Raw genomic sequence first — 110871 nt, 5'->3', positions numbered from 1 at the left:
AGCCTGCCGTGGCCGTGGTGAGTCCCACCGACGTGATGACCACGCTCGAGAAGCTCGGCGAACTCAAGACCAAGGGCATCCTCACGCAGGAAGAGTTCGACGCCAAGAAGGCCGAACTGCTCAAGAAGCTGGTCTAACCCCCAGGCTTCGCGCATTTCGTGTCGCTACTCCTTCCCCCTTGCAGGGGGCAACACCTGCGGCCCGGCAAAGCCGGTTCCGTGGTGTTTCCCGTAGCTGCATCCGTGGTTGCAGCCATCGATTTCCTGAGCCGCCATGGCTGAGGAAACCGGCAACCAACGCTACTACCGCGCGCCCTGCCCCGGCTGCGGCGCGCCGGTCGAGTTCCGCTCGGCGCAATCGACGCACGCGGTCTGTCCGTATTGCCAGAGCACCGTCGTGCGCCAGGGCGACACCCTCGCGCGCACCGGCAAGATGGCCGAGCTGTTCGATGACTTCAGCCCGCTGCAGCTGTTTGCCGCCGGCCGCATCCAGGACAAGCCCTTCACGCTGATCGGCCGGCTGCAATACACCTACCCGGGCGGGCGCTGGACCGAATGGATCGCAGCGCTCGACGGCGACCGCACCGGTGTGCTCAGCGAGGACAACGGCGCCTACGTCTTCGCGCTGCCCTTCGACCTGCAGCGCGCCGCGCCGCCCTGGAACGAGCTGCGCGTGGGCGCGACCACCGCCTTCGCCGGCCAGAGCTACACCGTTACCTCGAACGAGCAGGTGGCGCTGACTTCCGCGCAGGGCGAGTTGCCGCACCTGCCCGAACTCGGCCGCTCCTTCGCGATGGTCGAGCTGCGCAACGACAAGGGGCTGGTGCTCAGCATCGACTACGGCACCGCCACGCCCACCGCGTACCTGGGCCGCTCGGTGCAGCTCGAGGACCTGCAGCTCACCGGCCTGCGCGAGGAATCCGCCAAGAACGAGACGGGCCGAAGCTTCAATTGCCCCAATTGCGGCTCGCCCGTCACTGTCAACCTGGCGGACAGCAAGAGCATCACCTGCCGTTCGTGCAACAGCATCATCGACCTGACGCAGGGCATCGGCGGCGAGCTCAAGCATGCGACGCAGGACGAGCCCGTGCGCCCGCTCATCGCGCTTGGCAGCATGGGCCAGCTGCAGGGTGCGCAGTGGCAGGTGGTCGGCTTCCAGCACCGCATGGGCACCGAGCCCGGCGACGACGAGCAGTTCGGCTGGGACGAGTACCTGCTCTACAACAAGAAGCGCGGCTTCAGCTTCCTGGTCGACGCTGAAGACGGCTGGAGCATGGTCAAGCCGACCACCGGCGCCCCGGTGATGGCCGAGAGCGGCAACACCGCCACGTACCTCAACAAGCGCTACCAGCAGCAGTACGCCTACAACGCCGAGACCACCTATGTGGCGGGCGAGTTCTATTGGCAGGTCGAGCGCGGGCAGAAGACCTTCAACCGCGACTTCGCCAGCGGCCCCGCGCTGCTGTCGATGGAGCGCTCGGCCAACGAGCTCACGTGGTCGTCGGGCATCAAGCTCGACAGCGGCGTGGTGGCCACCGCCTTCAAGCTCGACGCCAAGAAGGACATGTTCAAGCGCGCCGACGCGCTGCCCGTGAGCGCGGCAGCGTCGAAGCTGGGCTGCGGCACGATCATCCTCATCATCGTCGTGATCATCATCCTGCTGATCATCCTGAGCACCTGCAGCAGCAGTGGCGGCTCTTCGAGCGGCTACCGCAGCTCGGGCGGCTCCTATGGCGGCTACTCGAGTGGCGGCGGCCACAAATGACGAGGAAGATGCGCATGACGCACCCGATGTATCTCATTACTACGACTGGAGGTCCCCATGGGATTTGAATGGCTGAAACCGGGCGTGGTCCTCGGATCGCTCGTGTACGCGCTGATCGGCGTCGTGATCTTCTGGCTCTGCTTCCTGATCATCGACAAGATCACGCCCTATGACCTGTGGGGCGAGATCGTCGAGAAGCAGAACGTGGCGCTGGGCCTCGTCGTGGCGGCAATGAGTCTGGGCATCAGCATCATCGTGGCTGCTGCAATCCATTGAGCGACGCGGCCTCGCCCGCGCGCACCCCGGATGCGCGGGGGCCGCAACCCGTCGAAGTCGCGCTGCTCGCCAGCGTGTTCGTGGTCGCCGCCTGCGGGCTGGTCTACGAACTGAGCGCGGCCGCGCTGAGCTCCTACCTGCTCGGCGACTCGGTGCTGCAGTTCAGCACCATCATCGGCACCTACCTGTTCGCGATGGGCGTGGGCTCCTGGCTCTCGCGCTATTTCGATCGCCAGCTGCCGGCGCACTTCCTGCGCATCGAGCTGATGGTTGCGCTGATCGGCGGCGCGCTGCCGGCGATCCTGTTCCTGGCCAACGCCTACGTGCCGGGCGCCTTCCGCCTGCTGCTCTACGGCCTGGTGATGGTGGTCGGCACGCTGGTGGGCCTCGAGATTCCGCTGGTGATGCGTATCCTGAAGCGCAACATCGTGCTCAAGAACCTGGTGTCGCAGGTGCTCACCTTCGACTACCTCGGCGCGCTGGCGGTGTCGGTGGCGTTCCCGCTCATCCTCGTGCCGCAGCTCGGCATGATCCGCACCGGCCTGCTGTTCGGCTTCATGAACGCGGCGGTGGCGGTGTGGGCGCTGTGGCTGTTTCGCCATGAGCTGCGCCGCATCGGCGCGCATGCGCTCGCCTGCTTCCTGTCGCTGGCCGTGCTGCTGGCCGCCTTCGTGTGGGCCGACCACATCACCACGCTGGCCGAAGACAAGTTCTACCAGGACCGCATCGTGTTCAGCGCGACCTCGCCGTACCAGCGCATCGTCGTCACGCGCGGACTGCTCGGGCACCGCCTGTTCCTGAACGGCAACCTGCAGTTCGCCGAGCGCGACGAGTACCGCTACCACGAGGCGCTCGTGCATCCGGTGATGGCCGCGCAGGGCGCGCCGAAGAAGGTCGCGGTACTCGGCGGCGGCGACGGCATGGCGGTGCGCGAGATCCTCAAGTACCCCTCGGTCGAGTCGGTCACGCTGGTGGAGCTGGACCCGAACATGACCAGGCTCTTCACCGAGCACGAGACGCTGGCCGCGCTCAACGGCCATTCGCTCTCGTCGCCCAAGGTGAAGATCGTCAACACCGACGCCTTCCAGTGGCTGCAGCAGCCGGGCGACATGTACGACGTGATCGTGGTCGACTTTCCCGATCCGACCAACTTCGCGATCGGCAAGCTCTACACCAACAGCTTCTACGCGCTGCTCGAAAAGCGCCTGTCGGCCAGCGGCTATGCGGTGATCCAGACCACCTCGCCACTGGTGGCGCGCAAGAGCTACTGGACCGTGGCGACCACCATCGAGTCGGTCGGCCTGCGCGCCACGCCGTACCACGCGCACGTGCCGAGCTTCGGCGAGTGGGGCTACATCATCGCGAGCCGCCGGCCGTATCGCATGCCCGATGCCTTGCCTGCCGGCCTGCGCTTCCTGTCGCCTTCCACCTTGCCGCTGATGTTCGACTTTCCGCTCGACATGGCGCGCGTGCCGACCGAAGTGAACCGGCTGTCGAACCAGATCCTCGTCACCACCTATGAGCAGGAGTGGGGCAAGGTCATGGCGCATTAGCCACGCCATGCAGCGGCGCGAATTCCTCGGCGTGGCGGCGGGTGCGGCGGGCGTCCTGGCGCTCGCCGGCTGCGAGGCGCCGCCACCGCCCATCGAAGGCGGCTTCACCGGCATCGACGTCGCGCGCGGGCATGCGATGCGCGACGGCGCGCTCAAGAGTGCAGCGCCCGCTGTCGTGAAGCGCACGCGCGTATTGATTGCCGGCGGCGGCGTGGCGGGGCTCGCGGCGGCGCGCGCGCTGCGGCTCGCGGGCGTAGAAGACTTCGCGCTGCTCGAGCTCGAGGACACCGCCGGCGGCAATGCGCGCGGCGGCATGGTCAACGGCATCGCCTGCCCGCTCGGCGCGCACTACCTGCCGGTGCCGGGGGACGATGCGCGCGAGGTGCAGGACCTGCTCGAGGAACTCGGCCTGCGCCGCCGCGTGGCGGGCCGCTGGGAGTACGACGAGCTCAACCTCTGCCACGCTCCGCAGGAGCGGCTGTTCCTGCACGGCGAATGGCAGGACGGCCTGCTGCCCGTGCACGGCGTCGGCGAGAGCACGCTGGCGCAGTACCGCAAGTTCGCGCAGCGCATCGACACACTGCAGCACGCGGCGCATTTCGCCATTCCCACGCTCAAGGTCGCCATCACGCCCGAGCTGCTGGCGCTCGACGCCATCCCCTTCTCCAGCTGGCTCGACAGCGAGGGCTTCAGCGACGCGCAACTGCGCTGGTACCTCGACTACTGCTGCCGCGACGACTACGGCGCCGGCATCGCGCATGTTTCGGCCTGGGCCGGCATCCACTATTTCGCGAGCCGCCACGGCTTTCACGCGCCCGGCGACCCGAGCGGCAGCGTCAACGATTCGAGCCCCGAGCGCGACGGCATCCTCACCTGGCCCGAAGGCAACGGCTGGCTCACGCGGCAACTGGCCAAGCCGCTCGGCGACCGGCTGCACACCGGCCAGGTCGTCACTCGCATCGCCGAGCTGCGCGGCGGCGTCGAGGTCGATGCATGGGACGCGAAGACGAGGTCGCTCGTGCGCTGGCAGGCCGAGCGCTGCATCGTCGCGCTGCCGGTGTTCATCGCCGCACGCGTGGTCGAGAACCCGCCGCCCGTGCTGGCCAACGCCGCCGCGCATGTGCGCTACGCGCCGTGGCTGGTGGCCAACCTGCACCTGCGCGGCCCGTTGGCCGACAGGCCCGGCGCCGCGCCGAGCTGGGACAACGTGATTTACGGCACGCGCGGCCTCGGCTATGTCGATGCGCGCCACCAGGCGCTCGACCCGACGCCGCGCGGCACCGTGCTCAGCTGGTATCGCCCGCTGGGCCCTAGCAGCTACGACACCACCGACGGCCGCCGCCTGCTGCTCGACCGGCCGTGGACCGGCTGGCGCGACGACCTGCTCGCGGAGCTGTCGGTGCCGCATCCAGACCTGCCCGCGCTTGCCACGCGCATCGAGATCACGCGCTACGGGCATGCCATGTCGATCCCCGGGCCGGGCCTGCTGGCGCAGATCGGGTCGCAGCGCAGCGCACCGGATGCGGCGCATCGCGGCAGTGTCGTTGCGGGGCGGTTGTCGTTCGCGCATGCGGACTGGTCGGGCTACTCCATCTTCGAAGAGGCGTTCACGCGCGGCCATGTCGCGGGCACGAGCGCGGCATCCGCATGATGAAGACGCTGGTGCTCGGCGGCTACGGCAACTTCGGCGCGCGCATCTGCCGGGCGCTGGCCGCCGACGCCGGCATCGAGCTGCTGGTGGCCGGGCGCGATGCGCGGCGCGCCACGGCGTTCGCCGAATCGCTGGGTGGCGGTGGCGAACGCGGGGTTCGCATCGACGTGCAGGCGCCGGACTTTGCGGACACGCTGCGCCAACTTGGCGTGGCGCTGGTGATCCACACCGCCGGCCCGTTCCAGAACCAGGACTACCGTGTGCCGCTGGCTGTTGCTGCAGCAGGCGCGCACTACATCGACCTGGCCGACGGCCGCCGCTTCGTGTGCGACTTTCCCGGCGCGCTCGACACCGCGTTCCGCAATGCCGGCCGCACGGGCATCAGCGGCGCCAGCACGGTGCCTGCGCTGTCATCCGCCGTGGTCGACCATCTGGCGGCGGGCTGGCAAGGCATCCACGGCATCGACATCTGCATCGCGCCCGCGCAAGGCGCTCCGCGCGGCGAAGCCACGCTGGCCGGCGTGCTCGCCTACTGCGGCGAGCCGATCCGCGTCTGGCAGCAAGGGCACTGGACCGAGCAGCCCGGCTGGGCGAACCCGGCGAAGGTCGCGTTCGCGCGCATGAAGCCGCGCCGCGGCGCGCTGTGCGACATCCCCGATCTCGAACTCTTTCCTGCGCGCTATGCCGGCGTGCAGTCGGTCATGTTCCGCGCAGCGCTCGAAGTCGGGCTGGCGCAGCAGGCCTTCGCCTTCCTGGCCTTCCTGCGCCGCTTGGGTGTGCTGGCCGCGCCGCAAAAGCTGGCACCGCTGCTGCATTCGGCGGGCCGCGTGTTCGATGCGCTCGGCACTGCGCTGGGCGGCATGGTGGTGCGCGTCGAAGGCACCGACGCATCGGGCCGCACCGCGCGCCGCGCCTGGCACATTGCCGCCGATGACAACCACGGCCCGGAGATTCCCTGCATGGCGGCCGTCCTGCTGGCCCGGCGCCTGGCGCGTGGCGAGGCATTGCCCGCCGGCGCGCACGCCTGCACGGGCCTGCTCGCGCTTGCGGAATTCGACGCCGAGTTCGCGCGCTGGGGCATGGTGACGGACCTCATCGACGAAGCCCCATGACGCGCGCCGAAGACGACGATCGCCTGCTGCGCGCGAGCCTCGTCGCCGTGTGGCTGTTCACGGCCGTCGCCAGCATCGTCGAGCTGAACGGCCAGAGCCGCGAAGTGCTGGCCGCTGCGGGCATCACTTCGCCGCCGTGGCTGGTGCAGCTACTGATCGCCGGCGGCGCTGCGGCGGACCTCCTCGTTGGCCTTGCGCTCTGGTTGCGGCCCGGCCGCGCCAGCTACGCAGCCGCCCTTGCCTTGATGCTCGCCATGACTCTCGTGGCGACCGTGCTTCAGCCGAGCCTGTGGCTGCACCCGCTCGGCCCGTTGCTCAAGAACCTGCCCATCGCCGCCCTGCTCTGGCATTTATACCGACGCGCGACGCCATGAATACCTACCTCGTCCTCAAGTGGCTGCACATCGTCTCCAGCGTGCTGATGGTCGGCACCGGGCTGGGGTCGGCGTTCTACATGTTCTTCGCCAACCGCAGCGGCAGCGTGCCCGCGCAGGCGGTGGTGAGCCGGCTGGTGGTGCGTGCCGACTGGTGGTTCACCACGCCCACCGTCATCCTCCAGCCGGCCACCGGCTTCGCGCTCGCGCACATGGCGGGCTGGCCGTTGTCTACGCCCTGGCTCGCGCTGTCGCTGGGGCTGTTCGTGTTCGCGGGGCTCTGCTGGCTGCCGGTGGTGTGGCTGCAGATCCGCATGGCCGCCATTGCGGCGCAGGCGCATCGCGCGGCGACACCGCTGCCTCAGCTGTATGCGCGCTACCAGCGCTATTGGGAGCTGCTGGGCTATCCGGCCTTCGTGGCGATGGTGGTGGTGTTCTATCTGATGGTGAACAAGCCGCAGCTTTCGATCTGAGATGAGCCACTGAAACGGCCCCGGCGCGGCCCTGTGCGGTTTTCACGAAGACTTCACACACAGCGCCATTGCTTCACAGATGGTCCGCAAACTCGCGGACGCCAACAAAAACACAGTGGGAGCGTCCATGCTGCAAGTCGCAAATCGAAAACTCGCGTCGTTCAGCGACGTGCTCTTCACCGGGCTGGGCCGCGTGCTCGGGTTCTTGCGCCCGGTGGCCCGTGGGCTCATCGGTTCCTGGCGACCACCGGGCTGGCTGCGCATCGTGGGCGCCTTCCTGCTCTTCGGGCTGCAGTGGCTGCAGCAGCGGCTGGCCTGGCTGGTGTTGCTCCTGCTGCTCGTGCTGGCCGGCTGGATGGCCAGCCCCCACGTGATCAAGTGGTGGCACGGCCTCACGCCCGATCGCGTCGAACCCGTCGTCGCCACCGCAAAGACCGAGCCGCCGCAACGCACGCAGATCGAGCTCGACAGGGGGCCGAACCCCTTCGTCATTGATTTCTCGGCCTCAGTGGCGCCAATTTCGCGCATCGGCCAGGAGGCCACCGGTGTCACCATCGAGCCCGCCATTGCCGGCCGCTGGACGTGGACCAAGCAGAACCGGCTTGAATTCCTGCCCGCGCAAGACTGGCCCATCGGCCAGCCGTACAAGGTGCAGATCGCCGACAGCGCACTCGCACCGCACATCGAGATGGCCCTGCGCAAGTACGAGTTCACCTCGCCCGAATTCAACGCGCAGATCAACGCCGCCGAGTTCTATCAAGACCCGGTGCAGGCCAACGTGCGCCGCGCGCTCTTTCAGGTGCACTTCTCGCACCCCGTGAACACGGCCGAGTTCGAGAAGCGCCTGGTGCTGACCTACGACCAGCCCTGCAGCTCCTCGTTCTTCAGCGTGGGCAAGTGCGCGAGCGAGAAGTTCACGGTCAGCTATGACAAGCTGCGCCTCAACGCCACCCTGCAATCAGAGCCGCTGCCGATTCCCGAGAAGACTCGCCCGGCGATCCTCAGCCTCACCTCCGGCACCGTCGCGCAGAAGGGCGGCCCGGCGCTGCGTGCCGACATGTCCCGCGCGGTCGACATTCCCGGCCTCTTCAGCCTGAGCATCGCCAGCATCGAACCCACCATCGTCACCGGCGAGAACGGTGAGCCCGAGCACGTGATGCACGTCACTGCCTCCATGCCAGTGCACGAGCGCGAAATGGCGCGCGTGGTGCAAGCCTGGCTGCTGCCCGCGACAGAAGAAGCCAAGGGCGATTCCGACGAGAAATTCGACTGGTCCGCCGATCCGTCGAAGGTCACCGACGCCGTGCTGCGTCGCGCGAAGAAGATCAACCTGCAGCCCATTGCCAGCGAGCGCGAAGTGACCGAGATGGTCAGCTTCCGCATGCCGCAGGCCGAGGGCGGCCGCTACCTGCTGGTACGCGTGGTCAAGGGTCTGAAGACCCCCGGCGGCTACCAGCTCGGCGCCGCGCGGCAAGACGTGCGCCTGCTCAAGACCTTCGCGCCCGAGCTCACCATCATGAGCCAGGGCTCGCTGCTCGCACTTTCGGGCGAGCGCAAGCTGCCGATCCTCGTGCGCGACCTGCCCGGCATCCGCCTTGAAATCGGTCGCCTGCTGCCGCAGCAGCTGCAGCACCTGGTGACGCAGACCAACGGCGACTTCGCGCATCCGCAGTTCAACGGCGGCCTGCAGTCGGACAACCTCGTCGACCGCTTCCAGAAGGAGATTCCGCTCAGCATTCCCGCCGGCAAGGCGCACTACGAAACCGTCGACTTCGCCGAGTACCTGCGCAACGACGTGGCCGACCGCCGCGGCGTGTTCCTGCTCAAGGTGCAGGGCTACGACCCCAAGGCGAAGAAGAAGCCCGAGGGCGACGAGCAGCAGGCCCAGCCCGAAGACGAACAGCAGCAAGAAGAACAGTCCTCTGACCAAGACGGCAACACCGAAGGCGGCAGCCCCGAGCAGCAGCTCGACCGGCGCCTCGTGCTCGTCACCGACCTTGGCATCGTCGCCAAGAAGTCGCTCGACGGCACGCGCGACGTGTTCGTGCAGAGCATTGCCAACGGCCAGCCCGTGGCCGGAGCGCTGGTCGAGGTGTGGGGCCGCAACGGCATGATCGTGGCGTCGCAGGCCACGGATGCGACGGGTGCCGCCAAGCTGCCCAACCTCGCCGGCTACCAGCGCGAGAAAGCGCCCGTGGTGCTGGTCGTGCGCAAGGACGGCGACCTGAGCTTCCTGCCCTTCAACCGCAACGACCGCACGCTGGATATCTCTCGCTTCGACGTCGGCGGCCTGCGCGCGGCCGGCGTGCCGAACCAGATGACGGCCTACGTCTTCAGCGACCGCGGCATCTACCGCCCCGGCGACACCATGCACATCGCGATGATGGTCAAGGCCGGCAACTGGGGCACCTCGCTGCGCGACCTGCCGCTAGAAGCCGAGATCATCGATGCGCGCGGCCTCAGCGTGCGCCGCGAAAAGCTCAAGCTCGGCCCCGGCGGCGCTGCGGAAATCGCCCACACCACGCAAGACACATCGCCCACCGGCAACTACACCGTCAACCTCTACCTGCCGCGCGAATCGTCGCCCGGCACGCCCGAGGTCGAAGGCCTGCTGATCGGCAGCACCACCGTTAAGGTGCAGGAGTTCCTGCCGGACCGCACCAAGGTCACGGCCAAGCTCAGCAGCGAAATCGCCGAAGGCTGGGTCAGGCCCAAGGACCTGAAGGCGCTCATCGACGTGCAGAACCTCTTCGGCACGCCCGCGCCCGATCGCAAGGTCGAAGGCACGCTCACGCTGAGCCCCGGCTTCCCGGTGTTCCGCGCCTTCACCGACTACGCCTTCTTCGATCCGCAGCGCGCCGCCGACAAACAGGTCGACGACCTGGGCAGCGTGCAGACCAGCGCCGACGGCAAGGCCGAATTCGACCTGCGCCTGTCGCGCTTCGACGCCGCCACCTACCAGGTGCACGTGCTCGCCAAGGCTTTCGAGCCCGAGGGCGGGCGCAGCGTGTCGGCCGAGGCGCAGACGCTGGTGAGCGACATGCCCTACCTCGTCGGCGTGAAGGTCGACGGCGACGTCGGCTACGTGAGCAAGGGCGCCGCGCGCACTGCCACCGTGATCGCCATCGACCCGCAGGCGAAGAAGACGGCCGTGGCCGACCTGAAGATCGAGCGCGTGGAGCGCAAGGTGCTGTCGGTGCTCATCAAGCAGGACAACGGCCTGTACCGCTACGAGTCGCGCCGCAAGGAAGTCGTGCTCGACGAGAAGCCCTTCGCCATCGCCGCGGCCGGCAACAACGTGGCGCTGGACACCGGCGCGCCCGGCAACTTCGCCTATGTGGTGCGCAATGCGCAGGGGCTGGAGCTCAACCGCGTGGAGTACAGCGTGGCGGGCAATGCCAACGTATCGCGCTCGCTCGACCGCAACGCCGAGCTGCAGCTCACGCTCGACCGCAAGGACTACGAGCCGGGCCAGGAGATCGCGGTGAGCATCCGCGCGCCGTACGTGGGTGCGGGCCTCATCACCATCGAGCGCGACAAGGTCTACGCCCACGCATGGTTCAAGACCGACAAGACCGCCTCGGTGCAGAAGATCGTTCTGCCCAAGGACTTCGAGGGCACAGGCTACATCAACGTGCACTTCGTGCGCGATCCGGCTTCGGACGAGGTCTACATGAGTCCGCTGTCTTACGGCGTCGTGCCCTTCGCCACAGCGCTGACCAAGCGCACCGCCAACCTGCAGCTCACCAGCAGCGAACTGGTGAAGCCGGGGCAGACCGTGAAGATGAAGCTCACCAGCGACAAGCCCACGCGCGCCGTGGTGTTCGCGGTGGACGAAGGCATCCTGCAGGTGGCGCGCTACAAGACGCCCGACCCGCTGAAGCACTTCTTCCAGAAGCGCGCACTTGAAGTCGGCACGCTGCAGACGCTCGACCTGATCCTGCCGGAGTTCAAGAAGCTCATGCAGGGCGCCGCACCCGGCGGCGACGGCGAGGGCGAACTCGGCAAGCACCTGAACCCGTTCAAGCGCAAGCGCGACAAGCCGGTGGCCTACTGGTCGGGGCTGGTGGACGTGAACGGCAGCCGCGAGTTCAGCTACACCGTGCCCGAGAGCTTCAACGGCAGCCTGCGCGTGATGGCCGTTGCCGTGAACGACGAGACCACCGCTGCCAAGTCCACCCGCACCGTGGTGCGCGGCGACATGGTGATATTGCCGAACGCGCCGCTCGCGATGGCGCCCGGCGATACGGTCGAAGTGGGCGTGGGCCTGGCCAACAACATCGTGGGCTCGGGCAAGGAAGCGCCCATAGCGCTCACGCTCACCGCCTCCGGCGGGCTCGAAGTGGTGGGCGACGCCACGCAGACGCTCAAGGTCAACGAGCGCGGCGAAGCCAGCACCAAGTTCAATGTGCGCGCCAAGCCGGGCGAGCAGGCGGTGCTGGGTTCTTCCGCACTGGTGTTCACCTCGACGCACAAGACCTTCAGCGCGCGCCTGTCGACCGAAGTGAGCGTGCGGCCCGCGTCGCCCTTCGTCACGCTGGTGCAGGCCGGCAGCTTCCAGCGCGCGGGCGAGCTGTCGAGCCAGGCTGACCTGTACCCGAACTTCCGCCAGAGCGACGTGGCCGTGTCCGCCGCGCCGTGGGCCTTCGCGACCGGGCTCATGCAGTATCTGGAGGCGTACCCGCACGGCTGCACCGAGCAGATCACGAGCCAGACCTTCCCTGCCGTGCTGCTCGCGGGTCGCCCCGAGCTGGTGAAGGAGATGGCGCGCGGCCGCACCGCCGAGCAAGGCCCGATGCCCGAGGCGCGCAAGACCTTCGAGCGCTACCTCGTGCAGCTGCGCGCACGGCAGACGGCCGATGGCGGCTTCTCGCTGTGGCCCGGCGCCGGCACCGATGCCTTCGCCACGCTGTACGCGGTGCACCTGCTGGTCGAGGCCAAGGACCACAAGCTGCCCGTGCCGCAAGACCTGCTGCAGAAGGCCAACGCCTACCTGCAGGGCTGGCTCGGCAGCGGCGACGCTTCGCTCGACGGCTGGCGCCAGCGCACGCAGGCGGCCTACCTGCTGACGCGCCAGGGCATCATCGCGCCGGCCGCGCTGGCCAACCTTCGCGAAGCATGGCGCAGCAAGCAGACGCAGGGCTGGAGCGACGACCTCGGCGCCGTGTACCTTGCCGCGAGCTACCAACTCGTGAAGCAGGATCAGGTGGCCAACGAGCTGCTCAACCCGGTGTGGGCCGACCTGCTCGCGCGCACAGAGAAGAAACAGCGCCGCAACGTCTGGGGCGCCTACTACGACCCGCTGGTGCACGACAGCATGACGCTGCACCTGGTGGGCCGCCACTTCCCGTCGCGCCTGAAGACGCTGAAGCCCGCGGTGTGGGAAGGCATGGCGGCGATGGTGCGCGACGGCTGGTACAACAGCCTGTCGTCGGCTTCGATGCTGCTCGCGGTCGATTCGTACTTCGAGGCCGTGGGGCAGAACGTCGAAGGCAAGCTCACTGCGAGCGCCGTCAACGCACAAGGCCAGGCCGCCGCGCTCGCGCTGGGCGCGGTCAACCCCATCACGCGCGCAGCGGTGCCGGCCGGCACGGCCAGGCTGAAGCTGTCGAACGACAGCGACTTCAACCTGTACTACAGCTGGGCCGAACAGGGCTTCGAGCGCAACGTGCCCGCCACGGCGGTGAACAAGGGCCTCGAAATCTTCCACGAAGTGCTCGATGCCAAGGGCAACCCGGTCACCAAGGCCAAGCTCGGTGAAGAGGTCACGGTACGGGTGCGCGTGCGCAGCCTGGAGCGCGCGCAGCTCAACGACGTGGCGCTGGTCGACGTGCTGCCCGGTGGACTGGAGCCGGTGCTGCAAGCCGTGGGCGATGACGACGATGCCAACGCCGACGCGCCCATCTGGAAGAAGCGCCTGGGCGGCGGCGGCTCGTGGAAGGTGCAGTACGCCGACATCCGCGAAGACCGCGTCGTGTTCTACGGCAGCGTCAACAAGGACCTGCTCGAAGTGACCTACAAGGCACGCGCCACCAACGTGGGCGACTATGTGGTGCCGGCGGCGTATGGCGAGGCGATGTACGACCGGCGCGTGTTCTCGCGCTCGGCCGGTGCGCGCTTCCAGGTGGTGGGGAATTGATCATGACGCGCCCGGGTCTTGTCCCCTCTCCCGCTTGCAGGAGAGGGAGGAAGACTGTCATCGCCTTCGCTGCCGTCGCCGTGTTGCTCGCGCTGCTGCGCCTGTGGCCGCACGCGGCGTTGAGCGAAACCGTCGGCAGCTCCCGCGCTGTGTATGCGCAGGGCGGCGAGCTGCTGCGCCTCACGCTCGCGGGCGATGAGCAGTACCGTCTCTGGGTGCCGCTCGATCGCATCTCGCCCACGCTGGTCGACGCGGTGCTGCTGTACGAAGACCGGCGCTTCTACGCGCACCCCGGCGTCAACCCCGCCGCGCTGGCGCGCAGTGCCTGGCGCATTGCCAGCGGCGAGCGCAGGCAGGGCGGCTCGACGCTCACGATGCAGCTCGCGCGCCGCGTCTACGGCATCGACAGCCGCACGCCCACCGGCAAGGTCGCGCAGATCTTCGCGGCGCTGTGGCTGGAGGCTCGCTTCAGCAAGCACGACATCCTGGAGGCGTATCTCAACACCGCACCCTACGGCGGCAACATCGAAGGCGTGCAGGCCGCAAGCCTCATCTACTTTCGCAAGGACGCCGCCAAGCTGAGCCTGCCCGAGGCGCTGACGCTCGCAGTGATTCCGCAGAACCCCGTCAAGCGCATTGCCGAGCGCGGGCGCAATGCCGAGCTGCAATCGGCGCGCGAACGCCTGTGGGCGCTGTGGGCCGAGCGCGATCCGGCCGCCAAGCAGCACGCGCCCGATGCGCAGCTCGCGCTGTCGGCGCAGTCGCGCGGCAGCCTGCCTTTTCTTGCGCCGCACGCCACCGACATGCTGCTCGCGCAGGAGCGCGGCGTGCAGGAGGTGCGCACCACCATCGACCTGCGCATGCAGGCCACGCTCGAACGAGTGATGGGTCAGTACCTGCGCACGCATGCCGACGTAGGCATGACGAATGCGAGCGCGTTGCTGCTCGACGCCTCGACCATGCAGGTGCGCGCGATGATCGGCTCGGCCGACTTTCGCAACAACGCCATCTCGGGGCAGGTCAACGGCGTGCTGGCCAAGCGCTCGCCGGGCTCCACGCTCAAGCCCTTCATCTATGCGCTGGCGCTCGACCAGGGGCTGCTGCATCCGAAGACGATGCTGAAGGACGCGCCGACTTCCTTCGGCCCCTACACGCCCGAGAACTTCGACCACCGCTTCGCCGGCCCGCTGCCGGCGCAGGAGGCGCTGATCCGCAGCCGCAACGTGCCCGCGGTCGCCGTGGCCGCGAAGCTCTCGAAGCCGGGGCTCTACGACTTCATGCGGCTCGCTGGCGTGCAGAAGCTGCAGAGCGAATCGCACTACGGCCTTGCGCTGGTGCTGGGCGGTGGCGAGGTCACGCCCGAGGAGCTGGCGGGCATGTACGCGACGCTGGCCAATGGCGGCATATCGCAGCCCATTCGCTACACGCAGCCCGCGCCCGACGAGCGGCCCGTGCAGCCGCTGCGCCTGCTGAGCGAGGAGGCTTCCTTCATCACGCTCGACATGCTGCGCCACACGCCGCGCCCCGACACCACGCTGCCCGCGCGCCCTGCCATCGCATGGAAGACGGGCACGTCCTGGGGCTTTCGCGACGCGTGGACGGCCGGCGTGTTCGGCCGGCACGTGCTGGTGGTGTGGGTGGGCAACTTCGATGGCACCAGCAACCCCGCGCTGGTGGGCGTCGATGCGGCCGCGCCGCTGTTCCTGCGCATGGTCGATGCGCTGCGCGCCGAGCGGCTCGACCCCGGCGAGGTCGCGTCGCGCCAGCCGCCGGATCTGAGGCAGGTCGAAGTCTGTGCCGCGACGGGCGGCCTGCCCGATGCGCTGTGCCCGGTGCGGGCCATGACGTGGTTCATCGCCGGCAAGTCGCCGATCCAGGTCAGCAACCTGCACCGAGCGGTATGGGTCGACGAGACGACCGGCAAGGTGGTCTGCGGCCCGCAGCCGAATGCGCGCCAGCAGGTGGTGGAGCAATGGGGCAGCGACATGCGCCGCCTGTTCCGCCAGGCCGGCCTGCCGCGCGCGAGCGCACCGGCCGATGGCTGCGAGAAAGACGGCGACGCACCGGAGAGCGCGCCGCTCATCACCTCGCCTCTGCGCGGTGTGCGCCACACGCTGCGCGCGAAGAAGCCCGAACCGCTGGTGCTGCGCGCCGAAGCCGCCGCGGGCACGCAGGCGATCTACTGGTTTGCCGACGACGCGCTCATCGGCCGTGCCGCGCCCGGCGAAGGCATCACGTGGATGCCCGACCTCGCGGCGTCGGGCCGGCGGTATGTGCTGCGCGCAGTCGATGACCAGGGGCGCGCCGAGTCGCGCGAAGTGACGGTCGACATCGCACCTTGAAGGGATGTCATGGCGGCGTCACGCCCCCTCGGCATGGTCACGCGTTTTCGACTTGAACGCTTTCCTGCTCATGACACGTCTTGCCTCCCTGTCCTTCGTTGCCCTCGCCGCTGCACTCGCATGCGGCGCCGCGGCTGCACAGACCGCCTTCCCCGCCACGCTCTCCGGCCACGCCGTGCTGCCAGCGCAGAGCTTCGTTGCAACGCCCAAGGACGCGCCGGCCGACCTGCAGGTCAGCGGCAAGTTCACGACGGCCAAGCGCGTCGAGGCCGTGGGCAGCGTCGAAGGCCTGTCGGCCGGTCGGCCCACCGGCGTGTCGCTGCCCTTCAAGGGCCAGCCGCTGCAAGGCCACTCGGGCATCAAGAAGATGGACGACGGCACCTTCTGGATCCTCACCGACAACGGCGCCGGCACCAAGGCCAATTCGCCCGACTTCATGCTCTACCTGAACCACTACAAGGTGGACTTCAAGAGCGGCAAGTTCAATCGCCTGGACACCATCTTCCTGCACGACCCCGACAAGAAGGTGCCCTTCCGCATCGTCCAGGAAGGCACCAGGCAGCGCTACCTGACGGGCTCCGACTTCGACCCCGAGAGCTTCCAGTTTGCCGGCGGCGCGCTGTGGATCGGCGAGGAGTTCGGCCCCTTCCTGATCAAGGCCGACCTGAAAGGCAAGGTGCTGGCGGTGTACGACACGCTGGTCGATGGCAAGGCCGTGCGCTCGCCCGACCATCCGGCCGTGACCACGCCGGGCGCACCGGGTGGCGCGGTCGAATTCCAGATCAAGCGCTCCAAGGGCTTCGAAGGCATGGCCTCGTCCAAGGACGGCAGCAAGCTCTACGCGCTGCTCGAAGGCCCGGTGTGGAACGCCGAGGCCAAGGACTACGAGAAGGTCGAAGGCAAGGAAGCGCTGCGCGTGCTGGAGTTCGACGTGGCCACCGAGAAGTGGACCGGCCGTCACTGGAAGTACGTGCTCGAAGCCAACGGCAACGCCATCGGCGACTTCAACATGATCGACGGCAAGGCAGGAGATGGCACGAGTGCCATGGGCCTCATCATCGAGCGCGACAACGGCGAAGGCACCAGCGACAAGGCCTGCCCCGAAGGCCAGAAGCGAACCGACTGCTTCCATGACATCGCGAAGTTCAAGCGCGTCTACAAGGTCGAGCTGAACGACGCCAACGTGGGCGGCCCGGTGCGCAAGATCGGCTACATCGACCTGCTGAACATTGCCGATCCGAACAAGCTCGCACGCAAGCCGCTGAACGACGGCGTGCTGAAGTTCCCGTTCTTCACGATCGAGAACGTCGACGTGGTCGATGCCACGCACATCGTGGTCGGCAACGACAACAACCTGCCCTTCTCCAGCAGCCGCGAGCCGAACAAGGCCGACGACAACGAACTGGTGCTGCTCGAAGCCGGCGCGCTGCTGCAGGCCAAGTAAGCAAGAGCCACGCGCCCAAGCGCACAGGAAAGCCGGGCTCGTGAGGGCCCGGCTTTTTTCTTGAGCTTCAGAACGCGATGTCGGCGACGATGCGCGCCACCTGCCGCTCGACCAGGTGGTGCTCCGCCGCCAGCGCGCGCACCGACTTGCCGGTGCTGAAGTCCGTGCGGATGCGCTCGTTGCGGATCGCATCGAAAGCGCGCTGCGCCTTCGGCAGCACGAAGCGCAGGCCGGTGCCGTCGATGGCGTATTCCGCGCTCAGCGCGCGCAGCTTGTCGAAGCCGATCAGGTGAGCGAGCGGATGGTCCGGCGCCGGGTCGGCCGGAATGTAGATCCGCAAGCCGCCGTAGCGCTCGATCAGCCGCAGCGTGGCGGGCAGCCCGATCAGCCGCACGAACTCCCGCAGCCGCGGAGGCAGCAGTTCGCTGGCCAGCGCGGTGGCGGCTTGCCGCAGGCCGCCGCCGCTTCGTGCCGGCGGTGGTGATGACGATGATGAAAACGGCGTCATGCCGATGAGTTCATGCGTGTTCATACGGCGGCCACGTCCAGGTTGATGGGCGTGTACTCGCCCGTGGTGTCGTCGCGCTCGTAGAAGCGGATGTACGGCTTGGTGCTCGCGACCTTCATGCTGTCGCCGATCGCCTTCATGGCCTGCTGCCATTTCTCGTCGGCGATGTCGTGGCGGCGCAGGCCGAGCACGCGGGCGGTGCTGATCTTGCCCTGCTGGTCGACCTGGAAGGCGTCGTTCACCAGCACCTTGATGTTGGCGTTGCTGCCCTTGCTCCAGCCCTGGATGCATTCGTCGATCAGCGCCTTGGCCGCCTGCAGGCGCTCGTCGAAGACCACGGTGTCCTGCATGCGGCGCTCGACCTTGTGCTTGCCGTCGAAGCTCAGCAGCGTGACGTTGCCTTTCTTGCCGCCCTTCTTCACGTCGTAGGCCGCCAGGCTGCGCTCGATGAACTCGTGCACCGCGTTCATGGCCGAGAGCTTGAACCCGATCAACGCCGCGCTCTGGCGGCGCGCCTGCTCGCAGAGTTCGCTGACGACGGCATGGCGGTCCTTGTCGATCGGCTTGATCTTCGACACCGGGATCAGCGCGTCGTTGGCGTCTTTCCAGTAACCGGGGTGGTGTGCGATGGCTTCTTGCATGGTGTGTCCTCTCAGGAGTTGACGGTGTCGGTGGCGTTGTTCTTGTCGGAAAGCGAGAGCTGCCCGAGCAGTGCCGGCATGGAGACGCGGCGCATGCGGCTCTCGATCAGCAGCCCGGAGACGGCGCGGCTGCGCAGGTAGCGGCAGGTTTCGTCGAGCTCGGCGGCGCTGGCGGCCATGAAGTAGCCGGTGTCGGGCTTGCCGCAGATCTGCTCGCCCTGCAGCCGCAGCGCCGAGACGAACTCGCGCACGTGGATGCCGTTGTCGCGGCCCGGTCGGGTCCGCAGTTCGGCGAGCACCTGCGCGGCGTTGATGGAAGCCGTGGCGGCGCTCATCGCGAAGTGCCCCAGTAAAGGGAGCGCTGGCCGAGCAGCAGGCTGGGGATGCGGGCGAAGTCCATCGCGCCGGGCCGCACGACCGTGACGGCGGCGGGCTCGTACACGCTGGTGTCGAGCCGCAGCACCCGGCGCGCCATCGCGATGCGCCCGGCCAGCGGGCCGGGGCCGCGCTTCCAGCAGGGCCGGCCGCCGACCGTCACGCTGTGCACGTGACCGCGATGGGCCATCTGCGCCAGTTGTTGCCGCAGCGAGGTGCCGCCGGCCTCGGGCCGGTAGCCCTCGACGCGCGCGGCCAGCATGCGTTCGAGTTCCTGCGCGGAGGCCGCCTCGTGCGCTTCGAGATGCGTGGCGATGGCGCGCCGCACGTCGGCTGCCTGTTCGTTGTCGGGTGTGGTCGTGCTCATGCTGCGGTCTCCTCGTTCGTCGTGGGGTCGCCGAAGGTGTCGAGCACGCGGCGGGCGATGCGGTCGGTGCGCGCCTTGCCGGCGCCGTATTTGCCGCTGGCGTTGAGCACCTGGCTCACCGCCGCTGGGCTGATGTGCAGCTGCGCGGCCACTTCGGAGCGCGGACGTCCGTCGCAGGCTTGCCGCAGCAAGGCGAACCACGCCTCGTGCATGTAAGGGGGCGGCGTTCCGGTCATCGGGCCTCCCCGCGCGGCGCCGGCGGCGTGGCGCCGATGTCGCGCAACAGGGCGTAGCGCTTCAGGCCATCGACGCGCCGGGCGTCCATGCGCACGGCCTGCGGGCATTGCCGCGACCATGAAAGCATGAGCGCACCCGCCTGGCGGCGGCCCAGCGCGATGTCTTCGTCGGCCTGCGCGTCGGTCAGCAGCAGGGCCGCGGCTTCGTCGGCCGTGAGCGCGCGGCGGATGCGCAGCAGGTTCCACAGGCGGGTGGCGAACGGGTCCGCGTCACGGACCTGCGCGTCGGTCGCGGCGGCGGGAGCGCCGGTCTCGCCCTGCGCCGCTTCGGCGCGGCGGTCCGCCAGCGCCATCAGCGCCTTGGCGACGAACCATTCGGGGGTGGTGTCTTCCATCACGCGCCTCCTGTCTGGCGGGTGCGGCCTTCGGTTTTGACAAAGCGCTTTCTCACAGTACATTCCTCCTCGCTCGTGGCACTGCTCAGTTCACTGGCACGCCCGATGAAGGCTGCAACCTTCGTCGGGCACTCTTCAAACAACCGCCTTCGCGTCCCGCCCGGGACGCTCCAGCCCTTTCGGATTGCGCGTCAGCGCGAAGCCCCGAAGCGCGGGCCAAAACCCACGGACAGTTCAGAACCTCGTTGGATATGCGCGCATCCGTGTTCTTTGGCCAACTTGGACAGGTTGGTTTCGCTCGTTTGAAGCGCTGCTTTAACCTGAGCAGGGTGCCAAAGCATCAAAATATATTGTTTTGTGTCGATGGACCTGATTATGCACACAAATCAGGTTTTCACAATCAGGAGAAACATGAAAACCAACATTTACATGGTTTCAGACATCGTATGGGTTGAAAAAATACCTGCACGTGTCTAGGATGTGCGCGTTCGCACAAATCAAAGTTATCGTGAAGCCGCAAATCAACACTCCACCCGACGACGACCAGGTGAAGGCTCGCGTCGGCGAGCTGGCTCTCGCGCAAGGCGCGCGGGTTCGCGATCTGCGCAAGCAGAAGGGCCTCACCATCGACGACCTCGCCCAGCGCAGCGGCCTGCACTTCAATACCGTGGGCCGCATCGAGCGGGGCGTGAGCGATGCCAGCCTCGAGCAGCTGTACGTGATGGCGCTGGCGCTCGGGGTCGACCCGTCGGAGCTCAACCCGTTTCAGCCGGCCAACCCGCCCAGCCAGCTGTCGAGCGGGCTGGACGACGAGGTCTTCGTGCTGGTCGAACTGCTCGACGTGCGTGTGAGCGCCGGCAGCGGCGCCATCAACGGTTCGCAGGAGCACATGGGCCGCTTCGCGTTCAGTCGCTCTTGGATGGCGCGCAAGGGCGTGAAGCCGGTGCATGCGCGCATCGTCCATGCGCGCGGCGATTCGATGGCCGACAAGATCAACAACGGAGACATCCTGCTGGTCGACACCGCCACCAAGTCGCTCGACCAGGACGGCGTGTACGTCATCCAGCTCGACGGACACGACTACGTGAAGGTGCTGCAGCGCGACTTCTCCACCGGCGGGCTGCAGATCATCAGCTACAACCCCGCGTACAAGCCGCAGGTGCTGAGCGCCGAGCAGGCCGCGGAACTGCACATCAGCGGCCGCGTCGTCTGGCACGGCGGCGAAATTTGACGCGCCGGCAGAAATGAACAAAGGGGCCGGCTCATGTCGGCCTCAGTCGTTTGACCCCTTCGCCCGACCATTCGGGTCATGGGCAACGACATCTCTCGAACACGCTTTCAGCGACAGCAAACGCGCCAGCGCGGCCAGGCGCCGCGCCAGCTGCTGGCCGCGCTCGCACTGAGCGCGGCGGGTCTGATCGGCATCGTCGCGCGCGAGGGCTACAGCGACAAGGCCTACCCCGACCCGGTGCACGGCACGGCCGTGCCCACCATCGGCTTCGGCACCACGGCCGGCGTGCGCATGGGCGACACCACCACGCCCGTGCCTGCGCTGCAGCGCGCGTTGCGCGACGTGCAGGCCTACGAAGGCGAGCTCAAGCAATGCGTGAAGGTGCCGCTGCACCAGTACGAGTACGACGCGTACGTGAGCCTCGCCTACAACATCGGCGCCTTCAACTTCTGCACCGGCGGCCAGAAGGGCCGCACCTCGGTGCTCGTGCAGCGCCTCAACGCGGGTGACTACGCGGGCGCATGCAACGCCATCCTCGGCTGGAAGTACGTGGGCAAGACCGATTGCTCGGCGCCCGGCAACAAGACCTGCGCGGGCATCTGGAAAGACCGCCTCAAGCTGCATGCGCAGTGCATGGGGAGCGACGCGCCATGAGCCTCACGGCCAGGGCCTGGGCAGGCTTCGTTGCGGCGTTGCTGCTCGCCGCCTGCGCTTTCGCGATCCACGGCGCCGGCCGCATGCAGGAGCGCGCGGCCTGGCAGCAGAAGGAAGCGCAGCGCGCCACGCAGCTCGCGCAAGACCTGCAGGCCGAGTACGAGCGTGGCCGCGCCGCATCGGCGAAGTACCAGCTCGGCGCGAGCGCCCTGCAGGCCAGCTACCTCTCTCTCGAAGGCCCGACCCATGAACTACGTCAGCGCGTTTCCCTTGTGCTTCCTCCTGCAGTTCCTGATCGCCGCGCCCGGCAGCCTTCCTGCGCCGCGCCCGAACCGCATGCCGACGCCGCGCCGCCTGGTGACACACAGCGCGACGGTGTCGATGGCCCTCATCGCCTCAGCCTTGCTGCTGTCTGGATGTGGAACAGCGCCCTCGCGGGCACCGACGTACCCGCGGGCGCCTGCGGACTTGCTGACACCTCCGTCGAAGCCTGTGCTGCTGATTCCGGCCTCACCGTCGACGACGCCTGGACCAACCACGACATCAATGCCCGCTCATGCGCGGCGGACCGGTTCCGGTACCGCGCGCTGATCGAGTTCCTTACAGAAAGACCCGCCCCATGAGCGAAACCCACGCACGCACGCAGGAGCTGTTGCTGCTCGGCCAGATCCACGGCCTGGTGCAGGCCCTGAAGGACGGACAGGACCGGCAGAACCGCCGCATGGACGGCTTCGACACGCGCTTCGACGCGCTCGACGGCCGGCTGCGCACGGTCGAGCAACGCGCCGCCGTGTTCGGCGCCGCGTCGGGCGGCGCGATGGCCATCGGCACGGCGCTGCTCGCGGAGGCGGTCAAGCAGTGGTTCCGCAACGGACCTGGCGGCAACTGATGGACGACGGATGCACGGGGACGGCGAATGTCGGCCTCAGCCATTCGGGCCTTCGCCGCGACAGTTCATACACCAACCCATCAACACCCAACGGAGCCCAGGCATGAGCCGTCTCGACACCCTTCGCAGCGCCATCGTGCAGACGCTGAACACCGTGCCACAGGTCGGCCGCGTTCATGACCGCGAACGCTCCCTGGCCGACGAAGCAGCGCTGCGCGCGCTCTTCCTGTACGACCTGCCGGGCGGCGGCCAGCAACTGCGCGGCTGGTGGCTGCGCCGCACCGCCACCGAAGAGCGCAGCGTCAATGCCGCCGGCCGCGCGATGAGCGTGGACACCTGGACCGTGCACGGCCTGCTCGCGTTCGACGACGCCGCTGCTTCGGAGCTTGTATTCGACGCGCTCGTCGAAGACATCCGCGACGCCGTGCGCGCCGACCCCACCTTCGGCGGCGCATGCGCCGCCGGACCGCTCACCGACGACAAGCGCACCGACGGCGTGCAGGTCGACGGCACCGGCCTCGTCACTTTCTGCGGAGTGCGCTGTCACGGCGTCGCGCTGCAGCTGCGGACCTGGCGCTACCTCTGACTGCACGCAGGCAGATCTTTCCTTTCGACAACCCAAACCAACCAACGGAGAACGCCGACATGGCAAAACTCATGCGCAAGATGGCCATCCTGGCCAAGGCTGAAACGGTACGCGGCACCGACGCGGTGCCCACGGGCGCGGCCAACGCGATCCTGGTCAGCGAGGTCACGCTGACCCCCATCGAAGGCGACGTCGTCCAGCGCGACAACGTGCGCCCGTACTTCGGCTCGCGCGGCTCCGTGCTGGTCACGCAGTACAGCAAGATCGCCTTCTCGGTCGAGATCGCCGGCGTTGCCGCGGCGGGCGACGTGCCCGGCTACGCAGCGCTGATGCGCGGCTGCGCCATCGCCGTCACCACGGCCGCCGGCGTCAGCACCACCTTCGCGCCGGCCACGGACGCGCTGGAGTCGCTCACCATCTACGGCAACGTCGACGGCACCGTCTACAAGATGACCGACGCGCACGGCAACGTGAAGGCCACCATCAATGCCAAGGGCATTCCGAAGTGGCAGTTCGAGTTCACCGGCCTGTTCGTGCCCGCCGAAGACGCGCCGCTGCCCGTGGCCGACTACACCAAGTTCATGGACCCGCTGGGCGTGAACAAGGCCAACACGACGCTCACGCTCGACGGCCTCGGCGTGGCCGCCAACGCCTTCGCCTTCGACGCCGGCAACACCGTCGTCAAGCGCGACCTGATGACCGTCGATGCAGTGGACATCACGGCGCGCGTGTCGACCGGCTCGGTCACCTTCGAGAACACCTCGGTCGCCACCAAGGACTGGATCGGCATGGCGCGCGCGAGCCAGCGCGTGAACCTGGCGCTCAAGCACGGCCAGGGCGCGACCAACGTCGTCGAGTTCCTGTCACCGCGCGCGCAGATCGGCAAGCCGACCTTCAGCGACGTCGACGGCGTGCAGATGATTACCGTGCCGCTCGAGTTCGTGCCCACCGGCGCGGGCAACGACGAGTGGTCGATCGTCGTGCGCTGAGCTTCACCGGCACCACCACTCCACATAGGAACACACAGAGATGCCCCAGAAACTCAAGATCGCGGTCAAGCCGACCTTCGTCGCGCCGGTGCTGATGCGCGTACCCGGCGACAGCCAGGTCGAGGAAGTGCGCTTCAGCGCCGTCTTCAAGCGCCTGACCAAGTCCGACAACGACATCCTGCAGAAGCGCCTGGACGGCCGCGACCTGACCGACAGGGAACTGCTCGACATGGTGCTGGCCGACTGGAAGGGCCTGGAAGGCGATGACGGCGCGCCCTTCATCTGCACCGCCGAGAACCGCGCGGCGGCGGTGGAGGAATGGCCGTCCTTCGAGGCTGCCATTGCCTACAGCTACTTCGAGCATGCCTACCCGGCCGCGGTAAAAAACTGAGAGGCGCCGCGCGCCTTGTGCTCGGAGCAGAGCATCGCGTCCACGACGAGCTGGACGACGATCTCCGAAGCCAGTGCGCGTCGCTCGGTCTCGACCCGACCCGGCTCGTCTCTTCGACGGCCAACGGCGGCGGCCCGCCACCCTTCGAGCTATGGCCCGAACACCAGGAAGCATTCGAGGTGTTCCATGCCTGCCGAACGCAGTGGCGGGTCGTCGCGGGTGCGGCAGGCGCGTGGTTCCAGGGGCTCGACTTCGGCGCCGTCGACGTCGCCATGAAGCGCCTGGGCATTCCGCGCGCACTCCAGCGCGAGGTGTTCCTGCAACTGCAGGTGATGGAAGACGAAGGCATCGCGGTGCTGAACGTCTAGCGGCATCGCGGGCCCCTGCGGCCATCGAAGAAGCATGGGGCCGGCAGATGTCGGCCTCATTTTTTTCTTAGCTCAAACGGACCATACAGACATGGCTGCAACACAACAATTAGCGATTCAGATGTCAGTGAACGCTTCGTCGATGAAGGCGGACCTGGCCGAGGTCTTGAGCGAATTTTCAAAGTTCGTCGACAGGATATCGAGCGGCGCCAGCAAGGCCGAAGAGGCCAAGGCGAAGGCAGCGGCTTCCGCCAAGGAGGTTGCTTCTTCTGTTCAAAGCCTGTTCTCCAGCATCCAGAGCGGGCAGTCGCCCTTGACCTCGCTGGTGGGCGAAGGGACGAAGCTCGTGTCTTCCTTCGGTGGTGTCGGCTCGGCCTTCGGTGCTGTGGGCGGCTACGTCAAGAGCATCGTCACACCGCTCAACATTGCAACGAAGGCCGTGACTCTGCTGACGGAGGCTTACGTCGAGGGCAGCAAGGAAGCTGTGGCCTATGCCAACGCGAAGACGATGACCGGCAACTATGTCGGGCTCACAACCGATCAGCTTCAGACGAAAGCCATAGAGGTCGCCGGAACGCAAGGCACACAGGCCAAGGCTGCGGAGGCCATCGCCGCGGTGGTCAGTACCGGCAGGATCGGCGGCGACGTTGTGAATGAAGTTGCTGGAGCAACAGCGGAAATGAACCGCGTGCTGGGCACTTCGATCAACAAAGCCGTTGGCAATTTCGTCAAGCTGGCTGACGAGCCATCCAAGGCATCGGCCAAGCTCAACGAAACCTACCACTACCTGAGCGCAAGTACCTACGAGCGCATCGTGGCTCTGGAGAAGCAGGGAAAGACGGAAGAGGCTGCGGCGCTGGCGCAGCAGACCTTCGCGAACGCGATGAAGCAACGCACTGCGGAGGTGGTCGGCAATCTCGGCAGCATGGAGCGCGGCTGGCTTGCCGTGACGGGCGTCGCGAAGCGGGCTTGGGATTCGATGCTGAACATCGGTCGCCCCGAAACCACCCAGCAGAAGATCGGAGAGATCGACAAGAAGCTCGAACAGTTGGGCGCACTGGAGCAGGGCAATGGTTTTGCAGTCAATGCCGGCGGCGCGGCCTTCGGCCGGGCAAAGCCAAAGGCCACCCGAGACCGAGAAACGGAGAAGCTGCTCGAGGAAAAGGCTGGACTGGTCGAAACAGATCGCTTGGCTCGCAATAGCGCATATCTGCAGGGGCAACGAGCCAAGGAGAACGACGCCGCCATCAAGAAATCCAGTGAGGATGGTGCGAAGAAGGAGCGTCCCACGACAGGCGGAGGGACTTCCGGCATCGACCGCGCTGAGGACGATGCCCTCCGGGCCCGCATTGAAGCAGTGCGCGAGGAATACAACGCCAAGGCACGATTTACTGCCGAGGGCTTCAAGAACATCGACAGCCTGCGCAAACGTGATCTGCTCACCGACTATGGCGTCGTTCGGCAAAAACGCGAGCTGCGACTCCAGGACCTGACGGACCAGGAGGATGCCATCCGGAAGGAACTGCGCCTGCTGGGTTCCAGGAAGGGGTCCGCTGGCGACAAGCGAAAGCTGGAAGCCAAGGTGGAGGAAATCGGCCAACAGCGCGGCTTCGTCAATGCAGAAGCCGAACGCACTTTCGCGGAAATGGAGGCAGCGTCTCAGAGCAACGTGCTCAAGACCTCGCAGCAGGCGACAGAAAGAATCCGCGAGCAGGTTCGGGCGCAAGAGGAACAGAACGCCGTGTATGGCCTGTCCAAGGAGGCGATCCAGAAGCTGACCATTGCGCAGACGGAACGGCAGCTCCAGGAACTCGATGCGACTGAGAACGTCGATCCGGCCTACTTGAAGTCGCTGTACGCCCGTCGTGATGCCGAGAAAGATTTGCTCGCGGCGACCGAGGCCTCCGAACGCCTGAAAACCAACGACGAAAAACAGAAGAAGGAAAAGGCAAAGGACGAGGAAAAGTCGAAAAAGATGTCCGACGACATCGGCGGCGTGTTCCGTGACGGGTTCGTGAATCTCTTGGATGGCGGCGGCAAAGATGCCATCGACAAGATGGGCGAAGCGCTCAAGAAGAAGCTTGCAGCGTCGGTGGCCGATGCGCTGTACGACGCCTCTGTGAAGCCGGCCGTCGAGGCGTTTTCCGGATGGCTCTCCGGTGCGATGAAGGGGATTTTTTCGGGAAGCAGCGGCGGCGGCGGCACGGCCTCGGGTTCCAGCTCCGGCGGAAGCTGGATCGGCAGTGCGGTGAGCACCGTACTCGGCTTCTTCGGCGTCAAGAGCGCCAACGGCAACGTCTTCTCATCCCCCGGCCTGCACACCTACGCCAACAGCGTGGTCGGCCAGCCCACGTTCTTCCCGTTCGCGAACGGCATCGGCCTCATGGGCGAAGCCGGGCCCGAAGCAATCATGCCGCTGCGCCGTGGCTCCGACGGCCGCCTTGGCGTGAGCGCGCCTGGTGGTGCGAATGGCTCGCCGACGATTCAGTTCGCGCCCTCCAACGTCTTCCACATCGACGCCCGTTCCGACCGCGGCGCGGTGATGGCCGACATGCAACGCCTGCTCGCGGAGAACAACCGCGGCCAGATGGAACAACTCAAGCGCGTGAAGGTGCTCCCCCAATGACCATCGTGACACTCCCGTCCGATCTGCCGGTGAAGCGGCAGGACTTCGGACTCCAGGTCTTCGACCTGACTTTCAGCAACAGCGAATCCGGATCGATGCAGGTGGCCGTGCTCGGGCCCGCGCGCCGCACCTGCACGCTCGTGAGCGAGGAGCGCATTCCGCTGATGCGCGAGGCTGCCGCCTGGCGCGCCCTGGTGCATTCGATGCGCGGCCAGGTCAACGTGCTGGCCGTGCACGACATGCTGCAGCCCGTGCCGCGAGGCACCGCGCGCGGTGTATGGACGGCGGTCGCTGCCGCCGCAGGCTCGTCGGAGCTGACGATCCGCATGGGTGCCACCGAGGCCGGCAAGACCCTGCTGCAGGGCGACTGGATCGGCGTCAACCAGGCGTCGAACCATCGGCAGATGCTGCACGTGCAGGCCGACGCGGTGGCCGACGCGGCCGGCGTGATCACGGTGCGCTTCGAGCCCGTGCTGCGCACGCCCGTGGTGGCCGGCAGCGCGGTCGTGTGGGACCGCCCGACCTGCCTGATGCGGCGGGTCGACACCAAGACCACCTGGGCTTCGGAGTCGCGCACGCAAGGCGGCTTCAGCCTGGACCTGATGGAGTCGTGGGAACAATGACCATCCAGACCAGCTCCGGCTTTCAAGCGGCCGCGCGCTCGCAGACGTACGGCCAGCTGGCCCTCGTCGAGCTCAAGCTGCGAAGCGGCACCGCGCGCTTCACCAACTGGCCGTTGTCCCTCCAGGTAATGGGCGAGACGTGGCAGGGCGTGGGCAACCTCGGCTCCATCGGCGAGCTTCACGAAAGCGAAGACGGCGCCGCCGAGAAACTGACGCTCACGCTGTCGCCCGTCGACATCGGTACGCGCGCGCTCGCACTGGGCGACCCGAGCGACTATCAGGACCGCGGCGTGCGCGTGTGGATCGCGTTGCTCGATGCCGCCACGCTGCAGATCAGCGGCGAGCCGGTGTTGCGCTTCGCGGGCGTGATGGACCAGATGAAGATCGAGCGCGATGGCTCCACCGCAAAGATCGCGATGGACTGCCGCACCGCGTCTTACGACGTGCGTTCGAACCCTGCGTCGCTGCGCACCAACGATGCCCAGCACCAGGTCAAGCACCCTGGCGAGCGCGGCTTCGAATACCTGAATTCCATGATCGGGTCGCCCACCGTGTGGGTCAACAAGTACCTGCAGATGGCACTGAACTACTGGGCCCGGGCGCGAGGCAAATGACCATGAAGAACCTGGACGATTTCATCTCGGTGCGAAGAAACGCACCCTTCGAATACTTCCGGCACGACTGCGCGCACATCGCGGCCGACTGGGTCATCGAGCGCACGGGCAAGGACCCGCTCGCGGACCTGCGTGCACCCGATGCGCCCATCGGAAGAAAACACCTGCTGGCCACCTTGCGCGCGGTGCGCGCGGCCGGGGGCTTCCTGTCGGCCGCTACGGCACGGCTCGGCCCGCCCTTGCCGGGAACGATGGCGCAGCGCGGCGACGTGGTGCTGGCCCGTAGCGGCGGCAAGGTCGGCCGCGTGTCGGGCTACAGCTTCGGGATCTGCACGGGATCGCACATTGCCGCGCCGGCGGCCGACCGGCTCGTGTTCTTGCCACTTACCGCGGGGGTTGCCACATGGCGCGTTTGATTCGTTTCGCTCTTGTCCTGGGCGTCCTGCTAGGGATTTGCACCGCCGCGATGGCGGACCCCGTTTCGATTCTGAGCGCGATCGGCACTGCCGTGGGAGCGACCACGTCGGCAGTTGCCGTGGGCGGCATGATCGTCTCGACGGCGCTCTCCATCGTGGCCAGCGCCTACGGCAACATGCAGGCCAAGAAGCAGGCCAAGGCCGCAGCGGCCCGCAAGCTCGCCGAAGACGTCGCGAACATCAAGGAGCGCACCACCACGATCATCGCGTCCGATGCGCCGCACACCGTGATCTATGGTGAGCCCGCACCGGTCGGCGGTGCGGTGGTGGCGGTGCTTACCGGCGGCGAGTACAGCCACCTGAAGCATGTCGTGATGGTGCTGGCGGCGCATCCGTGCGAAGCCGTGACCGACATCCAGATCGAAGGCGTTTCGCTCGGCGCACTCGATGCGAACGGCTATTCGTCGAACCCGGAATTCATCGTCACGGATTCGGAGGCGATCGGCGGCGTGCCCGGGGTCAACGTGCAGATCCACCTGTCGCCCGACGGTGTCGACACGGCCGATGCTTACATGCGTGCCAACCTCGATCCGTGGCCCGCCAGCAGGGGCTTGTGGACCGAAGCCCACAAGCTCAGCGGCTACACGTACATCGTCGTCACGCTCAACCTCTTCGTCGAGCGCTTCCAGGGCGGCCTGCCGGCCATCACCGCGAACGTGAAGGGCAAGAAGGTCTACGACCCGCGCACCGGCGCAACTGCGTACAGCCGCAACCCTGCCCTGTGCCTGGCCGACTTCCTGCGCTCGGAGGAGGGGTACCTCGCGTCCAACGACCAGATCGACCAGAACGCGCTGATCGTTGCCGCCAACGCCTGCGACACGCCGATCTACAACCTCGGCACGGCCGTTGCCGACAGGGCCAACTACGGCGGCAGCGCCGCGCGCTACACCTGCGACGGCATGTTCCGCTCCGACCAGGACCGCGACAGCACGCGCCAGCAGCTCGAAGACACGATGGCCGGCTACAGCCTCGAGTCGGGCGGTGTCTGGCGCATCCTGGCCGGCGCATGGACCACCCCCGTCCTCGCGATGACCGACGACGACCTGCTGGCGCCCATGACCGTGGTGCAGACCTGCAACCCCGGCACCGCGCGCTACAACGGCGCCAGGGGCACCTACGTCAACCTCACGCGCAACGGCGTGTCGGAAGACTTCAAGCAGTACCAGAACGCCGTCTTCCGCGAGAGCGACCAGAAGGACAAGTTCCTCGACCTCGTGCTGCCGTTCACCACGGCCCATGCGCGCACGCACCAGATCTCGCGCGTGCTGGTGGAGCAGAGCCGCGGCGGCTTCGTGCTGCAGATCCATCCGAAGATGCTGGCGTGGCACCTGCAGCCGGGCGACCGCATCGTGCTCACGAGCGCGCTCTACGGCTTTTCCAACAAGCCGTTCCGCGTGCAGGACTGGAGCTATTCGATGAGCTCGCCGCTCTCGTTCCAGGTCATCGAGGACGAAGAGGCCTTCTACGACACCGCCGACGAGGTGCTGCGCGACCCGTCGCCCAATACCAACCTGCCGAACCCGTTCCTGCTGCCGCAGCCGCCGCTCGACCTGCAGGTGCGCAGCGGCCAGGAGCAGATGGTGCAGCAGGGCGGCACGCTGGTGATCCGTGCGCGCGTGAGCTGGTCGGCGTCGGTTGACGACGCCGTCTTGCGCGGCGGCAACGTGCAGGTGCAGTGGCGCACGACCACGCCAGTGGGCGACTGGCAGAGCGCCACGCTGCCGGGCACGGCCACCGAGACCTTCCTGCTCGGCCTGGAGGTACACGGCGAGTACCAGGTGCGCGTGCGTTTCATGACGGCCTACGCTTCGAGCTACTGGACGATGGTGACGCACACGCTGCAGGGCGCGAGCGTGAAGCCGGGCGACGTCGAGGGACTGAGCCTCGCCGTGGAGCCGACCGGCGTGGTCGCACGCTGGTCGGCCCCGACGGGCATCGACCTGCTCGAATGGGGCGCGACGCGGATCTTCATCGGACCGACCTTCGAGACGGCGGTGGAGCGATGGACCGGCAAGGCCCTGAACGCCAACATCGGCTGGCTGCCTGCAGGAACAGTGAAGGTGTGGGCGCAGCACGGCAATACGCAGGGGGTCTGGGGCATTCCGATCTCCGCGACGATCGAGATCGCCCGTCCGGCGCAGCCGATCGTGCGCGGAGAGGTCTGGGGCGCGCAGATCGAGCTGGCCTGGCAGGCGTGCGGCACGACCCAGCCGATCTCCGCATACATCGTCAAGGTGGGGCCGACGCTGGCAGAGGCGGTGGAGATCGGCCATACGGGGTCGCTCAACTTCGTGCGGACCGAGCCTGTGGCGGCCACGCGCATCTACTGGGTCACCGCATTCGACATCGGTGGCAATGCCAGTGATGCGGGGTATATCCAGCTTGCGTCGCTGCCTTCGATCGACGATGCGATCAAGGAGCTGCAGGAGGGGCTCGACGAGCAGGTCGCCGATCTGTTGAACGTCAACTCCGGCATCAGCGAGCGCCTGATCGACGAGGCCATCGAGCGCGGGACTGCGATCACGCATGTCGAGAAAGTGATGACCGACACGGCGGAGCAGCTGGCGCAGCGCATCGACACCGTCTCGGCCCGCGCGGTCGGCTATGTGCGCGCCAACCTTGTCTTCAACGGCGGGTTCGAGTTCGACCTGGACAGATGGGAGTTGCAGGACAACCCCTGGGAGGTGATGGAGGACGACTGGGGCACATCGGCGCGGCTTCATGCGGCGGCATCCGCAAGCGGACGGCTCGTCAGCGCCAGCTTCCCGGTCAAGCCCGGCAGCTGGTACGCAGCTTCGGGCGACTCGATGTTCCAGAGCGACGTGGGCCAGAGCGGATTCGCGCTCGAGTTCTTCGATGCGAGCGGCAACTCGCTGGACATCACGGACACGCTCAATGAAGGGCGGCACGGCTTCATGAACGAGCAGCTTCGCCGCAACGAGTTCGCGGTGGAAGCGATTGCGCCGGCCGCCGCGGTCAAGGGCAAGGCAGTGTTCCTGTGGAACGGCTACGCCGCAGGCGGGGGCATGGGCGTGCGTTTCGTGAAGGTGGAGCAGGGCCGCTTCCCGGTCACGCCGTACACGTCGGAAACCAGCGACCGCGGCGCGGTGGCGGCCATCCGAGAGGAAGTGGTGGCCCGTGCGGCCGCCGATGCGGCGGAAGCTGCGGCCCGCACGACGCTGGCCGTGCGCGTGAACGGCGCCGAGGCGGCCATCGACCAGGAAGCCCAGGTGCGCGCCGACGAAACCGGCCGGCTGTCGGCCAAGTGGGGCCTGAAGGTCGTGGCCGGCAACAAGGTCGCGGGCGTGCTGCTCAACAACGATGGCCAGGAGAGCAACTTCACCGTGCTGGTCGACCGGTTCGCGATAGCGCAGCAGGCGGCCGGTGGTGCCACGAAGTACCCCTTCGTGGTGGGTTCGGTGGGTGGTTCGCCGACTGTCGGCATCGATGGCACGCTGGTCGTGGACGGCTCGATCCTGGCGCGTGCGATCAGTGTCGACCGGCTGTCGGCGATCACGTCCCGGCTGGGCTACGTGACCGCGGGCCAGGTGGACATCTCGGGTGACGGCGTGGGCGGCTGGGGCTATCTGCGCAGCGCCAACAAGTGGTTCAACGATGGCAGCTGGGGATGGATTCTTGCGCGCCACACGGGCGGTGACACCTTCGTCGACATGACCTGCAACGGCATGGGCCTGCAGATGCAGAACGCCACGGGGCGGTTCCGGCTGTGGGGGCCCGGGTTCAACCTGCAGAACGAAGGCCTGACGATCAATCAGGTCGACGTCATCGATACGTTGAATCTGCGTGGGCAGGCTGTGACGGTGCCGTCTTTCGTGTCAGCTCCGGGTTCGCACATTGCTCAGCTCAGGCACGTCGTGCCGGGCAGTGTGCCGCTGGACACCTTCATCCTGGGCTCGGTGTTCGTGATGCAGACGAGTTTTGTCTCTCTCACGGTCGACGGCGTGCCGGCCTGGACCGGTGCCGGCATTGCGGGCAGCACTGTGACGGGTGGCGTTCAGGTGCCGTTGAGTCCTGGCGCGCACACGATCGTTTTTACCTCGCTTGGCCCTCCCGGTAGTGCCGGGTCTGCCGGGTCTTCCATCTATGCGCTGTCCACGCGCCGCTGAACCATGCCTCACTTCACTGTCTACAACACACGCACAGGCGAGATCCGTTGCACCGGCACGCAGGCCACCGTCGAGTGGTGCCACGCGCAGGCCGATCCCGGCGAGTCTGTCTACCTCGGGCATGCGGCGCCCGGTACCTTCATCCGCAACGGCGTGCCCGAGCCGTTGCCGCAGCGGCCGAGCGAGCATCACGTCTTCGATTGGGCGGCACACGCCTGGCGCGATCCGCGCACGCCCGACGACCTGCGGCGGCAGCTCAAGGCCGAGCTTGCCGACGAACGCTGGCGCCTCGAGACCGGTGGCCTGACGATCGCCGGCGGCCTGCGTATCAAGACCGGCCGCGAAGACCGCGCGACCTTTGCCGAGTCGCTTGCCGACATGGAGGCGCGCGGGCTCGATCGCATCGACTTCAAGGCGGCCGAAGGCTTCGTCACGCTCACCCGGGAAGAAGCGCTGGCCATTGCGCGTGCCGTCGCCGAACACGTGCAGCGCTGCTTCAGCGCCGAGCGGGCGGCGCATGTGTTCATCGACGGACTTCGCGACACCGACATCCCGGCCAGCTGCAGCCTGGCCGACTTCATGGGCGACCAGCCCGTCAACCCTTCGCTTGCATAACCAACTCAACCCCAGGAGCTCCCAATGGCTTATTCACCCGCATCCGCCAACGCCTTCATCAAGCTGATTCTTCTCGGCACGCCCATCACGGGCCTCGCCGACAACGCCTCGGTGAACCCGTCGACAGACCTCTACATCAGCCTTCTCACCGCCGCCCCGGGCGCCGGCGCCAACCAGAGCACGAACGAGCTCGTGTACCCGGGCTATGCCCGCATGGCGGTACCGCGCAGCCCGGCCGGCTGGTCGGTGATCGGCAACGAGGCCTTCCTCGTCAACGCGCTGGAATTCCTGGAAGTGGCCGGCACCGCCACGGGCACGGCCACGCACCTGGGCATCGGCACCGCGGCGGCCGGCGGCGGCCTGCTGCTGCTGCACGGCGCGCTGACGCCCGTCATCCCGATCCAGGCCGGCGTGGTGCCGCGCCTCAAGACGTCGACCAAGGTCGCGTTCCTCACGGTCTGAACGGCACAGCGAGATGGCACACAAAACCGCCGACCGCATCCTGGAGTCCAGCAGCTCCGTGGGACTGGGCGCCTTTGTGCTGGGGGGCGCTGTCGATGCATATCGGCCGTTCTCCGCAGCTGGCATGGCAGAGGGAGACACCTGCCACTACATGATCAACGCGGTCGACTCCGTCGGCCGCCCAACCGGCCTGTTCGAACTCGGCCGGGCCACGATGGCCGATGGCGCGCTTGCGCGCACGCTGGTCATCGCATCGAGCAACGATGGCGCGAAGGTCGACTTTCCCGAGGGGCCGAAGCAGATCGGGTTGACCATCCTGTCGGCATCGACCGAGCAGCTCAAGGCCGATTGGCAGGATGCCCTCGGCCTCGACCAGACGGGCATGGTCTGCTACTTCGCGCAGGCCACGCCGCCGGCAGGCTACCTCAAGCGCAACGGCGCCGCGGTCTCGCGCACGACGTATGCGCGGCTGTTCGCGAAGATCGGCACGACGTACGGCGCGGGCGATGGCTCGACCACGTTCAACCTGCCTGACGGGCGTGGCGTGTTCGATCGCGGGCTGGACGATGGGCGAGGATTCGATCCTGGCCGCACGCTGGGGTCCTACCAGGACAGCGCGAATCTGTCGCACGCGCATGGTGTGGTGGATCCGGGGCATGCGCATGCGATCACGGATCCTGCTCATGCGCATGGCGTTGCCGATCCTGGTCATGCGCACGGGGCCTGGACGGATGCTCAGGGTCATCACACTCACGGACTCATCGCACCACAGGTATCGGGTGTTGGCTCCTATGGCGCAGGCGTGATCGCGCGGCTGGTCGACGGTGACGTGAACAGGGAAACCTACGGCGCAGGCAATCACGCCCACAACGTCGGTGTCGGAGGCTCCGGCACGGGCATCGGCATCTACGGCGCGGCCACCGGCATCGTCATCAAGACCGGCCCCACCGGCATCTCGCTGAACACCAGCGGCGACACCGAAGCCCGCCCACGCAACAACGCGTACCTCGCGTGCATCAAGTACTGACCATGAAAACCAAGACCGTCTATTCATTCGGCCCCGACCGGCTCTACTTCGGCCCTGTCGAGCTCGACGAGAGCGATCTCTCGCCGGCCGACGAGGGCGAGGTCTGGCTCGTCCCCGGCAATTGCCTGGTGGCGGAGCCGCCGCCGCCCATCGAAGGCAAGCGCTATTTCGCGGCGGCCAACGGCATGTGGATTGCCGAGGACATCCCCGCGCCGGAGCCTCTTCCCGAGCCACCCGTGACGCCGGAACCGGAAGCGCCAGGCAGCGAGCCGCCATTGACGCCCGAACCGCATGTGCCGACCCTCGAGGAGCGTGCCGCGGCCTTGCGCAGCGAAGTGCAGAAGCACCTAGATGCCACTGCCGTCGCCTATGGCTTCGACGACATCAGGACCGCGGTCACCTATGCCGACGAGCCGGCCGTTCCGCGCTTCCAGGCGCAGGGGCGCGCCTTTCGCGCGTGGCGCTCGCTGGTATGGGACTTCTGTTATTCCCTGCAGGACAAGGTCGCGGCCGGCCAGGTCGACGAGCCGACCCTGGAGCAGCTCCTGCAGATGCTGCCGGTGTGCGATTTCCTCGCGTTCCAGCCGGCTCCCGATCAGGAGCCGCCGTCGTCCTCTGAAACCCCGGCGGAGTAGCACCGATGTTCGGCGCATTGACCTTCGGAGCATCGACTTTCGGCGCCAAGCCGTTCTCGGGCGCGCTCGTCTTCGAGGTGGCAGGACTTCTGGCGGCGAGTACTGACGTGGAGGGCGGCGGTGCCGCACGGGCTTCTTCTGGCGGTTCGATCGAACTGAATGCCGAGGCCAAGGCGGGCCTGATCGCGTTGCGCAGTGCCGCCGGGGTGGCGACGCAGGGTGCCCCGCTTGGCGGACAGAGTTCGATCGTGTCCAACGTCTACGGGCTCGTGTCGCAGTCGGCACCGCTGATGGGCGTGGGATCCGCAGTCATTTCCTCCGAAGCCACTGTCGAGGCATCGTCCGAATTCCTGGGATACCGCCTGCGAGCCTACGACCAGCTGTTCCCCGCCAACGTGGCGAACGGCGACGTCGTGCAGATTGGACCGCGACTGTACGAATGGCTCGCAAACGCTGGCCGCTGGCGTCCGGCGGGCCCGGCCCCCTGAGACCTTGATTGATGCAGGGCGAAGCCCCGGGACGATGCAGACGCATCGCTCCGGGGCTTTTTCGTGGCCGTTTCATTGCTGCTGCGTCACCTGGGCAAGAAGAGGTCCGCGTCGAAGATGAGTATGATTCTCATTATCTGATATCTCTTTTTTCCATGAATCCCCGAACGTCCTCGCCCGCCGTCCGGCGCACGTCGTGAGCTCCAGTCTTCGTTACCGCTTCGGCGTGGCCGCCCGCGCCATAGCCGCCATCCTCGGCGGCTATGGCGTCGCCGCCCTGTCCGCCGCCGTGCTCGCCCTGTGCCTGCCCGCCGCCTTCGGCATGGCCCGCAGCGAAGCCACGATGACCGGCACGCTGGCTTCTTTCCTCGTCTTCGCGCTCGCCGTGATGTGGGTCTTTGCCGCGCGCACCGCGCTGCGTGCCTGGTCCGGCCTTGTCATTGCCACGGCGTCGCTCGGCGCGCTGCTGCTCGTCCTCCTGCGGCTCACCGGAGGAGCAGCAGCATGAAGGATGGTTTCCGCCAGTCGATGGCCTGGCTGCACACCTGGTCGGGCCTTCTGGTCGGCTGGGTGCTGTTCATGGTCTTCGCGGCCGGCACGGCGTCGTATTTCAAGGACGAGATCACGTTCTGGATGAAGCCCGAACTGCACGCCGCCGCGCAGCCCACCGTGCCGCCGGCTCGCGCCGTCGAAAGCGCCGTGGCCTACCTGCAGCAGCGCGGCGCCGACAGCCCGCGCTGGTTCATCAACCTGCCGAACGAGCGCCAGCCGTCGACCGACGTACTCTGGCTCGCGGCGCCCCCGCCGGCCGCTGCCGCCACGGCCGCGCCCGACGACAAGAACAAGAAACCGCCGCGCCGCCGCTTCGACCGCGCATCGCTCGACCCGGCCACCGGCGAACCGGTCACCGCGCCGCGCACCACGCGCGGCGGCGAGTTCTTCTACCGCCTGCATTTCGACCTGCACTACATACCCGCGCTGTGGGCGCGCTGGATCGTGGGCTTCTGCGCGATGTTCATGCTGGTGGCCATCTTCAGCGGCATCGTCACGCACAAGCGCATCTTCAAGGACTTCTTCACCTTCCGGCCGAAGAAGGGCCAGCGATCATGGCTCGACGCGCACAACGCGACGGCCGTGCTCGCGCTGCCCTATCACCTGATGATCACGTACACGGGCCTCGTCACGCTGATGTTCCTGTATATGCCGTGGGCGCCACAGGTGGCCTACAAGGACCGCGGCGGCGAGCAGGCTTTCTTCTCCGAAGTCTTCCCCGGCGGTGGCCGCGACCAGTTCAAGGCCTCGGGCAACAAGGTGCCGCTGGCGCCCATCGCGCCGATGATCGCGCAGGCCTCCGCGCACTGGAACGGCGCCGCGGTGGGCCGTGTCACCGTGCACCAGCCGAACGATGCCAATGCGGTGGTCTCGCTCACGCGTGCCGAAGGGCCGCAGCTGTCTTACGACCAGCCGACGATGCAGTTCAACGGTGCGACCGGCGCGCTGATCGGCACGTTCGGCGACGTGCCCAAGCCTGCGGCCGAGACGCGCGGCGTGCTCTACGGCCTGCACATCGGGCGCTTTGCGAATCCGTTGTTGCGCGCGCTGTTCTTCCTCTCTGGCATCGCGGGCTGCCTGATGGTGGCCACGGGGCTGCTGCTGTGGGCGGTGAAGGAGCGGCAGAAGTTCGCGAAGACGCTCAAGCAGGGCGGGCGTGTCGGCTTCGGCCTGCGGCTGGTCGACGGGCTCAACCTCGGCGCCATCGCCGGGCTGCCGCTCGCGATGGCGGCGTTCTTCTGGGCCAACCGCCTGCTGCCGGTCGAGATGGCCGAGCGTGGCGAGGCGGAGATCCGCTGGTTCTTCATCGTCTGGGGCGCGGCCGCGGTGCTGGGCCTGCTGCGGCCGACGCTGCGCATGTGGCAGGCGCAACTGGCGCTCGGCGCGCTGCTGTTCGTGCTGCTGCCGGTGCTCAATGCGTTCACCGGCCCCGCGCCGCTGACGGTGAGCCTGCGCTCGGGACCCAGTGCGGTGGCTGGCTTCGATCTCGTCGCCATCGCGCTGGGCCTGGGGTTCGCGAGCGCGGTCTGGCTCGTCGAGCGAAAGCGCCGCAAGACCATCACGCAGAAGCCGGCCACGAAGACACCGCCACAAGGGCTCGCTACCTCGGGAGGCGGCTCCTGATGCATGCCTTGCTCATGGCGCTGGTGTTCACCGCTTCGCTCGCGGGCTTCTGCGCGTTGAGCCTCGCGATGGACCGCCACAGCGAAGACGTATTCGGTCGCGGCAGCACGCCGGGCCCATGGCGGCGCTGGCTGCAACTGGGCGGCACCGCGCTCTTGTGCCTGTCGCTGGGCGCGAGCCTGCAGGCTGCCGGCAGCGCCATCGGCTGGGTGCTCTGGCTGGGCGCGCTCACCGCGACCGCGCTGGCGACGGTGGGCCTGCTGAGCGCGGTGCCGAGCCGCTTTCACTGGATCGCTTCCGCGACCGCAGTGCTCGCGCTCGGCGGAACGCTGCTCTACCTGCTGCTGGCGGCGCTGCTCGCCACCTGACGACCGGCGGCGTCGCCGGGCCTCACACCGGCCGTCGCACAGAAGTGCCGCCCGACAGCACGCCTTGCGTCATCGGCAGCGCCATGAAATCGTGCGGGAAGCCCTTCGTAACGGCGCTGACTGCATCGAGGCTTTGCAGCGTCTCTTCGTCGAGCACCACGTCGAGCGCGCCCAGGTTGTCCTCGAACTGCGCGAAGGTGCGCGCGCCGATGATCGGCATCACCACCGGCGCGCTGCGGTGCAGCAGCCACGCCAGCGCGATCTGCGCCGGCGAGCGCCCCTGCGCCTTCGCGATGCGCGACACCTCGTCGGCGATGTCGAGAGTGCGCGCGGTCAGTGCGCCGTTGCCGGCGGCTACGTCCTTGCGCGTGCCCGTCACGCCCGAATCGGGGCCCTTGCGGTGGTCGAGGTCGGCGCGCGTGTATTTGCCCGACAGCACGCCGCTGGCCAGCGGCGACCACGCCAGCACGCCGAGGCCCAGCTCCCGCGCCATCGGCAGCAGCTCGCGCTCCACCGTGCGTTCGATCAGGCTGTGCTCGATCTGCAGCGCCACCAGCGGCGCCCAGCCGCGCAGGTCGGCCAGCGTCTGCATGCGTGCGATCTGCCAGGCCGGCGTGTCGGAGACGCCCGCGTAGAGCACCTTGCCCGCGCGCACGAGGTCGTCGAAGGCGCGCATCACTTCGTCGAAGGGCGTGAGGTTGTCCCAGATGTGCAGGTACAGCAGGTCGATGTAGTCGGTGCCCAGGCGCTGCAGGCTGGCCTCGACCGAGCGGACCATGTTGCGGCGATGGTTGCCGCCGGCGTTCGGGTTGCCGGGCTGCATGTTGAGCGAGTACTTGGTGGCGAGCACCACCGACTCCCGCTTGCCGGCGACGAACTGGCCCACCAGCTTTTCCGAGCTGCCATTGGTATAGAAGTTGGCTGTGTCGATGAAGTTGCCGCCGCGCTCCACGTAGGCGTCGAACATGCGGCGCGACTCGCTCGCGTCGGCGCCCCAGCCCCAGTCGCTGCCGAAGGTCATGGTGCCCAGCGACATGGGGCTGACGCGCAGGCCGGAACGGCCGAGGGTGAGGTAGTTGTCGAGCTTCATGGCGAATGTCCTTTCAAAGGGTGGCGGCGCCGCGGTTGTCGCCGCGCCATGAGCCAAAGGTAGTTCGCGCATTGCTTCGGAAAAAGCCATGCTGGATGGATGCTTCATGAAGCCTGTCTTCATAATGAAGCCCATGTCGCCCGACCTGCTCCCCGCCATTTCCGCCTTCGCCCGCGTGGCCCACCACGCCAGCTTCACGCGCGCCGCGGAAGAATTGGGCGTGTCGCCCTCCGCCCTCTCGCAGACATTGCGCACGCTGGAGAGGCGCCTGGGCGTGCGCCTGCTCGACCGCACCACCCGGCGCGTGGGCGTCACCGAACTGGGGCAGCAACTGCTGAACGGCGCGCGCCCGGCGCTCGATGCGCTGGCGCAGGCGGTCGAAGGCCTCGACGAGGCGCGCGACAAGCCCGCCGGCCTGCTGCGCCTGAACGTCTCGCGGGTGGCGGCCGAGCTGCTGCTCTTTGCGCACATGGGCGACTTCGCCGACGCCTGGCCGGACATCACGCTCGAGCTGGTCTGCGACAACCGCATGGTCGACCTGGTGGAAGGAGGCTTCGACGCCGGTATCCGGCTCGGCGAAAGCCTGGCGCAGGACGTGGTCGGCGTACCGGTGGGCGGTCCGCTGCGCATGGTCACCTTTGCCGCGCCGCGCTACCTCAAAGGCCGCAAGCCGCCGCGCGTGCCCGAAGACCTGCGCGAGCACCGGTGCCTGAACTACCGCCTCACCACGGGCGGCCTCTATCGCTGGGAATATGCGCAGGACGGGCGCGTGCTGGACATCGCGCTGCCCGGCCCGTTGATCAGCAATGACAGCGAGGTGCTGCTGGCGGCTGCCCGCGCGGGTGCGGGCATCACCTCGGCCTTCGAGGGCGCGGTGCGCGAGGACTTCGAGAGCGGCCGCCTCGTGCCGCTGCTAGAGCCCTGGTGGCCCACCTTCCCGGGCTTCTACCTGTACCACCCGAGCCGCGCGCAGATGCCGCGCAAGCTGCGTGTGTTCATCGACTTCCTGCAGGCGCGGCATGCGCCGCCGCCAGTGTCGCAGCGGGCCGTCAGGCTCGCATCAGCGCCTCGATCTCGTCCGCCTTCACCGGCACGCCGCGCGAAATGAGCTCGCAGCCGGTGGCGGTGACGATCGCGTCGTCCTCGATGCGGATGCCGATGTTGTGGAACTGCTCCGGGACGCCGTCGGCCGGCCGCACGTAGATGCCAGGCTCCAGCGTCAGCACCATGCCCGGGTGCAGGATGCGGCTCGGGCGGTTCTTGATGACCTCGTTCGACAGCGGATCCTTGCGTTCGCTCACTTCGCCGACCTGCGTGGGCTCGACGTAGCTGCCGCAGTCGTGCACGTCCATGCCGAGCCAGTGGCCGGTGCGGTGCATGTAGAACTGGAAGTAGGCACGCGAGTCGATCACGTCCTGCACGTTGCCGACCTTGTCGGCGTCGAGCAGCCCCAGGTCGAGCATGCCTTGCGACAGCACCTTCACGGCCGCGTCGTGCGGGTCGTTGAAGCGGTTGCCGGCCTTGGTGGCTGCCGCCGCGGCGTCCTGGCTGGCCAGCACCAGGTCGTACAGCGCGCGCTGCGGGCCGGTGAACTTGCCGTCGGCCGGGAAGGTGCGCGTGATGTCGCTCGCGTAGCCGTCAAGCTCGCAGCCCGCGTCGATCAGCACCAGCTCGCCCTTGCGCACCGGCGCCGCATCGGCGCGGTAGTGCAGCACGCAGGCGTTGGCACCGGCCGCGACGATGGAGTAGTAGGCCGGGTACTGCGAGCCGCCGAGGCGGAATTCATGCAGCAGCTCGGCATCGAGGTGGTACTCGCGAGCGTCCTTGCCCTCGCGCAGCATGCGGGCCGACAGCTGCATCGCGCGGACGTGCGCGCGGGCGCTGATCTGCGCGGCGCGCCGCATGATGTCCTGCTCGTGCGCGTCCTTCACGAGGCGCATCTCGTCGAGCGGACCGCACAGGTCGCGCTGCTCTTCGGGGCACAGCGCGCCGTAGCGGACGCGGGCACGCACCGACTGCAGCCAGCCGTCGATGCGTGTCTCCAGACCCTTGTGAATGGCGAAAGGGAACCACACGGTCGAGCGGTTCTCGAGCAGCTTCGGCAGTTTCGTGTCGAGGTCGGCGGCCGAGAAGGCCTCGTCGACACCGAGCGCCGCCGGCGCGGCGTCGGGGCCGAGGCGGTAGCCGTCCCAGATCTCGCGCTCCAGGTCTTTCGGCGCGCAGAACAGCGTGGCGCGGCCGTCGCCCGCCAGCACCAGCCAGGCGTTGGGCTCGGTGAAGCCGGTCAGGTAGTAGAAGTAGCTGTCGTGGCGGTAGAGGAAGTCGGTGTCGCGGTTGCGCGGGCGCTCTGGCGCGGTCGGGATGATGGCGATGCCGTCCTTGCCCAGTTGCGAGGCGAGGCGCGCGCGGCGCTCGGCGTAGATCGTGGTGGTGTCTGCTGAGGTCATCTTGGCGTGTTCAGTTGGGCAAGCCGTTCGGGGGTTCCCACATCGGTCCAGGGGCCGGTGTAGAGCTCGGCGCTCACCAGTTCATTGTCCATCGCGGCACGCAGGATCGGCGCCAATGGGGCTTTGCGGCCTGCCGGGTTGCCGGAGGGGATGTCGCAGTACGGCGGCGCGAACAGCGCGGCTCGGTACAGGCCGATGGTCGAGAAGGTGAATTTCTCGGGCGCCGTGTTGAGCGCGAGGCCGTCCGGCGAGAGGCCGAAGTCGCCCTTGGGGTTGTGCGCCGGGTTCGGCACCAGCCACAGGTGCGCGAGCTTGCCGCCAGCCATGAAGCGCTCGACCGAAGCCTGCGTGAAGGCGAAGCCGGGCGCGAACACGTCGCCGGCCGCGACCCAGAACACGTCGCCCAGCAGCGGCAGCGCACGCACGATGCCGCCGGCGGTCTCGAGCGCGCCGCCGAAGTCGCGGCCCTCGTCGGAGTATGAAATCGATAGCGCGGCGTGCCCGTCCAGCAAGGGCTTCGCGCCGAAGCGCTGTGAAATCTGCGCGCCGAGCCAGTCGGTGTTGACCACCAGCTGTGTGAAGCCGCCCGCGGCCAGCGCCTCCATGGGCCATTGCATCAGGGGCTTGCCGTGCACTTCGAGCAGGGGCTTGGGGCAGGTGTCGGTCAATGGCCGCATGCGCTCGCCGCGCCCCGCGGCGAGGATCATGGCCCGCACCGCGCTCACGCCGAGACCCGTCCGCGTTGAAGCTCGTTGCGCTCGCTGTGGCGGGGCTGGAACAGCGCCACCAGGCATTCCATCAGCGCATGCGCCTTGGCCGAGTGGTCGCCGCTGAAATTGCAGACGTACACGTCCAGCGTCACGCCGCGCTGCTCGGGCCAGGTGTGGACACACAGGTGCGATTCGGCCAGCAGCACCGTGGCGGTGACGCCGCCCGGCCCCTGCGGCGTGGCCGGAAAACCGTGGACCAGCCTGCCCACTGCCTGCAGCCCGGCGGCCGATACCGCCTTGAGGCAAACCGCTCCCAGCGCCTCCCGGTCGGTGAGCCATTGAAGGCCGCATTGGCAGTCGTGGAGGTCGGCGGTGAGGTGCAGCCCATGCATGGGTGGCAACTCTAGCAGTCCGGCCGCCGCACAAGAACATCCGCGGGGTGTTCGGGCCGTATCGGCAGCCGTTCGGGCTCGCCCGGTAAAATCGCGGGTTCCCCCTATCCCACCCACCCTTTTCCCCCGAAAGTCCCATGCCCATGGCAAACCAAGCCCTGATGGCCAACGCGATCCGCGCGCTGGCTATGGATGCCGTTCAACAAGCGAATTCCGGACATCCGGGTGCACCGATGGGCATGGCCGACATGGCCGTCGCACTCTGGGGCGAACACCTGCGCTACAACCCCGCGAACCCGCATTGGTTCGACCGCGACCGCTTCGTGCTCTCGAACGGCCACGCCTCGATGCTGCTGTACTCGGTGCTGCACCTCACCGGCTACGACCTGCCCATCGGCGAGCTCAAGAACTTCCGCCAGCTGCACAGCAAGACCGCCGGCCACCCTGAAGTCGACGTGACCCCCGGCGTGGAAACCACCACCGGCCCGCTGGGCCAGGGCATCACCAACGCCGTGGGCTTCGCGCTGGCCGAGAAGCTGCTGTCGGCCGAGTTCAACCGCAAGGACCACGCCATCGTCGACCACCACACCTACGCCTTCCTGGGCGACGGTTGCATGATGGAAGGCATCAGCCACGAAGCCTGCGCACTCGCCGGCGCCTGGCACCTGAACAAGCTCATCGCGCTGTACGACGACAACGGCATCAGCATCGACGGCCAGGTCAAGCCCTGGTACATCGACAACGTGGCAGAGCGCTTCCACGCCTATGGCTGGCACGTGATCGGCCCGATCGACGGCAACGACGCCGCCGAGGTGTCGAAGGCCATCGCCAAGGCCAAGCAGTCGACCGACAAGCCCACGCTCATCAACTGCAAGACCGTCATCGGCAAGGGCAGCCCGAACCGCGCCGGCACCGCCAAGGCACACGGCGAGGCGCTGGGCGCCGAAGAAATCAAGCTCACGCGCGACGCCATCGACTGGCACTACCCGCCCTTCGAGATCCCGGCCGAGGTGTACGCCGACTGGGACCACAAGGAAGCCGGCGCCAACATCGAAGCCGAGTGGAACGCCAAGTTCGCCGCCTACGCCGCCGCCTACCCCGAGCTGGCCGCCGACTTCACCCGCCGCATGAAGGGCGAGCTGCCCAAGGACTTCCACCAGGTCGCGTTCGACACCGTGGTTGCCGCCCACACCAAGGCCGAGACCGTGGCCAGCCGCAAGGCCAGCCAGCTCGCGCTGGAAGCCTTCACCGCCGCGCTGCCTGAAATGCTCGGCGGCAGCGCCGACCTGACCGGCTCCAACCTCACCAACACCAAGAGCACGCCCGCCCTGCGCTTCGATCCGAAGACCGGCGCCGTGGTCATGAACGTGCCGGCCGTCGAAGCCAAGCAAGGCGCCGAAGACGAAGCCAAGCCCGAAGCCCCCGCCGAAGCACCGCACGGCACCATCGGCCGCCACATCAACTACGGCGTGCGCGAGTTCGGCATGGCGGCCATCATGAACGGCGTGGCGCTGCATGGCGGCTACATCCCCTACGGCGGCACCTTCCTCACCTTCAGCGACTACAGCCGCAACGCCATCCGCATGGCCGCGCTGATGAAGCGCCGCGTGATCCACGTGTTCACCCACGACTCCATCGGCCTGGGCGAAGACGGCCCGACCCACCAGTCGATCGAACACGCCGCCTCGCTGCGCCTGATTCCGAACCTGGACGTCTGGCGCCCGGGCGACACGGCCGAAACCGCCGTGGCCTGGGCCGTGGCGCTGCAGAACCAGTCGCGCCCCACGGCGCTGCTGCTGAGCCGCCAGAACATCGCCTACGCACCCAAGAGCGAACTCGGCGACATCAGCCGCGGCGCCTACGTGCTGTCCGAGCCGGAAGCCGTCGGCCTCAAGAGCAAGAAGACGGCCGCCGTCATCATCGCCACGGGTTCCGAAGTGCAGCTCGCACTGGCCGCGCAGAAACTGCTGGCCGAGAAGAAGATCGCCGTGCGCGTGGTGTCGATGCCCTCGACCACCACCTTCGACCGCCAGGACCTCGCCTACAAGAAGGCCGTGCTGCCCAAGAAGCTGCCGCGCATCGCCGTCGAAATGGGCTGCACCGGCGGCTGGTGGAAGTACGGCTGCGCCGCCGTCGTGGGCATCGACACGTACGGCGAATCGGCGCCCGCGCCGGTGCTGTTCAAGCACTTCGGATTCACGGCAGAGAACGTGGCCGCCACGGTGGAAGCAGCGCTGCGCGACTGAGTCCCTTCGCCGGTTCACGACAGACAACAAGTTTTTCAACCTTAGGAGCAAGTCAGATGGCTATCAAACTCGGTATCAACGGCTTCGGCCGCATCGGTCGCAACGTGCTGCGCGCGGCAGTGCAGAACTTCAAGAACGACATCGAAATCGTTGCCATCAACGACTTGCTCGAGCCCGACTACCTCGCCTACATGCTCCAGTACGACTCGGTGCATGGCCGCTTCAAGGGTGAAGTGACGGTCGAAGGCAACACGCTGATCGTGAACGGCAAGAAGATCCGCCTGACGCAGGAGCGCGACCCGTCGCAGCTCAAGTGGAACGAAGTCGGTGCCGACATCGTGCTCGAATCGACCGGCCTGTTCCTCACCAAGGAAACGGCGCAGAAGCACATCGACGCGGGCGCGAAGAAGGTCATCCTGTCGGCACCGTCGAAGGACGACACTCCCATGTTCGTCTACGGCGTGAACGACAAGAAGTACGCCGGCGAAGCCATCATCAGCAACGCCAGCTGCACCACCAACTGCCTGGCCCCGCTGGCCAAGGTGCTGAACGACAAGTGGGGCATCAAGCGCGGCCTGATGACCACCGTGCACGCAGCCACCGCCACGCAGAAGACCGTGGACGGCCCGAGCAACAAGGACTGGCGCGGCGGCCGCGGCATCCTGGAAAACATCATTCCCTCGAGCACCGGCGCCGCCAAGGCCGTGGGCGTGGTGATCCCCGAGCTCAACAAGAAGCTCACCGGCATGAGCTTCCGCGTGCCGACCTCCGACGTGTCGGTGGTCGACCTGACGGTCGAGCTGGTGAAGGAAGCCACGTACAAGGAAATCTGCGCCGAAATGAAGGCACAGAGCGAAGGCGCGCTCAAGGGCGTGCTGGGCTACACCGAAGACAAGGTCGTCGCCACCGACTTCCGCGGCGACCCGCGCACCTCGATCTTCGACGCCGAAGCCGGCATCGCGCTGGACGGCACCTTCGTCAAGCTCGTGAGCTGGTACGACAACGAATGGGGCTACTCGAACAAGTGCCTGGAGATGGTGAAGGTCGTGTCGAAGTAAGGCTTCGACGCTTCAATGAAAAACGCGCCCGAGGGCGCGTTTTTTCATGGTGAGGACAAGTCGGGTATCTGCTCGGACGCATAGCGCGCAAGGAGCCCGCGCAATCCCTCCGCGTCGTAGCTGCGAGGGCCTGCCCAGGCCAGCTGCTCTTGAAGTTCCTGGTCTCGCGTAGCGTCCGGCACGAGCATCTGCATGCTCTCCTGCAGGCGGATTCCGCCGCTTGTGAGCCAGGCCACGGAAAACATCAGCGAGTCCAGATGTTTCCCCCAGTACAGCTGGGCGAGGACCCAGGCTTCCGTGTTGCCAGCCAGGCCGTATTCCAGCGCCGTGTCGTCCAGGGCTTGCTTGAACGTTGCCCAATCCGACGGATGCTCCCCTTCGCGGAAATTGCCTGCGCCGGGGGCGCCTATGGCCTGGGCGATCTGCGCATGAAGCGAGGCGATGAATGCGGGTTCGAGCGACACCTTGCTTTCCCTGGCCGATGCGACAACGCTGCGCCACCCCGACTGAATGGCGGCTTCGAGCGCTTCGGCCGATGCGGTGAGTGGACCCCAGTTTCCAAGCGCCAGCTCGATGCGAGCCAGTGCGCGTGCCAAGTCTGGGGCCCGAAGTTCGGCGTCTTCCCAGATAGTCGCACCGCAAGCGAAGGCCACGAGCGGGAAACTCAAACCGGCTCGAGCACGTGAATCAGCTTGCCCGCCGTCAGTTCCTTGGTCTTCTCGCTGTGCGCCTTCATGTGCGGCGCGACCGCGTGGGCCTGCAGGTGGGCCAGCGTTTCCCATTTCTCGATCACGACGAAGGTGTCCTCGCCGAAGCTGGCCTTCGACGTCGGGATGCCTTGCGCATCGACCGTCGCGCCGTATTCGATGCAGCCCTCTTCGGCCAGCACGGCCGCGCGGTTGGCGGCAAAGGCTTCGAGCAGTGCGGCACGCTGGCCCGGCTTGGCGGTGATGACTGCGACGACGTGGATCATTGAAAAGTCTCCGAGGGTTGATGTGATGGGGTGACGAATCGGTTTGCGAACGCCGAATCTAAGAGATCCGGCACTGCCGCGCCGGTCCGGTCCGCGACAACGCCGCGGCCTTGTCCCTATCATCGCCCGGATGTTCTTCCCGCTGCCCCGCACGGCCACGGCGCCTTTCTGCCCCTCCGAAGTGAAGGGCAGCGTGGCCGTTCCGCAGGACCTGCCTTTTTTCAGGAAGCTGATGCGCTACGCAGGCCCGGGCCTGCTGGTGTCGGTCGGCTACATGGACCCGGGCAACTGGGCGACCGACATCGAGGCCGGCTCGCGCTTCGGATACGGCCTGCTGTTCGTGGTGCTGCTGGCGAGCCTGGCGGCAATGCTGCTGCAGACGCTGTGCGTGCGCCTGGGGCTCGTGGCGCAGAAAGACCTGGCGCGCGCCTGCCGGGAGCATTACTCGCCGCGCGTCAACCGCGTGCTGTGGCTGGGCGCCGAACTGGCCATCGTGGCCTGCGACCTTGCCGAGGTGCTGGGCAGCGCGCTCGCGCTGCACCTGCTGTTCGGCGTGTCGATTCCGGTGGGAATCGCCATCACGGCCTTCGACACGCTGCTGGTGCTGGGCCTGCAGGGCGCGGGCTTTCGCCGCGTGGAGGCCATCGTGCTCGGGCTGGTCGGCACCATCGCGGGCTGCTTCGCGGTCGAACTGATGATGGCGCCGCCCAACTGGTTCGGCGTGGCGATGGGCTTCGCGCCGAGCCTGGAGCGGCTGCACCAGCCGGGCGCGCTGTACCTGGCCATCGGCATCGTCGGCGCCACGGTGATGCCGCACAACCTGTACCTGCATTCGTCCATCGTGCAGACCCGCCTCGTGGCCGATACCGAACCGGCGCGGCGCGAGGCGGTGCGCTTCTGCACGCTCGACGCGGTGGTGTCGCTGTCGCTCGCACTGCTGGTCAACGCGGCCATCATGGTGCTGGCTGCCAGCGCCTTCCATGCCACCGGCCACCGCGAAGTGGCGGAAATCGACGACGCCTACCGCCTGCTCGAACCCGTCGTCGGCAGCGCCTTCGCGGCCACGCTGTTCGGCATCGCGCTGCTGGCCTCGGGGCAGAGCTCGACCTTCACAGGCACCATTGCGGGCCAGATCATCATGGAGGGCTTTCTCGACCTGAAGATCCCGTGCTGGCAGCGCCGGCTGATCACGCGCGCGCTCGCGCTCGGCCCGGCCTTCCTCGGCGTCTGGTGGTTCGGCGACGGCGGTGTGGGCAAGATGCTTGTGCTCAGCCAGGTGGTGCTGAGCTTTCAGCTGCCGTTCGCGATGTGGCCGCTGATCCGCTTCACCAGCAGCCGCGCCATGATGGGCGGCTTTGCCAACGGGCCGGTGCTCAAGTCGCTGGCGTGGGGCCTGTTCGGCGTGATCAGTGCCGCCAACGTGTGGCTGGTGGCGTCGGTGCTCAGCGGCGGTTGAGCGAAGGCTCGGCCGCATCTTTGCCGAGCGCTGCCGCAATGAAGTCGACGAAGGTCCGCACGCGCGCCGACAGCTGGTGGCGCTGCGGGTACACGGCGTAGATGTCGGCGTCGGGCGTGCGGTAGTTCGCGAGCACCTGCACCAGACGGCCGCTGCGCAGGTAGCGCGCGATGTCCCACTCCGCGCGCATCAGGATGCCGTGGCCGTCGAGCGCCCAGTTGACCGCGATCTCGCCGTCGTTGGTGCTGAGGGCGCCGCGCGTCTTCACCGCCTCGGTGCGCTGCGCCGCGCCCCGGCCGGTGCTCAGGCGCCACATGCCGTAGGCCTCGTCGCCCTGGCGTATGCCGATGCAGCGGTGGTGCGCGAGGTCGTTGGGCACTCGGGGCTGCCCGGCGCGCGCCAGGTAGGCCGGCGAGGCGCACAGCAGCCGCCGGTTCGACGCGATGCGCCGCGCGATCACGCGGGCCTCGGGCGGCGCGCCGAAGCGGACGCAGACGTCGAAGGCGTCGTCGGTCAGCGGCGGCGGGTTGACCGACAGCTGCAGCTGCACCTCGACCTGCGGATGCTTGCGAACGAACTTCGAGATCAGCGGCGCCACATGGCTGCGGCCGAAGCCCAGCGTGGCGTTCACGCGCAGCAGGCCTTGCGCCTCGCCCTTGGCGCCGCCCAGCAGCTGCGCCATGTCGTCGATCTCGCCGAGGATGCGGCGCGCATGCGCCACGTAGAGCTCGCCTTCGGGCGTGAGGCTCATGCGCCGCGTGGTGCGGTTCACCAGCGTCACGCCCAGGCGCGTTTCCATCAGCGAGAGCCGCTTGCTCACGGCCGGCGTGCTGATGCCGAGTTCGCGCGCCGCGGCGCTCAGGCTGCCGCAGGCCGCAAGCGCGGAGAAGAAGCCGAGGTCGGCGGGCTGGACAGGCGACGTCATGGCAGCCTCACTGTTGAATTGAAGTTAAGGATGGATTCACTTCGGGCATGAATCGTTCGGCGCGCCGGATCCTACAGTGGGCCTTCCCAAAGAGCACACACAAGGACATCGATGACCCGCTACAGCATTGCCACCATTCCCGGCGACGGCATCGGCAAGGAAGTGATCCCGGCGGGGCGCCGGGTGATGGAAGCGCTGGCCGAGGCCTCCGGCGGCGCGCTGCAATTCAGCTTCGAGGACTTCGGCTGGGGCGGCGACTGGTACCGCGCGCACGGCGAGATGATGCCGGCCGACGGCCTCGATGCGCTGCGCAGGAAGGACGCCATTCTTTTCGGCTCCGCGGGCGATCCGCACATTCCCGACCACGTCACGCTCTGGGGCCTGCGCCTGAAAATTTGCCAGGGCTTCGACCAGTACGCCAACGTGCGGCCCACGCGCATCCTGCCGGGCATCGACGGCCCGCTCAAGCGCTGCGCGCCCGGCCAGCTCGACTGGGTGATCGTGCGCGAGAACTCCGAGGGCGAATACGCCGGCGTCGGCGGCCGAGTGCACCAGGGCCACCCCATCGAGGCCGCCACCGACGTGAGCATGATGACCCGCGCAGGCGTCGAACGCATCATGCGTTTCGCCTTCAGGCTGGCCCGTTCGCGGCCGCGCAAGCTGCTCACCGTGGTGACCAAGAGCAACGCGCAGCGTCACGCGATGGTGATGTGGGACGAGATCGCGCTGCAGATCTCGAAGGAGTTCCCCGACGTGACATGGGACAAGGAACTGGTCGACGCCTGCACCGCACGCATGGTCAACCGCCCGGCCACGCTCGACACCATCGTCGCCACCAACCTGCACGCCGACATCCTCAGCGACCTGGCGGCCGCGCTGGCAGGCAGCCTGGGCATCGCGCCCACCGGCAACATCGACCCCGAACGGCGCTATCCGTCGATGTTCGAACCCATCCACGGTTCGGCCTTCGACATCATGGGCAAGGGTCTGGCCAACCCGGTCGGCACCTTCTGGTCGGTGGTGATGCTGCTCGAGCACCTTGGCGAGGCCGAGGCGGCGCGTCGCGTGATGCAGGCGGTGGAGCATGTCACGGCCAACCCGGCGCTGCACACGCGCGACCTGGGCGGCAGCGCGACCACCGAGCAGGTCACGCAGGCGGTGTGCGCGCACATCGCGGGCGAGCCGATGCGGCTTGCGGCATGACGGTGTGACTGCATGACGGCCTGAACGGCCGCCAGCGACACGACGGTATCCGCGCGCCTCGATGCGCGCACCACAACAACGAGCCGGAGACAAACCATGAACGCTTCTTCCAACGCGCGCCGCTGCAGCAGGCGCATCGTGCTTCGGGCCGCGACGCTCGCGCTGGGTCTCGGCGCCGCTGCGCTGGCCTTCGCGCAACAGCAGCCTCCAGCCGGCTGGCCGGCCAAGCCCATCAGTCTCATCGTGCCCTTCCCCGCCGGCGGCACCACCGACGTGCTGGCGCGCGCACTGGCCGACAAGCTCTCGCAGTCGCTCGGCCAGTCCGTGGTGGTCGAGAGCAGGCCCGGTGCCGGCGCCACGCTCGGCGCCGACTACGTGGCCAAGGCCAGGCCCGACGGCTACACGCTGCTGATGGGCGCGGTGCACCACACCATCGCCACCAGCGTCTACAAGAAGCTGCCCTACGACTTCCAGAAAGACCTGGCGCCCATCACCGTGGTGGCCATGGTGCCGAACGTGCTTGTCGTCAACGCCGCCAACACGCCTGCGAAGAACGTCGCCGAACTGGTTGCGCTGGCCAAGGCCGCGCCCGACAAGCTGGCCTATGGCTCCAACGGGAACGGCACGGCGCAGCACCTGATCGGCACGCAGTTCCAGGCCAGCACCGGCATCACGCTGCTGCATGTGCCGTACAAGGGCAGCGGCCCGCTCACCACTGACCTGCTCGGTGGCCAGGTGGCGATGTCCTTCGACACCATCACGCCGGTGCTGCAGCACATCAAGAGCGGCAAGCTGCGCGCGCTGGCCGTGACCACGGCGCGCCGCTCGTCGGTGCTGCCAGACGTGCCGACGCTGGAAGAAGCCGGGCTCAAGGGCTTCGACATCGGCACCTGGTTCGGCGTGCTCGCGCCGGCGGCCACGCCGAAGGAGATCGTCGCGCGCCTGAATGCGGAGATGGTGAAGATCATCCAGTCGCCCGACTTCGCGCAGCGCATGCAGGCCATCGGTGCCGAGCCGCTGGGCGGCACGCAGGAAGAGATGGCGCGCCGCATCCGCGACGAGACGGCCAAGTTCGCGAAGCTGGTGAAGGAAGGCGGCGTGGCGATCGACTGAGGAGGCGGCCGAACTACCGAACTCATAGGATGGCGGCTTCCTCGTTCACTCTCTGGCCTCATCCATGTTCATCGTCACCCTTACCTACATCCGCCCGCTCGAAGAGCTCGACGCGCTGATGGATGCGCACGTCGCCTGGCTGAAGAAGCACTACGAAAGCGGCCTGTTCGTGGCCTCGGGCCGGCAGGTGCCGCGCAAGGGCGGCGTGATCCTGGCGCGTTCGGGCGACCGCGCGGCGCTGGAGGCTTTGCTGGCGCGCGATCCGTTCGTGCAGAACGGCGTCGCGCGCATCGACGTGATCGAGTTCGTGCCCAGCATGACCGCGCCGGGCGCCGAAGTCCTGAAGACGCTCTGAGCCGGGGCTCAGGCTTCGGGCACTTCCTCTCGCCCGCCCGGGTGCCTTGCGAAGCGCGCGGCCTCTTGGCCGTGCACCGGTGCCGAGTGGTCCCAGGGCCAGCCGCCGAACTGGGTGCGGCGGTAGTCGGCCATGGTCTGGCTGATCTCGGCCTGCGTGTTCATCACGAAGGGGCCGTACTGCACCACCGGCTCGGCGATCGGGCGGCCCTGCAGCACCAGGAACTCGCTCTCGCTGTCGCCGTTGGCGATCTCCACTGCCACATCGCCGCGCAGTTCGATGGCCGCCGGGCCTTCCACGCGCCGGCCCGCGACGAAAGCCGCCGCGCCCTTGAAAAAGTACAGCATGCGCCGCGTACCCTCGCCGCTGGCGGCCGGCAGCGTCCATTGCGCGCCGGGCGTCATCTTGAGCGTCCAGATCGCCACGTCGGCATCGGTCTGCGAGGCCCATGAGTCGGGCGGCGGCGCCAGCGGCTGGATCGGGTCCTGCCCGTTGGCGGCGTCGCCGAGCCGGCCGGCGATTACCGCGACCTCGGTGCGGCCGCCCTTCGCGTCGTCGGACGAGAAACGCGGAATGGCGTCGGACCAGAACATCGTGAAATGCGGCTCGGCCATCTTGCTGCGCGCCGGCAGGTTCAGCCAGATCTGGAACAGCTCCAGCGGGTTCGGCGCGCCGGCGTCGAGCAGCGGGAACATCTCCGAATGCACGATGCCCTTGCCGGCCGTGAGCCACTGCACGTCGCCGCCGCCGAAGCGCGCGGTGGCGCCCAGCGAGTCGGAGTGATCGACCAGGCCCTTGCGCACGATGGTCACGGTTTCGAAGCCGCGGTGCGGGTGCGAGGGAAAGCCCGGCACCTTGTCGCCGTGGTACATGCTCCAGCCGTCCTTGCGGCTGAAGTCCTGGCCGATGTCGCGCCCGGCCAGCGAGGCGGCCGGGCCCATGCGCCCGTCGCCTTGCGGATAGGCATCGTCGTGGTAGACGCAGAACAGGAACGGGTCGATCGTCTGCCACGGGAAACCGAGGGGCGCGACCCGCACGACGGGGCTGTTGTCTTGTTCGGGCATGGGGCTATTCCTTTTCATGGGGGGCTCGGCCGATGATGCCGTGCCGGTGAAAGGAATATCGGGGCGCCGCCCCCGTCCGGTAGGGGCCTTCCGTGCAACAGTGAAGAGCGCGTATGGAACGATCGGCATCGTTCTGCTTCTTCAACGGTGTGGCGTCACGTCACTGGTTCTGGTGCGTCACGACGGCGTTCGGGTCCATGTACATCAGCTCCCACAGGTGGCCGTCGATGTCCTGGAAGCCGTGGCCGTACATGAAGCCGTAGTCCTTCGGCTCGCCCGGGATGGTGCCGCCCGCGGCCTTGGCCTTGGCCACCAGCTCGTCGACCTCGGCGCGGCTTTCGCACGACAGGCACAGCAGCACTTCGGTGCTCGTGCTGGTGTCGGCGATGCTCTTGCTCGTGAAGGTCTTGAAGAAATCCTCCACCAGCAGCATGGCGTGGATGCTGCCTTCCTGGATGACCATGCATGCGGCATTGGCGTCGGTGAACTGCGCATTGAAGGTGTAGCCCAGCGCGGCGAAGAAAGCCTTGCTCTTCTCGAGGTTCTTGACGGGGAGGTTCACGAAGATCTGCTTGGTGGCCATGGTGTCGTCCTGTATCGGTTGAGAGTGATGTGGATGTTTCGCGGTGTCTTGTGTACGCCGTCCACAAAAGATACCAAAGAAAATGGACGGCGTCCACATGATTTTCCAGGCAGGGGATTTGGCGGCCCTGCGTGACGGGGCGGGCATCATGGCGCCCTATGGAAATCGAGTTCAAGTTCTGCATTCCCGCCGGCCGCCTGAAGGCCGTCGAAGCCGCCCTGAAACGCGGCACCGTCGTGCGCACCCGCCTGCAGGCCCGCTATTTCGACACAGCCGACCAGCGGCTGGCCGCCGAAGGCATGGTGCTGCGGCTGCGCAAGGAGGGCCGGCGCTGGGTGCAGACCGTGAAGGCCACCGGCGACAACGCCCTGCACCGGCTGGAGCACAACGTCGACCTGGGCACGGCCGGTGCCGCGCCGGCCATCGACCCGCAGCGCCACCAGGGCACGCCGGTGGGCGACAGGCTCGCGAAGCTGCTGGTGGACGGCGGCGGCGTGCCGCTGGTCGAGCGGCAATCGACCGACATCGTGCGGCTCACGCGCGACGTGCGCGTCACCGGGCCCGGCGGCGCGGTGGTCGAGATGGCGCTCGATGTCGGCAAGGTCGTCGCACACGCGGGCACGCCGGAGCAACGCGCATCGCCGGTGTGCGAACTGGAGCTGGAGCTCAAGCACGGCGACGTGCAGGGCCTGGTGTCGCTCGCGCGGCGCTGGTCGCAGCAGCACGGGCTGTGGTTCAGCACCGTGTCGAAGGCCGAGCGCGGCGCGCGCCTGCTGGCGGCACAGGAAACGGTGGAAGCCGTGAAGGCCGAGACCCCGCGCTTCGGCGGCCAGCACCCGGACGGCCGCGCCATCCAGCAGGCGGTTGTTGCCTCATGCCTGGCGCAGATGCTGCCGAACGCGAGCGAGATCGCCGCGGGCAGCGAAGACGAGGAGCAGGTGCACCAGTTGCGCATCGGCATCCGGCGGCTGCGCACCGCGCTGCGCGAACTGGCGGGGCTCGACACCGCCGCCGGCCTTTTCGATGCAGACGAATGGGAGCCGCCCCTGGTCGAAGCCTTTCGCGCGCTCGGCGAGTTGCGTGACCGCGAGCAGGTGGTGAAGCTGGCGCAGCCCCGGCTACGCGAGGCAGGCGCGCCGGAGTTCGATCCGCTGGCCGGCGATGCGGCGGCGAAAGGCGCGCCTTCAGCCGGAGACGCCGTGCGCGCCGCGGCGTTCCAGAACGTGCTGGTGTCGCTGATCGGCTTTACCGCTGCCGGCCCCGCGAAGCTTGCGTTGCCAAGCGAAGGCGAAGAGGCGCCGCCTGCAGCCCCGGCGCCCCTGGATGCCGACGCCGCTCGGCGCATGCTGCGCAAGCGGCTGCAACGCCTGCACAAGCAGGTGATGCTAGACGGCGAACGCTTCGAATCGCTGGACACCGAAAGCCAGCACCGCGTGCGCAAGCGGCTCAAGCGCCTGCGCTACCTCGCCGAATTCGTCGCGCCGCTGTTCGATGCGGCAGACAAGGGCGGCGCCGAGCGCTACCTCAAGGCGCTTCGCCCCGCGCAGGACGCGCTGGGCGAGTTCAACGATGAGGCTGTCGCGCTAGCGCTCTACCGTGATGCGACGGCGCACGATGCGCGCGCGTGGTTCGCCGTGGGCTGGTTCAGCGCGCGGCATGCGGCGGGGGCCAGGGCCTGCGCAAAGGCGCTGGGGAAGATCGACGAGGCCGCCAGGTTCTGGAAGAAGAAATAAGAAACGAGATGGCCGCAAGCGCGCTGATGACAACAATCCCCGCCCCTCTTCCCGACCCCCAGGACGAACCGCTGCTGCAACTCCGATTCAGGCTCGAGCCGGAAGACGCCGAACTGCTTGCCGAAGCGGCCCTGGAACGCCGCCTCGAGGAACACGACCGGCAGTCGGAGCGCCTCCATGCGGCCGTCCAGCGGCTGGTGCCACGCGCACTATCGGTTCTGCTGATGGCCGCGCCCGTGCTCGCCATCGGGCTTCTGTATGCGCTCGAACCCCGACCGGCTCGTCCCGAGTTCTGGATCAGCTCGGCAGTGGCAGTCGTGCTGTCGGGGCTGGTGCTGTGGTTCTTTCGCGCACGTCTCGTCGAGCGCATCGCCGCCCTGGGCTCGCGCCGCAGAGCAAAGATCCAGCCGGCCATGCGGGACCGCGTGGCCCGCGCACTGCATCGAGCGGTCACGCGCTCAGCGACCAGGGCCGTCGGCATCCACGAGGTGACGATCAGCGCGCAGGGGCTGAGCCTCATGGCACCCCAAAGCAGCAAGGCCGCTGTCGTACCGTGGCAGAAGCTGACGCGCATCGAAGAAGGCGAGCGCTTCTACCGGCTCTACACCCAGGCCACCGAGCGCTTCGGACTCAGCTATCTGGTGGCAAGGCACAGCACCGAAATGGACGCCGCCGCCTACGAGGCCGGCCTGCAGCGCCTGCTGGCGCGAAGCCCCGTGAAGCCGGTGCCGCGCAGCAGCAGCTAGAAGAAACAGATCAGTGATGGTGCCCGTGGGCGCCATGCACATGCCGGTGCTCGATTTCCACCGGCAGCGCCGCACGCACGTCCGTCACCTGCAGGCTGAACTTCAGCGCCTTGCCCGCCCACGGATGGTTGCCGTCGAGCAGCACGACCGGGCCCTTGATCTTCGTCACGGTGAAGACATGCTCGCGGCCATCGTCGAGCCGGCCCTGCAGCTGGCCGCCCACCTTCACGCCAGGCGGAAAGTCGGTCTTGGGGATGCTGCGCACCAGCGTTTCGTCGCGCTGTCCGAAGGCGTCTTCGGGCGAGAGGCTCAGCACGGTCTGGTAGCCCTTCTCCTTGCCGTCGAGCGCTTCCTCGATCTTGGGCAGCGTGTTCTCGTAGCCCCCATGCAGGTAGGCCATCGGCTCGGGGCTCGCCTCGATGAGCTTGCCCTGGGCGTCGGAGACCTTGTATTTGATGGTGACGACGGTGTCTTTTTCGATTTTCATGGGGAGGCATTTTCAGTGGAAACGAAAAGGCCCTGTGCTGCGCCTAAGACTGGGGTCGCTGCAGCGCGTCCATCTGGTCGAGCTTGCCCATCACCAGCTCGATGAACGCCGACACCGCCAGCGGCAGGTGTTTGCGGCTCGGGTAGACCACGCTGAGCCCCCGGCCCGTGTACTCGTACTGCGGCAGCACCCGCACCAGCCGTCCTTCCTGCTCGTCGCGCGTCGCCATTGCCGGCGGCAGCTGCGCGATGCCGAGCCCGGCCAGTGCGGCCCTGCGCAGCGCCTGTGCGGTGTTGCCGGTGAACCGGCCGCTGACCTGCACTTCTTCTTCCACGCCACCTGGCCCAGTGAGGCGCCAGGTGGTGTGGCCGCTGGGGTGCGGCGGCGTCACGCAGTCGTGGTCCGCCAGCTCCTGCAGGGTAGCGGGCTCGCCGCGCCGCGCGATGTAGTCGGGGCTCGCCAGCAGGCCGCCGCTTCGCGTCATCAGCCTGCGCCCGATGTAGCCCGAATCGCGCAGCACGCCGCCGCGGAATGCCACGTCGATCTGCTCGGCGATGAGGTCGGCGGCCGCGTCGCTCAGCACGAAGTCGAGTTTGACCAGCGGATGCTCGGCCAGGAAGTCGGCTACCCATTCCATCGGGAAGAAATCGAAGAAATCCGCCGGCGCGGCCACGCGCACGAGGCCGCTGGGCTCCTGGCCGCCGGCCGCCAGCGCCTGGCCGGCGGCGGCCAGTCCGTCGACCAGCCCCGCGCATTGGTCGTGAAAAGCCTGCCCGGCGCTCGTCAGCGTCAGCTTGCGCGTCGAGCGCTGCATCAGCCGGGTGCCCAGTTGCGATTCGAGCTGCTGGATGCGCCGGCTCACAGTATTGGGCGGAAGGCCCAGCCTGCGGGCCGCCTCGGCAAAGCTGCCGTGGCGCACCACCTGCACAAACATGGCAACGTCGTTGAGGTCGAGCATGGCGGGTTGATTCCTTCGTTTCATGGACGAGTGCAATCCGACTCTACCGCCTAGTCGATCAATGGGTGCGTGCCTAAGCTTCTGTCCATGGCCTCGCGGCCTTCATTCACCCGCCCAGGAGCACCCCATGACCTCACAAAAGCAACCCCGCATCGGCATCGTCGTCGCCTCGACCCGCGAAGGCCGCTTCGGCGAAAAGCCCGCGCAATGGATCCACGAGATCGCCCAGCAGCGCACCGATCTCGCCTTCGAGCTGGTCGACCTGCGCGACCATCCGCTGCCCTTCTTCAACGAGGCGTCGGCGCCCGCCTGGGGGCCGGTGAAGAACGAGGCCGCGCAGCGCTGGCAAGCCAGGCTGGCCACCTTCGACGGCCTGATCGTGGTCACGCCCGAATACAACCACGGCCCCAGCGCAGTGCTGAAGAACGCGATCGACTGGGCCTACAAGGAATTCATCCGCAAGCCGATCGGCTTCGTGGGCTACGGCGGCGTGGGCGCGGCGCGCGCGGTCGAGCAACTGCGGCTGGTGGCGATCGAGATGCAGATGGCGCCGGTGCGCCATGCGGTGCACATCGGCATGGTCGAGTTCATGGGCATCTGGCAGCAGGGCAAGAGCTTCGGCGACTTCCCGCATCTCGCGCAGGCCGCCACCGGCATGCTCGACGACATCGCGTGGTGGGCCAAGGCGCTGAAGACCGCGAGGGAGGCAGCATGACCACCGCCGTCGATACACAGGCCCGCGCGGTGGTCTACCGCACGCGCGGCAGTTCGCACGGCTCGATCACCCGGCTCGTGAGCCCCGGCGACCTGGGCGAATTCCTGAAGCCCTTCGTGTTCCTCGACCTCTTCGGCTTCAACACCGAAGGCGGCCACAAGGGCTTCGGCCTGCATCCGCACTCGGGCATCGCCACGCTGACCTACCTGATCGAGGGCGATACGCTGTACGAAGACACGACCGGCGAGCAGGGCACGCTGCGCGGCGGCGGTGTGGAGTGGATGCGCGCCGGCAACGGCGTTTGGCACACCGGCGCGCCCGCGCCGGGCGTGAAGCGCGTGCGCGGCTTCCAGCTGTGGGTGGCCCTGCCGCCTTCGGAAGAAAACGCGCCTGCGCAAAGCATGTACCTCGCGCCCGCGCAGGTGCCGCGCGAAGGCCCGGCGCGCGTGCTGCTCGGGCGCCACGGCGCGGCGCAGAGCGCCATTGCCGCGCCCGCGTCGATGAACTACCTGGCCGTCGAACTGAAAGACGGCGAGCGCTGGCGCTACACGCCGCCTGCCGGCCACACGGTGGGCTGGGTCGCGGTCAACGAGGGTGGCCTCGGCACGGGCGACGCGCGGGGCGGGCCGATCGGCGCCGGCGAGCTCGCGGTGTTCGAGGAGTCGAACGACGCCATCGATTTCGTCGCGCATGGCGACACGGCCTTCGTGCTGGGCTCGGCGGTGAAGCATCCGCACGAGCTGGTGATGGGCCACTACTCGGTGCACACCAGCCGCGCGGCGCTCGACCAGGGCGAGGCCGAGATCCGCCGCATCGGCGCAACGCTGAGGCAGCAAGGCCGACTCTCGTAAGCCTGCATGCGCGTGGCGCGCGGCTGCGCCAGAATCGTTCGCTTCCGGTCGAACGACTGACTCGCAGCCCACGCCCCGCCATGAACATTGCCGATTCCTTTGCCGACATCTCGCGCTTCGTCGAGATCCGGCGCGACATCCACGCCCACCCCGAACTCGGTTTCGAGGAACACCGCACCTCCGAGAAGGTCGCGAAGCTGCTCGCCGAATGGGGCATCGAGGTGCACCGCGGCATTGCCGGCACCGGCCTCGTCGGCGTGCTGCGCAAGGGCAACGGCAGCCGCACCATCGGCCTGCGCGCCGACATGGACGCGCTGCCGCTGCATGAGGCCAACGAGTTCGCCCACAAGTCCACCAACCCCGGCCGCATGCACGCCTGCGGCCACGACGGCCACACCACCATGCTGCTGGCCGCCGCGTGGCACCTGTCGCAGCAGGGGCCGGACGACTTCGACGGCACCGTGCATTTCATCTTCCAGCCCGCCGAAGAGATGGGCAAGGCCGGCGCCAAGAAGATGATCGACGAAGGCCTGTTCGAGCGCTTCCCGTGCGACGCGGTCTTCGGGCTGCACAACTTTCCGGTGGGCGACGTCGGCCGCTTCGCGCTCAATGAAGGCGCGCTCATGGCCTCGAGCAACACCTACAAGATCACCGTGCGCGGACGCGGCACGCATGCCTCGATGCCGCACACGGGCATCGATCCGGTGGCGGCGGTGGTCAACCTTGCGCAGCAGCTGCAGACCATCGTGGCGCGCACCATTCCCAGCACCGAGCGCGCGCTGCTCGCGGTCACGCAGCTGCAGGGCTCCGACGCGCCCAACGTGATTCCCGACGTGGCCACGGTCGGCGGCACCATCCGCACTTTCTCCATCGAGGCCATCGACAAGATCGAGGCGCGCCTGCGCGAAGTGGCCGCAGGCGTGGCGGCGGCGCACGGCTGCACGGCCGAGGTGTATTTCAACCGCTCGTCGCCGCCGACGGTTAACCACGCGGCAGAGGCGCGCTTCGCCGCCGGCGTGATGCGCGAGGTGGTGGGCGACGACATGGTCACCGACAACTTTCCCGCCGTGATGGGCGCCGAAGACTTCGCGCACATGCTGCTCGCGCGGCCCGGCTGCTACGCCTTCCTGGGCAACGGCGACGGCGACCACCGGCTCGACGGCCACGGGCCCGGCCCTTGCATCATCCACAACACCTCGTTCGACTTCAACGACGAGATCATCCCGATCGGTGCCAGCTACTTCGTGAAGCTGGTGCAGCGCTGGCTGCCGTCGGGCGCCTGAAATTCCTCCCCTGTGTTGATGACGATGAAAAAGAAAGCGGCCCCCACGATGCCTTCGACCCTGTTCTCCCGGCGTTCCCTCGGCGCGCTTGCCGCGGCTGCCGCGCTCTGTGCCTTCGCACCGGCCCATGCGCAGCAGCGCGTGATCCACATCGTCGTTCCCTTCGGCACCGGTGCGGTGCAGGACACGGTGGCGCGCGCCTTCAACAACGAGCTGGGCGCGGCGCTCGGCGCCAGCGCCATCGTCGAGAACCGCGCGGGCGCGGGCGGCACCGTGGGCGCGGCGCTGGTGGCACGCGCGCCGGCCGACGGCAACACGCTGATCCTCGCTGCCGCGAGCCACAACATCGCGGGCTTCCTCTACAACAAGCTGAGCTACGACCCGCTGAAGGACTTCGTCGGCGTGGCCAACGTCGGCAATGCGGGCTACGTGCTGGCGGTGGCGGGCGGCATGGGCGTGTCGAACACGGCCGACTTCATCAAGGAGGTCAAGGCGCATCCGGGCAAGTACAACTACGCCTCGGCCGGCAACGGCAGCGCCACGCACCTCGCGATGGCGTCGTTCCTGGCGAAGGCGGGGCTGCAGATGACGCACATCCCGACCAAGTCGACCGGCGAGGCCGTCAACGAAGTGCTCGCGGGCCGCGTGCAGGCGGTGATCTCGTCGAGCATCGGCGTGATCGGCTTCCAGGACGACGCGCGCATCAAGCTGCTGGCCTCCACCGGCCAGTCGCGCAGCCCCTTCCTGCCCAAGCTGCCGACCGTGGCCGAAAGCGGCCTGCCCGGCTATGCCTTCGACTCTTGGATCGGCCTGCTTGCGCCGGCTGCCACGCCCAAGGCGGAGGTCGAGCGCATCAACGCCGCGGCCAACAAGGTGCTGGCCGACCCGGCGATCCAGGAGCGCTTCAAGCGCCTGGGCGTGGAGCCGCGCAGCCAGAGCGCGGAAGAATTCCAGAAGCTGCTGCGCTCGGACTGGGATGCGATGGGCGTGGTGGTGAAGGCGTCGGGCGCGAAGATCGATTGAGTGGCCGAAGAAATACAGGACCAGGCCGATAGCCCGTAAAAATACGGTAAAGCCGATATTTTGACAAAACAAGGCAGGGCCGATATTCTGGCTCCACGATGGACTATCCCCTGCGCTTTGTCGACCAGCTGCGGCCGCACCTCAAGGCCTTGCGGAAGCAGCGCGGCCTGACGCAAGCGCAGGCCGGCGCCCTCATCGGCGTCAGCCAGGCCCGCGTCGCGGAAATCGAGGCAAACCCCGGCGCGGTCAGCTTCGAGCAGCTGATGAAACTGCTGTCGGCGCTGGGAGCGTCCTTTTGCCTGCGCGACGAGGCTGCGCAAAGCCGCGTGCTCGTGGCCGCTGAAGAGCCCGCGCAGTACGACGCAGTGAAGTTGCCGCCCGGCCCATGGACCGCCACGCAGATGAGCGACCAGTCGGTGCTGGTGCGCCTGGAGTCCGAATCGCCGGGCGCACCGGGCGAATCGCTTCGGGCGCTCCAGGCGCTGAATCCCGGCAAGGACATCAAACCCACGTCGCGCCGGAGCTTCGTCGTGCGGCCGAAGAGGGAGTCCTGGTGACGCAGGCCCTGGACGCCTGGATGAACGGAGAGCGCGTAGGCACCTGGTTCGTCGACCGTGGCGCCCATTCCTTCCGCTACGACCCGGCCTGGCTGGAATCGCCCCGGCGGCGTTCGCTGTCGCTGTCGATCCCGCTCAACAGCACGCTCGAGGTCCGCGGCGAGGTGGTCCGCAACTACTTCGACAACCTGCTGCCCGACAACGACAGGATTCGCGCGCGGCTGCGCAACCGCTTCCGGCTCAAGGACGCCACGACCTTCGGCCTGCTCGAAGCCATCGGCCGCGACTGTGTCGGTGCCGTGCAGCTGCTGCCCGAAGGGGCCGTGCCGGAAGGCTGGAACGCCATCAACTGCGAGCCGCTGGACGAGGCGCAGATCGCCGAGCTGCTGCAGGCCGTTCCGTCCGAAGACGCCCCGCAAGGCATGCGCGACGAAGACCTGTTTCGCATCTCGCTGGCCGGCGCGCAGGAAAAGACGGCGCTGACCCGCTGGAACGACGCATGGTGCCGGCCGCACGGCGCTACGCCCACCACGCACATCGTGAAGCTGCCGCTGGGGCTGATCGGCGGCTCCAGGCGCGTGGACGCCTCCGACTCGGTGCAGAACGAATGGCTGTGCGCGCAGATCGTCGAGGCCCTCGGACTGCCGGTGGCGCCGACCTCCATGGCCACCTTCGGCGGGCAGACGGTGCTGATCGTGGAGCGCTTCGACCGCGAATGGATGGACGGCGGCACCTGGATCGCGCGCCTGCCGCAGGAAGACTTCTGCCAGGCCCTGGGCCTGCCGTCCGACAAGAAGTACGAGCAGCACGGCGGGCCCGGCATGCCGAAGTGCCTGCAGCTTCTGCAAGGCAGCCGGAGCGCGGACGACGGCGCGCGCTTCCTGCTAGCGCAGCTGGCCTTCTTTCTGCTCGCGGCCACGGACGGGCACGCCAAGAACTTCTCGATCCATCTCCAGCGCGGCGACGCCTACGAGATGACGCCGCTGTACGACGTCATCTCGATGTGGCCGTATTTCGGCGATGGCGCCAATCAGTTCCAGCCGCGCAAGGCGGGCCTGGCGATGGCCATCCGCTCGCGGAACGCGCACTACGTGTTCCAGGCCATCCAGGCCCGCCACTGGCATGGCCTGGCCATGAAGAACGGCGGCATCGACGTCTGGAACGCCATGCTCGGCCTGGTGGCCTCGGTGGACGCCGCGCTGGAAGAGGTCGAGGCGCTGCTGCCGCCGGACTTTCCCGCGCGGACCTGGGAGACCATTTCGCAGGGCATGCGAGGCGAGGTGAAGCGCTTCCTCGCGGGGGCCGACGCCATCGCTGCCCAGTAAGCCGCTCAGGACTCCGAGGTAAAGCCGATCTGCCGGACCAGCGGCCCCCAGCGTTCGTACTCGGCCTTCTGGTCGGCCGCCATGTCCTGCGGCGAGCTGGCGTTTGCGACCAGGCCGACCAGGGCCAGCGCGTCCACGACGGCCTTGTCTTTCAGCGCCTGGGTGATGGCGGCGTTGGCGGCAGTGATGGTGGCGGCGGGCGTCCTGGCGGGCGCGTAGAAGCCGAACCACTCCTCGGAGGTCACGTCGGGGTAGCCCAGCTCCGTGAATGTCGGCACGTCGGGCAGGAAGGGCGAGCGCTTCTTGCCGGATGTCGCCAGCACGCGGATGCGGCCGGTCTTCATGTACTGCAGATAGTCGCCGCTGGGGTTCATGGCGGCCGCGATCTGCCCGCCCACGAGGTCGGTGATGCTGGGCACGGTGCCGCGGTAGGGAACGTGCTTGATCTCCACGCCCGCGCGCATGCCCAGCAGCGCGCCCAGCAGGTGCGGCATGGAGCCGGCGCCGGGCGAGCCGTAGCTGGCCTTCTCGGGATGGGCCTTGGCCCAGGCCAGGAAGTCCTTGAGCGTCTTGACCTCGGCCGGCACCGCAGGCCCCACGGCCAGGCCATGGAACATGATCGCGCCGATGGACACGGCCGTCACGTCTTCCGGCTTGTACGTGAGCTTCGGGTAGATGTACGGGTAGACCGACAACGCCGACACGGGGGCCAGTGCCAGCACGGAGCCATCGGCCGGCGCGGCCTTGAGTGTTTCCAGCGCAATGCGGCCACCCGCGCCGGGCTTGTTCTCCACATAGCCCGGGTTCTTGCTGTAGGCCGTGCCGCCGAGCTTTTCGGCCACGCGTCGCGCCACGCTGTCGCCGGCGCTGCCGGCGGGAAAGCCGTAGATGACCTTCACCTGGTCCAGTGCCTGCGCGATGGCCGGGAAGGGCATCAGCGCACCCGTGGCGGCGGCGCCGGCCATGGTGTTCAGGAAGTGACGTCGTTGCATGGTTTTGTCTCCTTGAGTGTGTATGCGTGCGGGGGAAAACCGAGGGGCCGGCGGCATCAGGCGGCCGTGCGCTCTCGGGCGTAGTCGATGAAGAAGGCGAGGCTTCGAGGGTTCTGCATGCTGTCGGGGCTGGCCACCTTGTCGGCCGGGGCGCCCAGCAACAGCCTGCGCACCGGCACCTCCATCTTCTTGCCGCTGAGCGTGCGCGGAATCTCGGCCACCTGGACGACGTCGTCCGGCACATGGCGCGCCGAGGCCTTGGCACGGATGTCGGCGCAGATGCGCTCCTTGAGGGATGCATCGAGCGTCGCGCCCGGCTGCAGGACGACGAACAAGGGCATGAACGACGGCCGGCCCAGGTACTCCAGATCGACCACCAGGCTGTCGCGTACCTCGGGCAGTTGCTCCACCACCCGGTAGATCTCCGCCGTGCCCATGCGGATGCCGAACCGGTTGATGGTGCTGTCCGAGCGGCCATAGATCACCGCGCTGCGCCGCGGCGTGAAGCGAATCCAGTCGCCGTGCCGCCAGACATGGGGGAAAGTCGTGAAGTAGCTTTCGCGGTAGCGCTGGTCCTCGGGATCGTTCCAGAAGTACAGCGGCATCGAGGGCATCGGCTTGGTGATGACCAGTTCGCCCACTTCATCGACCACCGGCCGGCCGGCGTCGTCGAAGGCGTAGGCCGCCACGCCCAGCTCGGGGCACTGGATCTCGCCGGCATGCACCGGCAGGCTGGGAGCGCAAGCCACGAACCCCGAGGCGATGTCGGTGCCGCCGCTGATGGAGGCCAGCCAGAGGTCCGGCTTGACGGCCTCGTAGACCCAAAGGTAGGCGTCCACCGGCAGCGGCGAGCCGGTCGCGTTGATGGCGCGCAGGCGGTCCAGCTTCGCGATGTCGCGCGGGCGCAAGCCTTCCTTCATGCAGTTGACCAGGTAGGCCGCACCGCAGCCGAACAGCGTGACGCCCTGCTCGTCGATGAAGCGCCACAACGCCTCGGCATCCGGCCAGTTGGGGTTGCCGTCGAACATCACGATGCTCGCGCCGGTCAACAGCGCGCCCACCTGCAGGTTCCACACGATCCATCCGGTGCTGCCCAGGAACAGCAGCCGGTCGCCCGCGCGGAGGTCGTGCTGCAGCGCCATGGTCTTCAGGTGCGTGAGCACGATGCCACCGTGGCCGTGCACCATCGCCTTGGGCAGGCCGGTGGTGCCGGAGGAATAGACGATCCACAGCGGGTGGTCGAAAGGCAGGCGCTCGTAGTGCGGCGGCGCGCTGTTGCGCAGTGCCTCGGCCCAGTCGACGCGGTCGCGCCATTCGGGTGCCGGCGCTTCGTCCGCGGCGCCCGGCACGTGGACTACACGCTTCACGCTGGGCAGCTCGGCCAGCAACTCCTTGACCTGGGCGATGCGATCGTGGCGCTTGCCGTTGTAGCGGTAGCTGTCGGCCGCCAGCAGCAGGCAGGGCTCGATCTGGCGCAACCGGTCCAGGACCACGCCCGGGCCCATGTCCGGCGCGCAGCTGGACCAGATGGCACCGATGCTGGCGCAAGCCAGGAAAGCGACGACGGTCTCCGGCCAGTTGGGCAGGTAGCCGGCCACCCGGTCGCCCGGGCCGATGCCCCAGGCGCGCATCTGCCCGGCCAGCGCGGCGACGTCGCGTTCCAGTTCGGCCCACGACACGGTGCGCAACGGCGCGCCTTCCCTGCGCGCGACGATCGCCGGACTTGCCGGGTCCATGGGCGCCCGGCGAAACAGGTTCTCGGCGTAGTTCAGCTGCATGCCCGGGAACCACTGAGCACCGGGCATCTCGCGGCGGCCCAGTACCGGTTGCGGATCTCCGTGGCCGACAACACCGAAGTACTCCCACACCGATTGCCAGAAAGCATCCAGCGCTTCCACCGACCACTGCCAAAGCGCCTCGTAGCCACCGGCCGGCATGCCGTGGCGGTCTGCCAGCCACTGCTGGTAGTCGTGCAGGCGGCTGGCGCGAATCTGTTCGGCCGAAGGTGACCACAGCAGTTGGGCGTGAGCTTCGGAGGTGGTCGAGGTGTGCATGTAGTGGCCGGGTGAATCCAAGGTGCCGCCGGGTGGGCGGGTTGGGCCGGATTGTTCGGGCTAGGTTGAAGCGTTACTGTTGAAACGGGGACATTTGGAGGAAGGGTTTACCCGTTGAAAACGAAGCTGGACGATCTGCCGGTCGCGGCTGATGACGGCACATCGCGTGGCATGCCGCCCCGGCGCCTGAGCGTGGGCGAACCTGCGGGTTTCGGGCTGGACGAGCTGTTGCGCCTCTCGCCCTGGTACGCAATGCTCCCGGCCCCGGTACAGGGCTGGATCCGGGAGCGTGCCCGCGAACACCGGGTGGCGCAGGGCCAGCTGCTGGCCAGGCGGGGTGAAATACCGACGGCCTGGTTCGGACTCGCGCAGGGGCTGCTCAAGACTTCGGTGCTGGCTGCCGACGGACGCAGTTCCACGCTCGGCGGCATCCTGCCGGGCTGCTGGTTCGGCGAAGGCGCACTGCTGCGCGGCAAGCCGCGCCATGCAGACTACGTGGCGCTGCGCGACAGCCGTGTCGTGCTGCTGCCGCTGGACGATTTCGCCCGTCTGCTGCAGGAGCAGCCGGTGTTCAAGGACTTCGTGTATTCGCAGATCAACGAGCGCCTGCATTACTTCATGGACCATGTGGGCGATGTGCGGCTGATGCGCGGCCCCGCGCGAGTGGCAAATGCGCTGTGCGGACTGGCGCATGTGCTGAACAACCCGCTCGGCCTGGTCCACCTGCCCATCGCGCAGGACGAACTGGCCGCCATTGCCGCCGTTTCGCGTCAGCGCTGCAACCGTGCACTGCAGCACATGCAGGCACAAGGCTGGCTGCAGGTCGGCTATGGGCACCTGACCCTGCTGGCGCTCGACCCCATCGCCGACATGGCGCGCGCCGGCTGACGCCATTCTTCGACAGCGGCCGGGGGCGCGAACGCGGCTTGTAGGACGCCGCTGGATTGACAACGCGCCGTCGGCGCTCATCCCCTGCGATGGGTTTCCGTGCATCCTGCGAGCGATATAAAAGGATTCCTCATGGACTCGACATCGCCCCTCAATCAACCTCCAGGCACGCCCGGCGCCACCAGGTCGCCGAAGGCGCTGTGGGCCGTGATCGGCGCGCTGGCGGTGGCCGTGGTGGCACTGGGCGGCGTGCTGTTGCACAAGTCGCAGGACACGGCAACGGGTGCCGCGGCATCGCCGCCTGTCGCCGCCGCAATGTCGCCCAAGGCGCCCGACGACTTCAAGCCTGAGCTCATGCCGCCTGCCCCGGCCGTGCCGCCCACCGGCGCCGGCCCGGCCCCGCAGGCGATGGCCGCTTCGCCCATGCCTGCCCCGCTGCCGGCGCAAGCGGTCCAGCCCGCACCTGCCCCCGGCTCGAATGCGCCGGTGGTGGCTGCCGCCCAGCCCGGACCGCCGCCCTGCGCGGTCTGCGGACGCGTCGAATCGGTTCGCCCGGTGCAGCGCGCCCAGCGCACGACGGGCGTCGGCGCGGTCGCGGGCGGCGTGGTTGGCGGCCTTGTCGGCAACCAGTTCGGCCACGGCAACGGCCGTGCCGCGACCACGGTGCTCGGGGCGGTGGGCGGCGGCTTCGCGGGTAATGCCATCGAGAAGCACGTGCGCACTGTCACCGTCTACGAGGTCGGCGTGCGCATGGACAACGGCTCGCTGCGCACGGTAGAGACCAAAAGCGCGCCTCCCATCGGAAAGCCGGTCACGCTCAGGCGCGGCTTGCTACGCCCGGCGGACGGCCGCAAGTAGCGCACGGCGGCCCGCGCCCGGGCCGCGATATCACACAAGCTCCGGGACCGGAAGAGCGCTTGTCCCACGAATATCTTGACGGTATATCGTTAATATATTTAAAGTGCGACGCTTCCACACCGCACATCCACAAGGAGCGACCAAGTGAGCAATCCCCGCTGGCAAGGCATCTTCCCCGCCGTCACCACCAAGTTCCACGCCGACGAGAGCATCGACGCCGAAGGCACTGCACGGCACATCGACTTCCAGATCCGCAACGGCATCCACGGCCTCGTCACCTGCGGTTCGCTGGGCGAAGCCAGCACGCTCACGCTGGAAGAAAAGCTGCAGGTGGCGAAGATCGCGCTCGAGGCCGCCGACGGCCGCATCCCGGTGCTGGCCAACGTGTCGGAAACCAGCACGCGCGAGGCGCTTCGCTACGTGGACGGCGCCAACAAGCTCGGCGTGGCCGGCTTCATGGTGATGCCCTCGGTGATCTACGTGGCCGACGCGCGCGAGGCCATGCTCAACGTGCGCACCATCGCCAACGCGGCGCAGAAACCCATCATGGTCTACAACAACCCGGTGGCCTACCGCGTCGACCTGAAGCCGCAGCACATGGTCGAGCTGGCCGACTGCGAATGGATCGCGGCCATCAAGGAAAGCACCGACGACATCCGCCGCATCACCGACCTGCGCAACACCGTGGGCGACCGCTACCAGCTGTTCCTGGGCGTGGACGACCTCGCCTACGAAGGCCTGGCGCTCGGCTGCGACGGCCTGCTGGCCGGCGTGGGCTGCGCCTTCCCGCGCGAGACCGTGGCGCTCTACGACCTCATGAAGGCCGGCAAGTTTGCCGAAGCGCTCAAGCTCTACCAGTGGATGACGCCGATGCTGCACCTGGACGTGTCGACCAAGCTGGTGCAGAACCTCAAGCTCATCGACGTGCTGGTGGGCGTGGGCACCGAGCACATGCGCCGTCCGCGCCTGCCGCTGATCGGCGCGGAGCGCGAGTTCATCGAAGGCATCGTGAAGAAGGCGCTCGCGACACGGCCTGTTCAATACCAGTCGGTCATGTAATAACCGCACGGCCTCGCGTTTTTCATCGTCCCCAACCCAGTAGGAAGAAGCATGAAGACAAAAGCAAGCATGGTTTCGTTTCTCGGACTCGCGGCCTTCGCCGCGCTCACCGTTTCCGGCCAGGTGCAGGCACAGGAGCAGGTGGTCAAGATCGGTCACAGCGGTCCGCTGTCGGGCCCCAATGCCTTCGCGGGCAAGGACAATGAAAACGGCGTGCGCCTGGCCGTCGAGGAGCTCAACGCGAAGAAGCTCGTGGTCGGCGGCAAGACGCTGAAGTTCGAGCTGGTCTCCGAAGACGACCAGTGCGACGCCAAGACCGGCGTGAGCGTGGCGCAGAAGTTCGTGGACGACGGCGTGAAGTTCGTCATGGGCCCGTACTGCTCCGGCGTGGCCATTCCGGCCTCGCGCATCTACAGCGACGGCGGCGTGCTGCTCTCCACCGTGGGCACCAACCCCAAGGTCACGCAGGGCGGCTACAAGAACCTCTACCGCATCATCGCCAGCGACAACCAGATCGGCGGCGCAATGGCGGTCTATGCGGCCAAGGTACTCAAGGTCAAGAAGGTCGGCGTGATCGACGACCGCACCGCCTTCGGCCAGGGCCTGGCGGAAGAGTTCACCAAGGAAGCCAAGGCGCAGGGCCTGACGGTGGTCGGCCAGGAGTTCACCACCGACAAGGCAGTCGACTTCACCGCCATCCTCACCAACATGAAGGCCAAGGCGCCCGAGGCCATCTTCTTCGGCGGCTATGCGCCCCAGGCCGCGCCCATGGCCCGCCAGATGAAGCAGCTGGCCGTGGCCGGCAAGCTGCTGGGCGGCGACACCGTCTGCAGCCCAGCCACCGGCAAGCTCGGCGGCGACGCGGTCAACGACGTGGTGTTCTGCGCGCAGGGCGGCTCCATCCTCGAGAAGGCACAGAGCGGTCCGGCGTTCAAGGAGAAGTTCAAGAAGCGCTTCAACATCGACGCCGACGCCTACGCCGCCTCGTACTACGACCAGGTGATGTTCATCGGCGAGTCGATGAAGAAGGCCAACTCCATCGACCCCGACAAGGTCGGCGCCGAGCTCTACAAGACCACCTACAAGGGCGTGGCCGCAACCTACGCGTACGACGACAAGGGCAACATGAAGCAGGCGCCGATCACGGTGTTCACCTTCAAGAACGCGGCACCCGTGCCGCTGGCCAGCTACTGATCGACCGGACGGCGCCACGACATGCAACGCATCCAGGTCATCGACTCGCACACGGGCGGCGAGCCCACGCGCCTTGTGATCGGCGGGTTCCCCGATCTGGGCGGCGGCAGCATGGCCGAGCGCCGCGCGCTGTTGGCCGACCGGCACGACAAATGGCGCGCCGCCGCCGTGCTGGAGCCGCGCGGCAGCGACGTGATGGTGGGCGCGCTGCTGTGCGCGCCCGTGTCGCCCGACGCCGCCGCGGGCGTGATCTTCTTCAACAACGCCGGCTACCTCGGCATGTGCGGCCACGGCACCATCGGGCTGGTCGCGAGCCTTGCGCACATGGGGCGCATCGGCGTGGGCGAGCACCGCATCGAGACGCCGGTGGGCACGGTCACGACCACGCTGCATGAAGACGGTTCGGTGAGCGTGCGCAACGTGTCGGCGTACCGGCACCTGCGGCAGGCGGCGGTCGAGCTTCCGGGCCATGGCACCGTTCACGGCGACGTGGCCTGGGGCGGCAACTGGTTCTTCCTGGTGAGCGAACACGGCCAGCGCGTGGCCAGCGACAACCTCGCGGCGCTGACCGACTACACCGCCGCATTGCGCCGCGCACTGGCGGCGCAGGGCATCACTGGCGCGGACGGCGCGGAGATCGACCACATCGAACTCTTCGCCAACGACAGCGACGGTGCCGACAGCCGCAACTTCGTGCTGTGCCCCGGCAACGCCTACGACCGCTCGCCCTGCGGCACCGGCACCAGCGCCAAGATCGCCTGCCTCGCGGCCGACGGCAAGCTCGCGCCGGGCGCGGTGTGGACACAGGCCAGCGTGATCGGCAGCCGCTTCGAGGCCAGCTACGCGATGGACGGCGACAAGGTCATTCCCACGCTGCGCGGCCGTGCGCACATCAGCGCGGAGGCCACGCTGCTGATCGACGACGACGATCCCTTCGGCTGGGGCATCCGGCTCTGACGCCGGGCGGCATGGACGCGGACGTCATCGTCATCGGCGCCGGCATCGTCGGCGCGGCGTGCGCGCATGCGCTCGCGCAGGCCGGGCTGAAAGTGCTGGTGCTCGATGCGCGCATCGGCGGCGCCACCGGCGCGGGCATGGGCCACCTCGTGGTGATGGACGACAACGCGGCCGAGCTGGAACTGAGCCGCCGTTCGGTCGCGCAATGGCGCGCGCTGGCGCCGCGCATGAGCGAAGACTGCGCGTACAGCCCCTGTGGCACGCTCTGGATCGCGGCCAACGACGAAGAGATGGCGGAGGCCGAACACAAGCGGCAGCGTCTGCATGCACACGGCATCGACAGCCGCCTGCTGACGGCGAGCGAACTGGCGAGCGCGGAGCCCGCCTTGCGCAAGGGTCTGGCCGGCGCGCTCGAAGTGCCGGGCGACGGCATCCTCTATGCGCCCAACGCGGCGCGCTGGCTGCTCTTGCAAGCAGCGGATTCTGTGCGTGTCGAGCATGCAAAGGTCGCCGCCATCCAGGACGACGGCACGCTGCGGCTGGCCGATGGCAGCAGTCGCCGCGCGCCGCAGATCGTGCTCGCCAACGGCATCCAGGCCACGACGCTGTGCCCCGAACTTCCGATCCGCCCGAAGAAAGGTCACCTGCTGATCACCGACCGCTACCCGGGCACCGTGCATCACCAGCTCGTCGAACTCGGCTACGTGACCAGCGCGCACCACAGCGACGGCGAGTCGGTCGCTTTCAACGTGCAGCCGCGCCCCACCGGGCAGCTGCTGGTCGGCTCGTCGCGCCAGTTCGACACCACCGACCCGGCGGTCGAGGCGCCGATGCTGGCGCGCATGCTCCAGCGCACGCTCGACTACCTGCCGGGGCTTGCGAACCTCAACGCCGTGCGCTCATGGACCGGCATGCGCGCCGCCTCGCCCAACGGCCTGCCGCTGCTGGGCAGGCATCCGTGGCGCGAAAAGCTCTGGCTCGCGGTCGGCCATGAAGGCCTTGGCGTGACGACCGCGCCGGGCAGCGCGCACCTGCTCGCCGCGCTGATGACCGGCGCCAAGCCCGATTTCGACCCGGCGCCCTACGCGCCGCGCGGCCTGCGAGGCTTGGCATGAGCGGCCACACCCTGCTGCACATCGACGGCCACCTGGTGCGCGTGAAAACGGGCAGCTCGGTGGCCGCCGCATTGCGCGTGGCAGATGGCGGCGGCATGGGCGCCGCGCGCACATCGGTCTCGGGGCAGCCGCGCGCGCCGTTCTGCGGCATGGGCGTGTGCCAGGAATGCCGCGTGCTGGTCGACGGCCGCCGCAGGCTTGCCTGCCAGACGGTGTGCGCCGAGGGCATGCGCGTGGAGACGACGGAATGAGCGGCATCGCAATGGACAGCTGCGACGTGCTGGTCGTCGGCGCCGGACCGGCCGGCATGGCGGCTGCCGTCGCTGCAGCGCCGAGCGGCGCATCCATCGTCGTGATCGACGACAACCCCGCGCCCGGCGGACAGATCTGGCGCGACGGCCCCGGCGCCGCCCTGCCACCGGCGGCGCGCAAATGGCGCGACGCGCTCGCCGCGCACGCGAACATCCGCGTGCGCAGCGGTACGCGCATCGTCGCCGTTGCCGCACCCGACGAACTGCTGCTCGAAGACGCCGGCGGCGCGACGCGCATGGCCTGGCGCAAGCTCATCCTCTGCACCGGCGCGCGCGAACTGCTGCTGCCCTTCCCCGGCTGGACGCTGCCCGGCGTGACGGGCGCGGGCGGCCTGCAGGCGCTCGTCAAGGCGGGCATGCCGGTCGAGGGCGAGCGCATCGTCATCGCCGGCAGCGGGCCGCTGCTGCTCGCTGCCGCCGCGACGGCGCGCGCGGCAGGCGCGAAGGTGCTGCGCATCGCCGAGCAGGCGTCGTTCGCATCGGTCGCACGCTTCGGTGCCAGCCTGGCGCGCTGGCCGGGCAAGGCCGCGCAGGCCGTGACGTTGGCCGATGCCGCCTACCGCACCTCGTCGCGCATCGTCTCCGTGCATGGCGCGACGCAGGTCGAGTCGGTGCGGCTGCTGCAAGGCGGCAAGGAGGTCGACATCGCCTGCGACCGCGTGGCCTGCGGCTTCGGCCTCACGCCCAGCACGCAGCTTGGGCAGCTGCTCGGCTGCGCGCGCAGGCCCGCCGGCGGCGGCGCGCAGGCCCTGTCGGTCAATGCAAGGCAGGCCACCAGCGTCCCCTGGATCTACGCTGCCGGTGAATGCACCGGCTTCGGCGGCAGCGAGCGCGCGCTGGTGCAAGGCGCCATCGCCGGCCACGCCGCCGTGGGCAACGAGCGCGCGGCGAAAGCGCTCGAAGGCGAGCGCGCCCGCTGGAACGCCTTCGCGGCGCAGCTGCACCGGACTTTCGCGCTGGCCGACGACATCAGGCGCATGCCGCAGGCCGACACCCTCGTCTGCCGCTGCGAAGACGTTCCGTTCTCCGCACTGGACGGCTGCACCGGCTGGACCGACGCCAAGCTGCACCGCCGCTGCGGCATGGGCGCCTGCCAGGGGCGAGTCTGTGGCGATGCGGCGCAGTTCCTCTTCGGCTGGACGCCGCCGGCGCCTCGGCCGCCGCTGTCGCCGGTCCGCATCGCGACGCTGGCCGGCCTGCTGGACACGGCAGACCCCGTGGACGCCCGACAATGACGCCGCAGCATCCGCAGAAGAACACCATGGCCGTCCCGAAGACCGATCCCCGTCCCCCGCCCAAGCGCCGCGCCGCCGACCTCGCCTACGACGCCATCGAAACGCTGCTGTCCACCGTGCAGCTCGAACCGGGCAGCCAGATCGCCGAAGCCGACCTGGCCGAACGCACGGGGCTCGGCCGCACGCCGGTACGCGAGGCGCTGATGCGCATGGTGTCGATCGGCCTCATCGTGCAGCAGCCGCGCCGCGGCCTGCTGGTGTCGACCATCGACCTGGCCGACCACCTCGACGTGATCCTCACGCGGCGCGTGCTCGAACGGCTGATTGCCGCGTGCTCCGCGCGGCGCGCTACCGCGCAACAGCGCACGGCCATCGTGCATTGCGCCGAGATGATGGTCGAGGCCGCGGGCCGCGGCGACCTCAACGACTACATGAAGGCCGACCGCGCGCTCGACCTCGTCAACCACCAGGCGAGCCACAACGATTCGGCGGTGAAGGCCGTGGTGCCGCTGATCGTGCAGTGCCGGCGCTTCTGGTACGCCTACCAGCACGAGGGCGAGATCGTCGAAGGCGCCAACGCGCACCTCGAACTGGCGCAGGGCATCGCCACCGGCGACGAGGCCGCCGCCATTGCCGGCGCCGACCGGCTGATGGACTACCTCGAAGTCTTCGCGCGCAAGATCATCGACAAGTAGGCCCGGCCGGTCAGCCGCCCGCTGCGCGCCGCCGCTGCCGCAGCACCGTCGCGCTCTCGCCGCCCTGGCCCCAGTTGTCGGGGTCGATCTCGTCGATCAGCACCGTCACGTCTTCGGGCCGCTTGCCCAGCACTTCCTGCAGCAGCCTGGTGGTGCCGGCGATCAGCGCGGCCTTCTGCTCGCGGGTGGCGGGTTGCTCGCGGCGAGCGAGGCGGATGGTGACGAGGGGCATGAGCGGATTCCTCCAGGGGGCGTGGCTGCGCGATTCTGCCAAGGCTGCCCGCCGCGCTGCGCACGCTGGCTGAGCCAGATGCTCGCGATCACGATGCCGATGCCCAGCACCTGCCATGCAGAGAGGCTCTGCCCCAGCAGCGCCCAGCCCAGGATCACGGCCGTCACCGGACTCAGGAAGGCCAGCGGCGCGATCGCCGAGGGCTCCAGCCGGGCCACGCCACGGAACCACACGATGTAGGTCAGCGCGGCACCCACCAGGCCGAGCCAGCCGAAGCCGATCCAGTTGTGCAGCGTGAGCGCTGGCAGCGGCGGCTCCAGCAGCAGCGCCACCGGCAACAGCAGCAGGCCGCCCGCCGTGAGCTGCCACGCCGTGAAGGTCAGGGCCGAGACGGGCGGCTGCCAGCGCCGGCTCAGCACCGTGCCGAAGGCCATCGACACCGCGGCGGCAACGGCTGCGGCAATGCCGATGGCGTCGAGCGCCGCGTTCGGCGTGAGCACCAGCAGCGCGACCCCGCCGATGCCCACCACCGCCGCCGCCACCGACAGCGCGCGCACCGGCGATCCCAGGAACACGCTGGCCAGGAACACCACGAGCAGCGGCTGCACCGAGGTGATGGTGGCCGCCACGCCGCCCGGCAGCCGGTACGCCGCCAGGAACAGCATCGCCCACAGCATCGAGAAATTCAGCGCGCCGAGCACGAAGATGCGGCCCCACCACGCGCGCTCGGGCAGTTTGCGCACGATCAGCAGCAACAGCAGGCCGGCCGGCAGCGCGCGCAGCAGCGCCACCGTCAGCGGGTAGCCGGGCGGCAGCAGCTCGGTCGTGACGATGTAGGTGCTGCCCCAGATCGCGGGCGCTGACGCGGTGAGGAGGACGTCGGTGGTGCGGCTTGTCATGGGTCGAATCTATGGAATTGACCGCCGGTTGTGAATGTTCGAATAATGAATTGATTCTTTACCATCAGTCGTCAATTCGCATCGATTCCAGCATGGACCATCTCACGGCCCTCAAGGTTTTTCGCACCACAGCCGCCACGGGCAGCTTTGCCGGTGCCGCGCGGCAACTGGGGCTGTCGGCGGCGGCCGTCAGCAAGAACATCGCGCAGCTGGAGGCGCACCTGAAGGTGCGGCTCATCAACCGCACCACGCGGCAGATGAGCCTCACCGAAGCCGGCGCCGCGTACCACGAGCGCCTGTCGCGCATCCTCGACGAGCTTTCGGAGGCCGACGCCGCCCTCGCGCCCATGGGCAGCAGCCCCGGCGGCGTGCTGCGCGTGAGCGCGCCGCTGACCTTCGCGCTCACCTCGCTGTCGCCCGCCATTCCCGAGTTCATGGCCCGCTACCCCAACCTGCGGCTCGAGCTGAACCTGCAGGACAGCCGCTCGGACATCATCGGCGAGGGCTACGACCTGGCCATCCGCGGCAGCGACCGGCTCGAGGACTCCAGCCTCGTCGCGCGCCGCCTCATGACCATGGACCACGTGCTGTGCGGCGCCCCCGGCTACTTCGCCGCGTTCGGCCGCCCCGCGCAGCCCGAAGACCTGAAGGCCCACGAGTGCGTGCAGTTCACGCTCTCCGGCCATGCGAACAGATGGACCTTCAACCGCGCCGGCCGCAGCGTGGCGGTGCCCGTCGACGGGCGCTACAAGGTCAGCTCCAGCATCGCCGTGCGCGACGCGCTGCTCGCGGGCTTCGGCCTGAGCCTGATCCCGCGCATCTACGTCGAGAACGAGCTTGCCTCGGGCCGCCTGCAGGCGGTGCTCGAAGACTGGGAGGCCGACAAAACGCCGGTGTACGCCGTCTATCCCTCGCGTCACCTGGCGGCGAAGACGCGCGCTTTCGTCGACTTCCTGGCCGAGCGGTTTTCAGGCCGCTGACCGTTCAGCAGCCTGCCGATGGGCGTGCGGCGCACCAGCAGCTGGTAGCTCGCGAGCGCGACCAGCGAAGTGGCCGCGATGTTCAGCCCCATCTTCGCGACCGCGCCCAGCGGTGCGTTGAACAGCAGGATGCCGAAGCCCACGGTGCCCAGCATGTGCACCAGATACACCCAGTAAGAGCTCTGCGACAGATAGGCCAGCACCGCGTTCTGGCGCGGCAGGTAGCGCACGAAGCCGCCGATCAGCGCAAGGCTCCAGAGCCAGGCGGTCGTGTTGTAGGCGAAGGCGATCCAGAACTCCGGATGCGGCAGGCGGTGCCCGCCGCCCGCGCGCGAGGCGCCCAGCAAGACCACCGTGGCCACAAAGAAGACGAGCCCGGCCGCCGCATGGCCCTTGCAGCGCGCCGCGAAGAGCGCGAGCAACCGTTCCTGCCGGCCATATATGTACCAGCCGACCACGAAGAACAGGCCGCTCTGCGCCCATTCGGCCAGCGGCGGCAGGAACGAGCCGCTTTCCGTGACCATGCCCGACGGATAGAACATGCCGACGAACGCCAGCGGCAGCGCCAGCACCGCGAAGCCCCAGTGCCGCGCCACCAGTTCCGTGAAGCCGCGGGCCAGCGCCTCGCGCAGCCGCGCCGGCACGAAGCGCCGCAGCCGCACACCGGCCCATGCCAGCGCGCTGAGCCAGAACAGCTGGTACAGGAACCACAGGTGCATGGTGTTGAAGGGCGAGCCGCTGGCTTGCCGCGCTGGAGCGAGCGCAACGTCGATGCCCGGCACGCCGCGCACCGTCAGGTGGATGTAGACCATCGCCAGGACCGTGGTCGCCGCGAACAGCGGCGGCCAGAAGATCGCGAAGGGCAGCGCGAGCCGCAGGCCGCGGTTCTTCAGCATGCCGTCGGCCCCGCGCCGCTCGACCAGCAGCGCCACGAAGAAGCCGGCCAGCACGAAGAACACCGGCATGCGAAAGCTGTGGATGAAGAGCAGCAGCAGGTCGGCCACCGGCGATGTCCTCGGGTCGCGCCACGGCAGCGGCGAGTCGACGGTGAGATGGTTGATCGCCACGTGCAGCACGATGCCGAGCCACATCATGAGGGCGCGGAGGTTGTCGAGCGCGTGGAGCCGCTGGGACGATGGTGGTGTGTGTGCGTTGTTCATGAGGCCACTCTCGGGCCTCACGCAACGTCAGGGTCAAGGGGCGGGAGTGCGAACGGCGACGGCGCGCAAAAGGTAGTCGCGCACCGCGGGCGTGGCGACCGCGGCGGCCTGCAGCACCGGCTCCGCGGCCATCGCCTGCCTCAGCCGGGCGGCGATGCCGGGGTCGTGGTCGGTGAAGGCGTCGAAGAGGCGCGCCCATTCGCGTGCGATGGCTTGCACGGCCGCGTCCTCGGGCGGAACGCCGCGGGCCTGCAGCGCGGCCAGCTCGGCCGCCAGTCGCCGCCATTCGTCTTCGGGCGGCGGGCCCAGCCGCGCGAGGTCGTCGGTGCCCAGGTGGCGCAGCAACGCGGCCATGCGAACGCCGATGGCCGCGCCGATGTATTCGATCAGCTCGAGGGGTGGGCCGTCGTCGCGGCGCGCCACGGGCTCGCGGCGGTACATCTCGCCCCAGCGCGTGACGAGGTCGTAGTTGCCGTCCATCCACTGGCCCAGCAGCGTCATCCAGCGTGCGGCCAGCGGCTGCACCTCGGGCGCGTCGGCCGGCACGCCGCGCGCCATCAGCGCCGCCACCTCGGCCACCAGCGGCGGCCACTGGTCGGCCACGGTCTTCCAGTTGGCCATGAGCGACCTGATCTCGGCCGGGCTGAAGTAGCGGCCGTAGGTGGTCATCTGCTCCAGCGTGGCGAGCCAGTCCTTCATGTCGGGCTGGGTGCCCTCGGCCAGGCGCTGTTCGAGCAGGCCGAGGCGTTCCCGCAGGGAGGTGGCTTGGGCGATCTGCTGGTCGAGCGACGCCATCTGGCGCCGGAGGATGTCGGGCAGCGCATCGTTTTCCGCGCCCAGCACCGCACCGATCTCGGCCAGCGGCAGGCCCAGCAGCCGCAACGCCTGGATGGCGTGCAGGCGGGCGATGTCGGCCGCGTTGTAGAGCCGGTAGCCGGCTTCGGAGCGCGCCGAAGGCGCCAGCAGACCGATGGCGTCGTAGTGGTGCAGCGTGCGCACCGTGAGGCCGGTGTGCCTGGCGAGTTCTCCGACCTTGAGCAGCACGGGAGTCGCTCCTGCGGGGGCTCAGTCGGCGTCGGGCGCCGGTTCCGGGCCTTGCCAGCCCAGCAGTTCGGCCAGCCGCTGGACGATCCAGGTGGCTTCCGCTGTCGACACGCCCGCCTCGGGCGTCGCCAGACCTGCGTGGATGCGCCGCAGGATCTCGCTCTCGACCGGTACTTCGGTGTGGTGCTGGATCTGCGCGTGGCCCACGAGATGGTTCGCCAGGTCTTCGCAGATCTCGTAGCGCGCGCGCACCACGCCGATCGGCTCGCTCAGGCGCTGGCGCGCGTCGCTGTAGACCGCGAAGAACGAGGGCGGGATGTAGATCTGGTTGTCGTCGGACATCGCGAATTGCTCAGGAAGGCCGTCGTCCCAACGACAAAACGCGCCCGGGGGCGCGTTCGTCGTCGTGGCTTCGTGGAGCCGGCGAAGGCTGGATCAGCCGCCCTTCTTGGCGCGCTTGCCAGGGTTCTTCTTGCTGCGCGTTGCGGTGCCGCGCTCGAGGCTGACCTTCTGGCCGCCACCGGAGCGAGGCACGGTGTAGCCGGGCAGCGGCGTCGGCTTCGGGGTGGCAACGCGTTCGGCTTCGGTACGGAATGTCTTGGGCATGAAAAGCTCGGGTAAAAGTAATGTTCGAACCCGCAATTAGGCCACATCGAGGATTTCATATGCCAATAACCGAAACAACCGCCGGCGCCGGGCGTCCGCGCTTCGTTTCGGGCTCGCTGATGCGCCATGTCTGCGTCATGGCGGGCACGGGCGCCATCGGGTTGATCGCGGTGTTCGCGGTCGACCTGATCAACCTGTTCTACATCTCGCTGCTCGGCGAAAAAGAGACTGCGGCGGCGGTCGGTTTCGCGGGCGTGGTGGGCTTCTTCCATGCGTCGCTTTGCATCGGCCTGACCATCGGCATCGCGGCGGTGGTGTCGCGCACGGTGGGCGCGGGGCGCATGGAAGACGCGCGCCGCATCGGCACCTCGAGCCTCGTGCTGATGGTGGCGCTTTCGGTGCTGGCGGGCTCGGGCACCGCCTTCTTCCTGCACCCCGCGCTGCAGGCGCTGGGCGCCCAGGGCGAGACGGCGCGGCTCGCGCATCGCTATCTCTCGGTGACGGTGCACACGCTGCCGCTGCTGGGCATCGGCATGGCGACGTCGGCGCTGCTGCGCTCGGTGGGCGATGCGCGCCGCTCGATGACGGTCACGCTGGCGGGCGCCTTCGTGACGGCGGTGCTCGACCCGATATTGATCTTCGGCCTGGGCCTGGGGCTCGACGGCGCGGCGATCAGCGCGGTGGTCTCGCGCACGGTGCTGGCGGCAATCGGGCTGCACGGCGTGGTGGTGAAGCACCGCATGCTCGGTCCGTTCCAGGCTTCGCGGCTCGGCGCCGATGCGCGCGCGTTGGGCTCGGTGGCCGGGCCGGCGGTGCTGACGAACCTGGCCACGCCCGTGGGCGCGGCCTTCGTCACGCATGCGGTGGCGCAGTTCGGCCCCTCGGCGGTGGCGGGCGCGGCCACCATCGACCGGCTGACGCCGGTGGCCTTCGGGCTGGTCTATGCGCTCAGCGGCGCGGTCGGGCCGATCCTGGCGCAGAACCTGGGCGCCGGGCAGTACCGACGGGTGCAGGAAGGGCTGCGCGACAGCCTGCTGTTCATGGTGGCGTCGGTGGCCGTGGCGTGGCTGCTGCTGGCGCTGGGGCAAGGCGTGCTCATTCGCGCGTTCTCGGCCGAGGGGCAGGCGGCGGAGTTGATCTCGCTGTTCTGCAGCTGGCTGGCCGCGAGCTTCTTCTTCGCGGGCGGGCTGTTCGTGGCGAACGCGTCGTTCAACAACCTCGGGCATCCGCTGCTGTCGACCGCGTTCAACTGGGGGCGCGCCACGCTGGGCACGATTCCGTTCGCCTGGTGGGGCTCGCACCACGGCGCGGCCGGTGTGCTGATCGGGCAGGCCGTGGGCTCCTCGATCTTCGGACTGCTCGCGGTGGTGGTGGCGTTTCGGCTGGCCGCGAAGCTGGCGCGGCAGGAGGCGCCCGATGCGGCGCCGGCCCCGGTGCTCGACGCGCCGGTAGCGCCTACATCGGCGCTGGCCACGCCGCAGGCGGGCGTTACTGCTCCAGCAGCCGCACCTTGACCGACTTGCCCTTGACGCGGCCGGCGGACAGCTTGCGCGCTGCCTCGGCCGCGATGGCGCGGTCCACCGCCACGTAGGTCGAGAACTCGTTGACGTTGATCTTGCCGACCTGCTCCTTCGTGTAGCCGCAGTCGCCGGTGAGCGCGCCCAGCACGTCGCCGGCGCGGATCTTTTCCTTGCGCCCGCCCACGATCTGCAGCGTGGCCATTGGCGGCTGCAGCGGCGTGCCCTTGGCCGGCGTGAGTTCGGACAGCTCGTGCCATTCCGATTCGCGGCCCTGCAGCAGCTCGATTTTTCCGACGCTGCCCATCTCGTTCATGCTGGCCAGGTTCAGTGCCAGGCCTTCCGAGCCGCCCTGCTGGCCCACGCGGCCGGTGCGGCCGACGCGGTGGATGTGGATTTCGGAATCGGGCGTCACGTCGACGTTGATCACCGCCTCGAGGTGCGAAATGTCGAGCCCGCGCGCCGCCACGTCGGTAGCCACCAGCACCGAGCAGCTGCGGTTGGCGAACTGCACCAGCACCTGGTCGCGCTCGCGCTGCTCCAGCTCGCCGAACAGCGCCAGCGCGCTGAAGCCCTGGGCCTGCAGCACGTCGACGAGGTCGCGGCACTGCTGCTTGGTGTTGCAGAAGGCCAGCGTGCTCACGGGGCGGAAATGGTCGAGCAGCAGGCTCACGGCGTGCAGCCGCTCGCTGTCCTTGACCTGGTACCAGCGCTGGCGGATCTTGCTGCCTTCATGCTGCGCCTGCACCGTGATCTGCTCGGGGTTCTTCATGAACTGCTGGGCGAGCTTGGCGATGCCTTCGGGGTACGTGGCCGAGAACAGCAGCGTCTGGCGCTCCTTCGGGCACTGCCGCGCCACCGTCACGATGTCGTCGAAGAAGCCCATGTCCAGCATGCGGTCGGCTTCGTCGAGCACCAGCGTGTTGAGCGCCGACAGGTCGAGGTTCCCGCGTTCCAGGTGGTCCATGATGCGCCCCGGCGTGCCCACCACGATGTGGGCGCCGTGCTCCAGGCTGGCAATCTGCCCGCGCAGCGCGACACCGCCGCAGAGCGTGACGACCTTGATGTTTTCCTCGGCGCGCGCCAGGCGGCGGATTTCGGTCGTGACCTGGTCGGCCAGTTCGCGCGTCGGGCACAGCACCATCGCCTGGATGGCGAAGCGTCGTGCGTTGAGGTTGGCGAGCAGCGCCAGCGCGAAGGCGGCGGTCTTGCCGCTGCCGGTCTTGGCTTGCGCGATCAGGTCCTTGCCGAGCAGTGCCGGCGGCAGCGCGGCCGCCTGGATCGGCGTCATCTGCGTGTAGCCGAGCTGGGTGAGGTTGGCCAGCATCTGGGGCGTGAGCGCCAGCGTGGCAAAGCCGTTGTCGGCTGGGGTGCCGCCGGCTGTGGGATTGGGTGTGGTCATCGTTCAGCAGCCGTGGAGCCGGAAAGCCGGGGAGCGCAAAAAACAAAAGCCTTGCCGGCACCCTTCGCGGGGCGCCGCAAGGCTTTTCGTCAGTCGCGGATCAGCGGCGGGGTGAGTTGTTGCCGCCGGAGTTGGTCGGCGGCGGGCCGCGACGTTCCAGGTGACGGAAGGTGATACGGCCCTTGGTCAGGTCGTAGGGCGAGAGTTCGAGCGACACCTTGTCACCCGCCAGGATGCGGATGTGGTGCTTGCGCATCTTGCCGCCGCTGTAGGCGATCAGCTGATGGCCGTTGTCGAGCGTGACGCGGTAGCGCGAGTCGGGCAGGACTTCGGTCACCGCGCCGTTCATTTCGATCAGTTCTTCCTTGGGCATGTGTGATTACCTCTGAATCGTTCGATGTGTGTTGGAGATGGAATCGGGCGTAATTGTTTCAGGCCGCGCACGGGAGTGCGAGGGGGGCGCGTTCGCGCACCCAGCCAAGGCCCTCGTCGACGGCATAGCGGACCGCCGCGGCGTGGCTGGCGAAACGCGGCGTGAAGCGCATCACGCGGTCGTGCATGCCGCTGCCGTGGCCGGAGCGGATGGAGACGGAAGCGGCGAAATTGCCGTCGTCCTGGTGTCGGATGAGCGGCGAAACAAGGTACTTGCCCACCGCGATACTGTGTTGAATGATGTCCATGAAGCCTTGGCTCGGCGCGCGGATACGAAGCGCGAAGAGCCTGAAAAATAATTGAAAACGGGCGTGGGCCGGCCAGAATGGCGCGGCGGACGCGCTATTCGCTTCAACAGGAACGAAGGCAGTGGTGGCAATCATGGGCGCCCGGTCTGGCGCTCCAACACACTGTATGAGCCGGCTTGGAAATGAGGGGCCTGAAGAATCCAAGGACAGTGCAGGTCAGCCGGCGGTATTGACGAAATTCTTCGTCGTGGTATCGAAACGAACCCGACATTATAGCCCGCAGGGCATGACGACCGCTTGTCTTAATTACAACGGCTCCATGAAAAAGGCCCCGAGGGGCCGTTGATCAGGCGTTGCGAGCTATTAAAAACATAGCGATGTCCGGGCGGAACAGACCCTCCGTGCCCTGCGAGCCGCCAGAAGCAGCAGCGCCAGCCCCACGAGCTGCATTGCCGCGCCCGCCCATCCCACCGCACTTACGCCGAACAGCTCGATGGCCGCGCCGCCCAGCGCCGAGCCTGCCGCGATGCCGAGGTACGTCGCCGATGCATTGAGCGACAGCGTCATCGGCGCGCGCTCCGGCGCCAGCCTGATCAGCCGCACCGCCTGCGCCGGTCCGAAGCCCCAGCCGGCAAAGCCCCACAGCGCCGACAGCCCTACGATCAGCGGCAGCGCCAGCCCGCGCGGCAGCATCTGCGCCGCGAACGACAGCCCGCCCAGAATCAGCACCAGCATCAGCGCAAAACCCTGCGCCACGCGGTCGGCGCCGAAGCGGTCGGTGGCCCAGCCGCCGGCCGCGGTGCCAAGGGCCGCCGCCACGCCGATGGCGCCGAACACCGCGCTTGCGCCGTCGGCCCCGAAGCCCAGCGTGCCCGACAGGAACAGCGCGATGTAGGTGTAGAAGCTGAAGCCCCCGGTGGCCCACAGCAGGGTGACGAGCAGCGCCGGCAGCACGCCGGGTTCGCGCGCCGCCTCGAAGGCCGGCGCCTGCTTCGCGGCGGCGGGGGCTTGCGCCAGGGCGCGCGGCAATCCCAGGGCAAGGCCCCAGGTGGCCAGCGCCGCCACCGCCGCGATCAGCAGGTAGGCCGTGCGCCAGCCACCCCAACTCGCGATCCATGCGCCCAGCGGCACGCCGAGCGCCACCGCCACGGTGCCGCCGCCGCTCACGATGGCCAGCGCCCGGCCGCGCAGCGCGGGCGACACCATCGCCGCCGCCACGGCGCTCGCGGTCGGCAGGAACACGCCGGCCGCCAGCCCCAGGGCGATGCGCGCCAGCGCCAGTTGCGCGAAGCCGTGCGCCATCGCCGCCGCCAGTGCAAGGCCCGAGAACGCCGCGAGGCTCGCAATCAGCAGCGGCCGCCGCCCGAAGCGCGCGAACAGCGCCGCCATCAGCGGAGAGCCGACGGCATAGCTCAGCGCGAACAGCAGCACCAGCTGCCCGGCCCGTGCGGCGCTGACCTGCAGATCGGCCGCCAGCACCGGCAGCAGCCCGGCGACCATGAAGCTTTCGGTGCCGATGGCGAAAGCGCCCAGCGCGAGCCAGCCGAGGCTCATGGGCAACCGCTCTGGCAAGGGCGCGGCAGTGGGGTTGGTGTGCATGGAAGGCTCCGTTCAAAGGTGTTCCGAGGCCTTCAGAATAGGTTTGCAATTGGCTCCTTGAAAGAACCACAATCGGCTAAGTTCATGGAACCACTTTTCGAACTCGCCATCCGCCTGCCGGGCGCCGGCTCTCGCGAACTGCTGCGCGAAGTACACCGGCAGTTGCGCGGCGCCATCCTCGACGGCCGGCTGCAGCCCGGCGCGCGCCTGCCGGCCACGCGCGCGCTGGCGCAGCGGCTCGGCGTGTCGCGCAACACCGTGCTCGCGGCCTACGACCTGCTGCTGAGCGAGGGCTACCTGCTGGCGCGTCCCGGCGCGGGTACCTACGTGGCCGACACCCTGCCGGCCTCGCGGCGCGGCCGGCCCGCCCGGGCTGCCCGGGCCGCCCAGGGGATCGCGGCCGGGCGCGATTCCCGGCTGGTGCCGCTGCACGTGCCCGGCGCCGATCTCGCGCCGACGCTCCAGCCGCAAGCCGCGCGCGACGACTTCCGAGTCGGCCTGCCCGACGTGAGCGGCTTCCCCTTCGACATCTGGCGCCGCCTGTCCGACCGAGCGCTGCGCCGCGTCGCGCGGCAGACCGCCGACTACGCCGACCCGCAGGGCCAGGAGGCGCTGCGCGAGGCGATCGCGCGGCATGTGTCGTTCACGCGCGCGGTGGGCTGCACCGCCGGCGACATCGTGGTGACGGCCGGCGCGCAGCAGGCCTTCGGGCTGCTCGCGCGCATCCTGGTCGTGCCGGGACGCACCGTGGTCGCGGTCGAGCAGCTGTTCTATCCCTCGCTGCGCGAAGCGATGCTGGCCGCGGGCGCGAAAGTGGTCACCGTGCCGACCGACCCCGAGGGCCTGTGCGTCGAGCGCATTCCGCCCGAAGCGCGCGTGGTCTGCGTGACGCCGTCGCACCAGTTCCCAACCGGCGTCGCGATGTCGCCGCAGCGGCGCGCTGCCCTGCTGGCCTTCGCGCGGGCGCGCAATGCGGTCATCGTGGAGGACGACTACGACAGCGAATTCCGCTTCGCCGGCCGGCCGCTCGATGCATTGCAGACGCTGGACCGCGCCGAGTCGGTGTTCTACGTCGGCACCTTTTCCAAGAGCCTGTTTCCCGCGCTGCGCCTGGGTTTCGTGGTCGCGCCGCCGTGGGCCCGCACGGCGCTGGTGCGGGCGCGCGAACTGGCCGACTGGCACGGCCCGGTGCTCGGGCAGGAAGCGCTCGCGTCCTTCATTGCCGAGGGGCACCTGGCGCGGCACATCCGCAAGATGCGCAAGCTGTACGGCGCGCGGCGCACCGCCCTGCTCGACGCGCTGGCGCGGCATGGCGCGGGACGGCTCGAGGCGATTCCTTCCAACGCCGGGCTGCACCTGTCGGCCTGGCTGCGCAGCCCGACGCGGGCCGACGTGGTGGTGGAGCGCGCCGCGGCAGCCGGCATCGTGCTGCCGCCGCTCTCGCGCTTCGCGCTTGATCCGCACGCGCCCGACGTGCCCAACGGGCTTTCGTTCGGCTACGGGCTGATCGGCGAAGCGCAGATCGACGGCGCCATCCGGCGCCTGGTGCAACTGCTCTGAGCCCGCCCGCGCAGGTATTCGAGCGCACGCAATGGGGTTGCGCTCCTACAGCCGTTGCGCATGCGGCTGCGCTCAATCGCGGCATGAACACGACGACAGCACTCTCCTCCGCAACGCCCGTGCGCTACGACCCTGCCGTGGAAACCTTCCGCGACGACGAGGCGCAGACGCAGACCGACCTGGTGGCTACGCTCGTCGACATGGAGAAAACCATGGCCGACCACACGGGCCATGCCATGCGCGCGGTGCACGCCAAGAGCCACGGCCTGTTGCGCGGTGAACTGAGCGTGCTCGATGGCCTGCCCGAAACACTGGCGCAGGGCCTCTTCGCGTCGGTGCGCCGCTACCCGGTCGTCATGCGGCTGTCGACGCCGCCCGCCGAGATGCTCGACGATCGCGTCTCGCTGCCGCGCGGCATGGCCCTGAAGGTGCTGGACGTGGAAGGCCCGCGCGTCGAAGGCTCCGAGGGCGACTCCACGCAGGACTTCCTGTTCGTCGACGGCCCGGTGTTCTCCGCGCCCGACGCGAAGGGTTTCCTGCGCAGCCTGAAGCTGCTCGCCGGCACCACCGACAAGGCACCGAACGCCAAGCGCGTGCTGTCAGGCGTGCTGCAGGGCGTGGAGAAAGCGGTCGAGACTTTCGGCGGCCAGAGCGGCACGCTCATCGCGCTGGGCGGCCATGCGGAGACGCACCCGCTCGGCGCCACCTTCTTCACGCAGGTGCCGATCCGCTATGGCGCCTACATCGCCAAGCTGCAGCTGGCCCCTGTTTCGCCCGCGCTGCTGGCGCTGGAGAACGCGCCGCTCGACCTTGCCGGCAAGCCGGACGGCACACGCGAGGCTGTGGCCGATTTCATCCGTGCGAACCCCGCCGTGTGGGAACTGCGCGTGCAGCTGTGCGTGGACCTGGAGCGCATGCCGGTCGAAGACGCCTCGGTCGAGTGGCCGCAGGCGCTGAGCCCATTCATTGCTGTCGCGCGCATCACCGCCGATCCGCAGGAAGGCTGGAGCGAGGCGCTGGCGCGCGAGATCGACGACGGCATGGCCTTCAACCCCTGGCATGCGCTGGCCGCGCATCGGCCGCTGGGCAACGTGATGCGCGCTCGCAAGGCAGCGTATGCGGCCTCGTCGGACTACCGCAGCGAGCGCAACGGCTGCCCGCTGCACCGCTGAAGATTTCAGCCCAGCCCGAGCATCCGCCGGTTGGCCGCCACGTCCACGCTGCCCGCGGCGAAGTCGTCGAAGGCCCGGTCGGCCACGCGGATGATGTGGTCGGCAATGAACTTCGCGCCTTCGCGCGCGCCGTCTTCCGGGTGCTTGATGCAGCACTCCCATTCGAGCACCGCCCAGCCCGGGAAGTCGTATTGCGCCATCTTCGAGAAGATGGCCTTGAAGTTCACCTGCCCGTCGCCCAGCGAGCGGAAGCGCCCGGCGCGGTTGATCCAGCTCTGGAAGCCGCCGTACACGCCCTGCTTGCCGGTCGGGTTGAACTCGGCGTCCTTCACGTGAAAGATCCTGATGCGCTCGTGGTAGTGGTCGATGTAGGCCAGGTAGTCGAGCTGCTGCAGCATGAAGTGGCTCGGGTCGTACAGCAGGCAGGCGCGCGGATGGTTGTTCACGCGCTCCAGGAACATCTCGTAGCTCACGCCGTCGTGCAGGTCTTCGCCGGGGTGGATTTCGTAGCCCACGTCCACGCCCACCGCGTCGAAGGCATCGAGGATCGGACGCCAGCGCCGCGCCAGCTCGTCGAAGGCTTCCTCGATGAGTCCCGGCGGGCGCGGCGGCCACGAATAGAGATACGGCCACGCCAGCGCGCCCGAGAAGGTCGCGTGCGCCGTGAGGCCCAGGTTGGCCGATGCCTTGGCCGCGAAGTGCAGCTGCTGCACCGCCCATTGCTGGCGCTTGACCGGATCGCCGCGCACTTCGGGCGCAGCGAAACCGTCGAAGCCCGCGTCGTAGGCCGGGTGCACCGCCACCAGCTGGCCCTGCAGGTGGGTCGAGAGCTCGGTGATCTCCAGGCCGTGCTTCGCCAGCGTGCCCTTCACCTCGTCGCAGTAGGTCCTGCTTTCGGCAGCCTTCTTCAGGTCGAACAGGCGAGCGTCCCAGCTGGGTATCTGCACGCCCTTGTAGCCGAGCCCGGCGGCCCAGCCTGCAATGCCGTCGAGCGTGTTGAACGGTGCCGTGTCTCCCGCAAACTGGGCGAGAAAAATGGCCGGACCCTTGATTGTCTTCATTGGCTTGTCTTCCTTATTCGTCGGGGTAGCGTTGAAAGCATACTTGGCGTGTCGTCCGACCCCGTGCGAGAGGCCAACGAGCCACAATGGATTTTCCTTTTCGCATCACCCGTCCGGTTCGCTCCGTCGACAGTCCCGCGATGACACAACCTGTTTCCGCCCGGCTCAAGATCGGCCTGTCCGCCTGCTTCTCGCATGCCGACCCGGCCCGATCGCTTTTCACCAACAAGACGCTGCAGTACGTCGAGCAATCGATCGCGCACTGGCTCATGTCCGCCGGCGCCATGGTGGTGATGGTGCCCTGCCCCACCGGCGAGACCGCGCGCGGCGACACCAAGCTGTCGCACTATGCCGAATGGCTCGACGGCGTGGTGATGCACGGCGGCGCCGACGTCTGGCCCGGCAGCTACGGCGAGGTGCCGCTGAAGGACGCATGGATCGGCGACCGCATCCGCGACCTCTACGACCTGGCGCTGGTCGAAGCCTTCGAGCAGGCCGGCAAGCCCATCTTCGGCGTATGCCGCGGGCTGCAGCTCATCAACGTGGCCTTCGGCGGCACGCTCTACCAGGACATCGAAGCGCAGCACGGGCACCCCGAGACGCTCAAGCACCGCGACCCGGTCGCCTACGACCAGAACTTCCACCAGATCGAGCTGGTGCAGGGCACCCGCCTGTCGAAGCTCTACCCCGACCTGAAGACCGCGCGCGTGAACAGCATCCACCATCAGGGCGTGAAGGACATCGCGCCCGGCTTCGACATCGAGGCCTGGAGCCTGCCCGACCGCGTGCCCGAGGCCATCCGGCGCCGGGCCGACCGCGGCCGCAGCTACATCGCCGCGACCCAGTGGCATCCCGAGTTCCACAAGTACGGCAGCACCGAGACGGTCGACGACACGCCCATCCTGCACGACTTCCTCTGGGCCTGCGCCACCGCCCGCGTGGCACCGCGCACGAGCAGCATGCGCGGCATGCCGGGGCGCATCCGCAACCGCGCCGCGCGCCTGCTGAAGCAGGCACTGCTGCGGCGCTGAGGCCGCGCTCTCAGCGCCAGGCCGCGCGCACCAGCGCGCCGGGATCGCTGGTGCCGGCGCTGATGCCGGTGACCGGGCCCCAGTCGGGGTCGAAGCGGCTGCTCACGAAGGCGGCCGAGGACTCCACGCTCGCATGCGCCAGCATCAGGCAGGCCTGCGCCGCGCGCACCAGCCGCTGCGTGAAGCGGCGCGCCTGGCGCTCCAGTTCCTGCGGCGGCAGCTGCACCATGCGGCGCAGCACGTCGATCTCGGCCTGCAGGCGCGGCTCGCCAGTGGCGATGTCCTGCAGCTGGTCGAGCACCAGCTGTACGTCGCCCGGGTTGCGCGACACGGCACGCAGCACGTCCAGGCACATCACGTTGCCCGAGCCTTCCCAGATCGAGTTGACAGGCGCCTCGCGGAACAGCCGGCCCATCGGGCCGTCTTCCACATAGCCGTTGCCGCCGAAGACTTCCATCGCCTCGCCGGTCAGGGCCACCGCGCGCTTGCAGTTCCAGAACTTGGCGGCCGGCGTCAGCAGCCGGCGCCAGGCCGTGTCCAGCGGAGCGGCGGAGCCGAAGCGCGAGGCCAGCTCCATCGCCAGCAGCGTGGCGCCTTCGGATTCGAGCGCCATGTCGGCCAGCAGCTCGGTCATCACCGGCTGGTCGACCAGCGCCTTGCCGAAGGCGAAGCGGTTGCGCGCATAGTGCGCGGCCTGCGCGAAGGCCTGCCGCATGAAGCCCGCGCTGGCGAGCGCGCAGTCGAGCCGGGTCACGGTCGCCATCTCGATGATGGTCGGGATGCCACGGCCCTCGTCGCCCACCAGCACGCCCCACGCCTCCTTGAACTCGACTTCGCTGCTGGAGTTGGAGCGGTTGCCGACCTTGTCCTTCAGCCGCTGGATGTGGATCGGGTTCTTGCTGCCGTCGGGCCGCCAGCGCGGCACGAAGAAGCACGAGGAGCCGTGTTCGTCGGTCTTGGCCAGCACCAGGTGCCCATCGCACATCGGCGCCGAGAAGAACCACTTGTGGCCGGTGATCAGGAACTCGTCGCCCCAGGGGCCGCTGCCTGCGGGCACGGCGCGCGTGGTGTTGGTGCGCACGTCGCTGCCGCCCTGCTTCTCGGTCATGCCCATGCCGACGGTCATCGAGGTCTTGCGGTCCAGCGGGATGTCGCGCGCATCGTGCTCGTTCGACGCGAGCTTGGCGCTCAGGTCGCCGTACAGCGCGGCGTTGCGGCGCATCACCGGAATGCAGGCCTTGGTCATGGTGGTCGGGCAGGTCGAGCCCGACTCGATCTGGCTGTGCATGTACAGCGAGGCGCCGTAGCCGACCCAGGCCGAGGGCCGCTCGTCGAAGAACGGCAGGTTGGCGATGCCGTTGCGCCGGGCGATCGACATCATCGTGTGCCATGCCGGGTGGAACCGCACCTGGTCGATGCGCTCGCCGATGCGCGAATGCGTGTGCAGTTCGGGCTCGTGGCGGTTGGCGTCTTCTGCGGCGCGCAGCGTGGCTTCGGCGCCGTACTCGGCACCCTGGCGCACCAGTTCGTCGTCGCGCCAGGCGGCACCACCGCGCGCGACCGCGCGGCGCAGCACGGGGTCGCTGGTGTAGACGTTGTAGTCCTTGAGTTCGGGGACCTGGTTGTCGGGGTGGATGCCGGTGGTGGTCATGGCTGTTGTCTCTCTCGGTTGTCGTTGAAGGCTCAGGCGCGTTCGCGCAGCATCAGCGTCTGGGTGGCAAGGCCGATCGGGCCGCGTTCGTCGTACAGGTGGGACACGGCAAGGCCGGCACCGTCGCCGTGCACCTCGGTGGCCGAGCGCAGGCCGATCCATTCGCCCTCGGGTGCGCGGAACAGGTTCAGGCTCATGTCGGCGTTGGTGAAAAGGAAGCGCTCGGCCGGCAGCACCCAGCTCAGGCCGTTGCCGAAGTCGGCCGCCGCCGCGGCGCGCATGGCGGGCGAGTTGGCGATGCCGTCCACCAGCGGCACCGCGAGCCGGAACCACGCGCCGCAGGGGCCGGGTTGGGTCGAGTCGCCTTCGGCCACGCGCGATTCCACGGCGCTGCCGTAGAACGACACGCCGTCGGGCAGGCCCGGAATGCGCACGCGCTCGCTGCAGTCTCCCGGCAGCGGCCGCAGTTGCGACTGCGGCCAGCCCGGCAGGTCCGCCGGCAGCGCCAGCGAGCCTTTGGCCAGCAGCAGCGCATGCGCCCGCGCCACCACCACGTCGCCCGCCAGCAGGTCGATGCCCACGCGCACCGTGGCGCGCGAAGACTGCACCTGCGTGCGTGTGAGCAACGGCACCAGCGGCACCGGCTTCACGAGCTCGACCGTGAGCCGCGCCAGTTGCCATCCCGGGCCGGGCGCGGCCCGCTCTGCCACATGCGCCAGCAGGGCGCAGGGTGCGCCGCCGTGCTGCGCGCGCGGGTCCCAGGGGCCGCGCGAGAGCGCGCTGGGCTGCCAGGCGTCGGCGCCCTGGCTGGCGTAGACGGCGGGGTGGGATGTGTCCGGAGTCGGTTCGTCGATGGCCATTGCAGAATCGGTTCGATGGGTCCAAAAATTCTAGGAACAAGCCGGGCGCAAGGTGTTCGGGTTCGGCGGCGATGAGCAGCAGCACCCGCGCGCCGGCCGCCGCACCGAGGAGAAAGCCGCGCCAGTCCCGCGCGCGCCACACCTCGCAGGCGCTGCAGGAAGCCTTTGTTCGGCTTTTGGTCGAGCGCGGCTATGCCGCCATCACCATCCGCGAAATCGTGTCCGTCGCGGGCACGGGGCTCGGCAGCTTCTACGAATATTTCGAGAACAAGGACGACCTGGCGCGCGTGTGCCTGCACCTGCGCTCCAAGGCGCTGCTGCTGGGCATCCGCGAGACCGTGGCCGCGCATGCGGGGCGGCCGCTGCGGGAGATCGTCGATGCGGTGATCGATGCGCAGGTCGAGGCGCACCGCGATCAGCCGCTGGCCTGGGGCGCGCACTACCTGCTGGAGCGGCACCTCTCCAGCGCCGAGGCCTATCGCAAGATGTACGACCGTTTCGTGGCCGAGTGGGTGGGTGTGCTCGAAGCCGCCTGCGACATGGCGGCCGATGGCCCGAAGAAGGAGATTGCGCGCGTCTGCCAGACCATCCTCTACGGCTTGGTGGCGCACACGCACATCGGCACCGGCGGACGGCCCGACCTGCAGGCGCTGTCACGCCAGCTGCGCGGCGCGCTGCACGGCTACCTGGCCGGCGTGGTCCGCTGAATCAGCGCGAGCTGTTCCTGGTGCCGGTGACGCTGGCGTCGATGGTGCCGAACACGGTGACGCCGCTGCCGCCCGTGGGCGTGGCGGCGCTCGATGCATTGGCGCTGCCGGCCGAACCGGTGCCCGCGCAACCCGCGACGAGCGCGCCCATCGCGACGGCAAGAACAGCTGCAATGAATGGCTTCACTGGAAACTCCAAGAGATTTGGTGGGTCATGACCGTTTCCACTATAGGCCGCCGGCCCGGCCCCTCGTGTAACAACACACCGGGGCCGGCAGGGTTGTTGCCCCGCGGCAGGCCGCTCAGCGCGGGTCCGTCGCCAGCAGCATCTCCACCAGCGAGCGCAGGTGCCCCTGCAGCCGCTCGGCGCCGGCTTCGTCCAGCGCCAGCGTGGTCTCGTCCATGTAGAGCTTGCGGTTGATCTCCACCTGGATGCTGTGCCGGTTGCCGGCCGGGTCGCCGTTGCGGCGCACCAGCTCCACGCCCTTGTAGGGATGGTTGTAGTCCACGCTGTAGCCGAAGCCGCGCAGGTGCTCGCAGATCTTGCGCGACAGCGCCGGGTCGGCGGTGCTGCCGTCGCGGTCGCCGATCACGAAGTCGGCATGCGCCAGGCCCGGGAAGTCGGTGGCATGGCTGGCCGCGATGGCCGGCATCGAGTGGCAGTTGATGTGGATGCTGTAGCCGTGGCGCGCATGCGCCTCGTCGATGGCCTGCGCCACCGCCGCGTGATACGGGCGCCAGCAGGTGTCGATGCGCTGGCGCACTTCTTCCACCGGCAATTGCCGGTCGTAGATCGGCAGGCCTTCGTCGGTGAGCTTCCAGATCAGCCCCTTGCCCAGGCGCACCTTCGACAGCACGCGCGGGTCGGTGGAAACCGGCTCGGTCCACTCGCCTTGCAGCATCGTGGTGTCGATCTCGGTCGTGTCGCGGTTGGCGTCCAGGTAGCTGCGCGGAAAGTGCGCCTCCACCCAGGCCACGCCCATCGCCGGCGCGAAGGCGTAGAGCTTTTCCACGTGCGTGTCCTCGGCGCGGCGCAGTGTCGCGAGGTCGCGCACCGTGCCGAAGTCCTCGGGGTAGACGGTGCCGCTGTGCGGGGAGTCCAGCACCAGCGGCGTGTGCCCGGCAACGCTCGTCACCTGGGCGCGGGTTTGAATCAGTTTCAGGACTGGATGCATAGGCAGGCCGGGCTCAGTCCAATCGCACGCGTGCGAATTCGGCCACCTTCTTCATCTTGTCGATCTCGCTGGCGATCTGCTTGGTGAACTGCGCCGGCGTGGTGCCTGAGGCGTACAGGCCCTGCAGCGCCAGGCGCTCGCGCACCGAGGGGTCCTTCAGCGCGGTGGCCACGGCCTGCTGCATGCGCAGCACCAGCTCGGCCGGCGTGCCGGCGGGCGCGATCATGCCGAACCACGACGGATCGTTGTTGGCCGGATAGCCCAGCTCGCCGTAGGTGGGCACGTCGGGCAGCACGTCGAGGCGGCCGTTCCACGACACGGCCAGCGCTTTCAGCTTGCCCGCCTTCACGTGCGGCAGCGAGGAAGCCACCTGGTCGAAGTACACCGGCACTTCGCCCGCGAGCACGTCGTTGATGGCCGGGCCCGCACCGCGGTAGGGGATGTGCACCATCGAGGTACCGGTGCTGCTCTTGAACAGCTCGCCCCACATGTGGCCGATGGTGCCGTTGCCCGGCGAGGCGTACGACACCTTGCCCGGATTGGCCTTGAGGTACTTCACCAGCTCGGCGAAGTTGGCCACCGGCAGCTTCGCCGGGTTGATGACGATCACGCCCGGCGCCTTGACGATCTCGGTCACGGCGGCAAAGCCCTTTATCGGGTCGTACGGCAGCTTCTGGTAGACGGCCGGGTTCACGCCGTGCGTGGACAGGGTGGCGATGCCGAAGGTCAGGCCGTCCGGCGTGGCGCGGGCCAGCTCGGCCATGCCGATGGAGCCGCCGGCACCGGCGCGGTTGTCGATGACCACCGGCTGCTGCAGGATCTTGGCCACGGGCTCGCCGAGTACGCGCGCCGTGATGTCGGTGGCGCCGCCGGGCGGGAAGGGAACGACCAGGCGAATGGGCTTGCCCTGGGCAAAGGATATTCCTGGGAGGACGGAAGCAGCGGCCAGCGTGGAGATGAAATGACGACGTTGCATGGGGTGGATTCCAATGTGCATTGAGTGAGAAGGAGCGATTTCGCCTCGCTTCAGAAGCAAAGGATAGACCAGCTAACATTCTGATCTGGAATGTTTTAATGGGCATCCTGCCATGTCGTTGCGCCGTCTCAATCCTCCGCTGAACCTGCTGCGGGCCTTTTCAACCGTGGTGCGCTTCGGCGGTGTCTCGCGCGCGGCCGAGGCGCTGCACCTCACGCAGGGCGCGGTCAGCAAGCAGGTGCAGGAGCTCGAGCGCTGGATCGGCGCGCCGCTGTTCGAGCGCAACCGCAAGCGACTGGCACTCACGCCAGCCGGCGAGCGCTACGAGAAGACGGTTCGCTCGCTGCTCGCGCAGCTGGAGGCGGCCACGCTGGAGCTCATCACCAGCGGCGACGGCGGCGGCGCGCTGCACCTGTCCACCCTGCCCACCTTCGGCGCCAAATGGCTGATTCCGCGGCTGCCCGATTTCCAGCGTGCGCATCCGCAGATCACGCTGCATTTCGTGCCCTTCGTGCACGGCTACGACTTCGAGCGGCCCGAGCTCGACTGCGCCATTCTTTTCGGCGACGGCCACTGGCCCGGCGCGCAATCGCACTACCTCGCGGGCCGTGACGTGGCGCTGATCGCACCGCGCGCCGCGCAGGCCGAGGTCGTCATCCGTACGCCGCAGGACGTGGCGCGCTGCACGCTTCTGCGCCATGTCACGGTGCCGCAGTCGTGGCTGCACTGGAGCGAGACGCATGGCGTGCGCGGTCTCGATCCGCTGGCCGGCCCGCAGTTCGACCAGTTCCAGACCATGATCCGCGCGGTGATGGTCGGCATGGGCGTGGCGTTGGTGCCGCGCTGCCTGGTGCAGGACGAAATCTCTTCGGGACTGGTGGACGAGCCGCTGCCGGGCGGCGGCTACCGCGGCAACGAGGGCTACTGGTTCTGCTATCCGGAAGGGCGCGGCCAGCTGGCCACGCTCGATCATTTCCGCAGCTGGCTGCTGGCGGAGGTCGACCGCGCGAAAGAGGCGCAGGCGCCTGCCTGACGCCTGCTTATTCGGGCTTTGCGCCCGAGGCCTTCACCGCGGCGCCCCACAGGCGGATCTCGCTCGCCACGAAGCGGTCGAACTCCGCCGGCGTGGTGGGCGCCGGCTCGGAGCCGCGCTCGCGGATGAAGCGCGTCATCTGCTCGCTCTTGAGGATGTCGGTCACCTCGCGGTTGAGGCGCTCGACGATCTCGGGCGGCGTGCCGCGCGGCGCCATCAGCCCGAGCCAGCCCACCGCCTCGAAATTCTTCGTGCCAGCCACGCCGCTTTCGGCCACCGTGGGCACGTCGGGCAGCTGCGACGAGCGTGTGCCCGACGTGACCGCCAGCGCCACCGCCTTGCCCGACTTGATGTGCGGCAGCGCGGCCGTCACCGAGTCGATCATCAGCGGCACCTGGTTGCCCAGGAAGTCCGACTGCGCCGGGCCGCTGCCGCGGTACGGAATGTGCGTGATGAACACATGCGCCGCCGACTTGTACATCTCGCCCGACAGATGCTGCGTGCCGCCGATGCCGGCGCTCGCATAGCTCAGCCGGCCGGGCTCTGCCTTGGCGCGTGCGGTGAGGTCGGCCAGCGTGCGGATGCCGCTCTCCGGCGTGGCCAGGAACACCAGCGGCACCTTCGCGATCAGCGAGATGCCGACCAGGTCCTTGCGCGGATCGAAGCCCGGCTTGGCGTAGAGCGTCTGGTTCACGGCCATCGCGCTGCCCGCCACCACCAGCGTGTAGCCGTCGGGCTGCGAGCGCACCACGAACTCGGTGCCGATGTTGCTGCCGGCGCCGGCCTTGTTGTCGACGATCACCGGCTGGCCCAGCCGCCTTCCGAGCTGCTCGGCCACCGCGCGGGCAAAGATGTCGGTGGCCTGCCCCGGCGGGAACGGCACCACCAGCTTGACCGGCTTGTCGGGCCACGCGGCCGCATGCGCCAGGCCCGCGGCGCCCAGCGTCGCGACGGCCGCCAGGGCCACGCTCGCGGCAAAGTGTCTGCGCTGCATGGCTCAGGTCGCCGAGAGGTGCTTGCCCACGATGCCCGCGAGTTCGAACATCGTCACCTGGTCCTTGCCGAACACCGGCTTGAGCTTGGCGTCGGCATTGATCGCGCGCTTGTTGGTCGCATCCTGCAGGCCGTTGGCCTTGATGTAGTCCCACAGCTTCTTGATGACCTCGGTGCGCGCCACCGGCTCGGCGCCGATCACCGCGGCCAGCGAGTCGCTGGGCTTCAGGCCCGCGCCGGGCTTGCGTGGCGCGGCGGCCTTCTTCGCGGCCGGTGCCTTCTTGGCCGCGGGCGTCTTCTTCGCCGCCACCTTCTTGGCTGCCGCCGTCTTGCCCGCGGGCGCGGCCTTGCCGAAGGTCTTGCGCGGCGGAAACTTGCTTCCGCCTTCGCGCGGTGCAAATTCGAAGGTCACCTTTCCCTCTTCGGCGTTCCAGGTCAGGAAGGCCTTGAAGGCGCGGCGCGTGCGCATGCTCACGAACTTGTCGAGCAGGTCGGTCTTGCCGGTAGCGAGCAGTTTTTCCATCTGCGCGCGCTCCACCGGCTGCTGCAGGATGATCTTGCCGGTCTTGAAGGTGCACGTTGGCGTGGGCTGTGCATTGGTCGGCACCGACTTCTCGCAGACGTAGTTGCTGCCGTGCTCGAACACCGGCGCGCCGCACACCGGGCACGGGCCCACGGTGTCCTGCTCGCTGAAGTCGACGATCTCGCCGGTGTCGGCGTTCTTGTCGTCGCCGAAGTCGAACTCCAGCTTCCAGTTCTTGGCCTCGTCGTCGAACTTGATGACGATCTCGGAGGTGAAGGGCCAGCCGGCCTTGGAGCGGAAGCCCTCCAGCGGGCCGATGTGCTTGTCGCGCAGCAGCGCCTCGGCCTCGGCCACCTCGAAGGTGCGCCCGGCCGGCGACTTGCCGAACGAGAAGCCGCAGGCGTCCTCGCCGGTGCCGCTCTTGCCGGTGCAGGCGTAGCGGCGGTAGTTCTCGCGCACGATGCCGCCGCAGTTGGGGCACGGCGTCTGCAGGGTGGCGTAGTCGCCCGGCACGGTGTCGCGGTCGTATTCCTTCGCCTTCTTGACGATGTGCTCCGTCATCTCGGCGATCTCTCGCATGAAGGCGTCGCGGCTGAGCGAGCCCTTCTCCATCTGCGCGAGCTTGTATTCCCACTCGCCGGTGAGTTCGGCCTTGGAGAGTTCTTCCACGCCCAGGCCGCGCAGCAGCGTCATGAGCTGGAAGGCCTTGGCCGTGGGAATCAGCTCGCGCCCTTCGCGCAGCATGTATTTCTCGGTGATCAGGCCTTCGATGGTGGCCGCGCGCGTGGCTGGCGTGCCCAGGCCCTTCTCCTGCATGGCTTCGCGCAGTTCGTCGTCGTCGATGGTCTTGCCCGCGCCTTCCATCGCGCCGAGCAGCGTGGCTTCGGAGTAGCGCGCCGGCGGGCGCGTCTTCAGGCCCTTGGTGTCGACCGACTCGGCCTTCACGATCTCGCCCGGCTTCACCGGCACGAGGCGCTTGCCGTCCTTGTCGTCTTCCTTCTCGTCGTCCTGGGCTTCCTTGCCGTAGATGGCGAGCCAGCCCGGCTTCACCAGCACCTTGCCGTCGGTGCGGAAGGGGTACTTCTTGCCGCCCTGCTCCACCGTGCTGATGCGCGTGGTGACCTGGTATTCGGCGCTCGGGAAGAACACCGACAGGAAGCGGCGCACCACGAAGTCGTACAGCTTCTGCTCGGCCTCGCTCAGCCCGCTGGGGGCCTGCAGCGTCGGGATGATGGCGAAGTGATCCGACACCTTGGCGTTGTCGAAGATGCGCTTGTTGGGCTTCACGTAGTTGCCGTCGACCGCCTGCTTGGCGAACGGCGCCAGGTGCTTCATGCCGCTGTTGGCGAGCATGCCCATGGTCTGCTTGACGACAGGAAGATAGTCTTCCGGCAGCGCGCGCGAATCGGTACGCGGGTAGGTCAGTGCCTTGTGGCGCTCATACAGGCTTTGCGCCAGCGCGAGCGTGGTCTTGGCGCTGAAGCCGAAGCGGCCGTTGGCCTCGCGCTGCAGCGAGGTCAGGTCGAACAGCATCGGCGAAGCCTGCGTGGTGGGCTTGCTTTCTTCCGTGACGGTGGCGGGCTTGCCGCGCGAGGCGTCGGCGATGGCGCGGGCTTCCTGCTCGTTCCACACGCGGTCGGCGCGCTGCTCGGGGTCGGGTTCGCCGTTGGCCAGCAGCGGCGCGTTGGCTTTCTTCCAGTCGGGGTTGAACCACTTGCCGGGGTACTCGCCGGCCTCGGCCGCGAAGCTGCCGTGGATTTCCCAATAGTCGCGCGAGACGAACTTGCGGATCTGCTCCTCGCGCTCCACCACCACGGACAGGGTCGGCGTCTGCACACGGCCCACGGTCGTGAGGAAGAAACCGCCGTCGCGCGAATTGAATGCGGTCATGGCGCGCGTGCCGTTGATGCCCACCAGCCAGTCGGCCTCGGAGCGCGAGCGCGCGGCGTCGGCCAGGCCCTGCATCTGCTTTTCGGTGCGCAGCGCGTCGAAGCCGTCGCGGATGGCCTGCGGCGTCATCGACTGCAGCCACAGCCGCTTGACCGGCTTGTTCAGCCCCGACTTGCCGCCGGCGTACTGCTCGATCAGGCGGAAGATCAGCTCGCCCTCGCGGCCCGCGTCGCAGGCGTTGATGAGCTGCGTCACGTCCTTGCGCTTGGCCTGCTTGACCACGGCATTCAGGCGCGTCTTGGTCTTGTCGACCGGCTTCAAGTCGAAGTGCGGCGGAATCACGGGCAGGTTGGCAAAACTCCACTTGCCCCGCTTGACGTCGAATTCCTCGGGCGCCTGGATCTCGACCAGGTGACCGACAGCGCTGGTCACGACATAGCTGTCGTTCTCGAAATGCTCGTCATGTTTGTCGAATTTGCCGGCCACCGGCGTGAGGGCGCGGACGATGTCCTGCGCCACCGACGGCTTTTCTGCGATTACCAAGGTCTTCATCAACAATTCCTAAAAAGTTCTCAGGTCGCCGCCGAGCCGCCTCAAGGCGGCCTGCGGCCCCCTCGGGGGGCAGCGACGACACGCAGTGCGGGAGCGTGGGGGCCACATACAATCTGCGGCTTCCCGCGTGCGCACGCGCACACGCGCATGTGTGCATATTCAAACTAACAGACTTCGGCGATGCCTTCCAAAACCCCACTTTCCGCCGGTCGCCGAATCCAGATGCGGCGCTCCGATGTCCATGGCAACGGCGTGTTCGCCGTGCAGGACCTGGCCGAAGGCGAGACGCTGATCGAATACAAGGGCGAGATCATCAGCTGGAAGGAAGCACTGCGCCGCCATCCGCACGACCCGGCCCAGCCCAACCACACCTTCTACTTCCACATCGACGACGGGCGTGTGATCGACGGCAACGTCAAGGGCAACGACGCGCGCTGGATCAACCACTCGTGCGAGCCGAACTGCGAGGCGGACGAGGTCGATGGGCGCGTTTATATCAAGGCGCTGCGCAACATCGCTGCAGGCGAAGAGCTCAATTACGACTACGGCCTGATCATCGACGAGCCGTACACGCCGAAGCTCTTGTCCGAATTTCCTTGCTGGTGCGGCTCCGAGCAGTGCCGCGGCACGCTGCTGACGCCCAAGGATGAGGACGAAGAAAAGAAAAAGAAGAAGAAAGACAAAAAGAAGGCTGAAAAGAAGAAGGCCGAGAAAAAAGAGGCCGAGAAGAAGGAAGCCAAAAAGGCCGAAAAGAAAGCCGGCAAGAAGGCTGAAAAGAAGTCGGAAGCCAAGTCCGGGAAGGCGGAGAAAAAATCCGCCAAGAAGGACAAGTCCGGGAAAGACTGAACATGAGCAGCACCACCGCCGACTGGTTCGAAGACCGGATCGCCGCGGCGGTCGCCCCGCTGCTGCCCGGCTTCACCGTCGAGGCCGTGGCCGAGATCGATTCCACCAACACCGAGCTGATGCGCCGTGCGCGCGCCGGGCGTGTCGAGCCCGTGCTGCTCGTGGCCGAGCACCAGACCGCCGGGCGCGGCCGGCTGGGCCGGCCCTGGCAGAGCACGCCGCGGCAGGAAGCATCGGCCTCCCTGATGTTCTCGCTGGGCCTGCCGCTGGCGCCCGCCGACTGGTCGGGCCTGTCGCTGGCCGTGGGTGTGAGCGTGGCCGAGAGCCTCGACCCCTCGGGCGCGCACAAGGTCGGCCTCAAGTGGCCCAACGACGTGTGGGTCAACGACAGCAAGCTGGTCGGCATCCTCATCGAGACCGCGCTGCCGTCCAGCGGCCGGCCCGATGCGTCGCGCTACCTCGTGATCGGCATCGGCCTGAACATCGGCGCGCGCGATGCCGACGGCATGCGCACGCCGCCGGCCTGGCTGCGCCAGTGGCGCCCCGAGGCCAGCGCGCCTGAAGTGCTGAGCGAACTGGCTCCGCCGCTCGTGCAGGCCGTGCTGGATTTCGAGGCGCGGGGCTTCGCGCCCTTCGCCGAACGCTTTGCCGCGCGCGACGTGCTGCGCGGCCGTGAAGTGGCGCTCAGCGACGGCACCACCGGCCTGTGCGAAGGCGTGGCCTGGGGCGGCGAACTGCAGGTGCGCACCGACGCCGGGCTGCAGCTGATCTCGAGCGACGAAGTGAGCGTGCGCCCTCGCGGCATGGCGTTCTGACCGGCCGATCCGCATGAAGCTGCGCCTTCTGCTCGTCGTCCTGTTGCTGGCCAACGCCGGCTACTTCCTGTGGGCGCGCGGCGATCTCGCCGGCTTCGACCTGGCGCCGGCGGGGCTCAACGAGCGCGAGCCGCAGCGTCTCGCGCGGCAGATCCGGCCCGAGTGGCTGCAGATCCGCAACGACGCCAAGCCTGCTGCGCCGTCTCCGACCCCGGCCCCCGCAGCTGCCGCGCCCACGCCCTCCCCCTGACCAGGCTCAGACAGGCGCCTCGGCCTCGAAGCGCACCGTGAAGAGCGCCCCCGGCGGATGCTTGCCGGGATGCGCGTCCTCCAGCTTCACCTGCGCGCGGTGCTGGTTCGCGATCTCGCGCACGATCGGCAGCCCCAGCCCGGAGCCATCGGCCTCGTTGCCGAGCACGCGGTAGAAGGGCTCGAACACCAGCTCGCGGTCGGCCTCGGCGATGCCGGGGCCGTTGTCCTCCACCTGCAGCAGCAGCACGTGGCCGAAGGGGTCCGCCAGCACGCGCACCGTGATCAGGCCCGGGCGCTCCGGCGTCGATGGCGTGTAGTTCAGCGCGTTGTCGACGAGGTTGCGCACCAGCTCCTTCAGCAGTGTCTGGTTGCCGTCGAACATCACGCCGGGTGCACCCGCCTCGGCGCCGTCGTAGCCCAGGTCGATGCGCTTCTCGATGGCGCGCGGCACCGCCTCGCGCACCACCTCGATGGTGAGCCGCGCCAGGTCGCAGGGCTGGTGATGCACGTTGGCGCTGTTGCCTTCGGCGCGCGCCAGCGACAACAGCTGGTTCACCGTGTGCGTGGCGCGCTTGCTGGCGCGGCCGATCTGCTTGAGCGACTGCTTCAGCTCGTCGGCGTTGGCGCCTTCGCGCTGCGCCAGGTCGGCCTGCATGCGCAGGCCCGCCAGCGGCGTCTTGAGCTGGTGCGCCGCGTCGGCCAGAAAGCGTTTCTGCGTGCCGATCGAGTCGTTGAGCTTGTCCAGCAGCTCATTCACCGAAGACACCAGCGGCACCACTTCGAGCGGCACCGACGATTCGTCGAGCGGGCTCAGGTCGCCGGGGCGCCGTTCGCGGATGCGCGCCTCCACCACCGACAGCGGCTTGATGCCGCGCACCAGCGCCAGCCAGATCAGCAGCACCGCCAGCGGCAGGATCGCGAACTGCGGCAGCAGCACGCCCTTGATGATCTCGGCAGCCAGCACCGACTGCTTCTCGCGCGTCTCGGCCAGCTGCAGCAGCGAGGGCGGCACGTCGTCGCTGCCGCTGGCCAGCCACATCGAGGCCACGCGCACCGGCTGGCCGTGCACGTCGCTGTTGTGCAGGAACACCTGGTTGGGCGGCAGCGGCTCGTCGAGGCCGGGCTGGGGAATGTCGCGCTCGCCGCTCAGCAGCGTGCCGTGGCCGTCGAGCAACTGGTAGTAGACGTGGCCGGCGTCGTCGGCCCGCAGGATCTCGCGCGCCGACTGCGAGAGCACGAACTGCGTGTGCCCTTCCTTCACCGTCACCAGCTCGGCCAGCGCCTTCACGTTGTGCTCGAGCGCGCGGTCGAAGGGCGCGTTGGCAATGCCCTGCGCCACCAGCCAGGTGACGCCGATGCTCACCGGCACCAGCAGCAGCAGCGGCGTGAGCATCCAGTCGAGGATCTCGCCGAACAGGGAGCGCTGCGCGCGCTGGAAAAGCTTCAAGGGATGGAGTTCCTGAGGGCGTTGAGAAATATCCGCCAAGCGTGATTTTGTGCCGTCGCGCCGGCCCATCTCGTGGGCGTCGACCCGGTCGCCCGGTTGTAGTCTCTGCGCGCAGTTTCTGCAATTCGAAAAATCTCAGGGAGTGAATCATGAAGACCAAGTTACCGGGCGGCTGCCCAAGGCCGTTCTGGATTGCTGCGACCGTGCTTGCCACGGGAGTGGGCATCACGGCATGCGGAGGAGGAGGCGGCGGCGGGGGCGGCGCAGGGATGCCGTTGCTGCCGCTGCCATCGAGCTCGCCGGCACCCGCACCGTCGCCGGCACCCGCGCCCGCGCCCGCACCGGCAGCGAACCGTGATCCCGTGCCGGGCAGCGAACCGCTGCCGTCGCTGAGCGCGCCTCAGCCCGGCTCGACGGCCGCGGTGGGCAACGACAGCGAAGGCATCTACGGCTCGCTGCTAAACCTCGGCTTTGTCGGTGCCGACGGCTCCGTGGCCGCCAAGTTCGTCGTCGGCACGCTGTGGGGATCGATCAAGGTTTCTGGGCTCGACTGGTCCTTCAACCCCGACACGCTGTACTACTTCATCGACGCCTCGCCTGTGACGGGCTCCGGCACTTTCGAGTCGAAGAAGACGATGAGCGGAACCTATGCCTACGGCTCGCGCGAACCGTCGAAATTCGGGCCCCTGGGCTATGCCGCGGAGAACGCGCTCGCGGTGTCGCAGGACAGCGTGGTCGGCAAGTGGGCCAACACGGACACGAGCTTCGGCATCAGCGTCACGATCGAGGTCGACGACAAGGGGGCATTCACCGGCAAGACAGTCGGCGTGCAGATCGGCACCTGCAGCATTTCGGGCACGATCGCGCAGGCGCAGCCCGGCACGAGCAAGAACATGTACGGTCTCGCCCTGAGTGCGGTCAACGCCGCCACCGATGCCAAGGACGCCTGCAAGCTCAGGACCGATCTTCCCTACAAGGGGCCGGCCGCCATCGGCCTCGTGCCCGCCGGCAGCTTCGACAGCAACGGCTTCTTCCGCAACATCATGTTCCTGATCCGTACCAGCGACGGCTCCACGCTGTCGGCCGGCCTGCGCAAGCAGCCATAGCGGGGCGGCGCGTGGACTGAGGCCTCTGTCAGTTCTGGATCTTCTCGAGGCAGTAGCCCAGTCCGCGCACCGTGGCAATGCGCACCGGCCCCTTCTCGATCTTCTTGCGCAGCCGGTGGATGTACACCTCGATGGCGTTGAGGCTCACCTCCTCGCCCCATTCGCAGAGGCGGTCGACCAGCTGGTCCTTGCTCACCAGCCGGCCGGCGCGCTGCAGCAGCACTTCGAGCAAGCCGAGTTCGCGCGCCGACAGCTCGATCATCTTGCCGTCGATGGTCGCCACGCGGCCCGCCTGGTCGTACACCAGCGGGCCGTGGCGGATCGCGTTGCTGGTGGTGCCCATGCCGCGCCGCGTGAGGGCGCGCACGCGCGCCTCGAGTTCCTGCAGGCTGAAGGGCTTGGCCATGTAGTCGTCGGCGCCGTTGTCCAGGCCCTTGACGCGCTCTTCCACGCTGTCGGCGGCCGTGAGCACCAGCACCGGCAGTTGCGATCCGCGCGCGCGCAGGCGCTTGAGGATCTCGATGCCGTGCAGGCTGGGCAGCCCGAGGTCGAGGATCAGCAGGTCGAATTCGTCATGGGTCATGAGCGCGGTGTCGGCCTGCGAGCCGTTGGCCACGTGGTCGACCGCCGCGCCCGAGGTGCGCAGGCTGCGTAGCAGGGCATCTGCCAGCACCTGGTCGTCTTCGGCAATCAGAATCCGCATATGCGCCACCTCCGGCCTGTTTGGGGTGTCGGGCGCCCCGCGGGCGCCGTTCACGTTTGTCTCTGCCTCGAAGTCTAGCCCGCTGTATAGGCTTCCAGTCCGATGGTTACCACGGTGGCGATGTCGTTGCCCACGCTGCTGCGGAACTCGCGTTCGGCCTGCGTCACCGCGCCGTGGAAGGCGTCGAGCCAGGCCAGGCCGTCGGCGGTGAACAGCACGCGCCGCGCCCGCGCGTCGAGCGGATCGGGGCCGCGCGTGACCAGGCCCCAGGCCTCGCACTGGTCGACCAGCGCGCCCATCGCCTGCTTGGTCATGCCGGCGCGCCCGGCCAGCTCGGTGAGGCGCGAGCCCTCGCGCGCCAGGTGCCGGGTGATGTGGATGTGCGCCGCGCTCACCTGCGCGCGCGCCGCGAGGTTCGACAACGCCAGCGGCACGTCGACGTCGTGCGCCATCAGTTCCAGCACGCGCTCGTCGAAGCGGCGCATGGCATGGCCCAGCAGGCGGCCCAGGTGCGTCTGCCGCCAGGCGTCGGGATCGGTCGGAAAGGCGGCTTCGGTCATGCGCCAAATGGTAAAGCAAACTGACCAAAAAACAGGTTTACGCAGCGGCATCAGCCCCTACACTACTGTTCAAGCATCCAGCCTGTGGTTAAAAGCAGATGGGTGAAACCAGACACAAACCATTGATTTTCAAGGAGTTTCCACATGGACGCAGTCGTCAAGGGCGCAAGCATCTCGGTCGCCAACAGTGAAAAGGCCAAGGCCCTGCAGGCCGCGCTGGCCCAGATCGAAAAGCAGTTCGGCAAGGGCACGATCATGCGGCTCGGCGAAGGCGAGGCGCTGGAAGACATCCAGGTGGTCTCCACCGGCTCGCTGGGCCTGGACATCGCGCTGGGCGTCGGCGGCCTGCCGCGCGGCCGCGTCATCGAAATCTACGGCCCTGAATCCTCGGGCAAGACCACGCTCACGCTGCAGGTCATCGCCGCCATGCAGAAGCAGGCCGGCACCTGCGCCTTCGTCGACGCCGAACACGCCCTCGACGTGCAATACGCCCAGAAGCTCGGCGTGAACCTGTCCGACCTGCTGATCAGCCAGCCCGACACCGGCGAGCAGGCTCTCGAAATCGTCGATTCGCTGGTGCGCTCGGGCGCCGTCGACCTGATCGTGGTCGACTCGGTGGCCGCGCTCACGCCCAAGGCCGAAATCGAAGGCGAAATGGGCGACTCGCTGCCCGGCCTGCAGGCCCGCCTGATGAGCCAGGCGCTGCGCAAGCTCACCGCCACCATCAAGAAGACCAACTGCATGGTCATCTTCATCAACCAGATCCGCATGAAGATCGGCGTGATGTTCGGTTCGCCCGAAACCACCACCGGCGGCAACGCGCTGAAGTTCTACGCCTCGGTGCGCCTGGACATCCGCCGCATCGGCACCATCAAGAAGGGCGACGAGGCCATCGGCAACGAAACCAAAGTGAAGGTGGTGAAGAACAAGGTCTCGCCTCCGTTCAAGACGGCGGAGTTCGACATCCTGTTCGGCGAAGGCATCAGCCGCGAAGGCGAGATCATCGACATGGGCGTGACCGCCAAGATCGTCGACAAGTCGGGCGCCTGGTACGCCTACAACGGCGAGAAGATCGGCCAGGGCCGCGACAACGCCCGCGAATTCCTGCGCGAAAACCCCGAGCTGTCGCGCGAAATCGAGAACAAGGTGCGCGAGTCGCTGGGCATTCCGCTGCTGGCAGCCGACGCCGGCTCCACGCCCGAGAAGCCGCAGAAGGCCGCCAAGGCCGAGAAGGCGGACAAGGGCGAGTAAGCCCCCGAGCGCGGTCCCCTGCCGGGCCGCGCGAGCTACCCCGCATGGCATTCGACGCCCCGTCCCTCAAAGGCCGCGCACTGCGCCTCCTGAGCCAGCGCGAGCATTCCCGCGCGGAGCTGGAGCGCAAGCTGGCAAAGCATGAAGAAGAGCCCGGCACGCTGGCCAAGGCGCTCGACGAGTTGGCCGCCAAGGACTTCATCAGCGAGCCGCGCGTGGTGGCCTCGGTGCTCAACCAGCGCGCGGCCCGCTCGGGCGCGCTGCGGGTGAAGCAGGAACTGCAGGCCAAGGGCATCGCGCCCGAAGCCATCGCCGAAGCGGTGGCCAGCCTGCAGGAAACCGAAGTGGAGCGCGCCACGGCCTTGTGGCGCCGCCGCTTCGACGCCCCGCCCGCCGACGCGAAGGAACGGGCGAAGCAGATGCGATTCCTGATGGCGCGCGGTTTTTCGGGCGCCGTTGTGTCCAAGGTACTCAGGAGCGACTTCGATGAAATCGACGAATGAAGGTACTGCCGTCCAGTCCCGCGTCATCACCCAGCGCGTGGCCTGCGAATGGCGCCGCGCCTACGTACTGGCGGCCGACCCTAAGCGCCTGCCCGACTGGGCCAGCGGCCTGGCCAGGAGCGCGCTGGTGCCGCACGGCGACCACTGGATCGTGCGCACGCCCGAGAGCGGCGACGCCCGCATGCGCTTCGCGCCGCGCAACGACTTCGGCGTGCTCGACCACTGGGTCGCGCCCGAAGGCGTGCCCGAGGTCTACCTGCCCTTTCGCGTGATTGGCGTCGGGCCCGACGCCTGCGAGCTGCAGTTCACGCTGCTGCGCCAGCCGCACATGGACGATGCGGCGTTCGAGCGCGATGCGCAGTGGATCGCGCGCGACCTGCAGTCGCTGCGCAGCGTGATCGAAGCCGACTGACCGGCCGGCTCAGCCGCGCAGCACCAGCGGCGTGAACTTGCGCCGCGCCTTCAGCTGGTCGGCGTCCCACTCGATGCCCAGGCCGGGTGTTTCCGGCGCCACCGCATGGCCGTCCTCGATGCGCAGGCGGCTTGTCGTCAGGTCGTCGAGCTGCGGGATGTATTCCACCCAGCGCGCGTTCGGCACGGCGGCGCACAGGCTCACGTGCAGCTCCATCAGGAAGTGCGGGCACATCGCGATGTTGTGCGCCTCCGCGAGGTGCGCGATCTTCAGCCACGGCGTGATGCCGCCCACCCGCGCCACGTCGGCCTGCACGATCGAGCAGGCGCCCTGCTGGATGTATTCGGCGAACTGCGAGGGGTGGTACATCGACTCGCCTACCGCGATCGGCACCGAGGTGCTGGCCAGCAGCTGCGCATGCGCGCGCACATGCTCGGCCGGCATCGGCTCCTCGAACCACGCGAGGTCGAGCGGCGCATATTGGCGTGCACGGCGGATGGCCTCGGCCACGGTGAAGCTCTGGTTGGCGTCCACCATCAGCTCGAAGTCCGCGCCGACCGCTTCGCGCACGGCCGACAGGCGCGCGATGTCCTGCGCCACATGCGGCTTGCCGACCTTGATCTTCGCGCCAAGGAAGCCATCGGCCTTTGCCGCGAGCGTCTGCTCCACCAGCTGCGCGGGTTCGATGTGCAGCCAGCCGCCCTCGGTGGTGTAGACCGGCACGCGCTGCTGCGCCCCGCCCGCCAGTCGCCAAAGAGGCAGGCCCGCCGCACGCGCGTTGCGGTCCCACAGCGCGGTGTCGATGGCCGCCAGCGAAAGGCTGGTGATCGCGCCCACGGCGGTCGCGTGCGTGTGGAAGAACAGGTCGCGCCAGATGGCCTCGTACTGCTGCGGGTCGCGCCCGATCAGCCGCGGCGCCAAGTGGTCGTTCAGCAGCGCCACGATGGACGAGCCGCCCGTGCCGATGGTGTACGTGTAGCCGGTGCCCGAAGAGCCGTCGTCGCAGCGCACCGTGACCATCACGGTTTCCTGCGTCACGAAGGACTGGATGGCGTCGGTGCGCTTGACCTTGGGCGCGATGTCGATCTGCGCGATCTCGACCTGGTCGATCTTCGCCATCGCGATCAGCCTGCGTTGCGCGTCACGTCGGCCGGCAGGTCGGCGCCGTGGAACTTCTTGTAGATGGTGTTGAGCTCGCCGCTCTTGAGCTGCGCCTTCACGAACTCGTCGAGCCTGGCCTTCAGGCGCGGTTCGTTCTTGCGCATGCCGATGGCCATCATGTTGACCTTCATGGTGAACTTCGGCTCCATCTGCTTGGCCGGGTTCTTCTCGTTGATGGTCTTCAGCAGCGGCGGCGCGGTCGCGAAGATGTCGGCCTGCCCGCTCACCACGGCGGTGATGGAGGTGGCGTCGTCGTCGAAGCGAACGATCTGCGCGCCGGCCGGCAGGATCTTCGTCACTTCCTGGTCGTTGGTGGTGCCGCGCGTGGCAATCACTTTCTTGCCCGCGAGGTCGGCCGGGCCTGTGATGGTCATGCTCTTGGGCGCCCCCACCACGACCAGGATGGCGGCGTAGGGCACCGAGAAGTCGACCACCTTCTCGCGCTCGGGCGTGACCGACATGCTGGAGATCACGATGTCCGCCTTGTCGGTCTGCAGGAACGGAATGCGGTTGGCGCCGGTGGTCGGCACGATCTCGAGTTCGAGGCCCAGGCTCTTGGCCAGCAGGCGCGCGGTTTCCACATCGGAGCCGGTGGCGTTGAGCTTCTCGTCCTTCATGCTGTAGGGCGGCACGGCCAGGTCGATGGCCACGCGGATCTTCTTGGCGGCCGTGATGGTGTCGAGCTGGTCGGCATGCGCCGCGCCCGCGAAGGCGAGCGGCAGGGCCAATGCGAGCGCGGAAAGCAGTGCGCCGCGGCGCCGGGCGAAGAAAGAGCGGGTCATCGATGGTCTCCTGGAGTTGTGAACGAAAGCGGGCGTCGGCGGCGCGCGGCTCAGAGGCCGGTGCCGATGAACTGGCGCAGCTCGG

The 110871-nt window shown here is 68.2% G+C and carries 113 protein-coding genes (2 of these 113 running past the window's edge); 70 read left to right on the top strand and 43 right to left on the bottom strand.

Features of this window, described 5'->3' with window-relative positions:
- The 11 genes from ACWV14_RS31850 to ACWV14_RS31800 all read left to right on the top strand — a co-directional run.
- Window positions 1–137 carry the end of an SPFH domain-containing protein gene (locus tag ACWV14_RS31850; protein ID WP_237677869.1) on the top strand. The gene continues 913 nt to the left of window position 1, outside the view, so 137 of the gene's 1050 nt are visible here — the last part of the coding sequence; its start codon lies off the left edge, out of view; the stop codon is at window positions 135–137.
- Between the two features lie 136 nt (window positions 138–273).
- Entirely contained in the window at window positions 274–1764 is a 1491-nt protein-coding gene (locus tag ACWV14_RS31845) for a DUF4178 domain-containing protein (RefSeq protein ID WP_454905930.1), read from the top strand.
- Window positions 1765–1821: 57 nt separating this feature from the next.
- Window positions 1822–2040, top strand: coding sequence for a DUF350 domain-containing protein (locus ACWV14_RS31840; RefSeq protein WP_019653703.1), 219 nt, complete (start codon window positions 1822–1824; stop codon window positions 2038–2040).
- Window positions 2037–3593, top strand: coding sequence for a polyamine aminopropyltransferase (locus ACWV14_RS31835; RefSeq protein ID WP_454905928.1), 1557 nt, complete (start codon window positions 2037–2039; stop codon window positions 3591–3593). Before ACWV14_RS31840 ends, ACWV14_RS31835 begins: the two co-directional genes overlap by 4 nt.
- 7 nt (window positions 3594–3600) lie before the next feature.
- Entirely contained in the window at window positions 3601–5244 is a 1644-nt protein-coding gene (locus tag ACWV14_RS31830) for an FAD-dependent oxidoreductase (protein WP_454905926.1), read from the top strand.
- Window positions 5241–6356: a saccharopine dehydrogenase family protein gene (locus ACWV14_RS31825; protein WP_454905924.1), complete on the top strand. Its 1116-nt coding sequence runs from the start codon at window positions 5241–5243 to the stop codon at window positions 6354–6356. The genes ACWV14_RS31830 and ACWV14_RS31825 overlap by 4 nt, the downstream gene beginning before the upstream one ends.
- Window positions 6353–6730, top strand: coding sequence for a DoxX-like family protein (locus ACWV14_RS31820; RefSeq protein WP_422084300.1), 378 nt, complete (start codon window positions 6353–6355; stop codon window positions 6728–6730). The genes ACWV14_RS31825 and ACWV14_RS31820 overlap by 4 nt, the downstream gene beginning before the upstream one ends.
- Window positions 6727–7203: a DUF2269 family protein gene (locus ACWV14_RS31815; RefSeq protein WP_454905922.1), complete on the top strand. Its 477-nt coding sequence runs from the start codon at window positions 6727–6729 to the stop codon at window positions 7201–7203. The genes ACWV14_RS31820 and ACWV14_RS31815 overlap by 4 nt, the downstream gene beginning before the upstream one ends.
- A gap of 127 nt (window positions 7204–7330) precedes the next feature.
- Window positions 7331–13342 carry an alpha-2-macroglobulin family protein gene (locus ACWV14_RS31810; RefSeq protein ID WP_454905920.1) on the top strand — a complete coding sequence of 2004 codons (6012 nt, stop codon included), beginning with the start codon at window positions 7331–7333 and terminating at the stop codon, window positions 13340–13342.
- Between the two features lie 80 nt (window positions 13343–13422).
- Window positions 13423–15684, top strand: a complete 2262-nt coding sequence (gene pbpC / locus ACWV14_RS31805) for a penicillin-binding protein 1C (protein WP_454905918.1) — start codon at window positions 13423–13425, stop codon at window positions 15682–15684.
- Between the two features lie 70 nt (window positions 15685–15754).
- Window positions 15755–17128 (top strand): esterase-like activity of phytase family protein, encoded by a 1374-nt coding sequence (locus tag ACWV14_RS31800; RefSeq protein ID WP_454905916.1) that lies wholly within the window; start codon window positions 15755–15757, stop codon window positions 17126–17128.
- Between the two features lie 67 nt (window positions 17129–17195).
- Here ACWV14_RS31800 and ACWV14_RS31795 read toward each other — a convergent pair whose 3' ends face one another.
- Genes ACWV14_RS31795 through ACWV14_RS31770 form a run of 6 tightly spaced genes read right to left on the bottom strand, consistent with a single transcriptional unit; the run spans window position 17196 to window position 19650 of the window.
- Entirely contained in the window at window positions 17196–17660 is a 465-nt protein-coding gene (locus tag ACWV14_RS31795) for a Mor transcription activator family protein (RefSeq protein ID WP_454905914.1), read from the bottom strand.
- Entirely contained in the window at window positions 17657–18277 is a 621-nt protein-coding gene (locus ACWV14_RS31790; protein WP_422084306.1) for a DUF3164 family protein, read from the bottom strand. The genes ACWV14_RS31795 and ACWV14_RS31790 overlap by 4 nt, the downstream gene beginning before the upstream one ends.
- A gap of 11 nt (window positions 18278–18288) precedes the next feature.
- Window positions 18289–18612, bottom strand: a complete 324-nt coding sequence (locus tag ACWV14_RS31785) for a hypothetical protein (RefSeq protein ID WP_454905912.1) — start codon at window positions 18610–18612, stop codon at window positions 18289–18291.
- Window positions 18609–19019, bottom strand: a complete 411-nt coding sequence (locus tag ACWV14_RS31780) for a hypothetical protein (RefSeq protein ID WP_454905910.1) — start codon at window positions 19017–19019, stop codon at window positions 18609–18611. Before ACWV14_RS31780 ends, ACWV14_RS31785 begins: the two co-directional genes overlap by 4 nt.
- A complete protein-coding gene (locus ACWV14_RS31775) occupies window positions 19016–19255 on the bottom strand; it encodes a hypothetical protein (protein ID WP_454905908.1) in 240 nt (79 codons plus the stop codon). Before ACWV14_RS31775 ends, ACWV14_RS31780 begins: the two co-directional genes overlap by 4 nt.
- Complete coding sequence (locus ACWV14_RS31770) at window positions 19252–19650, bottom strand: hypothetical protein (protein WP_454905906.1); 399 nt, start codon at window positions 19648–19650, stop codon at window positions 19252–19254. Before ACWV14_RS31770 ends, ACWV14_RS31775 begins: the two co-directional genes overlap by 4 nt.
- 508 nt (window positions 19651–20158) lie before the next feature.
- Between ACWV14_RS31770 and ACWV14_RS31765 the strand changes: the two genes are divergently transcribed.
- The 21 genes from ACWV14_RS31765 (at window position 20159) to ACWV14_RS31665 (ending at window position 38994) form a co-directional block, all read left to right on the top strand.
- Window positions 20159–20881 carry an XRE family transcriptional regulator gene (locus tag ACWV14_RS31765; RefSeq protein WP_422084311.1) on the top strand — a complete coding sequence of 241 codons (723 nt, stop codon included), beginning with the start codon at window positions 20159–20161 and terminating at the stop codon, window positions 20879–20881.
- A gap of 78 nt (window positions 20882–20959) precedes the next feature.
- A complete protein-coding gene (locus ACWV14_RS31760) occupies window positions 20960–21535 on the top strand; it encodes a lysozyme (protein WP_454905904.1) in 576 nt (191 codons plus the stop codon).
- Complete coding sequence (locus ACWV14_RS31755) at window positions 21532–22158, top strand: hypothetical protein (protein ID WP_454905902.1); 627 nt, start codon at window positions 21532–21534, stop codon at window positions 22156–22158. The genes ACWV14_RS31760 and ACWV14_RS31755 overlap by 4 nt, the downstream gene beginning before the upstream one ends.
- Window positions 22155–22424, top strand: a complete 270-nt coding sequence (locus ACWV14_RS31750; protein ID WP_454905900.1) for a hypothetical protein — start codon at window positions 22155–22157, stop codon at window positions 22422–22424. The genes ACWV14_RS31755 and ACWV14_RS31750 overlap by 4 nt, the downstream gene beginning before the upstream one ends.
- A 103-nt stretch (window positions 22425–22527) precedes the next feature.
- On the top strand, window positions 22528–23010 hold the full coding sequence (locus tag ACWV14_RS31745; RefSeq protein ID WP_454905898.1) for a hypothetical protein: 483 nt from the start codon (window positions 22528–22530) through the stop codon (window positions 23008–23010).
- Window positions 23011–23069: 59 nt separating this feature from the next.
- Window positions 23070–23999: a hypothetical protein gene (locus ACWV14_RS31740; RefSeq protein ID WP_454905896.1), complete on the top strand. Its 930-nt coding sequence runs from the start codon at window positions 23070–23072 to the stop codon at window positions 23997–23999.
- A gap of 40 nt (window positions 24000–24039) precedes the next feature.
- On the top strand, window positions 24040–24390 hold the full coding sequence (locus ACWV14_RS31735) for a hypothetical protein (protein WP_422084317.1): 351 nt from the start codon (window positions 24040–24042) through the stop codon (window positions 24388–24390).
- Window positions 24391–24407: 17 nt separating this feature from the next.
- Window positions 24408–24758, top strand: coding sequence for a DUF1799 domain-containing protein (locus ACWV14_RS31730; protein WP_454905895.1), 351 nt, complete (start codon window positions 24408–24410; stop codon window positions 24756–24758).
- 91 nt (window positions 24759–24849) lie between these two features.
- Window positions 24850–27384 carry a phage tail tape measure protein gene (locus tag ACWV14_RS31725; protein WP_454905893.1) on the top strand — a complete coding sequence of 845 codons (2535 nt, stop codon included), beginning with the start codon at window positions 24850–24852 and terminating at the stop codon, window positions 27382–27384.
- Entirely contained in the window at window positions 27381–28007 is a 627-nt protein-coding gene (locus ACWV14_RS31720; protein ID WP_454905891.1) for a hypothetical protein, read from the top strand. The genes ACWV14_RS31725 and ACWV14_RS31720 overlap by 4 nt, the downstream gene beginning before the upstream one ends.
- Window positions 28004–28621 carry a hypothetical protein gene (locus ACWV14_RS31715; RefSeq protein ID WP_237677892.1) on the top strand — a complete coding sequence of 206 codons (618 nt, stop codon included), beginning with the start codon at window positions 28004–28006 and terminating at the stop codon, window positions 28619–28621. Before ACWV14_RS31720 ends, ACWV14_RS31715 begins: the two co-directional genes overlap by 4 nt.
- Entirely contained in the window at window positions 28618–29037 is a 420-nt protein-coding gene (locus ACWV14_RS31710) for a DUF6950 family protein (protein ID WP_428744989.1), read from the top strand. The genes ACWV14_RS31715 and ACWV14_RS31710 overlap by 4 nt, the downstream gene beginning before the upstream one ends.
- A gap of 50 nt (window positions 29038–29087) precedes the next feature.
- Window positions 29088–33224, top strand: a complete 4137-nt coding sequence (locus ACWV14_RS31705) for a phage tail tip fiber protein (RefSeq protein WP_454905888.1) — start codon at window positions 29088–29090, stop codon at window positions 33222–33224.
- A gap of 3 nt (window positions 33225–33227) precedes the next feature.
- Complete coding sequence (locus ACWV14_RS31700; RefSeq protein WP_454905886.1) at window positions 33228–33839, top strand: DUF4376 domain-containing protein; 612 nt, start codon at window positions 33228–33230, stop codon at window positions 33837–33839.
- Between the two features lie 24 nt (window positions 33840–33863).
- The gene (locus ACWV14_RS31695) at window positions 33864–34301 is read left to right on the top strand and encodes a phage tail fiber protein (protein WP_237677896.1); all 438 of its coding nucleotides are present in this window, start codon (window positions 33864–33866) and stop codon (window positions 34299–34301) included.
- 13 nt (window positions 34302–34314) lie between these two features.
- Entirely contained in the window at window positions 34315–35328 is a 1014-nt protein-coding gene (locus ACWV14_RS31690; protein WP_454905884.1) for a phage tail protein, read from the top strand.
- A gap of 2 nt (window positions 35329–35330) precedes the next feature.
- Window positions 35331–35963, top strand: a complete 633-nt coding sequence (locus ACWV14_RS31685) for a hypothetical protein (protein WP_454905882.1) — start codon at window positions 35331–35333, stop codon at window positions 35961–35963.
- A gap of 5 nt (window positions 35964–35968) precedes the next feature.
- Window positions 35969–36451, top strand: a complete 483-nt coding sequence (locus tag ACWV14_RS31680; protein WP_454905880.1) for a hypothetical protein — start codon at window positions 35969–35971, stop codon at window positions 36449–36451.
- Window positions 36452–36647: 196 nt separating this feature from the next.
- On the top strand, window positions 36648–36959 hold the full coding sequence (locus tag ACWV14_RS31675) for a DUF3649 domain-containing protein (RefSeq protein WP_454905878.1): 312 nt from the start codon (window positions 36648–36650) through the stop codon (window positions 36957–36959).
- On the top strand, window positions 36956–38626 hold the full coding sequence (locus ACWV14_RS31670; protein ID WP_454905876.1) for a PepSY-associated TM helix domain-containing protein: 1671 nt from the start codon (window positions 36956–36958) through the stop codon (window positions 38624–38626). The genes ACWV14_RS31675 and ACWV14_RS31670 overlap by 4 nt, the downstream gene beginning before the upstream one ends.
- Window positions 38626–38994 carry a DUF3325 domain-containing protein gene (locus ACWV14_RS31665; protein WP_454905874.1) on the top strand — a complete coding sequence of 123 codons (369 nt, stop codon included), beginning with the start codon at window positions 38626–38628 and terminating at the stop codon, window positions 38992–38994. The genes ACWV14_RS31670 and ACWV14_RS31665 overlap by 1 nt, the downstream gene beginning before the upstream one ends.
- Window positions 38995–39016: 22 nt before the next feature.
- Here the strand turns inward: ACWV14_RS31665 and ACWV14_RS31660 are convergent, their stop codons facing one another.
- Window positions 39017–40084 carry an aldo/keto reductase gene (locus ACWV14_RS31660; RefSeq protein WP_454905873.1) on the bottom strand — a complete coding sequence of 356 codons (1068 nt, stop codon included), beginning with the start codon at window positions 40082–40084 and terminating at the stop codon, window positions 39017–39019.
- A gap of 133 nt (window positions 40085–40217) precedes the next feature.
- Between ACWV14_RS31660 and ACWV14_RS31655 the strand changes: the two genes are divergently transcribed.
- Entirely contained in the window at window positions 40218–41192 is a 975-nt protein-coding gene (locus tag ACWV14_RS31655; protein WP_454914192.1) for a LysR substrate-binding domain-containing protein, read from the top strand.
- Here the strand turns inward: ACWV14_RS31655 and ACWV14_RS31650 are convergent.
- The 3 genes from ACWV14_RS31650 to speD are packed head-to-tail and all read right to left on the bottom strand — an operon-like array spanning window position 41134 to window position 43633.
- Complete coding sequence (locus tag ACWV14_RS31650; protein WP_454905869.1) at window positions 41134–42531, bottom strand: aminopeptidase P N-terminal domain-containing protein; 1398 nt, start codon at window positions 42529–42531, stop codon at window positions 41134–41136. The genes ACWV14_RS31655 and ACWV14_RS31650 overlap by 59 nt on opposite strands.
- Window positions 42528–43238 carry a nucleotidyltransferase family protein gene (locus ACWV14_RS31645; RefSeq protein WP_454905867.1) on the bottom strand — a complete coding sequence of 237 codons (711 nt, stop codon included), beginning with the start codon at window positions 43236–43238 and terminating at the stop codon, window positions 42528–42530. Before ACWV14_RS31645 ends, ACWV14_RS31650 begins: the two co-directional genes overlap by 4 nt.
- Window positions 43239–43252: 14 nt before the next feature.
- Entirely contained in the window at window positions 43253–43633 is a 381-nt protein-coding gene (speD, locus tag ACWV14_RS31640; RefSeq protein ID WP_454905866.1) for an adenosylmethionine decarboxylase, read from the bottom strand.
- A 143-nt stretch (window positions 43634–43776) separates the two neighbouring features.
- On the opposite strand from speD, the gene ACWV14_RS31635 reads away from it, so the two are divergent.
- Both ACWV14_RS31635 and gap read left to right on the top strand, forming a co-directional pair.
- The gene (locus ACWV14_RS31635) at window positions 43777–45879 is read left to right on the top strand and encodes a transketolase family protein (RefSeq protein ID WP_454905864.1); all 2103 of its coding nucleotides are present in this window, start codon (window positions 43777–43779) and stop codon (window positions 45877–45879) included.
- Window positions 45880–45935: 56 nt separating this feature from the next.
- Window positions 45936–46937, top strand: coding sequence for a type I glyceraldehyde-3-phosphate dehydrogenase (gene gap, locus ACWV14_RS31630; RefSeq protein ID WP_007828559.1), 1002 nt, complete (start codon window positions 45936–45938; stop codon window positions 46935–46937).
- Between the two features lie 44 nt (window positions 46938–46981).
- Here the strand turns inward: gap and ACWV14_RS31625 are convergent, their stop codons facing one another.
- The gene (locus tag ACWV14_RS31625; RefSeq protein WP_454905862.1) at window positions 46982–47533 is read right to left on the bottom strand and encodes a hypothetical protein; all 552 of its coding nucleotides are present in this window, start codon (window positions 47531–47533) and stop codon (window positions 46982–46984) included.
- A gap of 68 nt (window positions 47534–47601) precedes the next feature.
- A complete protein-coding gene (locus ACWV14_RS31620) occupies window positions 47602–47910 on the bottom strand; it encodes a putative quinol monooxygenase (RefSeq protein WP_454905860.1) in 309 nt (102 codons plus the stop codon).
- Window positions 47911–48040: 130 nt separating this feature from the next.
- Between ACWV14_RS31620 and ACWV14_RS31615 the strand changes: the two genes are divergently transcribed.
- Complete coding sequence (locus ACWV14_RS31615) at window positions 48041–49366, top strand: Nramp family divalent metal transporter (protein WP_454905858.1); 1326 nt, start codon at window positions 48041–48043, stop codon at window positions 49364–49366.
- Here ACWV14_RS31615 and ACWV14_RS31610 read toward each other — a convergent pair.
- Window positions 49353–50291 carry a LysR family transcriptional regulator gene (locus ACWV14_RS31610; protein WP_454905856.1) on the bottom strand — a complete coding sequence of 313 codons (939 nt, stop codon included), beginning with the start codon at window positions 50289–50291 and terminating at the stop codon, window positions 49353–49355. The genes ACWV14_RS31615 and ACWV14_RS31610 overlap by 14 nt on opposite strands.
- A 111-nt stretch (window positions 50292–50402) precedes the next feature.
- On the opposite strand from ACWV14_RS31610, the gene ACWV14_RS31605 reads away from it, so the two are divergent.
- The 3 genes from ACWV14_RS31605 (at window position 50403) to ACWV14_RS31595 (ending at window position 52962) form a co-directional block, all read left to right on the top strand.
- Window positions 50403–51494 (top strand): tartrate dehydrogenase, encoded by a 1092-nt coding sequence (locus tag ACWV14_RS31605; RefSeq protein WP_454905854.1) that lies wholly within the window; start codon window positions 50403–50405, stop codon window positions 51492–51494.
- Window positions 51495–51590: 96 nt separating this feature from the next.
- Window positions 51591–52607, top strand: a complete 1017-nt coding sequence (locus ACWV14_RS31600) for a tripartite tricarboxylate transporter substrate binding protein (protein ID WP_454905852.1) — start codon at window positions 51591–51593, stop codon at window positions 52605–52607.
- A gap of 64 nt (window positions 52608–52671) precedes the next feature.
- The gene (locus ACWV14_RS31595; protein WP_454905850.1) at window positions 52672–52962 is read left to right on the top strand and encodes a YciI family protein; all 291 of its coding nucleotides are present in this window, start codon (window positions 52672–52674) and stop codon (window positions 52960–52962) included.
- A gap of 8 nt (window positions 52963–52970) precedes the next feature.
- Here ACWV14_RS31595 and ACWV14_RS31590 read toward each other — a convergent pair whose 3' ends face one another.
- Both ACWV14_RS31590 and ACWV14_RS31585 read right to left on the bottom strand, forming a co-directional pair.
- Window positions 52971–54044, bottom strand: a complete 1074-nt coding sequence (locus ACWV14_RS31590; RefSeq protein WP_454905848.1) for a pirin family protein — start codon at window positions 54042–54044, stop codon at window positions 52971–52973.
- A 142-nt stretch (window positions 54045–54186) separates the two neighbouring features.
- The gene (locus tag ACWV14_RS31585) at window positions 54187–54609 is read right to left on the bottom strand and encodes a VOC family protein (protein ID WP_422084341.1); all 423 of its coding nucleotides are present in this window, start codon (window positions 54607–54609) and stop codon (window positions 54187–54189) included.
- A 158-nt stretch (window positions 54610–54767) separates the two neighbouring features.
- Here ACWV14_RS31585 and ACWV14_RS31580 point away from each other — a divergent pair, with 158 nt between their 5' ends.
- Together ACWV14_RS31580 and ACWV14_RS31575 are read left to right on the top strand one after the other, a co-directional pair.
- Window positions 54768–56342 (top strand): CYTH and CHAD domain-containing protein, encoded by a 1575-nt coding sequence (locus ACWV14_RS31580; RefSeq protein ID WP_454905846.1) that lies wholly within the window; start codon window positions 54768–54770, stop codon window positions 56340–56342.
- A gap of 26 nt (window positions 56343–56368) precedes the next feature.
- Window positions 56369–57088 carry a hypothetical protein gene (locus tag ACWV14_RS31575; protein WP_454905844.1) on the top strand — a complete coding sequence of 240 codons (720 nt, stop codon included), beginning with the start codon at window positions 56369–56371 and terminating at the stop codon, window positions 57086–57088.
- Between the two features lie 10 nt (window positions 57089–57098).
- On the opposite strand, the gene ACWV14_RS31570 is transcribed toward ACWV14_RS31575, so the two are convergent.
- Together ACWV14_RS31570 and ACWV14_RS31565 are read right to left on the bottom strand one after the other, a co-directional pair.
- Window positions 57099–57575 (bottom strand): FKBP-type peptidyl-prolyl cis-trans isomerase, encoded by a 477-nt coding sequence (locus tag ACWV14_RS31570; protein WP_454905843.1) that lies wholly within the window; start codon window positions 57573–57575, stop codon window positions 57099–57101.
- A gap of 43 nt (window positions 57576–57618) precedes the next feature.
- Window positions 57619–58533 carry a LysR family transcriptional regulator gene (locus tag ACWV14_RS31565; protein ID WP_454905841.1) on the bottom strand — a complete coding sequence of 305 codons (915 nt, stop codon included), beginning with the start codon at window positions 58531–58533 and terminating at the stop codon, window positions 57619–57621.
- 127 nt (window positions 58534–58660) lie between these two features.
- Here ACWV14_RS31565 and ACWV14_RS31560 point away from each other — a divergent pair, with 127 nt between their 5' ends.
- From ACWV14_RS31560 to ACWV14_RS31535, 6 genes are all read left to right on the top strand, one after another.
- Entirely contained in the window at window positions 58661–59248 is a 588-nt protein-coding gene (locus ACWV14_RS31560) for an NADPH-dependent FMN reductase (RefSeq protein ID WP_454905839.1), read from the top strand.
- Window positions 59245–60099 (top strand): pirin family protein, encoded by an 855-nt coding sequence (locus tag ACWV14_RS31555; RefSeq protein WP_454905837.1) that lies wholly within the window; start codon window positions 59245–59247, stop codon window positions 60097–60099. The genes ACWV14_RS31560 and ACWV14_RS31555 overlap by 4 nt, the downstream gene beginning before the upstream one ends.
- 80 nt (window positions 60100–60179) lie before the next feature.
- On the top strand, window positions 60180–61382 hold the full coding sequence (locus ACWV14_RS31550; protein WP_106936330.1) for a M20 aminoacylase family protein: 1203 nt from the start codon (window positions 60180–60182) through the stop codon (window positions 61380–61382).
- Between the two features lie 48 nt (window positions 61383–61430).
- Window positions 61431–62405: a tripartite tricarboxylate transporter substrate-binding protein gene (locus ACWV14_RS31545; protein WP_454905835.1), complete on the top strand. Its 975-nt coding sequence runs from the start codon at window positions 61431–61433 to the stop codon at window positions 62403–62405.
- Between the two features lie 98 nt (window positions 62406–62503).
- Window positions 62504–62962, top strand: coding sequence for a helix-turn-helix domain-containing protein (locus ACWV14_RS31540; protein ID WP_454905833.1), 459 nt, complete (start codon window positions 62504–62506; stop codon window positions 62960–62962).
- Window positions 62963–62982: 20 nt separating this feature from the next.
- Complete coding sequence (locus tag ACWV14_RS31535) at window positions 62983–64287, top strand: HipA domain-containing protein (protein ID WP_454906146.1); 1305 nt, start codon at window positions 62983–62985, stop codon at window positions 64285–64287.
- Window positions 64288–64292: 5 nt separating this feature from the next.
- Here the strand turns inward: ACWV14_RS31535 and ACWV14_RS31530 are convergent, their stop codons facing one another.
- Complete coding sequence (locus ACWV14_RS31530) at window positions 64293–65279, bottom strand: tripartite tricarboxylate transporter substrate-binding protein (RefSeq protein WP_454905831.1); 987 nt, start codon at window positions 65277–65279, stop codon at window positions 64293–64295.
- Window positions 65280–65335: 56 nt separating this feature from the next.
- Complete coding sequence (locus ACWV14_RS31525) at window positions 65336–67333, bottom strand: acetoacetate--CoA ligase (protein WP_454905829.1); 1998 nt, start codon at window positions 67331–67333, stop codon at window positions 65336–65338.
- A 114-nt stretch (window positions 67334–67447) separates the two neighbouring features.
- Here ACWV14_RS31525 and ACWV14_RS31520 point away from each other — a divergent pair, with 114 nt between their 5' ends.
- From ACWV14_RS31520 to ACWV14_RS31480, 9 genes are all read left to right on the top strand, one after another.
- The gene (locus tag ACWV14_RS31520; RefSeq protein ID WP_454905827.1) at window positions 67448–68221 is read left to right on the top strand and encodes a Crp/Fnr family transcriptional regulator; all 774 of its coding nucleotides are present in this window, start codon (window positions 67448–67450) and stop codon (window positions 68219–68221) included.
- Between the two features lie 132 nt (window positions 68222–68353).
- Window positions 68354–69079 carry a glycine zipper 2TM domain-containing protein gene (locus ACWV14_RS31515; RefSeq protein WP_454905825.1) on the top strand — a complete coding sequence of 242 codons (726 nt, stop codon included), beginning with the start codon at window positions 68354–68356 and terminating at the stop codon, window positions 69077–69079.
- Window positions 69080–69223: 144 nt separating this feature from the next.
- Window positions 69224–70138 carry a dihydrodipicolinate synthase family protein gene (locus tag ACWV14_RS31510; RefSeq protein WP_285413873.1) on the top strand — a complete coding sequence of 305 codons (915 nt, stop codon included), beginning with the start codon at window positions 69224–69226 and terminating at the stop codon, window positions 70136–70138.
- Between the two features lie 51 nt (window positions 70139–70189).
- A complete protein-coding gene (locus ACWV14_RS31505; protein ID WP_422084355.1) occupies window positions 70190–71332 on the top strand; it encodes a branched-chain amino acid ABC transporter substrate-binding protein in 1143 nt (380 codons plus the stop codon).
- 21 nt (window positions 71333–71353) lie between these two features.
- Window positions 71354–72289 (top strand): 4-hydroxyproline epimerase, encoded by a 936-nt coding sequence (locus ACWV14_RS31500; protein ID WP_454905823.1) that lies wholly within the window; start codon window positions 71354–71356, stop codon window positions 72287–72289.
- Window positions 72290–72300: 11 nt separating this feature from the next.
- Window positions 72301–73404 carry an NAD(P)/FAD-dependent oxidoreductase gene (locus ACWV14_RS31495; RefSeq protein ID WP_454905821.1) on the top strand — a complete coding sequence of 368 codons (1104 nt, stop codon included), beginning with the start codon at window positions 72301–72303 and terminating at the stop codon, window positions 73402–73404.
- Window positions 73401–73655: a (2Fe-2S)-binding protein gene (locus ACWV14_RS31490; protein ID WP_454905819.1), complete on the top strand. Its 255-nt coding sequence runs from the start codon at window positions 73401–73403 to the stop codon at window positions 73653–73655. Before ACWV14_RS31495 ends, ACWV14_RS31490 begins: the two co-directional genes overlap by 4 nt.
- Window positions 73652–74950 (top strand): FAD-dependent oxidoreductase, encoded by a 1299-nt coding sequence (locus ACWV14_RS31485; protein ID WP_454905817.1) that lies wholly within the window; start codon window positions 73652–73654, stop codon window positions 74948–74950. Before ACWV14_RS31490 ends, ACWV14_RS31485 begins: the two co-directional genes overlap by 4 nt.
- Window positions 74947–75645: a GntR family transcriptional regulator gene (locus tag ACWV14_RS31480; RefSeq protein ID WP_454905815.1), complete on the top strand. Its 699-nt coding sequence runs from the start codon at window positions 74947–74949 to the stop codon at window positions 75643–75645. The genes ACWV14_RS31485 and ACWV14_RS31480 overlap by 4 nt, the downstream gene beginning before the upstream one ends.
- A 10-nt stretch (window positions 75646–75655) precedes the next feature.
- On the opposite strand, the gene ACWV14_RS31475 is transcribed toward ACWV14_RS31480, so the two are convergent.
- On the bottom strand, window positions 75656–75877 hold the full coding sequence (locus ACWV14_RS31475) for a tautomerase family protein (protein ID WP_167860949.1): 222 nt from the start codon (window positions 75875–75877) through the stop codon (window positions 75656–75658).
- Window positions 75808–76776 carry a DMT family transporter gene (locus tag ACWV14_RS31470; RefSeq protein WP_454905813.1) on the bottom strand — a complete coding sequence of 323 codons (969 nt, stop codon included), beginning with the start codon at window positions 76774–76776 and terminating at the stop codon, window positions 75808–75810. Before ACWV14_RS31470 ends, ACWV14_RS31475 begins: the two co-directional genes overlap by 70 nt.
- Before the next feature lie 92 nt (window positions 76777–76868).
- Here ACWV14_RS31470 and ACWV14_RS31465 point away from each other — a divergent pair, with 92 nt between their 5' ends.
- Window positions 76869–77756 carry a LysR substrate-binding domain-containing protein gene (locus ACWV14_RS31465; protein WP_454905811.1) on the top strand — a complete coding sequence of 296 codons (888 nt, stop codon included), beginning with the start codon at window positions 76869–76871 and terminating at the stop codon, window positions 77754–77756.
- Here ACWV14_RS31465 and ACWV14_RS31460 read toward each other — a convergent pair.
- From ACWV14_RS31460 to ACWV14_RS31445, 4 genes are all read right to left on the bottom strand, one after another.
- Window positions 77693–78916, bottom strand: coding sequence for an acyltransferase family protein (locus tag ACWV14_RS31460; RefSeq protein WP_454905810.1), 1224 nt, complete (start codon window positions 78914–78916; stop codon window positions 77693–77695). The genes ACWV14_RS31465 and ACWV14_RS31460 overlap by 64 nt on opposite strands.
- A 33-nt stretch (window positions 78917–78949) precedes the next feature.
- Window positions 78950–79960, bottom strand: coding sequence for a MerR family transcriptional regulator (locus ACWV14_RS31455; protein WP_454905808.1), 1011 nt, complete (start codon window positions 79958–79960; stop codon window positions 78950–78952).
- Window positions 79961–79981: 21 nt separating this feature from the next.
- Window positions 79982–80302 (bottom strand): hypothetical protein, encoded by a 321-nt coding sequence (locus tag ACWV14_RS31450; RefSeq protein ID WP_454905807.1) that lies wholly within the window; start codon window positions 80300–80302, stop codon window positions 79982–79984.
- Between the two features lie 93 nt (window positions 80303–80395).
- Complete coding sequence (locus tag ACWV14_RS31445) at window positions 80396–80566, bottom strand: hypothetical protein (RefSeq protein WP_164546861.1); 171 nt, start codon at window positions 80564–80566, stop codon at window positions 80396–80398.
- A 59-nt stretch (window positions 80567–80625) separates the two neighbouring features.
- Here ACWV14_RS31445 and ACWV14_RS31440 point away from each other — a divergent pair, with 59 nt between their 5' ends.
- Window positions 80626–82080: an MATE family efflux transporter gene (locus ACWV14_RS31440; RefSeq protein ID WP_454905804.1), complete on the top strand. Its 1455-nt coding sequence runs from the start codon at window positions 80626–80628 to the stop codon at window positions 82078–82080.
- Here ACWV14_RS31440 and dbpA read toward each other — a convergent pair.
- The 4 genes from dbpA to ACWV14_RS31420 all read right to left on the bottom strand — a co-directional run bounded on the left by dbpA (window position 82055) and on the right by ACWV14_RS31420 (window position 85764).
- Entirely contained in the window at window positions 82055–83485 is a 1431-nt protein-coding gene (dbpA, locus tag ACWV14_RS31435) for an ATP-dependent RNA helicase DbpA (protein ID WP_454905802.1), read from the bottom strand. The genes ACWV14_RS31440 and dbpA overlap by 26 nt on opposite strands.
- A 100-nt stretch (window positions 83486–83585) precedes the next feature.
- Window positions 83586–83858: a translation initiation factor IF-1 gene (infA, locus tag ACWV14_RS31430; RefSeq protein ID WP_422084369.1), complete on the bottom strand. Its 273-nt coding sequence runs from the start codon at window positions 83856–83858 to the stop codon at window positions 83586–83588.
- A 58-nt stretch (window positions 83859–83916) separates the two neighbouring features.
- The gene (locus tag ACWV14_RS31425; protein WP_454906144.1) at window positions 83917–84165 is read right to left on the bottom strand and encodes a hypothetical protein; all 249 of its coding nucleotides are present in this window, start codon (window positions 84163–84165) and stop codon (window positions 83917–83919) included.
- Window positions 84166–84528: 363 nt separating this feature from the next.
- Window positions 84529–85764: an MFS transporter gene (locus tag ACWV14_RS31420; RefSeq protein WP_454905800.1), complete on the bottom strand. Its 1236-nt coding sequence runs from the start codon at window positions 85762–85764 to the stop codon at window positions 84529–84531.
- Window positions 85765–85848: 84 nt separating this feature from the next.
- Between ACWV14_RS31420 and pdxR the strand changes: the two genes are divergently transcribed.
- Both pdxR and ACWV14_RS31410 read left to right on the top strand, forming a co-directional pair.
- The gene (gene pdxR / locus ACWV14_RS31415) at window positions 85849–87324 is read left to right on the top strand and encodes a MocR-like pyridoxine biosynthesis transcription factor PdxR (RefSeq protein WP_454905798.1); all 1476 of its coding nucleotides are present in this window, start codon (window positions 85849–85851) and stop codon (window positions 87322–87324) included.
- Window positions 87325–87407: 83 nt separating this feature from the next.
- Window positions 87408–88496, top strand: a complete 1089-nt coding sequence (locus tag ACWV14_RS31410; RefSeq protein WP_454905796.1) for a catalase family protein — start codon at window positions 87408–87410, stop codon at window positions 88494–88496.
- Window positions 88497–88501: 5 nt separating this feature from the next.
- Here ACWV14_RS31410 and ACWV14_RS31405 read toward each other — a convergent pair whose 3' ends face one another.
- Window positions 88502–89557: a sugar phosphate isomerase/epimerase family protein gene (locus ACWV14_RS31405; RefSeq protein ID WP_454905794.1), complete on the bottom strand. Its 1056-nt coding sequence runs from the start codon at window positions 89555–89557 to the stop codon at window positions 88502–88504.
- 140 nt (window positions 89558–89697) lie between these two features.
- On the opposite strand from ACWV14_RS31405, the gene ACWV14_RS31400 reads away from it, so the two are divergent.
- Window positions 89698–90588, top strand: coding sequence for a gamma-glutamyl-gamma-aminobutyrate hydrolase family protein (locus ACWV14_RS31400; RefSeq protein WP_454905792.1), 891 nt, complete (start codon window positions 89698–89700; stop codon window positions 90586–90588).
- Window positions 90589–90598: 10 nt separating this feature from the next.
- On the opposite strand, the gene ACWV14_RS31395 is transcribed toward ACWV14_RS31400, so the two are convergent.
- Both ACWV14_RS31395 and ACWV14_RS31390 read right to left on the bottom strand, forming a co-directional pair.
- Window positions 90599–92239 (bottom strand): acyl-CoA dehydrogenase family protein, encoded by a 1641-nt coding sequence (locus ACWV14_RS31395; RefSeq protein ID WP_454905790.1) that lies wholly within the window; start codon window positions 92237–92239, stop codon window positions 90599–90601.
- 32 nt (window positions 92240–92271) lie between these two features.
- Window positions 92272–93099 (bottom strand): thioesterase family protein, encoded by an 828-nt coding sequence (locus ACWV14_RS31390; protein ID WP_454905788.1) that lies wholly within the window; start codon window positions 93097–93099, stop codon window positions 92272–92274.
- Between the two features lie 71 nt (window positions 93100–93170).
- Between ACWV14_RS31390 and ACWV14_RS31385 the strand changes: the two genes are divergently transcribed.
- The gene (locus tag ACWV14_RS31385; RefSeq protein ID WP_454905786.1) at window positions 93171–93806 is read left to right on the top strand and encodes a TetR/AcrR family transcriptional regulator; all 636 of its coding nucleotides are present in this window, start codon (window positions 93171–93173) and stop codon (window positions 93804–93806) included.
- Between the two features lies 1 nt (window position 93807).
- Here ACWV14_RS31385 and ACWV14_RS31380 read toward each other — a convergent pair whose 3' ends face one another.
- The 3 genes from ACWV14_RS31380 to ACWV14_RS31370 all read right to left on the bottom strand — a co-directional run bounded on the left by ACWV14_RS31380 (window position 93808) and on the right by ACWV14_RS31370 (window position 95957).
- Window positions 93808–93993 (bottom strand): hypothetical protein, encoded by a 186-nt coding sequence (locus ACWV14_RS31380; RefSeq protein ID WP_422084377.1) that lies wholly within the window; start codon window positions 93991–93993, stop codon window positions 93808–93810.
- 115 nt (window positions 93994–94108) lie between these two features.
- Window positions 94109–94981, bottom strand: coding sequence for an N-formylglutamate amidohydrolase (locus ACWV14_RS31375; RefSeq protein ID WP_454905784.1), 873 nt, complete (start codon window positions 94979–94981; stop codon window positions 94109–94111).
- A 13-nt stretch (window positions 94982–94994) separates the two neighbouring features.
- Window positions 94995–95957, bottom strand: coding sequence for a tripartite tricarboxylate transporter substrate binding protein BugE (locus tag ACWV14_RS31370; protein WP_454905782.1), 963 nt, complete (start codon window positions 95955–95957; stop codon window positions 94995–94997).
- Window positions 95958–96069: 112 nt separating this feature from the next.
- Here ACWV14_RS31370 and ACWV14_RS31365 point away from each other — a divergent pair, with 112 nt between their 5' ends.
- Window positions 96070–96990 (top strand): LysR substrate-binding domain-containing protein, encoded by a 921-nt coding sequence (locus ACWV14_RS31365; RefSeq protein WP_454905780.1) that lies wholly within the window; start codon window positions 96070–96072, stop codon window positions 96988–96990.
- A 7-nt stretch (window positions 96991–96997) separates the two neighbouring features.
- On the opposite strand, the gene ACWV14_RS31360 is transcribed toward ACWV14_RS31365, so the two are convergent.
- Window positions 96998–97984, bottom strand: coding sequence for a tripartite tricarboxylate transporter substrate binding protein (locus ACWV14_RS31360; protein WP_454905778.1), 987 nt, complete (start codon window positions 97982–97984; stop codon window positions 96998–97000).
- Window positions 97985–97987: 3 nt separating this feature from the next.
- Entirely contained in the window at window positions 97988–100948 is a 2961-nt protein-coding gene (locus tag ACWV14_RS31355) for a DNA topoisomerase III (RefSeq protein WP_454905776.1), read from the bottom strand.
- Between the two features lie 180 nt (window positions 100949–101128).
- Here ACWV14_RS31355 and ACWV14_RS31350 point away from each other — a divergent pair, with 180 nt between their 5' ends.
- From ACWV14_RS31350 to ACWV14_RS31340, 3 genes are read left to right on the top strand one after another with little or no spacing between them, the layout of a single operon-like run.
- Entirely contained in the window at window positions 101129–101794 is a 666-nt protein-coding gene (locus ACWV14_RS31350; RefSeq protein ID WP_454905775.1) for an SET domain-containing protein, read from the top strand.
- A 2-nt stretch (window positions 101795–101796) separates the two neighbouring features.
- Window positions 101797–102609, top strand: a complete 813-nt coding sequence (locus tag ACWV14_RS31345; RefSeq protein ID WP_454905773.1) for a biotin--[acetyl-CoA-carboxylase] ligase — start codon at window positions 101797–101799, stop codon at window positions 102607–102609.
- A 13-nt stretch (window positions 102610–102622) separates the two neighbouring features.
- Window positions 102623–102859 (top strand): sporulation protein, encoded by a 237-nt coding sequence (locus tag ACWV14_RS31340; protein WP_454905771.1) that lies wholly within the window; start codon window positions 102623–102625, stop codon window positions 102857–102859.
- A 6-nt stretch (window positions 102860–102865) separates the two neighbouring features.
- Here the strand turns inward: ACWV14_RS31340 and ACWV14_RS31335 are convergent, their stop codons facing one another.
- Entirely contained in the window at window positions 102866–104308 is a 1443-nt protein-coding gene (locus ACWV14_RS31335; RefSeq protein WP_454905769.1) for a sensor histidine kinase N-terminal domain-containing protein, read from the bottom strand.
- A gap of 149 nt (window positions 104309–104457) precedes the next feature.
- On the opposite strand from ACWV14_RS31335, the gene ACWV14_RS31330 reads away from it, so the two are divergent.
- On the top strand, window positions 104458–105414 hold the full coding sequence (locus ACWV14_RS31330; protein WP_454905767.1) for a hypothetical protein: 957 nt from the start codon (window positions 104458–104460) through the stop codon (window positions 105412–105414).
- Window positions 105415–105442: 28 nt separating this feature from the next.
- Here the strand turns inward: ACWV14_RS31330 and ACWV14_RS31325 are convergent, their stop codons facing one another.
- Together ACWV14_RS31325 and ACWV14_RS31320 are read right to left on the bottom strand one after the other, a co-directional pair.
- Entirely contained in the window at window positions 105443–106117 is a 675-nt protein-coding gene (locus tag ACWV14_RS31325; RefSeq protein ID WP_081268702.1) for a response regulator transcription factor, read from the bottom strand.
- A 74-nt stretch (window positions 106118–106191) separates the two neighbouring features.
- Window positions 106192–106677: a MarR family winged helix-turn-helix transcriptional regulator gene (locus tag ACWV14_RS31320; protein ID WP_422084387.1), complete on the bottom strand. Its 486-nt coding sequence runs from the start codon at window positions 106675–106677 to the stop codon at window positions 106192–106194.
- Between the two features lie 144 nt (window positions 106678–106821).
- On the opposite strand from ACWV14_RS31320, the gene recA reads away from it, so the two are divergent.
- The 3 genes from recA to ACWV14_RS31305 are packed head-to-tail and all read left to right on the top strand — an operon-like array spanning window position 106822 to window position 108843.
- Window positions 106822–107928, top strand: a complete 1107-nt coding sequence (recA, locus tag ACWV14_RS31315) for a recombinase RecA (RefSeq protein WP_081268704.1) — start codon at window positions 106822–106824, stop codon at window positions 107926–107928.
- Window positions 107929–107972: 44 nt separating this feature from the next.
- Window positions 107973–108431 carry a recombination regulator RecX gene (recX, locus tag ACWV14_RS31310; protein ID WP_454905764.1) on the top strand — a complete coding sequence of 153 codons (459 nt, stop codon included), beginning with the start codon at window positions 107973–107975 and terminating at the stop codon, window positions 108429–108431.
- A complete protein-coding gene (locus ACWV14_RS31305; protein WP_454905762.1) occupies window positions 108415–108843 on the top strand; it encodes an SRPBCC family protein in 429 nt (142 codons plus the stop codon). Before recX ends, ACWV14_RS31305 begins: the two co-directional genes overlap by 17 nt.
- A 9-nt stretch (window positions 108844–108852) precedes the next feature.
- Here ACWV14_RS31305 and ACWV14_RS31300 read toward each other — a convergent pair whose 3' ends face one another.
- The 3 genes in view from ACWV14_RS31300 to ACWV14_RS31290 are tightly spaced (at most 50 nt apart) and all read right to left on the bottom strand, a layout consistent with a single transcriptional unit that may run on beyond the window.
- Window positions 108853–109962, bottom strand: a complete 1110-nt coding sequence (locus ACWV14_RS31300; protein WP_454905760.1) for a mandelate racemase/muconate lactonizing enzyme family protein — start codon at window positions 109960–109962, stop codon at window positions 108853–108855.
- A 5-nt stretch (window positions 109963–109967) separates the two neighbouring features.
- Complete coding sequence (locus tag ACWV14_RS31295; RefSeq protein ID WP_455342727.1) at window positions 109968–110786, bottom strand: transporter substrate-binding domain-containing protein; 819 nt, start codon at window positions 110784–110786, stop codon at window positions 109968–109970.
- A 50-nt stretch (window positions 110787–110836) separates the two neighbouring features.
- Window positions 110837–110871, bottom strand: partial view of an amino acid ABC transporter ATP-binding protein gene (locus ACWV14_RS31290; RefSeq protein WP_454905756.1) — the 3' portion only. The gene runs 694 nt beyond the window's last position; the window shows 35 of its 729 coding nt (coding positions 695–729); its start codon lies beyond the right edge, outside the window — the gene reads right to left on this strand; the stop codon is at window positions 110837–110839.

The organism is Variovorax durovernensis, from assembly GCF_977011995.1.
Note: the sequence above shows the minus strand (reverse complement) of the source record. Positions and strands in the feature narration are given on the sequence as shown.

Coding starts and splice junctions, on each gene's coding strand:
- ACWV14_RS31845 (WP_454905930.1), top strand. CDS start 274: ATGGCTGAGGAAACCGGCAACCAACGCTACTACCGCGCGCCCTGCCCC.
- ACWV14_RS31840 (WP_019653703.1), top strand. CDS start 1,822: ATGGGATTTGAATGGCTGAAACCGGGCGTGGTCCTCGGATCGCTCGTG.
- ACWV14_RS31830 (WP_454905926.1), top strand. CDS start 3,601: ATGCAGCGGCGCGAATTCCTCGGCGTGGCGGCGGGTGCGGCGGGCGTC.
- ACWV14_RS31825 (WP_454905924.1), top strand. CDS start 5,241: ATGATGAAGACGCTGGTGCTCGGCGGCTACGGCAACTTCGGCGCGCGC.
- ACWV14_RS31820 (WP_422084300.1), top strand. CDS start 6,353: ATGACGCGCGCCGAAGACGACGATCGCCTGCTGCGCGCGAGCCTCGTC.
- ACWV14_RS31815 (WP_454905922.1), top strand. CDS start 6,727: ATGAATACCTACCTCGTCCTCAAGTGGCTGCACATCGTCTCCAGCGTG.
- ACWV14_RS31810 (WP_454905920.1), top strand. CDS start 7,331: ATGCTGCAAGTCGCAAATCGAAAACTCGCGTCGTTCAGCGACGTGCTC.
- ACWV14_RS31800 (WP_454905916.1), top strand. CDS start 15,755: ATGACACGTCTTGCCTCCCTGTCCTTCGTTGCCCTCGCCGCTGCACTC.
- ACWV14_RS31795 (WP_454905914.1), bottom strand. CDS start 17,660: ATGAACACGCATGAACTCATCGGCATGACGCCGTTTTCATCATCGTCA.
- ACWV14_RS31790 (WP_422084306.1), bottom strand. CDS start 18,277: ATGCAAGAAGCCATCGCACACCACCCCGGTTACTGGAAAGACGCCAAC.
- ACWV14_RS31785 (WP_454905912.1), bottom strand. CDS start 18,612: ATGAGCGCCGCCACGGCTTCCATCAACGCCGCGCAGGTGCTCGCCGAA.
- ACWV14_RS31780 (WP_454905910.1), bottom strand. CDS start 19,019: ATGAGCACGACCACACCCGACAACGAACAGGCAGCCGACGTGCGGCGC.
- ACWV14_RS31775 (WP_454905908.1), bottom strand. CDS start 19,255: ATGACCGGAACGCCGCCCCCTTACATGCACGAGGCGTGGTTCGCCTTG.
- ACWV14_RS31770 (WP_454905906.1), bottom strand. CDS start 19,650: ATGGAAGACACCACCCCCGAATGGTTCGTCGCCAAGGCGCTGATGGCG.
- ACWV14_RS31760 (WP_454905904.1), top strand. CDS start 20,960: ATGGGCAACGACATCTCTCGAACACGCTTTCAGCGACAGCAAACGCGC.
- ACWV14_RS31755 (WP_454905902.1), top strand. CDS start 21,532: ATGAGCCTCACGGCCAGGGCCTGGGCAGGCTTCGTTGCGGCGTTGCTG.
- ACWV14_RS31750 (WP_454905900.1), top strand. CDS start 22,155: ATGAGCGAAACCCACGCACGCACGCAGGAGCTGTTGCTGCTCGGCCAG.
- ACWV14_RS31745 (WP_454905898.1), top strand. CDS start 22,528: ATGAGCCGTCTCGACACCCTTCGCAGCGCCATCGTGCAGACGCTGAAC.
- ACWV14_RS31740 (WP_454905896.1), top strand. CDS start 23,070: ATGGCAAAACTCATGCGCAAGATGGCCATCCTGGCCAAGGCTGAAACG.
- ACWV14_RS31735 (WP_422084317.1), top strand. CDS start 24,040: ATGCCCCAGAAACTCAAGATCGCGGTCAAGCCGACCTTCGTCGCGCCG.
- ACWV14_RS31725 (WP_454905893.1), top strand. CDS start 24,850: ATGGCTGCAACACAACAATTAGCGATTCAGATGTCAGTGAACGCTTCG.
- ACWV14_RS31720 (WP_454905891.1), top strand. CDS start 27,381: ATGACCATCGTGACACTCCCGTCCGATCTGCCGGTGAAGCGGCAGGAC.
- ACWV14_RS31715 (WP_237677892.1), top strand. CDS start 28,004: ATGACCATCCAGACCAGCTCCGGCTTTCAAGCGGCCGCGCGCTCGCAG.
- ACWV14_RS31710 (WP_428744989.1), top strand. CDS start 28,618: ATGACCATGAAGAACCTGGACGATTTCATCTCGGTGCGAAGAAACGCA.
- ACWV14_RS31705 (WP_454905888.1), top strand. CDS start 29,088: ATGGCGGACCCCGTTTCGATTCTGAGCGCGATCGGCACTGCCGTGGGA.
- ACWV14_RS31700 (WP_454905886.1), top strand. CDS start 33,228: ATGCCTCACTTCACTGTCTACAACACACGCACAGGCGAGATCCGTTGC.
- ACWV14_RS31695 (WP_237677896.1), top strand. CDS start 33,864: ATGGCTTATTCACCCGCATCCGCCAACGCCTTCATCAAGCTGATTCTT.
- ACWV14_RS31690 (WP_454905884.1), top strand. CDS start 34,315: ATGGCACACAAAACCGCCGACCGCATCCTGGAGTCCAGCAGCTCCGTG.
- ACWV14_RS31685 (WP_454905882.1), top strand. CDS start 35,331: ATGAAAACCAAGACCGTCTATTCATTCGGCCCCGACCGGCTCTACTTC.
- ACWV14_RS31680 (WP_454905880.1), top strand. CDS start 35,969: ATGTTCGGCGCATTGACCTTCGGAGCATCGACTTTCGGCGCCAAGCCG.
- ACWV14_RS31670 (WP_454905876.1), top strand. CDS start 36,956: ATGAAGGATGGTTTCCGCCAGTCGATGGCCTGGCTGCACACCTGGTCG.
- ACWV14_RS31665 (WP_454905874.1), top strand. CDS start 38,626: ATGCATGCCTTGCTCATGGCGCTGGTGTTCACCGCTTCGCTCGCGGGC.
- ACWV14_RS31660 (WP_454905873.1), bottom strand. CDS start 40,084: ATGAAGCTCGACAACTACCTCACCCTCGGCCGTTCCGGCCTGCGCGTC.
- ACWV14_RS31655 (WP_454914192.1), top strand. CDS start 40,218: ATGTCGCCCGACCTGCTCCCCGCCATTTCCGCCTTCGCCCGCGTGGCC.
- ACWV14_RS31650 (WP_454905869.1), bottom strand. CDS start 42,531: ATGACCTCAGCAGACACCACCACGATCTACGCCGAGCGCCGCGCGCGC.
- ACWV14_RS31645 (WP_454905867.1), bottom strand. CDS start 43,238: ATGATCCTCGCCGCGGGGCGCGGCGAGCGCATGCGGCCATTGACCGAC.
- speD (WP_454905866.1), bottom strand. CDS start 43,633: ATGCATGGGCTGCACCTCACCGCCGACCTCCACGACTGCCAATGCGGC.
- ACWV14_RS31635 (WP_454905864.1), top strand. CDS start 43,777: ATGGCAAACCAAGCCCTGATGGCCAACGCGATCCGCGCGCTGGCTATG.
- gap (WP_007828559.1), top strand. CDS start 45,936: ATGGCTATCAAACTCGGTATCAACGGCTTCGGCCGCATCGGTCGCAAC.
- ACWV14_RS31620 (WP_454905860.1), bottom strand. CDS start 47,910: ATGATCCACGTCGTCGCAGTCATCACCGCCAAGCCGGGCCAGCGTGCC.
- ACWV14_RS31615 (WP_454905858.1), top strand. CDS start 48,041: ATGTTCTTCCCGCTGCCCCGCACGGCCACGGCGCCTTTCTGCCCCTCC.
- ACWV14_RS31610 (WP_454905856.1), bottom strand. CDS start 50,291: ATGACGTCGCCTGTCCAGCCCGCCGACCTCGGCTTCTTCTCCGCGCTT.
- ACWV14_RS31605 (WP_454905854.1), top strand. CDS start 50,403: ATGACCCGCTACAGCATTGCCACCATTCCCGGCGACGGCATCGGCAAG.
- ACWV14_RS31600 (WP_454905852.1), top strand. CDS start 51,591: ATGAACGCTTCTTCCAACGCGCGCCGCTGCAGCAGGCGCATCGTGCTT.
- ACWV14_RS31595 (WP_454905850.1), top strand. CDS start 52,672: ATGTTCATCGTCACCCTTACCTACATCCGCCCGCTCGAAGAGCTCGAC.
- ACWV14_RS31590 (WP_454905848.1), bottom strand. CDS start 54,044: ATGAAAAGGAATAGCCCCATGCCCGAACAAGACAACAGCCCCGTCGTG.
- ACWV14_RS31585 (WP_422084341.1), bottom strand. CDS start 54,609: ATGGCCACCAAGCAGATCTTCGTGAACCTCCCCGTCAAGAACCTCGAG.
- ACWV14_RS31580 (WP_454905846.1), top strand. CDS start 54,768: ATGGAAATCGAGTTCAAGTTCTGCATTCCCGCCGGCCGCCTGAAGGCC.
- ACWV14_RS31575 (WP_454905844.1), top strand. CDS start 56,369: ATGACAACAATCCCCGCCCCTCTTCCCGACCCCCAGGACGAACCGCTG.
- ACWV14_RS31570 (WP_454905843.1), bottom strand. CDS start 57,575: ATGAAAATCGAAAAAGACACCGTCGTCACCATCAAATACAAGGTCTCC.
- ACWV14_RS31565 (WP_454905841.1), bottom strand. CDS start 58,533: ATGCTCGACCTCAACGACGTTGCCATGTTTGTGCAGGTGGTGCGCCAC.
- ACWV14_RS31560 (WP_454905839.1), top strand. CDS start 58,661: ATGACCTCACAAAAGCAACCCCGCATCGGCATCGTCGTCGCCTCGACC.
- ACWV14_RS31555 (WP_454905837.1), top strand. CDS start 59,245: ATGACCACCGCCGTCGATACACAGGCCCGCGCGGTGGTCTACCGCACG.
- ACWV14_RS31550 (WP_106936330.1), top strand. CDS start 60,180: ATGAACATTGCCGATTCCTTTGCCGACATCTCGCGCTTCGTCGAGATC.
- ACWV14_RS31545 (WP_454905835.1), top strand. CDS start 61,431: ATGCCTTCGACCCTGTTCTCCCGGCGTTCCCTCGGCGCGCTTGCCGCG.
- ACWV14_RS31540 (WP_454905833.1), top strand. CDS start 62,504: ATGGACTATCCCCTGCGCTTTGTCGACCAGCTGCGGCCGCACCTCAAG.
- ACWV14_RS31535 (WP_454906146.1), top strand. CDS start 62,983: ATGAACGGAGAGCGCGTAGGCACCTGGTTCGTCGACCGTGGCGCCCAT.
- ACWV14_RS31530 (WP_454905831.1), bottom strand. CDS start 65,279: ATGCAACGACGTCACTTCCTGAACACCATGGCCGGCGCCGCCGCCACG.
- ACWV14_RS31525 (WP_454905829.1), bottom strand. CDS start 67,333: ATGCACACCTCGACCACCTCCGAAGCTCACGCCCAACTGCTGTGGTCA.
- ACWV14_RS31515 (WP_454905825.1), top strand. CDS start 68,354: ATGGACTCGACATCGCCCCTCAATCAACCTCCAGGCACGCCCGGCGCC.
- ACWV14_RS31505 (WP_422084355.1), top strand. CDS start 70,190: ATGAAGACAAAAGCAAGCATGGTTTCGTTTCTCGGACTCGCGGCCTTC.
- ACWV14_RS31500 (WP_454905823.1), top strand. CDS start 71,354: ATGCAACGCATCCAGGTCATCGACTCGCACACGGGCGGCGAGCCCACG.
- ACWV14_RS31495 (WP_454905821.1), top strand. CDS start 72,301: ATGGACGCGGACGTCATCGTCATCGGCGCCGGCATCGTCGGCGCGGCG.
- ACWV14_RS31490 (WP_454905819.1), top strand. CDS start 73,401: ATGAGCGGCCACACCCTGCTGCACATCGACGGCCACCTGGTGCGCGTG.
- ACWV14_RS31485 (WP_454905817.1), top strand. CDS start 73,652: ATGAGCGGCATCGCAATGGACAGCTGCGACGTGCTGGTCGTCGGCGCC.
- ACWV14_RS31480 (WP_454905815.1), top strand. CDS start 74,947: ATGACGCCGCAGCATCCGCAGAAGAACACCATGGCCGTCCCGAAGACC.
- ACWV14_RS31475 (WP_167860949.1), bottom strand. CDS start 75,877: ATGCCCCTCGTCACCATCCGCCTCGCTCGCCGCGAGCAACCCGCCACC.
- ACWV14_RS31470 (WP_454905813.1), bottom strand. CDS start 76,776: ATGACAAGCCGCACCACCGACGTCCTCCTCACCGCGTCAGCGCCCGCG.
- ACWV14_RS31465 (WP_454905811.1), top strand. CDS start 76,869: ATGGACCATCTCACGGCCCTCAAGGTTTTTCGCACCACAGCCGCCACG.
- ACWV14_RS31460 (WP_454905810.1), bottom strand. CDS start 78,916: ATGAACAACGCACACACACCACCATCGTCCCAGCGGCTCCACGCGCTC.
- ACWV14_RS31450 (WP_454905807.1), bottom strand. CDS start 80,302: ATGTCCGACGACAACCAGATCTACATCCCGCCCTCGTTCTTCGCGGTC.
- ACWV14_RS31445 (WP_164546861.1), bottom strand. CDS start 80,566: ATGCCCAAGACATTCCGTACCGAAGCCGAACGCGTTGCCACCCCGAAG.
- ACWV14_RS31440 (WP_454905804.1), top strand. CDS start 80,626: ATGCCAATAACCGAAACAACCGCCGGCGCCGGGCGTCCGCGCTTCGTT.
- dbpA (WP_454905802.1), bottom strand. CDS start 83,485: ATGACCACACCCAATCCCACAGCCGGCGGCACCCCAGCCGACAACGGC.
- infA (WP_422084369.1), bottom strand. CDS start 83,858: ATGCCCAAGGAAGAACTGATCGAAATGAACGGCGCGGTGACCGAAGTC.
- ACWV14_RS31425 (WP_454906144.1), bottom strand. CDS start 84,165: ATGGACATCATTCAACACAGTATCGCGGTGGGCAAGTACCTTGTTTCG.
- ACWV14_RS31420 (WP_454905800.1), bottom strand. CDS start 85,764: ATGCACACCAACCCCACTGCCGCGCCCTTGCCAGAGCGGTTGCCCATG.
- pdxR (WP_454905798.1), top strand. CDS start 85,849: ATGGAACCACTTTTCGAACTCGCCATCCGCCTGCCGGGCGCCGGCTCT.
- ACWV14_RS31410 (WP_454905796.1), top strand. CDS start 87,408: ATGAACACGACGACAGCACTCTCCTCCGCAACGCCCGTGCGCTACGAC.
- ACWV14_RS31405 (WP_454905794.1), bottom strand. CDS start 89,557: ATGAAGACAATCAAGGGTCCGGCCATTTTTCTCGCCCAGTTTGCGGGA.
- ACWV14_RS31400 (WP_454905792.1), top strand. CDS start 89,698: ATGACACAACCTGTTTCCGCCCGGCTCAAGATCGGCCTGTCCGCCTGC.
- ACWV14_RS31395 (WP_454905790.1), bottom strand. CDS start 92,239: ATGACCACCACCGGCATCCACCCCGACAACCAGGTCCCCGAACTCAAG.
- ACWV14_RS31390 (WP_454905788.1), bottom strand. CDS start 93,099: ATGGCCATCGACGAACCGACTCCGGACACATCCCACCCCGCCGTCTAC.
- ACWV14_RS31385 (WP_454905786.1), top strand. CDS start 93,171: ATGAGCAGCAGCACCCGCGCGCCGGCCGCCGCACCGAGGAGAAAGCCG.
- ACWV14_RS31375 (WP_454905784.1), bottom strand. CDS start 94,981: ATGCATCCAGTCCTGAAACTGATTCAAACCCGCGCCCAGGTGACGAGC.
- ACWV14_RS31370 (WP_454905782.1), bottom strand. CDS start 95,957: ATGCAACGTCGTCATTTCATCTCCACGCTGGCCGCTGCTTCCGTCCTC.
- ACWV14_RS31365 (WP_454905780.1), top strand. CDS start 96,070: ATGTCGTTGCGCCGTCTCAATCCTCCGCTGAACCTGCTGCGGGCCTTT.
- ACWV14_RS31360 (WP_454905778.1), bottom strand. CDS start 97,984: ATGCAGCGCAGACACTTTGCCGCGAGCGTGGCCCTGGCGGCCGTCGCG.
- ACWV14_RS31355 (WP_454905776.1), bottom strand. CDS start 100,948: ATGAAGACCTTGGTAATCGCAGAAAAGCCGTCGGTGGCGCAGGACATC.
- ACWV14_RS31350 (WP_454905775.1), top strand. CDS start 101,129: ATGCCTTCCAAAACCCCACTTTCCGCCGGTCGCCGAATCCAGATGCGG.
- ACWV14_RS31345 (WP_454905773.1), top strand. CDS start 101,797: ATGAGCAGCACCACCGCCGACTGGTTCGAAGACCGGATCGCCGCGGCG.
- ACWV14_RS31340 (WP_454905771.1), top strand. CDS start 102,623: ATGAAGCTGCGCCTTCTGCTCGTCGTCCTGTTGCTGGCCAACGCCGGC.
- ACWV14_RS31330 (WP_454905767.1), top strand. CDS start 104,458: ATGAAGACCAAGTTACCGGGCGGCTGCCCAAGGCCGTTCTGGATTGCT.
- ACWV14_RS31325 (WP_081268702.1), bottom strand. CDS start 106,117: ATGCGGATTCTGATTGCCGAAGACGACCAGGTGCTGGCAGATGCCCTG.
- ACWV14_RS31320 (WP_422084387.1), bottom strand. CDS start 106,677: ATGACCGAAGCCGCCTTTCCGACCGATCCCGACGCCTGGCGGCAGACG.
- recA (WP_081268704.1), top strand. CDS start 106,822: ATGGACGCAGTCGTCAAGGGCGCAAGCATCTCGGTCGCCAACAGTGAA.
- recX (WP_454905764.1), top strand. CDS start 107,973: ATGGCATTCGACGCCCCGTCCCTCAAAGGCCGCGCACTGCGCCTCCTG.
- ACWV14_RS31305 (WP_454905762.1), top strand. CDS start 108,415: ATGAAATCGACGAATGAAGGTACTGCCGTCCAGTCCCGCGTCATCACC.
- ACWV14_RS31300 (WP_454905760.1), bottom strand. CDS start 109,962: ATGGCGAAGATCGACCAGGTCGAGATCGCGCAGATCGACATCGCGCCC.
- ACWV14_RS31295 (WP_455342727.1), bottom strand. CDS start 110,786: ATGACCCGCTCTTTCTTCGCCCGGCGCCGCGGCGCACTGCTTTCCGCG.